We start from the raw sequence: 115,343 nt of genomic DNA on the forward strand, positions 1-115,343 counted from the left end.
GGAAGTACATATTTCCGATACGACTGTTATTTCTCACGATCAAAATACGTTTCACCTGATCGTGCGGCATTGGTTCGTGAACAGTGAGAGAGTCGTCATTCAACCAACCTGCAAGTTTAGGCTCAAGTTGGTGCGTCAAACGACGACGTTGTTTATCGAAATTACGGAGAAAAGTCTTCACAGCCATTCCTTTCATTCAAAGGGACATCATGGCTGCTAGTTTTATCAGTAGAGATGTGAATAAATTGTCTACGACAAAAAATACACGGATGGGCTCGGTTAGTTCACCGTGTGTTCGTATTCGATCACGACTTGGTTGCCTTCAATGAATACATTACGGATTTCACCATCTACGGTGATACGGTTTTGTAGATACACGGAGCCCGAAGAAGAAATATCGCGTTTGCTCATAGATGGAATCACTTGACCAGGACGAACATGCAATTGTTCGCAAAGTTGTTTCACGAAGCCAAGTGTTAACGGAGCGTTCCCACGTAACAAAGCAGAGAACTCATGCAAGCTTAAACCTAGGCGCTTTGCCATCTCCATTTGGGTGAGGTGCATTTTTGCTTTTTGCGACATCCAAATGTCGTAGAGCGCATTTCTATCTAGCTCTGTGAATTCCATGGTTTATCTCCGTATGTCAAAGTGACACTAAAGTCTCATATTTGAGCTTGATAAATGTTAGCGATGAGTCAAAGAACCTACAATTGATGGTTCGAATGATAGCGGTTCTCTTTCAAACTTCGAGTTTCATCACACCCGAATAAAGGGAATAACACATTAATCACATTTAGCATTAGGATTCATACCCTTGTAATTACATATAAGTCATTAATGCAACTCTAAACAGCGAACGGACTTCTCCCTCTTTCTTATCGACGAAAACACATCATGCAACATGCATCATTTGTTCTAGGGCGAACATGTAAACTCTGCTACCTTTCACTCATTGTTATATAAAAAGAAAATTCAACTATGCCGCAGTGGTTTACCGAACTTCAAAATTACGTCATGGCCAACCACCAAGACTGGAGCAGCAGTGTATTATTCATCACTGTTGCCAGTTTTTTCGCTTGGATCGCTTGGCGCGTTTTATATTCTCGCCTAGCAATCCTGTTTGAGAAAACCCCATTTCATTGGGACGATTTATTACTGGAAGCACTTAAGACACCAATCAGTACGTTAATATGGTGCTGGCCAGCAACCGTCTCGCTTGGCATTGTGCTACAAAGTGAGTTAGGAAATGAATTCAACTGGTTAAGTACGCTGAAACTTATTCTGGTTATTAGTATTCTCGTTTGGATTGTGATGCGTCTTATCACCAATGTAGAAGACTACGTTCTTGAACAGAAAACGCGTGACGAGACAACCGTACAAGCCGTGGCTAAAGTCGCTCGCCTGTTCTTTATCATCATCGGTGTATTGACCGTTATGCAGGCGTTCGGTCTTAGCCTATCGGGTTTACTGACTTTCGGTGGTGTCGGTGGTTTGATTGTCGGTTTGGCAGCCAAAGATCTTCTATCAAACTTCTTTGGTGGTTTGATGATTTACTTCGACCGTCCATTTAAGGTTGGGGATTGGATCCGCTCTCCCGACCGTCAAATAGAAGGAACGGTAGAACGTATCGGCTGGCGTATGACCAGCATTCGCACTTTTGATAAGCGCCCACTATACGTACCAAACTCTGTATTCAGTAACATTGTGGTAGAAAACCCATCACGCATGCTAAACCGTCGAATCTTCGAGACGATTGGCTTACGTTACGACGATGCCGCTAAAGTACCCGCAATCATTGATGCGGTTCGCGATATGCTCAAAAACCACAAAGACATCGATACACGCCAAACGTTGATCGTAAACTTTGATGCGTTTGGTCCATCTTCACTCAACTTTTTCATCTATACCTTCACCAAAACGGTGAACTGGGTTCGCTACCATGAAGTGAAGCAAGATGTTCTCCTGCAAGTCATGACGATCATTAAAGAGCACGAAGCAGATATTGCGTTCCCAACACAAACACTCAAGCTCGACCCAATTCAAATGGCCAAAGCACAAGAAGACCACCACTTATAAAGTCAAAGTCTAAAAATCACAAAGCCCGCTCTTTTAAAAGCGGGCTTTTTCTAGTTGGTCATATCAACCGTTATTGTTGCGCGAGGATCGTACGTGCATTCAACGGTTGAATTGGACGGTTGTTTTGCCCCATTGCTTTCGCAAACTCTTTCACCTGTTCTGGGGAGATGGTTTGTGTCTCTTTGATCACCAACCAACGCACACCTTCAGAACACGGTGGCGTGGTTAGAGAACCATTGAAGCGGTAGTAGTCTTTATCACTTGGGACTAGGGCATCAGCATCAAATGGGACTTGGATGGCTACATCCTGATCTTTAGTTGGGATGTTAGCGAGCAGCTTAGCGAGATCTGGGTTCGCGTCACCCAGTTTAAAGAACACCGCCACAACAGCCAGATGGCCTGCTTTATCGGCATGCACAAAGTGTGCTTCTAGTGGGTATTCTTTACCATCTACATGGTTTTCAGATGGCGTATGGAAGTGGAATTGTTTTAACGTAAACTCTTTACCATCAATAGTGAGCGTGTTTTTGCCTTCTAAACTGGTCTGTAAAGTGTGGCCGTTATTCAGCAGTGAAATCGCCTTACCTTCGTAATCAAAATCCAGTTTTTCTAGCTTGGCTTCAGTCGCTGATTCAATATTAATCGGACTTTGATTTTGACCTTTCGCACATTCAGAAGCGAACTCCCCCCAATTTGCAGGGCCGTGCTCACCCTCATACCCCCAGTTTGCCGCGTTTGCTGAGCCTGCAAATACCAATGCTAAACCAAGTGCTGTCAGTGACTTTCTCATTTTCATTTCCTTTTTTTGATTATTGATTAATGAACCGTTTTTATATACCTACGTTCATCGCATGCAGTATTAGCAAAGGAATGACAGAATTGGATTAGCTAGCACGGTGCAATCTATGTTTACCTGCTAATTTTGGAAATGATCTCTACATTTTATGTAATTGATAAGTCGACGATTAGAGAGCGTAAAGGTACGGCTACGTACAAAAATGTCACAGCAGAAGATCACCCTAACCTACGTTTAGAATACGTAAGAATATAAAATTACAACAGCGATTAAACCATTAAAACACCACTAGATATATAAATAACAAGATTATATTCATGTGCTATTTCTTTTATTATCTTAATACCCCATTGAGATATTAATAATTAAAATAAATCAAAAGAGACACATAAAATATTATTATTAGTGTTTTAACCTATCAAAAACAAACCTGATCACATAGTAAAACTTAAAATACAATTTCATTTTGAGCGTTTTATTAGTAAATATCACCTTTTATACAGTCACCTACTGATATATCGACAATCATTGGTATTCTCTTATTTATTTCTTATTGGAATGCCTACCATGCGATATCAATCAGCACCTGTTAATACTGAAGAAACGCAAGAAACAACAATAGAAAGAGCTGCGCGACAGCAGCAAGAACGCAGAGCTGAATTAACTTATTCATCAAGCGACTATAAGCGCTGGAATGATAATCGAGATAAAGTAGTCGCGGACCGTAAAGTAGAAGAGCAGAACAACCATATTCACGTAGGCGAAGAACGTGAGTTTTCCGATGCAATTCTGTCACCGATGCCGACATCAAGAAAGGAAATGATCGATGCGGCCGGAACACGTGTGCTACCGTCAGACCTGCTAGGCTCTAGCTTTAATAACCAATGCGTCAGCGCAGAGATCGTTGCTCACCAGATGACATATCTAAGCCCAGCGACAAAGAAAGAAGTAGAAGAAAGTGGTGAGCTTGTTTTCAGTGGCATGCAATATAAACACGCACATGGAACAGTAGGCACTATCGAAGTCATTGATACCTTCGCAGGGCAACAACCCGACAAAAAAACATCACAGATGGCCTACTGGGTCGCGCAAGGCAAGTATCTCGATATACCTAAACACCCTGACCCTCATCGCGATCATTTGTATGTTTTCACACCAAACTTCAGCGGCTGCTCTTTTGTTGTTGATGATTGGAGTGATGATCTAATTAGGGTTTATCATGTGGAAGGCAGCAAAGAAGATAAGCAATACAATGACGTGAAGGACCATCGCAACGGTTTAATCAATTATATGAGTTTTCGCGACTACGGTTTCTACCAAAAAGGGAACACCACCATCAAGAGTGTGAATGGCTTTGCGTTTATGCGCTACAACATTCAAGCTCGTCATTGGGAAATCCATTATCAAAAGCAAGAGCATGCACCTGCACTTGGGCGGCCAGCGACTTCGGCTAAAACATTATTCTCCTCAGAAAAGCACACTGTAAAAGTCATGGTTTCGAAGGAATCTCGCGTAGTTGAAACCGGAACCATCGCGATAAACCGCTAAGGCTGAATTAATAGAAAATAAGCAGTAGCGAGTTTCAAACCAACTCGATAAAACAAAAACGCCCCAAGGTTAACTTGGGGCGTTTTTATTAATCTTATATCAAGAGGTTTTAGGTTGCTTTATCGCGACCTTATTCCCAATCAAGAATAACCTTGCCTGACATACCGCTGCACATTACGTCGAAGCCTTCTTGGAAGTCATCAATCTTGTAGTGGTGCGTGATGATTGGCGATAGATCCAGACCAGATTGGATCAGTGAAGCCATCTTGTACCATGTTTCAAACATTTCGCGACCGTAGATACCTTTGATCACCAAACCTTTGAAGATAACTTGGTTCCAGTCGATACCCATGTCTGATGGTGGAATACCTAGTAGTGCAATACGACCACCGTGGTTCATTGTGGTTAGCATTGAGTTGAATGCTGCTGGGTTACCAGACATTTCTAGACCAACGTCGAAGCCTTCTGTCATGCCTAGCTCAGCCATTACGTCTTCTAGCTTCTCTTCAGCAACGTTTACTGCACGTGTTACGCCCATCTTACGAGCAAGCTCTAGACGGTATTCGTTCACGTCTGTGATCACTACGTGACGAGCACCAACGTGTTTTGCTACCGCCGCTGCCATGATACCGATTGGGCCAGCACCTGTGATGAGCACGTCTTCGCCTACTAGGTCGAAAGAAAGCGCGGTGTGTACTGCGTTACCAAACGGGTCAAAGATAGACGCTAGATCGTCAGAGATGCCTTCAGGGATCTTGAACGCATTGAACGCTGGGATCACTAGGTATTCTGCGAAGGCACCTTCGCGGTTAACACCCACACCAATTGTATTACGACATAGGTGAGTACGGCCGCCACGACAGTTACGACAGTGACCACACGTGATGTGACCTTCGCCAGATACGCGGTCACCGATTTCAAAGCCACGAACTTCCTGACCAATCGCAACCACTTCACCCACATATTCGTGGCCAACAACCATAGGTACTGGAATTGTCTTTTGTGACCATTCGTCCCAGTTGTAGATGTGTACATCTGTACCACAGATAGCGGTTTTCTTAATTTTGATCAGAATGTCGTTATGGCCAACTTCAGGTTTATCAACCTCAGTCATCCAGATGCCTTCTTCAGGCTTTAGCTTTGATAATGCTTTAATTTTCATAGTATTCACCAAACATTGCCCCGCTCTATGCGTGACAAAAAATTCTTTCATCTAATGCGTTTAAAGAAGAAATAAAGGCTTTGCCCATGAGCCGACTCAGAAGAGTTGGGAAAGCCTTTTTATCTTTAAACGTAAGCGCTTTTCTTCTTCTAATCTAACCCCTCACCTCAGTTTTAGAAGGAGGCTAAGAAGAGGAAACGAAACTTAGATGATGCCCATGTCCTTACCAACTTGGATGAACGCGTCGATTGCACGGTCTAGTTGCTCACGAGAGTGCGCTGCAGACATTTGAGTACGGATACGCGCTTGACCTTTTGGTACAACAGGGAATGAGAAGCCAATTACGTAGATGCCTTTCTCTAGAGCGCGCTCTGCGAATTCTGCTGCTACTTTTGCGTCGCCAAGCATGATTGGAATGATTGCGTGGTCAGCACCACCCATTGTGAAACCAGCGTCTTCCATACGAGTACGGAAGTGTGCTGCGTTTTCCCATAGACGGTCACGTAGGTCACCGCTCTCTTCTAGTAGGTCTAGAACACGGATAGAAGCGCTTACGATTGCAGGTGCAACAGAGTTAGAGAATAGGTATGGACGAGAACGCTGACGTAACCAATCAATTACTTCCGCTTTACCAGACGTGTAACCGCCTGAAGCGCCGCCCATTGCTTTACCTAGCGTACCAGTGATGATGTCGATACGGTCAACCACGTTGTGGTGCTCGTGCGTACCTGCACCTGTTTTCCCCATGAAGCCAACAGCGTGAGAGTCATCAACCATAGTCAATGCGCCGTACTTCTCTGCGAGGTCACAGATAGCCGGTAGGTTTGCTACTACACCGTCCATTGAGAACACGCCGTCCGTTACGATAAGAATGTGGCGAGCGCCTGCTTCTTTCGCAGCGATCAGTTGTTGCTCTAGCTCTTCCATGTTGTTGTTCGAGTAGCGGAAACGCATCGCTTTACATAGACGAACACCATCGATGATTGACGCGTGGTTTAGAGCATCAGAAATGATTGCGTCTTCTTTACCTAGGATAGTTTCAAATAGGCCCGCGTTTGCGTCGAAACATGACGTGTAAAGAATCGTGTCTTCTTTACCTAGGAACTTAGAAAGCTTCTGCTCAAGCTCTTTGTGGATGTCTTGAGTACCGCAGATGAAACGTACTGAAGCCATACCAAAGCCGTGGTCATCCATGCCTGCTTTACCTGCCTCGATAAGCGCTGGGTGGTTAGCTAGGCCAAGGTAGTTGTTCGCACAGAAGTTAAGCACTTCTTCACCGCTAGAGATTTTAACCGCCGCTTGCTGTTGAGACGTGATGATACGCTCTGCTTTGTAAAGGCCTTCCGCCTTTACTTCTTCAATTTGCTGTTCAATCTGTTGGTAAAATGCAGAAGACATTCGCAATTCCTTCCTGTTTATAGTGTCGAGTTTTTACTCGATTAGAATTAGGTTGAGCCTTTATGTGACGGGCATCACAGGCAATTACTTATCAATTAAGTGTAGTGTAATTCAAGGAAGGAAAAACGATTATCCCTCGAGGTGGAAAAGCATTAATGAATCCGAGGCACGAATCCAGTTAATGCTTTCCTATGAGGTTGTAATGAAAGGGATTATAGCCAAGTCGGCTTAGCTAAAAGTGCTTCAAAGTCCTTAGCGGGTAATGGTCGGCTATAGTGGAAACCTTGTCCGAACTCACAGTTTAGGTTTTTCAGGTAATCCACATGGCGTTGTTCTTCGATGCCTTCTGCAACGATCTTAAGGTTGAGCGCTTTCGCCATCGCAATAATCACGTTAACAAGCTCACGGTCGGATTCGTTCTCAAACATGTTCTGCAAGAAACTGCGATCGATCTTGAGGCGATCAAACGGGAACTTCTGCAAGTAACTTAATGCGGAATAACCGGTACCAAAATCATCAATGGTGAGCTTCGCGCCCAGAGTTCGTAAGTTATCTAGCATCTCCATCAGGTCACTGCTGTGGTTAAACAACAAGCTCTCTGTCACCTCTACATCGAACAATTCTGGAGACAACCCCGACTCTTCTATGTGCTGCTTGATCTGTTCGAAAAGTCGATCACAGTATCTAAACTGCACGCTTGAGAAGTTTACCGACACAAACAGAGGTGTAACGTCCTGCCATTTTGCCGCTTGTTGGCACGCTTGACGAATGGCAAACTCACCCAGTTGATGAATCAAGCCATTCTTCTCAGCAATCGAGATAAACTCTTCTGGATTCACAAAACCAAACTTCTCGTCATTCCAACGCATCAGGGCTTCTGCTCCAACAATCGCCCCGCTGTCGAGATCAATGATGGGTTGATAATAAAGCTCTAACAAATCGTGAGAAATAGCATGACGTAAGCGACTTTCCAAGTCTAAGAAACGCTGTAAATCTTGGTTCATGTTGTGGTCATAGAAGCAGAATGCATTACGGCCGTCTTGCTTCACACGGTACATCGCCATATCAGCACAAGCGAGTAGCTGCTCTGAATTATCGCCATCTTCTGGATAAACAGACATACCTACGCTAGCGGACAAGAAGAATTCATGATTTTGCCAAACAAACGGCTCGTTAAATACAGACAATACAGTTGCGGCAAAGCGCTTAGCACTGTCGGCATTGTCTAAGTCTGGAATCACCAATAGGAACTCATCGCCGCCAATTCGTGCCAACAAATCGGTTTTCCGCACCGCCTGATGAAGCCGCTCAGCACTCAGTTTGAGGATCTCATCACCAACAAAGTGTCCCATCGAATCATTGATTTGTTTGAAATGGTCAAGGTCGATGAACATCACCAGTACACTAGAGCCTGTGCGTTCAGCGCGTGACAGCTCTAAACCAAGGCGTTCAGAACCATAAACTCGATTTGGTAAACCGGTTAATGCATCGTGCTTGGCTTGGTAAGCCAACTCCATTTCTGACGATTTACGACGCTCTATCTCACTGGTTAAACGTTGGTTTTGCTGAGATAAGAAGTCTTTGCGCTTCTTCTCTTCTTCCAGTTTGATCTTCAGCTCAACACGTGTGTTATTAAGGTTGAACGCATACAACAAGCCAAACACAATCAAAATTGCGAGGATACTTAACCCAGAAATAAATATTCGAGACGTGTAGATATCGCGTTCGCTAAGTGACTCAAACCAAGCCATCAATTTAAAGTGATGGTGCTCGATTGGCACTTCGAAATAGATCTTCTCTTTTAGCTCTTGAGCCAGTGCTTCAGGCTCAGTGATGTTTTCCTGTTCCAACTTACGGCTGATAGAATCCCATACTTCCATTTCCACATTATTGATCTTCAGCACCATGCGACTGTAACTGTCTTCATGCTCCTGATTAGTCAATTGGGAAATGACTACCTTCTCGTTGATATCCGCAATCAAATAGCCGACAGGTTTGCCTGAGAACATGACTTGCTTTATCACCTGGATAAGTACTTTGCCATCTTCACGCACCGCTCTGACTTCTTCACTGTGGTCGTGATCATTCAATAAACGCGAAGTATCAACACGATGATCGGACTTTTGACCTGTTGTGATAATGGTCGAGCCATCAAGACCTATCAAAGTTAACTGGTTGTAGATCAATTGATTATTGACGATTTTGGTTTCAGATTTCTCTTGCAGTTTACGTTTTAGATTGATCAAACTTGCGCCTAAACCATACTCCATCGACATGCCTGAAGCGAGGTTGGCAAAGAAGGTTTGTACCGTTTTATCGGTCGATAAATGGTCTATATCTTCACTGGCAATCGTAAATAAATTATCAAGGGTACCTGCATAACTTTTCACCTTTAGATCGAGTTCTCGATGCTGTGATTCTTTTAGTTTATGTTGACCTAAACTGGTGACCGTAATAATCATCGCCAAATAGAGCGACACCAATATCGCACTGACTGTGATGATCTTCTGACTTGATATTTTTTTTACAGACTTTCTCATATATCTTTCTTACTATCTTCTAAGAAGTAGTCATTATAAAAATAGTAAATAGATGGGTAGTATTTCTCGACCAAGGCTTGGTACGTCCCATCTTGCTTAATTGAATTTAAGTATTGGTTAAACGCGGTTTTTAATTCAGGAGAGTCCTTACGGAAGGCAACCGCCATTTTTTGGTTTTCTGATACTGGGCCAATGACTTTGATTTCCCCCGGCCACTTTTCAAGTGCAATCAATGTATCTGCAACATCAAGCAACGTACTTTCCGCATCGTTTTTCATTATGGCAGGCACCATTTCGTTCAATCGGCGCTGACCATCCGGCAAAATCACTTTTGCGCCGGTGTCATAGAGGTTATACAAGTTCGGGTCGAGACAAGAATGCTCCATCGCTAAGACTTCACGGCCTTTAATGAGTGACTTCACCATTGAAATATCGTCATCAATAGAACCTGTTGGCTTAATCGGAGTTAATGAAGAGTCAGTGCGTGCTACTAGCCAGACTGCGGATGGGAAATAGTCCTCCGAGAAATCAACAATTTGTGCTCGCCAATCAAGAATCGTGACGCCGTTAGCGATCAAATCGCCTTCAATCGCCATCTTTTCACCAACCATCAATTGCGCATCTTTGTATTCAACTTGCTGCCCAGTCAGTTTACCAACCACATTGTTCCATTGGGCTGGGACGTATTGGTAACGTACGCCAAGCGATTTAGCAAATCCCTTGATGATATCGACATCCAACCCCGTCAATGTTTGCATTTCACCTTGATCGATGTAGGAAACAAAATTGGCATAAGGCACACCAATATGGCGTAACACGCCACTGTCCTTAATGTCTTGCAGATCGCCAGCAAAGGTCTGAATCGGTAGCAGCGTGACCATCCCTATCGCAAGAGTGGTCATGGTTTGCTTAATTGTTTTCACTGACATGATGAATATCCTTCTCTTTCACAAAGCGCCCAATTAAGGGCGCTTTGATACTTAACAACAGCGTTAGAACGAGTAGTACAGGTCTGCAATCGCTTCGATTAACCCTTCTACATCTCTCTCATCGTGGAACAAGTGAGTAGAGATACGCAGCGCATGCGTTTCAAACGAATCGTCTTTGTACAACTTGAAGCTTGTCGTGCGAATGATGTAACCATAGTCCTCGCGAAGACGATCACGGAACAATGTTAGTCGTTCCTCATCCGTCACATCATCAAACGGGTTAAAGGTCGTCAGACCGCTGGTTAGTCCTTCCACGTTTGGTGAGTACATCTTCGCATAAGGTAACGCTTCACTAAGCAGCGTTTTACATTGGTCACTCAATTCTAAAATGCGTGCTTCAATTCGGTCACGACCAATTTCATCCCACATTTTACAACTATCAGCAAGTGCTTGTTTTGACGGATAGTTATCGTTACCAATGTATTGCATTTGTAGCTGTTTGCCTAGGTAATCAGCATGAGAAAGCGATGAGTTGATCAACCACAATGGATTTTCACGATCGCTCCAGTACTCATTTAAACGGTTACCGTTATCACGTACATACAAGATACCTGTCGCGCCTGGACCACACTGCCACTTATGGCCAGATCCTGCATAGAAATCACAATCCATATCGTGAAAATCTAGGTCGAACATACCAACAGTGTGCGCGCCGTCAACTAACGTTGGGATGCGGTGTTGCTTTGCTAAAGAACAGATAGCTTTAGCAGGGAGAGTCGTACCGGTTTTGTAGGTAATATGAGAGAACACAATAAGGCGCACATTGTGGTGGGTTTCAATCGCATCGCGGAAGGCTTGAATGTAATCTTCTTCCGTGACGTTTTCTGTACCAGTGAAAACCGGAAGCTGAATTTCTACCACGTCCACACCAAAGCGATGTTTTGCCACGTTCATTGGTGACGTTGCAGCAACGTGTTCATGGTGAGTCGTTAGAATGACATCACCTGGCTCAAAATGCAGGCCATTGATGATAGAACATAAGCCATCGGTGGTGTTGCGGCTTAGAATGATTTCATCTGGGTTAGCACCAAAGCCCGGCGCAACTTGCGTCACCATTTCAGAAACATGAGGCCAAGCACCAAACTTGTCTTTCATGTCCCACGGGTACTTAGCAACGATTTTATTGTTGTCTTCGTACCCTTCTAAAACATGTTTTGGCATCGAACCTGTCGTGCCGATATTCATGTAAGTCGTTCGTTTATCCAATACGAACTGCTTTTGTACTTTACGCCAGAAGCGTTTGTCGTTTTTTCTACCTAGTCCGTTGTTGCTCCAATCAATTTTCGGTTCTTTTGCTTGAACTGTACCGGAAAATGCGGAAGCACTGACGCCAGCCACAACTGCACCAGTTGCACCTTTTAAGAAATTGCGGCGGCTGCGATTAGTCTGAATAGATTCCTTGTCGCTCATCTTTTCGATCCTTGTCGGAAGTTTAGCCATATTATTAATTATGAATCCGTAACTATCTGTTACTAAACCATTATTACCTCATCACCCGATAGTTTAGATCTTTCAGCTGCCATTAAGTGACTTTAGTTCCACTTTTTCATTTCATATGATGATATAAGCAACAATTTAACCCCTTTACAATAAACAACTATAAGCATAATGAAATATTCATTGAAACACTTATCACAAACATAAAAGATGGCGCATTTTATAATCTTTGAATCGCGCAAAAATAAACGTTGTAATATTTTCATCACAATTTGGGCGCCAAGGTTAATATTTAAATTGAATACGTTAAATCTGTAACAAATTCAGGTTCATTCATTACAATTATTAAAGTGCCATCCAAATAACAAATCAATTGAATCATTGTCCGAGAAATAAATAAGGCCACTATCCACGCCAAAAGATAGCAGGATAAAGAAGGTCGATGAAAGTAAGGCGCTTTTAAGCTAAGCGCCCGAAGACGGAAGTGATACGGCTCGCAAGGTAAATCGCTGTTGGTACTGAGAAGGGGTAACACTGGTTTCTAGGTAACTATGGTGCAGCATCAAAATAGACTGCACAATCTTCGTGCCGATGCCCAAAGAGCCACCTTCAGCATTCTTTTCGATATGGTTAATGAAGGTAAAATGAATTCGAGTCTTATCTTCACTCAAATGTGCTTGGCAATGCACTGCTGAACCAATTGGGCTGTGACGGAGTGCATTCTCCAATAAGTTAAGCACTAAACGCTCTAGCAACCCTTTATCGCCGACAGTTTTAATCTTATCTTCCACTTCAACTTTGAGTTCTACCGTTTTTCGTGAAAACTGGCTTTGCATTGTCTCAGCACATTCGGCCATTAAAGCGCTAAGCTCGACAGGGCAATATTCATAATTCGGCATTGGCGCTTCTTTTCTTGCCGCATCAAGTAACGAATGCAATTGGGTAGAGAGCTTCTCACAATTTCGGAAAGCGACGTCAATCAAAGGATCGGATTCCGGATGTTGCAAGCGCCACGTTTCCAAATAACCAAGCACGCTCGATAACGGCGTTTTCAGATCATGACTCAGTTGCAACAAGCTTTGACGACGATGAGACGATTGATACTCCAACTGTAAAAACTGCTGCTGAATGTGCTTCGCCATCATCTGATAAGAGTGCGCAATCGGCACGAGCTCTGGCACTTGGCGAGTAAAATCAGGTTGTAGGCGGAAGTCATGCTCGGCTTGTTGTTCAAGTTGATTGGTTACGCGCTCAATGGGATTCAGTAAGCTGCGTTTTACCAGCACATACGCACCCAATGCAAAACCCAAAATCGACACCAACACTAATCCTGCCAGCGCGATGTAAGGGGTATCGACTTGAGCATTGGCAATGGCGTCATGTCGGGTACTGCCAATCACCACATAGAGATAACCGACCGTAGAGCCTAATTCCTCTATCGCCGCGACAGAAAAGACTTTGTGCTCACCACGATTGCGTGGGTCTTCACCCAAAATAGGAAAGGGTTGGTCATTTAAGAATTGCTTAATGGGATTGAGATCCACCGCTCCCATGATCTCCGCCCCTTCTGGTGCTGCATGAGTGGTGATGTTGCCTTGGCTATCGAGGAAGTAGATTTCAAAATCAGGGCCGATCAGCATGAGCGTATGAAAGATCGACTTGAGCGCTTTAGGGTTGTAATCCGTCCCGATCATCAGCGGATTGTCGTCACGCATGTGGCTAGCTAGCTCTTTATGCAGGCTTTGCTTAGTGCGTAACTCAATGGTTTCTTTTTGCCAATTGTAAGTCAGTGCAATCACTACCGCCGCGAGGCAAAACCACAAGCTAGTAAATACCACTAAGCGAGATTTGAAGCTCATCCTATCGCCTCCTTAAACAGCACTAATGACTGGAAGAGAAAAGTTATTGTCGTGGCTGAAACTTGTACCCCACGCCCCAGACCGTTTGAATAAAGTGATGCTCAGAGTCAGACAAAGACAACTTACTGCGTAGGCGATTTACGGTGCTACACACAGTGTGGTGATAACCAGAATGACTGGTGTTCCATACGTGATCGAGCAATTCATCTTTACTGTAGACTCTACCCGGACGAGTCGCGAGAAACTGCAGCAAAGTAAACTCTGTCGCGGTAAGAGTGACATCTTTGTCGTTTAGGGATACTTGGTGCAACTCCGGAATAATTCTCAGCGGACCAAAATCCATCGCATCTTCGAGGACTTCATCTACTAATTTGGCTTCTGCGGTTTGGCTGACTCTGCGTAACACGTTTCGCACTCGTGCTTGGAATTCTAATACGCTAAATGGCTTAGTGATGTAGTCATCAACACCCGCTTCTAAACCGTCAACCTTGTCCATTTCACCGTCTCTGGCTGTCAGCATGAGCACTGGGCTCCAATCTTGTTGCTGACGCAAATAATGGCAGATATCGAGACCATCACCATCTGGTAAACCTCGGTCAAGGATCAATAAATCAAAGGGTTGTTGCTGATATTGCGCTTTCGCATCGGCGACATTTGTTGCTCGCGCCACTTGGTGTCCTTGAAACTTGAGATGCATCTGAACCAGTTCTGCCAAATCATCGTCATCTTCCACCAGCAAAATGTTCGCGACTAAATTGATTGCCTGTTGTTCCATGGTCCTTTCCTTGCCTTCGAGTATCCTCATTTTGCAGATGACCGGAACAAGCACGCATTTCTTTCAAAAAAGGTTCCGATGACGCCATGAGGGCTAAAGCGCTCAGCTACAAGCGCTTTGGAAAGGAGACGTCATCGGAGCCTGTGTTACTCGACTCGAGTGATGGTGACTTTCGCACCTGGGTTCAAGAAACGATGGTTCGCAGAGAGTGCTGAGTTTGCTAATCCATCATCTTGGCTAACAACACCCGCATGGAAGGCAACAACGTCACTGCTGTCATTACGAGCGGCATTGAAGCCCTCACCGCCACCTGCTGGGCCCGGAATGGTTTCGGCAAGCTCATCGTTTAGCTCTGTACCCGAATCCCAAACGTTCATGCTCATTTCGTAGCTTTCACCCACTGCGAGCGATTTGAGCGATAGCCCCGTTTCGCCAACAAAGGCATCGTTGGTATTCACAAACATAGACGCCACAGACAAGTAACCGTAACGACTAGGGTCAACCGTGATGGTGACTTCGTCCGATGCGCCAGGCAATACCAATCCATTACCTGAAATACCTTGATAGACACTGTCATTGCTGTTCATCAATTCAATCAGCTCGGCGTTACTACCACCTTCGGCAAGATGCTCAAGTTCAACAGATGCCGCTTGGCCAATTTCAAACAGTTGGTAGTCACCATTGTGAGTGAGTACCGCAAGCGGAGACATAGGTTGATTCGCAGTCAAGTTCGCCACGTTGACGGTGTAACGGTACGATTTCACTACGTCGTTATCATCATCGCTTGGACAACCAGCAAGCAAGCCGACTGAAGCTGCTACTAGTAAGATTCTGACTTTCATACATCCCCCCTTACTTCACAACGATTGTGATGGTTGCGACTGGGTTCAGCCAACGATGGCTGCTGCTGTCTAGATCACTGATGCCGCCGGTTGGATCGCTATCACCAAGGTTACCCGGATGCACGTGAACTTTGTCGTTAGTTACCGTTGTTTCAACGCCTGTGCCGCCAGTACCAAAGGTAATGAAAGGTGGGTTTGGCATGCTAGACGCAAGTTCATCGTTCGCTTCTGTACCAGCATCGTAACTTCTAAGCGTTGCTCGGTATGTACCCGCTTCCGTTGGAATCTTCCAGCTATCCAGACCGACGAAACCATCATTGGTTGGCAACAACATCGCGCTCAGAGAAAGATATCCGTGGTCACCACTGTCCAAGGTGAAGGTGGTTGCAACACCCGGATTCAAAATACCACCAGCAGGGTTCTCAACCACCGCACCACCAGCGTTACCAATCACACTAGCAAGACCAGAGATATCGCCGCCTTCTGCCATGGCTTCTAGTTCTGGCGTTGCAGCTTGACCCGTTCTGAACATTTGAAGATCAGAGCCATGTGCAGCAACAATAAGTGGCGTAAAGTAGATGCCTTTGGTTGCGTTTGTCACGGTGATTTCCAATTCCGCCGCATTCACTGATGCAGAGCCTAGTGCCATAGCGACTGAAGTCATGACGAGTCCGAGTTGGGTACGTTTTTTCATTGTGATTCCATCCTTTAATGAGGGTTGAACTACCCAAGCCCATGTGTACGGCTTTACTTCTTTGTTCGTGACTTGAGTAGGTTAAGCATTACGTTTCGAACGTTTTGCGTTCTTGCCTCTAAGAATGACGAGCAAATCTATCAGCAACTTCATCGAATTCTCATAAAATTCTCACAAGTTCTGTTCGATTTTTTCAGCAGCGATTTTTACTCTTAATCAGCTATTTACACTTCGTGTGCTCCCCTCCTACAATGCGATATTCTCTGTTTAAATCACGATTATCACCATGATTCATAACGTTCTGTCTGCCTACTATGGCGAAATCTACGGCATCGCTTTTTTCAACCACTACTTGAGCCATTACGCCCAAAGTGAACAACAAACGCTGTGGCAAACCTTGATTGCAGTGGAAGAGCTCACTGCAGAAAAGCTCAAACCTGTACTGCTGACAAATGGCATGGATATAGAAAGTCGACACCAAGAGATGCTGGATAAAGGCGTGGCAGATGCAACCAAGTGGATTGCTTTACCAAGGCAAGAGTTGGTGGCGACGCTTTTGAAGTGGGTGAAGCCTTATGAGGTTAAGTATCGAGAGTGGCATGAAGAAGTGAAAGCTTCACAACAGTATTCAACCGCTGAGCAAGAAGCTATCGAGTTGATTGCAGACCACGAAACGGCCATTTATCACTGTTGGCAGCAATACCATACTGGTGAATCTGGCTTGCCTGCACTCAATGCATTTTTGGCAAAATATCGTTAAAGCGAGACGGTGACACTTGAACCTCGTGAAACCGTACCAGACAATATCGTTATTCCGCTGCGCAGAACTGAACAATTATGGTTAATCCAAAACTCATTGCCCTACTTCCTGATCTTGCTTCGTTTATCTTGGTGGTAAACGAAGGCAGTTTTACCGCTGCTGCTAAACAACTCGGCGTGACGCCATCGGCTTTAAGTAAGTTGATCACGCGATTAGAGCAAGCGCTTTCGGTCAAATTGTTTGAGCGCACGACTCGTAAGTTGATCATCACTCAAGCTGGGCAAAAGGTTTACGACCAAAGCATCGCAATGGTGAATGCCGCGCAGCAAGCCGTTGAGCTGTCTGCGGAAGATCATGCTGAGCCAACAGGCGCACTCACAGTGGCAGCCCCTGAAGCATTTCTTAATTCGGTGCTTCAACCGTTTGTGTTGCCATTCCTAGAACGTTATCCAAATATACAGCTTAAGCTGCGTGCAGCAGATGGTGAGATTGATCTTTTCCGCCAAGGTATTGATGTCGCGTTTAAGCTCACCGACAAACCCGATGAGAATCTGGTCCTCAAAGAAATCAGCAAGACCAACCTGGTTTTGTGTGCTTCTCCAGATTACCTCACCAAACACGGTATGCCTGAGCACCCAACCGAGCTTGAGCGACACGACTGCATTTACCTTGCCGAGAACGACAAAGACAACATCTGGTCATTCTTTAAAGAGGAAGCCTTTCATTCGATTGCAGTAAGTGGACGCTACGCCGTCAACCACTCTCAAATGCGCTTAAATGGGGTTAAGTCTGGCTTGGGAATTGGGATCTTCCATGACTTCGTGATCAAAGACGCGTTAGAGCAAGGAGAAGTGGTGGAGGTGCTACCGGATTGGATGATCAAGAGTAACTACCACGGCGCTATCGCGATGCAGTATGCACAAACCAAATACATGCCTGCTCGTCTGCGCGTGTTTATCGACTTCGTTAAGGAGCATTTAGTCTCTGAGGATACTAACCATGTTTAATGCCATTCATCACGTCGCGATCATTTGCAGCGATTATTTCAGGTCAAAACGCTTTTACACTGAAGTGTTGGGATTGAAAGTCATTGCTGAAAACTATCGTGAAACCAGAGACTCATACAAACTTGACCTTGCTTTACCTGACGGCAGCCAAGTTGAATTGTTTAGCTTTCCGGGCGCCCCAGAGAGACCGAGCTTTCCTGAAGCACAAGGGCTACGACATCTCGCGTTTTTGGTTGATGATGTTGAACAGGTGAAAGCCTACCTAGAATCGAATGGCGTTGAAGTTGAGCCAATTCGTATTGACGAATTCACAGGTAAAGCATTTACCTTCTTCCAAGATCCAGATAGCTTGCCGCTAGAGATTTACCAGAAATAAAAAGAGCCAGCACGTCGCTGGCTCTTTTACTATTCCACTCTTTATCTGTTACTAATTCAACGCCGTTTTCAGCTTCTCGACGCGGTTGAACAACAACCAATCCAATGCGAGTACTGTAACAATCGCCAAACCGCCCATCGGGAACGCCAGACACAATACTACCAACGTTACTAAGCCAAGCTTCCAAATGCCGTCTTGCTGAAATTTAGGTGGCGCACCCAGAGCTGCACTGCGACTAGGACGACGAATCCACCACATCACCACGCCTGTGATTGAGATTAAGATGAACGCCAAACAGAACACTACGTTGAGCACTTTGTTAAGCACACTGACATCACCTTGATGCAGTGACACACCTGCCGCCATGAACTTGGCAAATAGGCTGTAATCTTGCCACGTTACATCTACCAACAAGCGACCAGAATATTGGTCAAAGTGACTAGTGCGATCTTGTCTTGGGTCGGAGATATCGCCACCCATAGAGTTAGCTGCAACGGTGTAAACACCCGTCTCAGAGCGTGGCAAAAACAGCTTATAGCCCGTAAAGCCCATCATTTCGGCCTTGAGGATGATATCATCAATGGAGAGCGCATCATGACTGCCTGCGTATGCCATCTCTTCTTTCATATTGGCATGATCATGAGCGGGCTTATCTTTCGATTCTGGCACAGCAGCGAGCTCTAAGTTCCATGGCATCTCTTCTGAAGCACCGTGGTTGAGATCTTTGTGTGTCAGTGTGGATTCCGGTTTCTCACCCCATGTGTAATAGGTTGGGAAGGTATTCCAAGCTTGCACCATTTTCGCACCCCAGATCCCTGCCCACGACAAACCTGAAATCAAAAAGAACAACAGAACAATCGACAGCACACCACCTAAATTCGCATGCAGGTCACGCATCAAAATTCGAGGGCCATTGTTAAGGCGAATTTTCAAAAAGCCGGCGCGGCTGGCGTTGTCTCTAGGTAACCAAAGGTACAAACCAGACACCAAAAGTAAAATGCCCAAACTTGCGGCGATTTCAATTAAACGGTCACCCAGGTCACCAATAAGCAACGTACTATGGATGCTGTTCATCAGTTCATAGATGCTATCACCACGATCAATGGTGCCTTGTACGTCTCCTGTGTAAGGATTTACTGCAACAATCAGTGAGCTACCTTCTTGGTTTTGAATCGAGAATCGGTTGGCGATATCGGCCGTTTTTGCAGGTACAAATTGAGTGACATTAAAATCGGGATACGCCTGCTTTACCGCTTCCAATTGTGTAGAGACAGTAACGGTTTTTTCGTGTGGTATGACATGCAATGTCTTCTCGTATCGAGCCAGTTCGATTTCATCATCAAACAGCATCACCAACCCTGTAAGGGAAAGCATGAGCATGAACGGGATAACGAATAACCCTGCGTAGAAGTGCCATCGCCACGTCATAAAGTAGATGGATTTTGCGCGCGAGGCTTCCTTAAGTTGAGGCTTTGCCGAGTTTCTCAACATATGTATTTTCCTTTTTTCATAGTTAAACGCCCAAATTCAGCCAAAAGAATCCTGCACATACGCATTCGTATGCGGCGCTATTTGACTTAGATTTGGGAGTACGACTGCTCGAAGTGGCAGTGTTATGTGACTTTACTTGTAATGGTTTTTGTTATGAGAAAAGGGAAACTGGCGGCGCTCGAGGAACTGGTGTTTCAAATCGCACACTTAGAGCCAAATAAGCGTAGCTGTCAGAAATCACCAAGCTCAGTCTTGAGAGTATTGGTGTCGTTGGAAGTGTATCGTGATGAAAAGTCGAGAAGTGGCTAAAAGGACAAGGCTTACCTTTGTGGCTGACAGAGTTGTCACCCTCTTCTATTTGAACCAATTCAAAACCGTTAAGCGTACATAGCGTCGCCCATACGCCCATGCTGTTACCATGAGCATTGATAACAGGCATCAGCGTCACTAGCACCCAACTGAGAGCACTAGCAAATAACATCGAGCGGTAAAAAGGAATTAATCTACGCATAACGGTGACTTAACAAATTTCACACAGCGTAACCAATTCTGAGTGGTAGCTCAAAAACAGGATCAATAAGTGGCTGCTACCTCACAGGTTTTCTTGAATACCTCGATTGACAGGCCCAAAAAAGCCCGCCGAAGTGGCAGGCTAATGGTCATTCCTTCAAGTTGGATAAACGGTTAGCTAAACAGTTTGCTCCAGATACTTGGGTTGCGTTTGTCGTGGTACTCTTCACGAAGGCTATCGATTTCACGCAGTTGGTCTTTCGCTTCTTCTAGCTTACCCGCATCAAGATCCGCTTCAATCTTATCTAGCGTTACCGTCAGCTTGTTAAAACCTTCTAGGTAGATATCGAACTTCTCTGGTGGGTAATTACCACGCTTAGATTGTTCAACGATCGCTTGCAAACTATCAATCGCAGATTTCATGGTTTCAACATCAGACGCTTCTGCCGCCTGTTTGAATTCCATCTTCATCTGCTTCATGTTTTGTTTTAAGTCGACGGCTTCTGCCATTGCGTACGTTGAGCCTAACGCAATGACACACCCCAACACTAAAGGACGTAACATCTTCACTTCTCCATTGAATGCCGAATTCTGAGCCGGCTTTTTAATGCGAGCAGTGTAAAGCAATCCCTTAACACTTGCATAACCAAAAATGTAATCAAGTTTATGCGTTGCGAATCTCGTCATACTCTGCAATTGGCGTACGGCCACGCAGCTCTAAGAAGGCTAAGAATTGTTGTGCTGAGTGCGTAATAACTTTACCACTATCGATGCCGACTCTATCCATTAACTCACCCACCAAGCTCAGGTTACCCACATCGTGGCAGAAGTGCGCATCACTGCCTGTGGTGAAGAAGACACCGAGCTCTTTACCGATTTGGGCAATCTCATGGCAACGGTCTACGCTGCCAACACGGCTGTTACCTTTCAAAGTGGTGTTATTGATTTCAATCGCGACATTGTGCTCTTTAGCGCACTTCAGTACAGCTTCAAAATCGAAGTCAAAGTTGGGGTTACCTAAATGGCCTAGCGCGTCAACGCGACCGTTTTTGATGATGTTCAACAGAGCTTCACTGTGCGTAGCACTATCTGCTGGGCGGAACACTGGCTCATGAAAGCTAGCAATCACCCAATCCAAGTTGCGATCAACGCTATCTGGAATATCGATGTCACCCTTGGTGTTCATGATGTTAGATTCAACACCGCGAATAATGGCAACGCCTTCAAGAAAGCGAGGCAGAATTTTCTGGTTAGAGAAGAACCAGTAATGAGGCGCACCCGGCATTGATTCCGCGTGGTCGGTCGTGCAAAACATATCCAGCCCGTTCTCTTTTGCCGATTTAGCGTTTTCAATCAACGTACTGTAAGCGTGACCGCTAGCGTACGTATGCGTGTGGGTATCAACCTTAAATTCCATCATCAACTCTCTTGGCGCACAAACTGGCGGCTATTGTATACCCACATGTCAGTGATCGTCAGCCCAATATTGGGACGAAATCTAATCTTATTCCTCACAGATCGTTTTAATCAGCGGCAATGCTTTCTCCCAACCATGATTGAACATCGACACAAAATCACTATGGGTAGAAATGGTGATACTGAGCAACAAGCGATCTTGCAGCACATCGATCTGGTAGATCTCCCGTGATCCGATCCACTTAGAAGCCAAGTCAGCGTCTAATTGCTGCCTATTGTCTGGGTTGAAGATGGCAACATGATGAAACTCAAGTTTATGCAGTGGCAAAACAGTGTCCACTACTGCCCGAGTCCCCCCCATGTCTGGGTCGTAAAAAGTAATATCCCCTCCCTCTTCCCAGTCGCCATCAAATTGAGATTGTGGTGAAAAAGCTTGTGCCCATCGTTTGTACAATTCGATATCCGTCAGCACGCTCCATACGCGCTGCGGCGTGGCTGCAATCTCGACGTGATAATTTAAAGTCAGCATGTTCTCTCCCTTAGCTACTTTCTTGACGCTAGTTCATCCTGATTAAAAATCAAACAATTCGGTTGTAACCAGAAGAAGAATTGCGAAGCCCGACATCAATGGGCAAGTTCGCATGCAAAGGAGCCACGAAGGCGACATTTAGCAGTCGCTGCATAATAAATACAACTCTGCCAACTCAATATTTGGTGCTTTTCATTAAACTTCGCCATATGGATCGAGATAGAAACAAAGTGAAGCACTAACAACGGACAAAACATGAACGGCTTAAAAAACGGTGAATTTCAATATATAAAACAATGCATTAATGAAATGAAGCCGGAACAATTACGCGAAATAAAAGGCGTAATTGAATTTAGAAGGAAAGCGTTAATCGATGAGAAACCGCTTATCTCTGACGAAGAGATGGAGTTTATCACCATCATGTTCAAGAAAATGGAATAGCAAACACATGTGTTTTTTGATTGAAGACTATTTAAACAAAAAAAACAACGGCATCAACCTCATCGACATCAATTACAAACTGCAAGAAATTGTCGATGAAGGCGGAGTAAATCTCGGATATGAGGTGCTTATTAACCCCGCTAATTTAACAGATAGCGCAGCAACCGAAGTGTACGATCGAGAAATCAAATACCCGCACATGAGCCGAGCATTAATCGCACGCTTAGATAGGTATATTGCTCGCCATGCATGCGACTTTAAAGGGAAACATCTATTCATAAACCTTGAGCGAAGTAACCTATGCGATAAATATTTGCTGTGTGATATCGTCATTCTCAAGAACAGCCTAGAAAATCTAAAGGCGAATTTGGTGATTGAAATAACGGAAAGAGATTCATGTAAGCGCTGTTCCGAGATCAGAAAAGGATTTGAGTTTCTGCAAAAACAAAAAGTGTTGCTGGCCGTTGACGACTATGATTTAAACTCTGACTTTCGAGAAGAAGAGCTCCTTTCCGGCTTCTATCACTTCCTGAAAGTAGAACACTCTGATGAAGCAGATTACTACAACAGAGTGCTGGCACTGAGCAAGAGGACACGAACAAAATTAATCATCGAACGTGTTGAAACGCAAGTGGCACGCAAGCAAATTACCCAAAGTGATGTCCAGTTCTGGGGTTTACAGGGGTTCTTATATACCACTATCGCAGTGAGCCTTTGAGAAAAATCACTCCTGACGGAAGTCCTTGAGATTACATCTATTGCATTCTACAAAATTACACAATTCCAAACAGCGAAGTTTCTTTTTAATTTTTGGAATTAAAACAGGATTAGAAATTGATCTAATAATATCGAACTTCACAAGGTACAATCCCATTCTTTGGTTATTATCAACAGGGGGATAATATTTTATTTCTTCTGCGTTAAATACTTTTTTTGAAAACTCTAGAATGGGATATCCGGCAATGAAAATATAGACGTAATCTTTAGACTTACATTGCCTTAGCAAATAATAACAAATAGCCTGAACAACTAACTCAAAGAAATGTTCTGAATTCATAGCATGGCCCAACTTGACCAAACAACTGCGCTTTAGTTCGTTTTCTGGAATAGGAATAAAAGATGGAAGATTATCTAACTTCTCTAAGTTTAAGATGCCAGCCCAATGTCCAACTATGTCACCTTGACTGTTTTTTAATAGGATTCCCTTGTATTTAACCTCATTTTTTAACGCGTACAATTCGTCAATAAAGCCACGTAGCGCAGACACATTGTCATAGAAGTCATGAAATAATTCGATATGTTCATAGTATGTGTGAGATTTAATTTCACTGGTCACTTTGTCTGGCATACGATTATAAGACAAAGCGGTTAGCGAGAAATCAAACGCTTTTATGAGGTTCGTCAGGACTGCCGAGTAACGAGACGGGCTCTTTTGTTCACTTTCGTCAATGGTAACGATGATGTCCGAAAGATCCTGTTCAAGAGACTTAGCAATAAGAAACTGCTTGTATAATGGAGGGACGACTTTTCCTGTTAGCCACCGACTTAATGTAATTGAGTCTAAACCTTTAAAGTCATCGTAATATGATTGTTGTAATATCGCGATCAACTCTTTTCTAGAAATTTCTCGCTCCTCTAACCAAGAAGCAAGTTCCCTTTCGAAATTGTAACTCATAATCTCACCACTAAAACTGTATTTTTATTTATTAGCGAACCTATTAACCAGTATCTTTGCCAATAACAAGCCATACAGTCATTCATGTTTTCCTTTCGAGATTTAACTATGACTGACTAAGATTAATAGATTTTAGTAATGAGTGGATCATACACTAAGATAATAAGGCGTCAGGTTAGCAGCTCCTTCGATACTAAAAAACCGATGCTAACACAGTTGATTTTTGTTAAAGATATTATCCTATGTATACTGGAAGTTATTATAAGATAAAATACGAAACAGCTATTAATATAAAACATAATTTTTGAAGTCACTCTAAACAATATTGTCGAGAACGATTTTCCACTTAATGTTCGTTAATCAATACGTTTAAACAAATTAACAGTTCGATTTTGAGCCTTATGCGCAACTAATAACCGGCCCCAACAAGTGTTCAGCACTGTCGCAAGGACAATCAAAGTCACGCCTATGATTTGTCTGTGGCTCATTTGGTCATCGAAAAACGCCCATTGCCATACTGCAGTAAACAGTAGATTGGTGAAAATAAGCGGTGCAAGTTGAGAGCCACTACTAACTAACTGATACGCTTTTGAACGAAATACCTGTGTATTGATGATCAAAAGAGACATCAAAAAGACAAGCAATGTATTCGGTGTTTCAAATTCGTGTAATGAAAGCGAGTGCAATAAAACATTTGAATCATTGAAGAGCACCAGCGGTAATATCAGTAAAGCAGCGCAACCGAACGTCCAGAAGTTGATTTCTAGTGGCGACATGCCGCTCTTACTGGCTTTATAAAGTGTCAACTGCGAACCCGAGTTAAACAAACCACCCGCCAAGCCCAATAACAGGTCGACTCGCCATGTAAACTCACCATCAGAGCCTGCCAACAGGATGACTCCAGTAAATGCCATAACAAGTGCCATTATGGTCGATATTCGTATCTGACCGCGCATAAATAGCTTCTCGACGATTGGCATAAACAGTGGTCCAGTAGCGAAAAGGACCACGCCTTCAACAAGAGTTAGCGTTTGTAACGAGGCAATAAAACAAAGCTGACACAGCCCAATACAAAAAGCTCGAAGTAAAATGGGTTTAAACGTACTGGCTGTCGGTAACCTCAGTCTTTTGAACCGTAGCATCACTAACAGAATGAGCGCTGGAGTAAAGAAGCGTAAAAAACTGAACATGGTGACCGAAAAATCATTGCTAAGCTGCTTTGCTAACAAGCCAGTAACAGATAAGCTTAATGTAGACATCAACATGAAGACGATGGGTTTGTTTTCTACGTTCATTGGATACTCCTTAATTCATGGAGTATTTTAGGCAAAGGAATTAATCAGAAATAGCGAGTTATTTTAAACGCTAATGTAAGAAAAACTTACATATTAAGAGTCAACCTACCGCTAACTACAAAGGTAATAGGAGTGAAGACACTATGCGCAAATTAGTCCCATTGAAGTCGATCTATGCCTTTGTTGCTGTAGCAGAGACTGGCAGCATGACAGAAGCGGCTCAACTGCTCTCTGTTAGCCATTCCGCTGTTAGCCAAGCCATTAAATCTCTAGAAAACCAAGTCAACAAGCCTTTATTTGATCGTGTTGGTCGCCAAGTTCGCCTCAATAATGAAGGCAAAAAATACTACCGAAAAGTAGCTCCGGCACTTGAACAAATCGTTGATGCCACCGAAGCCTTAATCCACGACCAAAATTCCAAACGGATAACACTTAATATGGTCAACTCACTTGCGTTGCACTGGTGGATCCCACGCATGTCGAGCTTGCAAGATTTCGCTCCTCAGTTAGATGTCCGCCTATCCAATCTGATTGGGCAGTTCCGTTTAGAGCAGGAAGGCATTGACGCCGCAGTGGTGCATGGCAGCCCTCAAGAGTGGCAAGATTACTATTGTGAAAAGTTGAGCGAAGATGAGTTAGTGTTGGTGTGCAGCCCCGAGTTACTAGCGCAACCTGATAATCGAGACATTCAACAACTGCTATCAACTTACCCCATTATTGAAGTCACTAACGATCGCAGAAAGCACGACTGGCAAGTTTGGGAAGAAGAGACAGGATTACTGCGGCCTACCCACAAAAAACCAATGACCTTCAACATGTCGATTCAAGCTGTGCAAGCCACAACTCGACGGCTGGGCTTATTGGTAACACATCGCTTGTTTGTGAAAGACGACATCAAATATGGACAATTAGTGGAATTGGGTGAGCCAATCACTAACCCCTATCAACAGTTTTACTTTGTATGCCCACCCCATAAGCTCAAACAAGAGGCATTTCATTTGTTGAGATCTTGGTTGAGGCAAGAGTTCAGCTAATTCGAGCGCAGCCCGTCGTTTCGTCGTCTATAGGCGTTATGAAATTTATTCGTTTTTGTAGTGAATAGATTAATGCCGGAATTGGTATAAAGTAAAAGAAGTACTTTTGAACTCCAAGGATGGCTTTATGAGGTTGTATCATGTCTTAATAAGTGGCGTTTTACTCATTGTGCCAATGACAAGCTCCGCAGAACAAGCAGTCAGTGCAAATGACTCGGATTTAAAAACGTTTATTATTGGCGGCCAACAAGCCACTGCCAATCAACTTCCTTTCTTTGCTCGCCTGATATTACACCGTACTGGCTCGAGTCAGTTTGCCAACATCTGTGGTGGTACCATCGTCAATGATAGATACATCATGACCGCCGCACACTGTGTCGAATCCGACGTGTTTACCGATGGTTGGACAATCGATGATCTTCGAGTTTTAGTCAAAAACCCAACCATGAATGATGTGTTTGTTGAAGAATTCAAAGACGTACGCGCTATCACGATTCATCCCGATTACAACGCGAGTAACTTGTGGATCAATGACATCGCGATATTGGAACTAACCCGCCCTATCACAGACAACGTCCAATCCATCACATTGCCACAGGATTTTGGTGACTACAGTAACCGGTCAGTGTTCCAAATCTTTGGCCTTGGTCAAACCTCTACCAACGATGCGACAGGACCGAATTACCTGCGCTGGGCAGAAATCCAACCTCTTACAGATTCACAATGTTCTTCACTGGTTTCAGGTTTTAACTCTCAAGAAAGTTTGTGTGCGAACGGCTTCCCAAACCAAGCTTACACGGGGATATGTAGTGGTGATTCAGGCGGCCCGTTAACGTATCAAGATGGTAGCGGTAATTATCAACAAATCGGTATCGTCAGTTACGGCTCATCGGTTTGTGAGTCCCCTGCCATTCCAAGCGTGTTTACTGAAGTGCTCAATTACACCCCTTGGATAGAAGCCCAAACCAGTGCTGGGGCGAAGACAAATTACGACGCTGCTTTAGCGGCAAGGGAAGATTATCACAGTCAAGGCGACTCTGGGTTTGACCCAGAAGACACCACAAGCAATGACTTCGGTAATAATGGCAGTGATGGTGGCTCTGTCGGTTTTGGCCTACTGACGCTTGGCAGCTTATTCGTATGGTTACGTCGCCGCCAGCCCTTGTAGCACGTAGCTTCATCCACAGTTACACTTTGTAGAATAAAAACTCTAAAAGTACGTATATTCCAGTTCATTTGATGCCGATAATCCTGTTATTATCGGCTACCCAACTATTTTCAGATCAAACTAATGAATAATGCCGCATCGAGTCGCCATATGAGTGCGATGCTGTTCCTGACTCTCGGCGTCACGTTGTCCATCTTTGCTGGGTTTGCCCTCTCGCAAATGTTTGTTATCCAGAAAGATGCGTTTCAGCTTATCTCTGTGGTCAGCTCCGTGATGATCGTCAGCTGCTTGCGCTATCAATGGCGTGCATTGCCTGCCATTATTCTGAGTTTATTGGCTTACTATATCGGAACGGGACGTAGTCTAGAACATGCCTTACTCTACGCTCTCACCGTCCCTCTATTGCCTTTTGTTTTTTCGAGTTTGTTCCACTACCTCAATAACCGCTCACTTCATCAACCAGCCGCACAACGGATCAGCTTATTTTTTGTCATCGTAGGCTGCTTGTTCCCGTTCGCAAATACCATAAAAATGATGCTGGTGAATACCTTCGTTGACGGGCGCTTTTTGAGTGCTGATTTTTTGTTTTATGCCACACTTGGCAATTACTTGACCCAATTACTCGTCACCCCAATTTTGTATGTAATGGTCAGCCTTATTACCGATACAGACACTCAATCTTATCTCGCACTCGATAAAAGGCTTAGGGTGTCCAACTCTCGCTGCCGGGAGTATTTAGCTTGGTTGGCAAGCTGCGTCCTTTTATTTATTGCCGCCGCTCTTTCTTCATCCTCATTTATGCTCAACTCGTTAAGCTTCTTTGCGGTCTTACTGGTCGTAATTGGATTAGCCAAACACGGATTAATTCGACCGCTTTTTGTGGGCTCTCCATTCATTCTGTTGGTGATTCATGACGGCATCAGTCACTACAATGCCGACCGAATTTATGCTGACCAGTTTTATGGCCTGCTTGTCATCATTGCGGTATTGACCACGCTCGCGTATTTGTTAGGCGGTTACTCAGTGAAGCTCTTCGAGATGACTCAACGACAAATCCACTCAGAAAGGATTGACCCGTACACCGGCCTGTCAAACATCGCTCAATTAAAAGAAGACATCAGCCATCAGTCTTATTCATTGCTGATTTATCTCGACCTGACACCAACGTTGTCGATGCTGACGGACTTAGGTCATGAGGGGAAATCACAACTCATCATGCAATTGAGCGAATTTTTATATTCGCGAAATGAAAGCATCAATCGTTGCTATCGTCCGCCTTTTTCCACAGGGTTGCTAAGTTTCACTCACTATTCCGATGTTGCAGAACAAGAACTTCAAGAAGTCGTGGAATATTTAGAAAGCTTCCAGTTTTACTGGCGTGGAACGTCTGTCGCCTTAGTCTCACCAACCGTTTATTGCTCGGTCGTTAACCAAGGGCAAGATATTGAAAAAGTCGTATCAATTCTGTGCGATCAACCACCACAGAGCGACAGCAGCATTCATTGGGTCAACGTGCAATCTTTTGAAATGGACCGTGTCGACAAGTTGAACCACATTCAGCAAGTATTTAAACGAGAACAGTTCGAACTGTTCTGCCAACCATACATGCGACTTTCAGGGCCTGAAGAGAGTAAACAAAGTTTTGAAGTGCTGCTTCGCCTAAAAGAACAAGATGGAAAAGTACTGACACCTTCCGCATTTTTTCCTTTGATCAATCAATTCGGATTGGAAATCAAACTCGATCATTGGGTGATTCTGAATACCTTCCGTATGCTGAGCGACAAAGTCAAAAACTGGGATACGATAGGGCATTGTGCTATTAACCTTACGGCTAAAACACTAAGCGCGGAAAACCTTGCTTCTCGTATCATTGAGAGTGCACACAGCTTCGATATTCCCTTAGATAAGATTTGTTTTGAGATCACCGAATCGTCAGCATTGATCAATGAACAACAAGCTATAGAGACCTTGAATCTTTTACGTAAACTCGGTTGTAAAATCGCAATTGATGACTTTGGCACCGGTTACGCAAGCTTTGCTTACTTGCGTCGTCTACCGCTGGATATCTTGAAGATCGAGGGGGCATTCGTTCGTGAAATCACAGAGAGCGAGACCGATCGTTTGATCGTCAGTTCGATTGCGACTGTAGCTAAAGAGATGCACTTAGAAACCGTCGCTGAATTTGTCGAAACTCCCGCACACAGCCTGATTCTACAAGACTTAGGCATCGACTTCGCACAAGGGTATGGTGTCGCGAAGCCCTTACCTATGAATGCTTATTTGAATACATTGTTTGAAATCGAAGAACAGAGACAACATCTTACAAGGTCGGAAGCGGTCACATTATGACGCTTCACGCTATCAGATTTCGTCTATAAGATTTTGCGCTTTAAGCGAGAGTTAATGATGTCTTCAATCAGCTTTTGCTCTTTCTTCAATTTTTCGTAGTTCTGCTTGTTGCGCCAGCGTTCGAGGACTTTGTCTAACCCTTGAACTCGAGCATGTTTGTATTCAAGATGCTTTTGTACCGAAGCACACTCAGCCTGCATTACCGCTTGTTCTTGCTCATGGTGACGCAACATCTTTTGTAGCATCTGGTCGACACGATTTAAGTTCATCAAGGTGGCACTATTGAGCACTGGCGTTGTCAACGCCGATTGTCCCGCATGAACTTTAAGAGCGGAAAGCTGTTCTAACTGAACGGCAAGATGAGAGTGACGCTGACGCATCAAATTTAATTGCTCCCCTACTCTATCCCGTTGCTTTTCTTCCATTTGCCGCAACTTGCCGACGGCTTTTAGCTTTGATTCCATTTGCTACCTCATTGCTGCTCACTTTGGAACATTTGTGCCAATGCGGTCAAACTGGTTGGGTAATCAATAGACTCATTTGCCGACTGCTGTAAGTACGCTCTAAGATGCGGATACATAGAAACCGACTGATCCAGTTCCGGATCTTGTCCTGGTTGATATCCGCCAAGTGGCAAGAGTTCTTTAACTTGAAGGTAATTGGAGTACATTTGACGGAAGTTGTTCGCTATCGTGCTGTGCGCTTCATGGGTACAGGCGTTCATGCAGCGGCTTATCGATGCGTTAATGTCGATCGCTGGATAATGCCCTTGTTCTGCGAGTTGACGTGAAAGCACCACATGCCCATCAAGAATCGCACGTGCAGAATCCACAACAGGATCTTGTTGGTCATCCCCTTCCGCCAATACCGTATAAATCGCCGTCAAACTACCATGTGGATTTTCACTGTTACCTGCACGTTCCAACAGCTGTGGTAACACGCTGAACACTGAAGGCGGATAACCACGTGACGCTGGAGGCTCCCCTAAAGACAGCGCTATCTCACGCTGCGCCATTGCATAACGTGTTAAAGAATCCATCAGTAACAACACGTCTTTACCTTGGTCACGGAAATACTCCGCCACACGGTGACAAAGCAGAGTCGCGCGCAAACGCATCAAAGGGGATTCATCGGCTGGCGCGGCGATAATGACCGCTTTCTGACGGGCCTCTGGTGTTAAGTTACGTTCGATAAACTCTCGAACCTCTCGACCCCGTTCGCCAATTAAGCCGACAACAATAACATCAGCTTCGGTATTTTGAGTGATCATCCCCATCAAGACACTTTTACCGACACCACTGCCCGCCATTAAACCAATACGCTGCCCTTTGCCAACGGTTAATAAACCATTAATGGCACGAACACCAACATCCAGCGGAGTATCGACAGGGCGTCGCTTAAGTGGGTTAATCGGTTTTGGTTCAAGTGAAACACGATCTCCCCCTTTAAGCGGCGCGCCATCATCGAAAGGTTCACCCAGACCATTCACTACTCGACCAAGCCATTGTGAGCTGAGTTGAACGGTGCTATCGCCATCCAGCGGGATCACTTTTGCTCCTGCAAACAAACCACCTAGACGACGAATCGGCATCAGGTAAGCAACGGTATGATCAAAGCCGACGACTTGCGCTTCAATCATGTCGCCTTCTGCGGTTTCCACTAAGCAGCGTTGTTCAAGCTTGAATCGACAACCCACGGCTTGCAGCATTAAGCCGTTAACTTTGATTAGTCGCCCTGTCACTCGTGCAACCGGAATCGAATCGAGCGATGCGAGTGCATCACTCAAGCGTTCGTTCAACAACTCGTGGCTGGAAGTACTACTCATGTACAACATCAACCTGTGGCAATACGGCTTCATCCAGCAAGTGTTGTTTCACGTTATCCATACAAGCTTGTAAGCGAGAGTCACAGCTCGCATCGGCTTCTGCATCCTCAGTCACTAACTGACACCCACCAACGGGTAACTCCGCGTTTGCGACAAGCTTCCAAGCGGTTGGTAAGTCAGCATTGATTTGCGTGATTCGCTCTAGGTCTTGTGGATTCAGATGTACAATCACGCTTTCTGCTTTGCCCGGCATAGCGGATAAGGTTTCATCCACCAAAGCCAAAATCTGTTGTGGCATCAGAGTCAGCTCAGCACGAATCACTTGCTGTGCAACCTTCTGTACCAATTCACAGATCATATGGCGTTGCTGTTGTTCTTTCTCGCTTTGCCAACGCGATAATGCTTGGAACAACTCATGAACGGGTTTTGCCGCTTCCACAAAGCCTTGCTTGCCAGATTGCTCTCCGGACACAAATCCTTTTTGAAAGCCTTCTTTTTGGCCATCGAGCAGACCTTGTTGCTTGCCTTGCTCAATACCTTGGCGAATGCCCTCGTCATGCCCTTGCTGCAAACCTTGCTGAAACCCCGCTTCCAGCTGTTGTTGAACGTCGGCTTGAGTATCTTGCCAGCCTTGGTTCTCCATCGCGAAATCGTCTTCGATGTTCACAGGTTGTGCCAAAGGAGGAAAACGATGTAAGCGGTATCCACTTGGTGGTAATCGCATGGTGTTATTTGCTTTTTCTGCCATGGTCTTACTCCACTGTTGGCTCTTCGTAGAGCAGTAGCTGAATTTCACCCGCTTCATCCAACTCGCGCACCATCTGCATAATATCCTGACGCGCGCGCTGTACTCGGCTCAACACGACGGCTCCACGCAGTTCCATATCGTCTTCTAACGCTTTCACCATACGTTGCGGCATAGAACGCTTGATCGCCTGTTGCAGTAGGATATCGGCACCTTTCAATGCCACCGCCCACAGTTCCAATGGGATCTGTTGCACCAACGCATCCATGGTTTCTTCGCGCTGACGGCCCAGCACCATGAAATCAAACATATTCTCTTCGATTTCGTTTACCACATTTTCGTCATGCAACTTAAGCATTTCCATCAAGGACGCGCGGTCGCCTTCAAATCGGTTAATGATGTCAGCAGCTTGTTTCACGCCCGACAACGGGGTGCTTTGACTTGCAGACACTTTCTCGATACAACGTTCCACCAATTCGTGCAAATCGTTCGCAACCTGATGGTCAATATCTTGCAACTGAGCAATACGGAACACGATTTCATCATGGTAGTCCTGCGGCAGATGCTTCAAAACAGCCGACGAACTGTCTGCTGGTAAATACGCCAAGAAAATCGCCTGCATTTGCGGATGTTCGTTAACAATGAATCGCGCTAATGTCTCGGCCTCTACCCATTGTAAGCGCTGCATGTTGTTACGAATTTCATCGCCATACAGGTTGTTCAGCAGACCTTTTGCCAAATCGTTACCTAAAGCTTTGCGTAAAGTGTTCGACAAGTATTCTTTCGATGCGCCACGAATGCCGCTGTGCTCGCGAAAATCTTCAAAAAAATGCTGAATCACACCGCGAGCAGAATCACTTTTGATGCCATTTAACTTTGCCATCGCACGTGTCACTCGCTGGGTCTCATGACGGCTGAAGTGCTGCAACACTTTTGCTGCGGCATCCTCACCCATGCCCAGCAGCACGAGCGCGGTTTGTTCTACATAACTAAGCGTCTGCTTTGACGTTGACTGAGCTGTGTTCATTGATGTTTACCCATTGTTTCAGAATTTCGGCTACACGCTCAGGCTCTTCATTAGCAATAAGCTGTAGGTGTTTCAATTGGATTTCTAATGGAGAGCCGGCTGGCGGTAACATGTCGCTGTTGACGTCCAAACCAGAGGAGACGGCAATCCCTTTCTCGGACAGTCGGCGATTCAATACCTCTTCACGTTCACGCTCTTCACGCGTTTGCAGATTGTCGTATTGCGGCTCTTCCTGTGGTTCAGCAAACTCCAGCTCCTGTGACGGTTTATCAGCTCCAGTTAAGTGCATGATCAAAGGACGAAGCACAAAAAAGATCATCGCTAATCCCAACATCCCGCCAATCACATAACGCAAGGGTTGCTGTACGGTTGGGTCTTGCCACCAAGGCAGTGCTGGCGGCGCATCAATCTCGATTGGTGTGAAGTTGAAGCTCATCAAACTCAAACTGTCGCCACGAGTCGCAGAAATGCCGACAGCGTCCATGATCATTGTTGAGATTTGGGACTTGTCCGCTTCGCTCCATGCCACACCATCTGGTGATGCTTGTGAATTCAAGAGGACTGACACACTTAGCTTGTCAATTTGCCCCTGCTGATATTGAGTACGACGAACACTGCTGCCAACCGCATATTGACGATTGATCTCTGAGCGCGCGTTAGTGTTTTGGCTATCGTTCGTTGGCGTTTCACCCGTAACCGGAGGTTGATTGCTTAGTGAGCCAGGGATGCCCAAAGCAATTTGATCAATTGAGTTGTTTTGAATGGTATGTTCATTGCGAACCACTGGCGCATTATCGAGGATCTCTTGCGTCTCTTCGACTTGACTAAAGTCCATATCGGCTGCAACTTGCACGCGGAAGTTACTTGGGCCAACAATCGGCGTTAGCATGTCTGAAGCACGCTGGATGATTTGCTTCTCGACACTCTTTTGGTATTCAAGGTATTTAGCGTTAACTTTACCCGCTTCTGCAGAGGCAACATCTGCACTCAATAGTCGGCCATATTGGTCAATCACCGAAACAAATTCTGCCTTCATTGCCGTCACACTACCCACCACCAAATTGATGATGGCTTCCACTTGTTCTGGCTTGAGATCTTCACCTGGTTTCAGTTCTAACATCACTGATGCAGAAGGGTTTTCTGTATTCTGGCGGACAAACAAGGTTTGACGAGGAATAGCTAAGTGCACACGCGCATTCGCGACTGCATTAAGCGACATGATAGTGCGTACTAACTCACCTTCCAAACCATGACGATAACGCGCCGTTTCCATAAACTGACTGGTGCCAAGAGAGCTGTCTTCTTTTAGCGAATCGAAACCCGTAGGCAATTTCGCTTTAACACCTTTTGATGCCAACAACATGCGGATACGAGCGACTTCACCTTCTGGCACTAGTACTTGTCCATTTTGCTCTTGCATGCGGTAGCTGATGCCTTCGCTTTCCAGTACCGACACAATCTCACCGATATCAAAGCGCTCTTGCTGGCTGTAAAGCGGACGGAAACTTTGGGAAGAGCTCCATAACGCAACCACGATAATCGCAGCAACAATCGCGGCTAAAACCGCAGACAACACCAGATTGCGTTGGCTGTTAGACCACAACTGTTTGATTTTATTTGTGACATCATTCATCCCATTATTCGATGAAAGCGTCTGTGTCGTGCCGGAATGCATCGCAGAATTTCCGGCCACTTGAGTGGTAAGTTCTGACATGGATTACACCGGCATCTTCATTATATCTTCAAACGACATCACTACTTTGTTGCGCACTTGCATCAAAGCATTGAAAGAGAGACTCGCCTTCTGACTGGCGACCATTGCTCCTACTAAATCATCACTTTTACCCGTCTCAACGGCTGTCATTTTTTGACTGGCGACCGATTGGTGTTGGTTAACCGTGTCCAAAACGCTGGTCATTGCTTGCGAGAAAGACAATGGTGCATTCAAAGATTGCAGATCCAAAGGGTTAGCACTCACTACAAATTCTGGCGGCTGAACATGCGTTCGCATCGCCTCCATTTTCGACAGCATTAATTGCTCTGCTGAGACCGCATTGGTAGGTTGACTTGCCATCTACATTTCTCCTTTTAGGCAGCCGAGCCAAGCGCCGACTGTAAATCAATACCGTGTTCGCGCATTGCTGCAAGCTTGTAACGTAACGCTCGGGTAGACACACCCAAGGCATTTGCGGTTTTGGTTCGGTTTCCACCAAACTGACGTAATTTATCGAGGATGAACTGGAACTCAGCTTGCTTCTTCGCTTCAACATGACCAAAACTTGAGGTTGGCTCTGTGCAAGGGACTGGCGTCAGCAATTCAATTGGTAGCATCAGATCATGCGCAGTGATGTAATCACCGTGACGCATGACCAAAGCGCGTTGAATGACGTTTTCGAGTTCACGAATATTACCCGGCCAGTGGTACTGGCTCAGCGCAGCAATGGCATCCTGTGACAGATGACAACGGCTGCTATCTTGGTATTTTTCAATAAAGAATTGGCTGATAGGTAAGATGTCTTCTTTGCGCTCACGCAATGGCGGCCAATGCAATGGCAGTACATCTAGGCGATAGTAAAGATCTTCACGGAACGTGCCTTTTTGCACTTCTTCACGCAAGTCCTTGTTGGTCGCGGCGATCACTCGGATATCCAACTGAATCGCTTTGTGGCTGCCAACACGTTCTACTTCGCGCTCTTGAAGTACACGTAACAACTTTGCTTGAACCGCTGGTGACATTTCACCAATTTCATCGAGCAGAATCGTGCCGCCATTAGCCTCTTCAAACTTACCACTTTGCGAATTGGTCGCCCCTGTAAACGCCCCTTTAACGTGGCCAAACAGCACGGCTTCCAGCATGGATTCCGGAATCGCAGCACAGTTCACCGCAATAAAAGGCCCATCAAGGCGAGAAGATTGCTCATGGACATAACGAGCCAGCACTTCTTTACCCGTTCCCGACTCGCCAGTGATCAATACACTGGCGTTGGTGCAAGCTGCACGATGAGCCAGTTGTAAAACTTGTTTACTGCGCCATGACTCTGCAACAATGTTCGCTAAAGGTTTACCCAGAGCCTCAACACGCTTGAGCAAATTGATTAGCTGATTGGTCTCAAAAGGACGAAGCAAGTAATCAGTCGCACCGGACTTCATAGTCTCTGCGGCCAAAATACCTTGGTCTTGATCTACAATCGCAATCACGACACCCGGATTACGCTGTTTCTGATGACAAACAACAAACTCGCGTACACACATATCCGGCAAGGTTGAGCTCACCAAGGTGATGCTCGCTCGTTCTTCCAGCAATGCACTTCGCCCAGTACGACTGTGCCTAGCGGTATACCCTGCGCTCCCCAGTACATCCAGTACCGGTTGAGCAAGACGTTCATTTGGCTCAACCAACAAAATATCCGTTTTCGTTATCATTGAACCTTTACCTTCTCTTGTTGGGGTTGTTGTTTTACTTCTGAGTTGTTGTTAGCAAACTCGTTTTTGGCAATCACACGCTCGTTATCTCGAACTAAGCGCAACGTCACGCGGCGGTTCTTAGCCTGCCCTGCTTGGGTGTTATTGCTTGCAATTGGGTAGCGAGCTCCGTGCGCACGAACTTCAATCAAGTGAGGAGCAATGCCATTTGCAATGAGCTCATCTGCGACCTGTTGAGCTCGTTGGCGTGAAATCTTCAGATTAATTAATTGAGCACCAACATTGTCGGTATAACCGTCAACTAAGATTTTAGTGACGCGCTCATCAACAACAACATAACTATGCAAAGCAGCTAATGTGTTTTTTTGAGATGAGTTCAGTGCCTGTTGGCCAAACTGAAAAGGAAGAATCAGATCTCGAGCTTGAGAAAACGACAGCTTAGGTAACTGTTCTCGACATTGATTGAAAGACGCTAGTGCATGTTGGATTTGAATGGTTGGCAACGTGACACTATCTATGGCGGAAGGATTGCTTCCACTTAGTGACAGTGTAACCCAATTACCTGATGCCATGTCAAGAATGAGCGAATCTGCACCAGTTAAGAACTCAAATCGGTGAGTAGGCTGCGCAAACGTATGCGATGCCTTTTCCTTCCTATAAAGCTCTTTATGCCACGGAGCACTCTGACTTCCTAACACAGCCTTTTCCCATTTATTGTTGTTATCTTGAACATCAGCAATAAAGAGAACTCGGTTGTTTGGCTCTGCACGGAAATAAAACTTCCCCTGCGGAACAGTTGAATGCACTAAGTTGCATTCAAATTTATCACCCTTATATGACCAAGTGGAAATATCCATAGGTATTGTGACACTCTCACCAGCCAATGTGAAATTAGTTGATGATAGTCCAAACAAAAAAACTATTTTTAAAAATATAATTAAGCACCTTCCACCTTGGTATATCTTACATACCTCTGACTTAGATGATTTAATTAAAAATGCCATTGAATTAGAAGATTCGGCATAGGTAATCATATTAATTCCCTATTCTGAAATATAAAAAATGGTCATTAAACGTTCAAGAAAGCTTAGAGAAATGCTTAAAAAATCGAACTTAATACCATAAAAACAAAGAGTTAAAAAACTCAAGTTCTAAAACTTATTCTACAACCACCGACTGCACTTGGTTGAAATAACAACGAATTAGCTCACTACTTGTTATAATTATTAATAACTGATTTATTAGTTCAAACTACCGTTTTTTAATTTTTATTAAAAGTGCCTATGCTTCGATTCAAATCAACATATGAACTAAAGTCACAATCTTTAAAGTTGAAACTAAAAGAATCTAAAAAAGTCTGTGTATGCTGTGCGCAATTAAGTTAAAACAGTTTCGTTTGTTAAGGCACGGTAAAATATAAATGGAAAGTAGAGTTAATGAGCCTATTTCTGACATCAAATTGCTTGATGTAGAACTGCTAGGCAAGCCAATTCATATCATTCGTGAAAAGCTCGAAATTTTAATTTCAGAATCTTGTACTAGCCTGACCAACGAGTTACAAAATTGGCTCAGCTCCAACAAAATTGAGGCGACCTTAACTTCGGTAGATCTACATCGCTTCTCACCAACCTTGTTGGATAAAGACCAAACATCGAGCTATCTGCATCAAGAGGGTGGCATGGTCTTTATCCACAGTGATGCCCATACCTTAGTCAAACTCGCCGACCGCTTTTATGGCGCAAGCAACGACCGCGCCTCGACCACGTTGACGGCCAGTGATCTTCGCCTTCAAGAACGTATCAGCCGTATCATTACCAACTGGCTTGCCCCCCAAGAGATGTGGCAAACCTGCGAGTACGAAACGCCGCGCGGAATTGGTTTGCAGGCGGAGCTTGCGATCACATTCGAAGACTACCAAGGTGCCATTCATCTCAAACTCGATAGCACATTAATCCAAACCTTAATTGAGCAGCTTGAGCTTCATACCGATGCTGATCTCTATCAACCGTTTTGTCGTTCATTGGAAACGACGCCTGTTCGCCTCAATGTCGTACTGAGCAAAAAGACCATGGCGCTCAGTGATGTAGCGGGCTTACAGCCTAACGATATTCTGCCTATCGAGCTGCTCAATACCGTACCAGTCAGCATCGGTAATCAACCTCTTTTCACTGGTCGTGTTGCAGAACAAGACGGTCAGCTTGTATTGATTTTTAACCCAGATAAGGAATCGCAGCGATGAGCGAAGCGCAAGAGAACCAAGCATTCGACGCCGATGAATTAAATTTTGACGACTTTCAGTTAGAGGACTTTGAAACGGAGCAAGCCTTCAAACCGGAGCCTGCCGCTGAGCGCGATTTAAGCTTTTTCAAAAGCATTCCCGTCACTGTGACCTTGGAAGTCGCTAGCAAAGAAATCCCATTGGGGGATTTGATGAAAGCCGGTGAAGGAACCGTGATCGAATTGGATAAACTCAATGGCGAGCCTTTAGATGTAAAAGTAAACGGGTCTCTGATGGGGCAAGCGGAAGTCGTGGTCATTAACGACAAATATGGTCTTCGTCTTATTGATGTACACGACTCAGCGTTGAGCGGTGTTGGACGCTAAATTCCGGTGGGTTGCGTAATGAATTGTCTGAGTGTTTGGCAGCGTCGTTTGCCGTTACTAGTATTGGGGTTGGTTGGCGTGCTGTTGTTTGCCTTCCCAGCCATGGCGGCAGATAACGGCTTGACCATTTTGTCGGTGTCCGATGGGGACACGCAACAAGAATACAGCGTTAAGCTCCAGATTCTGTTGCTCATGACCGCACTCAGTTTCTTACCAGCCTTTGTTTTGATGGCCACCAGCTTCACGCGAATCATTGTTGTTTTGGCGATCTTACGCCAAGCCTTGGGCCTGCAACAAAGCCCACCGAACCGCGTGCTGGTTGGCATTGCATTGACACTCACTCTGCTCATCATGCGTCCGGTTTGGACTGACATTTACGATAATGCTTTCCAACCTTACGACAACGGTGAAATTACCTTGATACAGGCGTTCTCCGTTGCAGAAAAACCGGTCAGAAACTTCATGCTGGCGCAAACGCATCAAAGTTCGTTAGAGCAGATGCTACGCATTGCCAATGAACCCATCGACCAAAACGTCGAGGATATTTCTTTCGCCGTTGTACTCCCTGCGTTTGTCATCAGTGAACTGAAAACCGCCTTCCAAATTGGCTTCATGCTGTTCATTCCGTTTTTGATCATTGACCTTGTGGTCGCCAGTGTATTGATGGCAATGGGTATGATGATGCTTTCACCTCTGATCATTTCATTGCCATTCAAGTTGGTGATATTTGTTCTTGTCGATGGCTGGGCAATGACGGTTGGCACGCTTTCCGCCAGTTTCGGTTAGCAGGAGGCAATATGACACCTGAGTTAACCGTTACACTGTTTTCTGACGCAGTATGGCTGATCATTTTAATGGTAGCAGTCTTAGTCGTTCCGGGATTGATCGTCGGTCTTGGCATTGCGGTATTTCAAGCCGCAACCCAAATCAACGAACAAACCTTAAGTTTTTTGCCACGTCTACTGGTCACCCTGTTGATGGTGATTTTTGCAGGGCATTGGATGCTACGAAAAATCATGGAGCTGTTTGATTTCTTGTTCCATAACATTCCGGGAATGATCGGCTAATGGCGATCACGTTTGCGGAACTGTCTGTGATTCTCGGTCAACTTTGGTGGCCGTTTTTTCGCATCGGTGCGGTCTTTATTTCCATGCCATTCTTTGGCGATGCGTTGATTCCAGTTTGGGTCCGTAGCTTACTCGCCTTCTCTATCGTGGTGATCACCGCACCACTGATGCCACCCATGCCAGCAGTCGAACTGTTTTCTATGACTTCCCTGTTCCTTGCATTCGAACAAGCGATATGGGGGCTGATGTTTGGCCTTATTCTGCACATGCTATTCAATGTTTTTACCATGCTTGGTCAAATCGTTTCTTTGCAAATGGGATTAGGCATGGCAATGATGAATGACCCGGTCAACGGCCTTTCCGTGGCGATTCTTGGTCGCATGTTCTTAATCTTCTCGACCTTATTATTTCTCGCTCTGGAGGGGCACTTGTTGGTTATCGACATCGTCATACAAAGCTTTGTCGTCTGGCCCGTTGGCTCTGGGTTAACCGCACTCTCGCTGAAAGGCGTGGTCAGTATTTTCGGCTGGATGTTCGCTTCTTCACTTGCTTTAGCTCTACCTGCCATTGTATCCATGCTGCTTGCAAACATTAGCTTTGGTGTGATGAATCGCGCCGCGCCTTCATTAAACGTTTACGCTCTGGGCTTCCCTATGACTATGCTGCTAGGTTTGTTCAGCGTCTTGATATCCGTTTCCGGTGTCCCTAGCCGTTACACCGCATTAGTGCATGACACCATTCGCCACTTGAATAACTTTATGTTGGGGGGCGCATGAGCGATCAGTCATCACAAGACAAAACCGAAAAAGCCTCCCCCCAGAAAGTCAAAAAAGCTCGCCAGGAAGGACAAATTCCTCGTGCAAAAGAATTCACCACCGCCGTGATTTTCTTAGCGGTCGCCTTGTACTTTTACTCTCAGCTCAGCAGTATTTGGGAAAGCATGACAGGTATATTCCGTTACAACATGGCCTTAACCCGTGCTGATTTAGACAATCCAAAACAAATGGTAGAGCAACTTGGGCAGAGTTTGGCGGTCATCATTGAAATGCTATTGCCCCTCTTCACAGTCATCATTATCGTGACATTTGGCAGCAGCATGATCTTGGGCGGTTGGATGTTCCGACCAGCCAATGTGTTACCAAAGCTCTCCAAACTCAATCCTATTTCGGGCATCAAACGTATTTTCTCAACCCGCTCAGTTGTAGAACTGGTGAAATCGACATTCAAGGTCGCGGTCATCTTTGGCATTCTCTATGGCTACTTAGATAATCACCTCCAGCCTTTACTTGGTATGCAAAATTTGCCGCTTAGCCAAGGCTTTTCAATGGTCATGTCGATACTATTTGAAGGCTTATTATTGATGGGGTTTGCCTTACTTCTGTTTGGTGTGATTGATATTCCCTACCAACGTTGGGAGCACCTAAAAGAACTGCGCATGACGAAGCAGGAGCTCAAAGAAGAGTTCAAAAATAACGAAGGCCGCCCAGAGGTCAAACAGCGTATTCGTCAGATTCAACAACAGTTCGCGCGACGTAAAATCGACAAGATGGTGCCCACTGCAGATGTGGTCATCACCAACCCAACCCACTACGCAGTCGCATTGAAATACGAACCTTCTCTTTCAGACGCCCCATTTGTGGTCGCAAAAGGCGTCGATGAAACGGCCATGCACATCCAACGCATCGCACGCGAGAACAAAGTCGAGATCATCAACTCGCCGCCACTGACTCGTTCGATTTATCACACAACCGCGATTGAGCAAGCCATTCCGAGCCAGCTCTTTATCGCCGTTGCACACATTCTTACGTATGTTTTGCAATTGAAAGCCTTTCGTAAAGGCGACGGACAAGCGCCGACGCCTTTGCCTCATTTTTCAATTCCAAAGCATTTGCAGCACTGATTAACCCGCGTTTACCCAAGGACACGAAAGTATGCTTAACCGGTTAAAACAACTTCAATCCTCCACCAAAGGCTACATTGGTATTCCAATCGTCTTGTTGATGGTGTTGGCAATGGTCATATTGCCGCTACCGCCACTATTGCTGGATGCGCTGTTTACCTTCAATATCGTCTTAGCGATCTTGGTATTGCTGGTCAGCACCACGGCGAAGCGACCGCTCGACTTTTCGATTTTTCCAACCATTCTTTTGGTCGCCACGCTACTTCGCCTTACGTTAAACGTCGCATCTACCCGTATCGTCTTGTTAGAAGGCCATAACGGCAGCGATGCAGCAGGTAAAGTCATCCAAGCCTTCGGTGAAGTGGTGATCGGCGGAAACTACGTAGTCGGTATGGTGGTGTTCATCATCTTGATGATCATAAACTTTGTCGTGATCACCAAAGGTGGCGAACGTATTTCTGAAGTATCAGCCCGCTTTACCTTGGATGCGCTACCGGGCAAACAAATGGCCATCGATGCCGACTTAAACGCTGGCTTGATTGACCAAGAAACCGCCCGTCAACGTCGTAAAGAAGTGGCAAACGAAGCCGACTTCCACGGTTCTATGGATGGTGCGTCTAAATTTGTTCGTGGTGATGCGGTCGCAGGTTTGCTGATCTTGTTCATCAACATCATTGGTGGTATCAGCATTGGTGTGTTCGAACACGGTTTACCAGCATCAGAAGCCTTTAAGACTTACGCACTACTAACCATCGGTGACGGCTTAGTTGCACAGATCCCATCGCTATTACTGGCAACCGCAGCTGCCATTATCGTTACTCGCATTAACGACAGCGATAACGGCATGTCGGAAACCATGCACAAGCAGCTTCTAGCAACACCTGCTACTCTGTTCACCGTTGCGGTAATCATGACCGTGATTGGTTTAGTTCCGGGAATGCCTCACCTCGCCTTCTTCACCTTTGCTGCCGTATTGGCGTTTGCAGGCTGGCGACAAAGCAAACAACCGGTTCAAGACCCACAAATAGAACAAGTCGAAGCCCTTTCTCAAGCGATGCAGGAAGAAGAAGCCGCACTGACTTGGGATGATATTCCACACGTCCATACCCTATCTTTGGCGCTCGGTTACCGTTTGGTGCACTTGGTAAACAAAGAACAAGGCGCCCCTTTGGCACAGCGTATTCGCGGTGTACGCCGAAACCTGTCTGAGCAAGTGGGTTTTCTGCTGCCAGAAGTTCGTATTCGCGACAACCTCAGCCTAAAACCAAACCAGTACACCATCGCGCTAAATGGCGAAGTAATTGAGCAAGGCTTGATTGAGCCAGAACGTTTAATGGCGATCGCAGTGGGGGAAACCTACGGTGAAGTCGACGGTATTTTGGGCAGCGACCCTGCCTACCAACTGCCTGCAGTTTGGATTGAACATCAAGATAAAGCCAAAGCACTGAATATGGGTTATCAGGTCGTTGACGATGGTACTGTCATCGCCACGCACATCAGCAAAATCATGAAAACCAATTTGGCTGAATTGTTTACCCATGACGATGTTGAAGCTATGACTCAACGACTCACGGCACAAGCACCTAAATTAGCCGAGGCCTTAGCCGCTGCACTGACCCCAGCACAGCAGCTTAAGGTTTACCGTCAGCTTCTGCTCGATCAAGTGCCTCTAAAGGACATTCGTACCATTGCTAACACCATGTTGGAGTCTTCTGAGAACACTAAAGACCCAATTTTACTTGCGGCAGATGTACGCTGCGCACTAAAACGTACCTTGGTGAACTTGGTCGCAGGACAAAAGAACGAGCTCAATGTCTATGCGCTTTCAGACGAGTTAGAGCAAATGTTGATGACCTCTCTGCAACAAGCACAAGCTGCGGGCACCGTGATGCTAGACAGTTTCCCGATAGAACCGAACATTCTTGGTCAGTTCCAACAAAACTTGCCTTTAATTCGTCAACAACTCAAGCAACAGGGCTTACCACCAATCTTATTAGTGATGCCTCAGTTACGCCCATTGTTGGCTCGTTATGCTCGTACCTTTACTCAAGGACTCGCGGTATTGTCCTACAATGAAATCCCAGAAAATAAACAGATCAACGTGGTAGGAAACCTTGGTTAATCTCATATCAACGAAAGCGATGTACGATTATTTATGTGGCCTTGCGCTGCAACACATTGTCACGGACGACGACCAACTGGTGTTTGATGCACTCAAGCACAACGACATTCAACACGCCTGTCAGGCCATCCGTGAAACTAAAACTGGCGAGGTGGAATACCAACACCTTACGTTGCGCTTTGGCCTACGCGGCGAGCAGAGTGTCTATCAGTTTCAGTTATCAGAGCAAATGCAATATTGCTTAGATCTGTACAGCTTGTACTTAGCTCTAAGACAGACTCAATTCCAACTCGAAACCTTTCACCCTGATTTAATCAGCAATGTGGTGGTTCCCATCCGCATTGATGCCCTGCTCTGGCAGCCTGGTGCGCACTTCTTGAATCAGATGATTCAGTTCCATAATGCGGCCTTTCAACATGTTATCCCTTCCCTTCAAGCCGATGAGACCCTATGTCTGCACGATAGAGTGACTCCTTTGGTAGAACAATTGAAAGAGAACGCCTTTGCCTTATGGTTTGAAGTCTCGACACATCAAACACACTTCGAGCGCATCACCGAATTTGCCCCTGATATGATCAAACTGTCCGTGACGATGGAAAACAAACAAGAGCAACATGCATTTCTACCCATTGCGCGATTTTTAAGGGGTAACCACATTTCTTGGGTTGCCGGGAGAGTCGCAAGTCAAAGTGAACTCAACCGCTATCGATTACTTGGTGCGAGTTATTACTTCGGCTATTTCAGTGATATTCCCACCTCATTGTCGTTTAAATCGTTTGATGATGAATAAACCACCCAAAAGCAAAAGGGCGAATTCCGAGACAAGAATTCGCCCTTTTTTCTGTCTAATTAACCTTAAACAGTCAATATTCTGGAATGTAAGTCACTAAAAACCATCAAATTAGCGCTTTTCGATAAAATTTTTAAATTTCCAATTAATCATTAAAACGAATCGACCGCCTCTAGTTAGTGAGCAAGGGAGAATCCCGAAGCCTGAAAGAATAGTGAAAAACTAAGGAGACCAAGATGGCTTTATCTATGCATACTAACTTCGCATCGCTTGTAACTCAGAACACGCTGAACAATACAAGTAACCTACTTAACACGTCTATGGAACGTTTGAGCACGGGTTACCGTATCAACTCAGCAGCAGACGATGCAGCAGGTCTACAAATTGCTACCCGTCTTGAGTCTCAAACTCGCGGCATGAGCGTTGCAATGCGTAACTCGCAAGACGGCATTTCAATGATGCAAACTGCGGAAGGCGCGATGGATGAAATGACAAACATCGTATACCGCATGAACGACCTAGCAACACAGGCTTCGAACGGTTCTGTATCGGCAAACGACCGCACGGCACTAAACGAGGAATACCAGCAGCTAGGTGAAGAGCTCGCGAACATCATGGACTCAACGAGTTTTGGTGGTAACAAGCTTCTACAAGATGCTGGTACATTTGGTGCAGCAGCTGTTAACTTCCAAATTGGTACTCAAGCAGGCGAACAACTTGAGGTTGACGTATCAACGCAAGTGCAAGCAATCAACGCTTCAATCGGCACATCTGGTGCACTAGCAGTTGGCGACCTAACATCTGAAGCAAATGCTCAGACTGCAATGACAGCACTGACTGGCGCGACCGGTGATGCAGGTCTTCTAGGTCAAATCGGTACTGCACGTTCAGCATTGGGTGCGAACATCAACCGTCTTGAGCACACAATGACGAACCTAGGCAACATGGTTGAAAATACGTCGGCTGCGAAAGGCCGTATCACTGACGCTGATTTTGCCGTTGAGTCTTCAAACATGACGAAGAACCAAATGCTAATGCAAGCAGGCACAACGGTTCTTTCTCAAACGAACCAATTGCCAGGTATGGCAATGTCGCTACTTCGTTAATCAACGATTAAGCTCAGTAGCCCCCAATAAGGCTGTTGATTTAATCCGTCCGAAAGTCAAACCTCCCAGTATTTGGGAGGTTTTTTTGTTCTTGATGATGCCAAACACTTAGCGACGAATATAGATACCGCTAGCATCACGAGTTTGGTTCGCAGTTGGGACACGAAAGCCCGCTTTGAGCATGGTGTTATGTAGCACCTTATTAAACAGCTCCAATTCAGCCGATTCAACACCACGGTCACGTTGGTAGCTTTTTAACTCAGGGAAACGAGAAACCGCTTCAATACGGATGCTTGCTAGCTCCTCGGCATTAATGTTCTGTTTACTGCGCAGTTTGGTTCCAATAAATGCCTCGTAAGCACGTGCACACTTCATCAGTCGTAAAACAAATTCATTCATTACTGTCGTTCTTTTAATTTTTAATTGGGGGAAATAGCCAGACGTAAGCAACCACAAAAATTGCAGGGGCATAAGATAACAAAACTTCACCTTCCGACAGGGTCAGAAAAATCCGAATCCTTTAGCAGTAAACACCGAAATCTGCTCACTATGCGTACATCAGCATAGCCAGTCATTTCTCTCCTATTTAATTAAATCATTTGCTTATTCTGGTCGCCTTTTCTCTTTGGGAAACCCCGGGAATTACCAAGGGGAAAGCGGAACCATCAAGGTGGAAAAAGCGCTTCCTCTCAAATAGAAAAAACCACTGCAAGATGCTGTTATATATACAAATAAATAACAGGCACGCATCTTGCGATTGTTCATTTATTACTGGCACAAGACGCCAAATACAGATGAGAGAGGGAGCGACCTCATGAGTTCATTAGATCCAATCACCATGGCAACCCAGTTCGCCACGTTAGATGTTCAGCCATTTCAACAACGCTACCAGTTTCAAGCGGATAAATACCAAGCTCAACTGACAGCACTAGGAAAAGTAGAAAGCGCGCTGCGTGATTTCCGTACAGCCGTCAATGAGATGAACAGCAGCACCAGTAGCATCATCAAGAACACGGCGACGCTCTCTCAAGATGGGTACTTCTCGGCTAACGCCGATGCCAACGCCATGTCGGGCAACTACCAAATTTTCGTTGAGCAAGTCGCGACCTCACATCAGCTCTCTACAGGCATGCCAGCAAATTTGGATGCCACAACAGAAATACCGACCACAGGCACATTGGAATTCACCATTGATGGCGAAACCATGACGTTGGATCTATCAACTGTTGATACCGATGGGGATGGCAAAGCAACCGTGATTGATTTGGTCAGTGCTATCAATAACAATGCTGACAATCCCGGTGTCAACGCCACATTAGTGCGCTCAAACGGTCAAACGCATTTCATGTTGTCGAGCACTGAAACAGGCGTTGCGAACACCATCAATGTAAACGCCTCTGGCACGGGGCAAGCTTGGTTTGAAGATGCCTTTACCAACACAACTGAAATCAGTAAACCACAAGATGCCGTGATTTGGCTCGGCGCGGAAGGCACCGGACTTCAGTTGACTAACGCAAGTAACACCTTTGAAGGCGTGATTGATGGCGTCGACATCACGGTCACGAAAGCACAAACCTCAGGTGAAGCGGCAGTAGGGCTGGGGATTGGCGCTGACAGCGAAGGCACAAAAGAACAACTCAATAAGTTTGTTGAAGCCTACAACTCTCTGGTTTCGACGCTTGATGAATACACTCAAATCGGCGGTGAAGACAAAGCTCGTGGCGTGCTCGCCAGTGACCCAACACTACGCTCAATTGAAAGCCAGTTGACTAATTTGGTGCGCGGAGAACATGGTGGAATGCGACTGAATGAAATCGGCATCACCCTTGACCGCAGCGGCAAAATGAAAGTGGACCAAGATAAGTTTACCGAAGCACAGAAGAACAACAGTGCTGGATTAGAGGCGATGTTTAATGGCGACGGAGCCTTATTGGATTCGCTCGATGATATGGCGGAACCTTTCCTAAAATTCTCATCTGGCACCTTTAATTCACGTAAAGACGCCCTGCAAGCCAACTTAGACCGCATCGAGGACAAGCAAACTACGCTAGAGCGTAAATACGAGATGTCGTACAACCGCTACCTCTCCCAATTTACCCAAATGAACACCTTAATGACGCAAATGAACCAAACCATGTCGATGTTTGGTTAAGCCTTTAGGAGAAATAATTATGCTCATGGATTCTGGCTACGACTCATACCAACAAGTCGATCTGGATGCGCAAGCCGCATCCGCCAACCCACACCAACTGGTGGTGATGTTAATTGATGGTCTGCTTGATGAAGTTGAACGTGTTCGAGGCCATCTCGCGGCCAATCGTCTGGCAGAAAAAGGCACAGGCATCAACAAATGCATGAACATCTTAATTGGTTTAAGCAGTGCCCTAGATGAAGAAAATGGCGGCGAAATTGCAGAGAACCTACGCCAACTGTATGACTTCTGCCAAGTTGAGCTGTATTACACCAGCGTACAAAACGACGCAACCCGTTTAGACAATGTCGAGCGAGTAATGGGCAACATTCGAGAAGGATGGGTGAATTTTGGACAGCAAGCATAAAGTGTCGCCAGAGCGATTTCGCCACTTATCAAAACTGATCCAAATCGCCACAAAAACGGCCGATTGGCCAGCACTGAAACGCTACGACCTACAGTTGCGTGAACTGCTGATCAGTCATAAGCCGTATCTTAAAGATCCAAAACTCGCTCCTGAAATTCAGCGGGCAAAAGCGGTGCATGCGTGCGCTTTCACCGCTCTAGAAAAAGCCACCAGCGAATTAAAACAAGAGATGAGCAAGGTGAATGATCAACAAGAACGAGCGATGGCTTATCAGCTCGCGATGACGATGGAGCTCACGCAATGATGGTAACCAATTCAATGCCTGCAAGTGGGCCTTCTCAGTCGTCAGCAGGGAAAATCTCACAAGCACGTTCAGAGCAAGGCTTTTCGCACCCCAGTTCAACCGCGGTAAACCAACAGCACCAAACCAACGCACCTCTTGTTGTTGCGGGGTTCCGTTTAAATGCGCAAGCCTTACCGACGCAAGCGACCCAGCCAAAAGCTGAAACATCGGAACTCAACGCTGAAGTGACCTCAGCTGAAGCATTGTTGATTGCGGTTCCTGCCACCATGGATCTCGCCACTCAAGCGCAAACCTTAATCCAAGGAATGAGCAAAACCGCGGTTAAGCAAGGCGAAACAAATCAACTTGCGCAAGTATCGGCAGGTAATGCGTCTCAAAGCACAAATGTCGGAAACCAAGTAAACCCAATGCTTAACACCACTGTGCAGGAGAACCAAAGCCCCCCTAAAGCCAGTGCAACGAGCGTATTAAAGGTATCAGCTTCGGACTTGCAAACTCTACTTAATCAACCAGCTCAAGGGCAAGTGCTAGCGGCCAACTCACAAGCGCAAACAGCAACAGCGCCGCATTCGAACCCAACCTCACCACTGGCAGCTACTCAAGCTCAAGGCGCGGAGTGGGCGGCCGTACGTGTTGATACCAACTCTAGTAAATGGGGTGAGCAAATGATGCAGGTTTTACACGATCGCGTGACCTTACAAGCGCAGCAAAACTTGCAAGAAGCCAAAATCCGCTTAGACCCACCAGATCTCGGTAAATTGGATTTATTGGTTCGTGTCGAAGGGGATCGTTTGAGCGTGCAAATTAACGCCAACACAGCCGCTACGCGTGAAGCATTAATGCAAGTGTCCGAGCGTTTACGTGCTGAGCTTCAAGAGCAGAACTTTGTTCATGTGGATGTCAATGTCGGTTCGGATCAAGGTCAAGACCGTCATGACCATGAGAGCCCACAAGAAGGCACCACTATTTTTGCGGCTCGTGAATCCGGCACTTTTCAATCAAATACAACAACAAACTATTCAGAGCATTGGCTGAACACTCAAGCCTAATTAATCATCGAGGAAAAAGGTTATGACCAAACAACAAATGATCGCCCTGTTTATCGCCATGATCATCACCAGTGCCCTCGTTTCGGCCGCCACGGTGGTTGGCGGTATTTGGTACATAAATAAAAGTTCAGAGCCCGCCTCATCGGAATCAGGCGTCAGCGCTTTTTTGGAAGATTCTCCACTCGCGTTCTTAACAGCAGAAGAACCGACCAGCAACGGACCGAGTTTTCACCCATTGGACAAAGTGGTACTGACTATCAAAGGTAAAAAGCAAACACACTTTGTGATGCTGGAACTGGCCGTAGAAACACGTCGTCCAGAGCGCATTAAGAACATCGATAACTACATGCCAATGGTACAAAACTCATTGCTCAAGCTGTTCAGCGATAAAACCTTTGATGAGCTACAGCAGGCGGGGTCTATCGATATTCTGCAAAACGAAGTCAAAGAGACCTTACTCTTAGCGTTTGCGAAAACTGACATCGTGCGTGATATCGATGATGTTCTATTGACCAAATACGTTGTGCAATAACGGAGCACGACTATGTTGGAGATGAACTTACAGGAAAGTTATACCGCGACGGAGGAAGTGAATACACCGTCTCGCCAGATTGACGAAAACGCACTGCTGCAACGCCATCAAATCATGGTGAAACGCGTCGTAAACCAACTCCGCGTTCATGCTACTTCGCATTGCAGCATTGAAGACATGCAGCAAATTGGCCTAATTGCGCTCGTCGAAGCAGGACGTCGTTATGGGGATGTGGATGACACACACTTCCCCGCTTTTGCCGTTTGTCGGGTTCGTGGCGCTATTTTAGACGAGCTTCGCCGCTTAGATTGGCGCTCACGTAAGACCCGTCAACAAGCACACGAACTAAACGACGTCACACGTGACCTAACCCGTGAACTTGGCAGAATGCCTACCGATGCCGAGATCATTAAAGCACTCGGCACTGATGAGCAAGACTTCTACAACCGCCAAAATGCAGCGCTGGCGGGCGAAATGCAGAGCCTTGATCAATTAATGGAAACAGGGGGAGACAGCCACTTCGGCGGTCAATACGACGGGATGGAACATGAACATATTCGTCGTAGCTTAGATTGCGCACTTAGCAAAATGTCGAAGCGCGACCAGTTGCTACTGACTCTGTTTTATCAACACGAACTCAACCTACATGAAATCGCGCTCGTGCTCGATCTGACGCCACCTCGCATCTGTCAGTTGCACAAACAAGCGCTTAAACAACTCAATCAATTAATGTCCTCTTAGGAGTCAAAGATGCAAAAGTTTTTTGGAGCCATTACCGTCCTGTTGTGTGTCTTTGGTGGATACATGTGGGCAGGAGGTAAACTTGGTGCGATTTGGCAACCGGCCGAGTTTCTGATCATCATCGGAGCCGCAGCTGGCTCTCTGATCATCGGTAACCCGCCTCAAGTGTTAAAAGAAATGCGTCAGCAAGTGCGTGCAACGATTTCTGGCCCGCGTCAGGAATACGAATACTACATGGAGCTGATGGCACTACTGAATAACCTGCTAGAAACCGCACGCAGTCGTGGTTTTAAATTCCTAGATTCACACATTGAATCACCGGAACAAAGTTCGATCTTCCTCGCGTACCCAAAAGTGAGCAACGATCATCGCCTTATTTCGTTCATTACCGACAATTTACGTTTAATGGCAATGGGACAAATGTCGCCTCATGAATTAGAGGGACTGCTAGAACAAGAAATCGAAGCCATTCAAACCGAGATGTTACTGCCTTCACGCTCAATGCAGCGCACTGCAGAAGCACTTCCCGGATTCGGTATTCTTGCCGCAGTCGGTGGCATCATCATCACCATGCAAGCCATTGATGGTTCCATTGCGCTGATTGGTTATCACGTTGCCGCTGCCCTCGTTGGTACGTTCATTGGTATTTTTGGTTGTTACTGTTGTTTAGATCCACTCAGTAATGCCATGGCTCAGCGAGTCAGACGAAACATGACGGCTTTTGAATGCGTGCGCGCCACCTTGGTTGCTTACGTCGCGAAGAAGCCAACATTACTCGCCATCGACGCTGGCCGTAAACACATTCAGTTAGACATCAAACCAACTTTCAACCAAATGGAGAAGTGGCTAGCTGAACAGGAGGGATAATGCAAAAACAAGAACATGTGGTGTTCAAACGCGCGAAAGCACATAACCATGATGAGTTTCATGGTGGCGCGTGGAAAGTCGCGTTTGCCGACTTCATGATCGCGTTGATGGCGCTGTTTCTTGTCCTTTGGGTCATGCAAGTGGTCGACAAGGAAGAGCGCAAAGCCATTGTCGCGCACCTTCATAGTTCGAGCGTTTTTGATAAGAGCTACGGTAACCCTTTCGATACCTCACAAAGTATCTCTCCTATCGACTTGGCACAGGACTCTTCTGTGCCAAGCAAACACAACTCAAACCACGTCGTCAGTTCCTTCTTCCAAGGTGATGGCGATGGCCCAGAGATTGACTCGCTTATCCCAGGCAATTTCGACACTCAAGAGCAACTTGCTCTACTGGCTAAAGTAATTGATGAAGTCGTAGGTCAAATCAGCGCGCAAGGTAACGTGAATGTCACCATTACACCGCAAGGGTTGCGTATTGTGCTGCAAGATGATTACAAACAGCATATGTTCAGCCGAGGTGGCGCCGAGTTGACGCCTTTCTTTGAAGACTTATTACTTGCTTTAGCTCCAGTGTTTGAGCGCATCAGTAACCCAGTCATCATCAGTGGGCACACCGATTCTACTCCGTTTAAAAAACGCTTTGGAAAGCAATCTAACTGGGCGCTTTCGGCTTCACGAGCGGATGTCGCGAGAAACACCTTAGTCGAGGGTGGCATGCCGGATGAGCGTGTGATGCAAGTGACAGGCATGTCGGATCGCGCGTTACTTAATCCTGACGAACCCGATTCGAGTGAAAACCGTCGTATAGAGTTATTTATTCTGACCACGCCAGCCGCGCAAGTGCTAGAGACCTTCTTCGGTAATCAAGAAGACAGTGAACTACAGAAAGCCAAGCAAAAAGCAGAATTTAACCAACCCGTGATCAGACAAGAAGTGATTCGCTATTCGGTGGACTCAGAAACGCCAAAAGCGAAGATTCAAGACCTCTAAAATCAAAAAAGGTCACAACAAATACATGGTGTGACCTTTCATCTCTATTGCTGTTTGCATTGCTAATAATTGTTGCTATCACTGTTTAGTTGAGTTCGATATGCCTGTACGCGCGCCCAATAAAACCCAAAAAGATTCGCTCAAAAAAGCCTTTCTTTGGCTGATCATTTTTGATTATCTGTTGCTGGCATTCTTTCTAACTCAACTGCCAAGCCTTAATCTGAATAGTGGCACCATGATCAGCTTATTATTGGTCGTGTATAACATTTTGCTAGTTTCGCTTTGTTACCAACGCACCAGTAAGCAAGACTCTTACATCATTTATCCCGTACTCTCTGCAACGCTACTGGCATTCGTATGCTTTTTGTATTTCTTCTTTTTGGTGTGAATCTTGGGATGCTGTCGCATTAAAGCATCAACTTAATGGTACCATTTTTACGTTTTTAACTGAGTGGCTATCTAATGGCGCTGCACAGTTGGTGAGCGTTCCAACATCAATACGACTCGTTTTTGAAAAAGCCACAATCACGTCAATACACGCTTCCTCATTTTCTGCTACCGATGGGTTGGCACTGATAAAAGCGCGAATTTTGTCCACATAAACCGGATGCTCTAAATAAAGGCTCGCCAGCTTTTTTCTACCGATATAAGTATGTTGGTGCTCCTCGCCAATTGGGGACAGCTCATTCTTATGTTCATGCACTAAGTGGTAATTACAATTATTGCAGCTTCTCACCTGAGTAAGCGTTAAGGTATTTTCTTCGTCTTTGAATACCTTGATGTAGGTTTGAGTTTGGTTGAGAGCAGCATGACTCTTTGTATCGGCTTTTGAATACTCTAACTGCCCTAACAGGTCGGTATTTTTGCTCACTAAGAAAGCCACATCTACCCCAGAAGCACTGATAAGGTGGCTATCAACGGGAGTGGCACTTGAGCATCCATTTAGAACGACCAATCCAAAGAGAAAAGTAAGTAGTTTTGATTTCATATAGGAATCCTTATTGAATGGAAGAAGTCATTTAAAAAGAATAAAGAAACCAAAGACGGATTAATTGTCATTGCATGCCTACCAGAATCCACCCAAAATAAAAAACCCAGCATTATCGCTGGGTTTGCGTTGATACGGCGACTAACAGTCAACCATTAACATGTTATTTGGTGCTCATTAGTTCTTTCTCTGTCAGGTAAGCTTCGATGATCTTTTCTGCTGACAAATCGATATCTTCCTTGGAAGTATGGCAACTTAGTACAGAAAACAGCATGGTCTTAAGCCCCTTATAACCAGAAGTCGATGGATAAAGAGTTCCCTCTTGTTGCAGTCGATGTACAACACGGGCCGTTAGCTCATTGCGATATTCCTCGCCTCCTTCACCAAACTGTGCTGAAAAACGATTTGACACCACATCGTTGAGGATAGTGATGCCATCCACTGTTGAAAGTTTTTCTGCCATACATTGTGCAAGCGCAGTACAACGGTCAACATGGTCTTCGATCCCCTGCTTACCTAATGACTTAAACGCAGCATAAACAGGCACACCACGAGCTCGACGCGAAGCACCAATCCCAAAGTTGATCGCATTGCGATCTGGCTTATCAATCGCATCATTAAGGTAGTCACCCATATTGCTGCCGCCCATCGCTTGAGCCAGCAAACTTGCGTTCTTCACGATGACCATTCCCGAGTCATAAGGCATGTTAAACCACTTGTGACCATCAGTATCAATTGAATCAACTCTATCGATACCATCCAGTAGATAACGATGTTTGGCACTCGCTGCCGCCCAAAGCCCAATAGCGCCATCAACATGCAACCATGCATTACCATGAGCAGCAACGGCATCAGCAAGTGCGTGGAAAGGGTCGAAAGCTCCTGAGTCGATACAGCCTGCTTGCGCGCAAACTAGGGTTGGTCCCTCAAGTGCAGTAATGGTCTCCATCAGGGAATCTGGAATTATGCGTAGGTTTTCATCCGTTGGAACTTTAACAATGTTTTCCAAACCGATTCCAATCATGGAAAGAGCACGTTTAATCGTTGAATGAATTTGATCGCTCACAACAACATTAATACGCGGCGCACCATACATACCTTGACTTGCCACATCCCAGCCTGCACGTTCTAAAAGTGCATTACGAGCGGTAATAAGGCTTGTATAAATCGCCTCTTGGGCACCAGATGTAAAGCCGATACCCGAATTTAGCGCCAAGCCAAGTAGTTGGGTCATCCATTCTGCGGCGGTCTCTTCAACCACTGACAAAGCTGGACTAGCAACGTAATACGGTACATTTTGGTCCCATGCGCTCACCAGCCAATCTGCCGCCAATGAAGCAGGGAAAGAGCTGCCAATGGCATAGCCAAAGAAACGTGGTCCCCCCGTTGCGATCAAGCCTGCATCAACATTTTTAACCATCTCATTGATAACGACTGACGGCTGCGTTGGTGTCAATGGGAGTGGCCCACCAATCGCTTGTCTCAACTCCTGAGAAGTGATGCACTTGTCTACAGGTCGCTCATTTAATGACTCTAAGTAGTCAATGGCGTGTTCAAAGGATTGGGTAAGCGGTGAACGGTATTCATGAAATCGATGTGACATGTTTGCTTCTCTCTTTGGTTTCGATACTCCTAATCTTATGGATTGAGAGAAATATAAATTGTCACCTCGTGCCACCAAACTGAACTATTCCGTCGGCACACTCTCTTTAACCGAAATGTCACTTTATGTGCTAAGACGTAAGAAAAGACGATGCCTTCCGATAAGCAGACGGCGTTACTCCCATTTTTCTTCGAATAAATCGAGTAAAGTTTGCTGTATCTGTATACCCCAATGACGACGCAATGGTTGTGATTGATAGATGTGAATCTTTTAATAAGCGTAAACTTCTTTCCAACAGTAATTCTTCAATGACATCGCTATAGGTGACGCCAGCCATACACAAGCGCCGTTGCAAAGTTCGTTTATTGATCCCCAAAATACGCGACGCGTCGAGAATAGAAAGCCGTCCCACAGAAGTATAAGGTTGAATGGCTAATCGAAAAGAGGGAAGAAAAGACGTTGGTATCTCACTAAGAGGCGCTTTCACAACACATTGTCTTTTACTGGGCATACAAACCGTTTGGCTTAAGATGCCATCATCGAGCTGAATGCCTGTAGCTGCACGATTAGTATAGAACTGAATATGCTGAAGCTGAGAGCAGTTAAAAAACGGTGCCACCCCTGCGCACTTTAGACTCACATTCAACGTTTTTTGCTTAGAGTTCGAGAGCGCATCAACCAACTCATCCATGAAGATAACACTGAATAACTCAGCATATTGGTACCATGATTCAGCGTCACCATCTTTGTATCGAGCAAACCAAAGATGATTGTGGTAACGCTCAAGACCAATACGAGTGTTATTTGAGAACAGGGGAATCACACGGCAAAACTCTTCGATGCCTTCCGCTACCGTCATTGATGGAGTCAGGGATAACTGTTCTAAAATTTTAGGCACATACAAATCACGACACATCCCCAAGATGGTGTAAATAAAGGTTTCTGGTGAGCAAGATTTCCCAAACGCTAAAATAAGATTTTTAAGCGTGGTTTCAGGTAGAAACTCAACATCAGTAATCTGAATATCTTCTGGCGCCTGTGTTACCTTTATAAGCTGATGCACATCGACATCACTCCGCTTATAGAGCTCCGCTAAATAATGCACCCACTCCGATCTAACCAAAGGGACACCTTCAAATACAACCGTCATCCTCTGCCCTTCACTTTGTCTAAATGTCGAAAGGTAAAGAAACCAAAACCGCTTGTCTTGTCATTTCGCGACAACAAGGGGATTCGCAAACACCATAACTGTGTTTTACGTACCGATGTATTTGAAGAGAAGCTTTACTGAACTCTCAAATGCACCGACGCAGAAATCACGATCGTATCTGCACTTAGCTTCGCAATTTGGAAAAAGCCACCCTTCTCTGAAAGCTGAGAAGCATTCAGTGAGTCGACGTCCAACTTCTTAAACCAATATGGCGCTAACGTGCATTGTGCCGAGCCCGTTGCAATATCCTCATCAATTCCAATTTTGGGTGCAAAATAGCGCAATACGTAATCGTTAGGGCCTCGTTGAGCGGTAACGATCACCGCATGGAAATCTCGGATTTGTTTTAGGCAAGTAAAATCGGGGTGGTAACGTTTCACTTGCTGTTCTGATTCCAACACCACAACAAGATCGCGAGTAGTAAACACATCAACTGCCTGCACTCCCGATGGCTCCAGATTTAACAAGCTTAAATCCAAACTCGTCGGCACTGGCTTACCTTCCCATGATGGAAGTGCCATTTGATACTGGCAACCATGCTTAACGATAGTAATGTCGCCATAATCACTGTGTAACTTAACAGAACGCTGCTTTAGGCGAGCAATCAAGGCCGCACCAGCCCCCATACTGCCATGACCACACAGGTTGATCTCGCTGGTCAAAGAAAACCAACGAATGCGCCAACAGTTATCGATATGACTAAGAAATGAGGTGACAGGTTGTGCGACACTTTGTGCAATCGACAACATCTCTGAATCACTTAACCAATGAGACAAAAACACCACGCCACAAGGGTTACCTTGCGCTTGTTCAGAACAGAATACATCGTAAACTTGGGTATCGATAACTCACCTCATATCGCTAGCAGCCAAAAACCATAATGTTCATTATTAACGCATTTTCCAAATTAGAGAAAAACACTATTTTTCATCCATTGATAGGGAAAATATCGTGCAACAAATTATTAAGCAAGTGTACACATATCAATAATTGAATTTAGAAGGCTATTTATCTCTCTTGCTGGTTTCAACATTTCGCTCAGATAACAAATCAAAGGAATGAAAAAAGGAAGCATGTAATGCTTCCTTAAAACGTGTTATCTATCGTTAACACTCATCGAATCATTAGATAGAAAATAACCCCAGCAGAGAAACCAAGGATAAATATCAGAGACTTGCTGCGTTTACTTAATGCTTCCTTGCCTTGTTTTTGTGTCGCCATGATGACTCCTTGTCTTTGGCTGAATTAGCGCTTAAACCATTGTCTAAGCGAGTACGTGCTCGCTGATCATTTTGTTAAACGATACGAGGTCAAAAGAGCCTCTGATCTCAAAGCGCACTCGCCCGACTTCACTTAGGAACAATTCAATTTCACAATCCAGATCAAGTGTGCCAGACGTTTCAACCGAGAAAGCGTTAATTTTGCTGTATGGCAGAGAAGTGTAGTCCACTTTTGAACCTGTAATCCCTTGCACGTTGGCTGCGATAACGCGCTTATTGGTGAACACCACTTGGTCACGCACGGTCTTGAAGCCAGCAAAAATACTTTCTCCTTCAATCAAGAACTTGTGGAAATCGTCGCGCACCTTTGAAGTTTCAATCGGCTTAAGTTTGAATATGGATGAGTTTTCGAAATCGATCATGGTGTTACCTTAGAATGTAAATAAAATCACTCATCAATTAATAGCAAAGTCTCTAAGACGAGCCTATTGATTTTGATGACTTTTCTAACTCCATCTCGTTTTTGTTATCGCGCCTGCCTATTTCCATCCTTGTCGCCACTGTTGCGTGTCTTTCAAATCATGCCAATCTAGCTCGCGCTCTCGCTTGGTCATAACCGCTTCAATCACGCATCTCACGACGTTGCCTTCTTCATCAAACTCCATTTCTGAAATGATGAAGTGCTTCTCTTTGTTTTCCGGCTCTGTCGCAGTCCATTTGCTGCGAAGTAACTTTTTAGGGTGAATTCGATTCATAACACTCTGCCATTCATAAGAAAAAGTTTGATTTTCATACGTATAAATTGGCAAATGCAATCACATTCAATGTCACTATTTTTTTCTTCAATATGGTGTTTTTTCTTATTGGTTTGATCTCTTTTTCTGATACTTCCTGTTACTTTGAGTGTTCAAACAAACACAACACATAAAACAACGACAATGAAAAAAACAACACTTTTACTTGCTTCCGTAGCACTGGCACTTTCCGGTGTTGCCCAAGCCGATAAGCTGGAAGACATACAAAAATCAGGCACCTTACGTGTTGGAACAACGGGCGATTACAAACCGTTTTCTTACTATGACGGCAAAAGTTATTCTGGTTATGACATTGATGTCGCCAACCACATTGCGGAGCAACTAGGCGTCAAATTGAAGCTGGTTCGAACCACATGGAAAGATCTACTCAATGACCTTGATGAAGACAAATACGACATCGCCATGGGTGGTATCACACGTAAGATGCAACGCCAACTGAACGCAGAGCAAACACAAGGTTATATGACATTTGGTAAGTGTTTCTTGGTTGCAAAAGGCAAAGCAGAGCAATTCAATACGCTCGAAAAAGTTAACGACCCTTCGGTTAGAGTCGGCGTCAATATCGGTGGTACAAATGAAGCCTTTGCGGATAAAAACCTGCAACAAGCTCATTTCACCCGCTACGAAAACAACTTAGACGTACCGAAAGCCGTCGCGGCGGGCAAAGTTGATGTCATGGTGACAGAAACTCCGGAAGGGTTATTCTACCAAGTCACGGACGAGCGTTTAGAAGCGGTTCGCTGCGAAGACCCATTCACCAAAGGTCAGTTTGGCTACTTGATCCCTAAAGGCGAACAGCGCTTACTGAATACGGTGAACTTCATCATGGATGACATAAAACTGAAAGGCATCGACGAGCAGTTTATGCACCATAACTCGCTGAAGTAATAAGAGAGAGCATGCTAAGTGGTGAGACTTCACTCATTTTGCATGCTCTTTACTTCACAGGCGACTTCAATTCCCCTCACTAATAGTCGTCACTATTTAAATGTTTAATTGAAACCAAACACATAAAGTCAATAATATCCCGTCAATAATAAACTAAACAAATATAGGGTTATTTATGGTTAGGTTCATTGTTTTAGCAGCACTATTTACTAGCTTTGGTGCGTACTCATCTAATGGGTACGAAGTTGCTGGAGGCAAAATTAATGAAGGAAACGTATCTAACATACGTGTAGATTTCGAAGAGTGTAAGGTTTATCAGAATTCTCAAGACTTGGGAGGCTCAACAATTCATTGCAATAAACAAAATGAGTTAATCCTCACATTTGGTGATAGTAACTGTAAGACTCTAAGTCATTATAGAAAGCTTGAAAATGGAAAAACCGCTCTTACTTCTTTTCGCTTTGAGTGTGAACACTTTATAAAGCAAGGCTTTAACTCTTCTTCGATGTTCGTCTTCTAAATTGTTTAAAAACCGACCTCTTTAGGTCGGTTTTTAAATCATTCAGGAATGCGAGTTTCAATGTTTAACTGACCTGCAAGTCCTGCTTCTCGATGCACACTTAGCACTTTAAATTCCTCTGATGAGGTCATGTCTAATAACGCTTGCCTTGACGGATATTTCACAATCACAAAGTCATCCCACAACTCATCTATTTGCCCAATTAACAGTCCAGTCACTCGAGAGAAAAACACCACCTCTGCACCATACTTTGCCAAAACATCAATCATCGGCTGACCATAAAGCTGGTAGGCTTGTTTGCCCGATAACTCTGTTACTCTCCCGTCTAAGTATTCTGCTTTATCCTTGTATTTAAAAAGATTAAGGAGATAAATTGGACCAGTTTCAGAATCTGTATGTAAATGTGCCATTTGTGCATCAGTTGGAAAAAGTCGATTACTGACTTCCATGCTTACTCTCCTTGTCTTGTTTCCTGCAAACGCCGCGGGGCAAACAATCAAGCTATCATGGCTTTAAGAGCTATAGACATAAATGCACTTGAAATTCGGCAAAACACGCAGAGAAAAGTGTCAGCATACCGATTTTTGTTGCTTCTTAAGATGCTTCACGCCATATTGTAATGCTGCGCTAATTTTACCGCACTAACCATCCTGCTGATGGTTCTAATATCAACCATGATTAATAGGTAAAATATGAAATTCTCAAGCACGCTTCCTCAAACTCATGAACAGCTTCTAAGTAAAATTCTTGCGGTATTTACTGCTGACCCACGCATTCTTGGCATTGGTGCAAGTGGCTCTTACGCCTCTGACTCCATGGACAAATACAGTGATTTGGATTTGGTTATCGCCATCAATCCTGAAGATTTTGATTCAGTAATGGCAGAGCGCTTTACGCTTATCGACCAAGTAGAAGGTCAAGTCGCAGCTTTCACTGGCGAACACGTGGGAGAGCCAAGATTGGTGATCGCAATCTACGCGCCAGATGCGATTCATGTCGATTTCAAGTTTGTCTCTTTGCCCGATGCTGCGACTCGTGTTGATGACACCAAAGTGCTTTGGGAACGCGACGGACAGTTATCGCAAGTCTTTGAGACTGCGGAGCCTCACTACCCTCAACCGGATCCACAATGGATTGAAGACCGCTTTTGGATTTGGGTTCATTACGGCGCAACCAAGATTGCTCGTGGGGAATACTTTGAGGCCGCGGAATTTTTATCGTTCCTACGCTCTGTTGCGATATCGCCATTAGCCCTGAAACAACAAGGGTTGACTCCTTCTGGCGTGAGAAAGATTGAATCACGCATGCCTGCGTTTGCGGCGGAACTAAAACAAACCGTCGCCATGCCAGAGCGAGAAGCGCTGATTCCTGCATTTGAAAAGATCGTAGAGCTGTATCTATCGCTGCGAAAGAACGAGCAAGTCAGTATTAAACCGGAAGCTCAGCAGCTTTGTATGGATTACTTCCAGCAAGAGCTGACAAGCAAGTAGAGCTGGCACAGCGTAGAAACAACGACACGCAAAAACAACGATAGATAGAAACAACAAAGGGGATATCACTATCCCCTTTTTCATCGGTTTGATTCGCTGAGAGCGATTACATCACGCACTCTTTTGCGGCTTGTGCTTTCTCAATGCCTTCTTCAATCAGAGATTTGGTTTCTTCGCTGCCGATAGATGACATCACTTTGTCCATTACCTTATCCACTGTCGATTCAGAAGACGCTTCCACCAAACAAGCGTACGCATTGGCAATGTGTTCTTTCGCTTCAATAAGCGCTTCAGGGTCACTGAAATCCACATTCATTGCTTCTTCAACCGACGCCGCAAGTTCTTCTGCAGATTCCGCAGTATCACCAAATTGGTCCAGGTTAAACGCTTCTTCTACTGAATCCATCTGCTCTTGAACCGTATCAATCGCTTTGTTTGCGGCTTCTTGTGCTTGGTCAATGGCTTTGCTTGCGTCATCACAGCCGACAAGTGCCATTGCTAAAACCATTGTTGAGATTGTCTTTTTCATATTTGTTCTTCTAACAAGTAAATCGCTAATCATCACAATACGTGATTAGCCGGTAGATTTTAATTCAAGAGTTGTAAGAAGAGGAAACAGAAACGTTTGAAAGCTCCAAAAACAAAGCCGCTACGAATGAGCGGCTTTTGTATTTGCTTCAATGTTTACTCAGGTGTTTAAGTAAACATTAAACCTGTCAGGCAATTCTTCCGTGGCTGATTGCCATCATTTCATCGTAGGTACGTTGTAATGCATCAAACGTCCATTCGAAGTAGACGCGGCGTTCCATCAGCGGAGCAATTTGGTCTGCATCAAATGATTCGATCGTCAGATCAGAATACTCGACTTGCAGGCTGTTGCCGTCCGTACCCCAATCTTCGTACTCACGATTACCAATGAGATCGTAAAGGTTATTACTTAAGAAGCTGTATACCACTAAGAATGATTTTACTGCGTCTTCCGAAAAGTTAAGCATGCTCGCGACTTGCGCAACGTCATACGACTTTTCTTTATCACCTTGGTCAATATCAAGCCTCACCAATTGAGTTTCCCACGCTGCCAATTCACCGTAGGAATCCAAGACGTATTGGTTCAGTGCTTCGAACACATGAAAAAAGTCCTGGATCATTGAGATGTATTTATCAGACATAACGTCCCTTATTGTATTTGGTGAACGGACGATCTTCGCCGCCGTGTTATTGCTCACCCTAGCCAGTGGTTGTTAAAAGTTAGACTAGAAGTTGCAACACCGCATACTGTACTTGTAATTTTGTTGTCATTTTTGAGTGATCAGTCAATTAATAGCGTTGGCTCGTCAATGCCCATGTAGTCACACAGTTCACGCTTAATTCGGTGAAAGTCTTGTACCGAGACAAAGCAATCGGCGTATTCTGTTTTACCATCAATGCCGATATAAACATGAGCAAAAGACTCGACCGTCGACGTAATTTTGATGGAATCATGGCTGAGTTCGAACGTAACAACTTGGTCCATATTCAGGTAACGACCAGATTCGATTTTTAGTGCTTTCGCCATAATGGGGTCCTAAGGTAACAGTGCAGATCTGGAAATAGGCAGCATCCCGGTGCTCAAATAGAAAGGCTTGCTAATTTGATGGTGGTTCTGCCCCATAATTGAAGTGAGCCTATCACAAGCCCCTGCCTCCAAAATTAGAGTTTGACCGCACTTTCCTTTGGATTTACTTACAGATGAAACAGTTACTAAAAATCTGACCGCAAATTCACATACAAAAGAAAAACGGAGCGTATTTCACAGTTTCACGGAACAAAAAGGCCACTGTGATAGCGGCCTTGGTGAGTCATTAATTGACGTGAGTTTCACGCATTTATCTGGTACACCGCGAAATAGGTATCGGCTTGAATAACGTGTTTTTGGCTAAGCTGCTTCAAAGCCTCAACAGCGTTTGCGAATGGGTCATCTCCTGCGAATGCCTCAACCAACTTGTTGTAACGCTTTGAAGAAGAAAACAGCACATGCGCCAACTCTTCAGCGCTGACTTCTAGCTCTACGGTCTCCTTGTAAACCTTCATCGCTTGGAAAGCGTCACAATCACTGAAGTTGATAGCGTGGTCATAGTTGGACTCCGTCAGCTCCATCTCTATGCCCAATAGCTTGAGGGGCTTTTCTAACAGCACTTCAAAATCGTACACCACAACGTACGCTGCAGATTGGCATACGCGTTGAAGCTCAGTCACTAAAGCCGCAGACTTTGCGTAAGAAAGTGAGCCTGCAAACGTCACTACATCCACACTGTTGTCTGGTAATGGCACATGCTCACCATCGCCGACATGATACTCAATTCCTGCTGATGGTTTGGTTTGCTCAATCATTGACGTGCTTGGATCCACACCATGCAGTTGCTGACAGTATTTAGCCAATGCCAGTGTTGATACACCCGTACCGCACCCAATATCTAATCCCAACTGGAACTGGGGTAACGCACCTAAGTTAGCTTGTAGGATGACTTGATGCAGCGGCGGACGATAAGCCGCGTAATGCTTAGAGATGGCTTGGTTGTATTCTTCGCTCACTGATGTTCTCCCAAAATCTGTCGATGCTAACTAGTCGTATAGTGTCGGATATTACTGTCACTCAAAAGCAAAAAGCCACTCATTTGAGTGGCTCTATCTCACAACTTTAAGTGCTTTTTGGTTTGGTACAGCACTCAGCCTCAAACCCGCTTATAGCTTGGGTTCAGCTTCGAATTGCTTGAGGTCATCAGTAATGTCATTCCAAGGTGCTTTGGATGCGACAAAAATATGGAAGCTTGGCTTATGGGAAGGTACATCATCAAGAATACCCAAGCGCACATTGACGATACCGTTGTTTTTCTTCGAATAAAGGCTAGAGCCGCAGTGACGGCAGAATGAGAGTTCGGTATTGGCGCTCTTCTGATAGGTTTGGATGTGTTCCGCACCCTCAATTACAATCAGTTTATCCAGTGCAACGCCACCCGCTGACGAGTAATCGGAGCCAGTAAATTTGCGGCATTCAGAGCAATGACAATTGCCCATGTATTTGAATTCATCCGCGACTTCGAGTTTCACCTTGCCACACAGACATGAGCCTTTGAGTACTTCCATTGTTAAGTCCTTCTCTTTATTGGAATGTCAGTTACCGAATCACCATGCCAGTCCAACACGACGAAATAAAGACAAGTAAGTCAGGTTTGCAAAAATGGAACAAAGAAAACCACCGCACTCTTCCATAAGCGCAGTGGAAAACAACTAGGACAAGTCGTTGCTTTTTTTAGAAGCGGAACTCTGCACTTAGCGCGTAACTGTTCTCAACAACTTTTGCTTCGTACATGGTGTACTCAAGTGCAACACGAGCTGGGCCCAATGTCACACCTGCACCTACGCCGTAGTAGATGTCGTTTGAATCACCAAGGTTCGTTTGGAAGTGACCCATACCGACACGACCGTAAACGTCGAAAATAGTGATTGGTAGTGTTAGTTTCGCACTTGCTAGCCAAGCATCAGAGTAGATGTGCTCGAAGTCTTTGTGCGTATCGATGAAATCTGCATATCCACCTTCAATCGACAGTAGGTCGTTAAACTGGTAACCGATGTAAAGGTTGTAACCGCTGTTTTGATCACTGAAGTCTGTGTTCTCGTTCTTTACTTGGTATTCAGAATATAGGTAGCTAGCACCAATGTATGGGTTAGCAGCAGCTTGTGTAGCAAAGAAGATAGCAGCGATTGGAAGAATAAATTTGTTCAGTTTCATTTCTTAATAACTCTCAATATAAAAGGTTGACTAACATTCCCTAATCCTTCAGTACGTGATGCTCATGCATCGATTTTTTATTTCCTTATTGCAAGTGACTTCAGGGAACGTTGCGCCTTTTCTCTTTTAAGAAGCTCGCCCCTCACTTGCGGTGTGGGATGCATCATCCTGTGTTTTCGCTGCGGTGACATAACGTAAAACTCAGCAGTTAATAAAACTTCATCACTGGCATATAAACAAAATATAAAACCAATAGATACAGAAACTTAAATATCAAAACAGAGGGTAAAACAACTAAGTTAATTGGAACTTTTCTGCCATTCAGTGTTGATTTCCTAGGTAAAAAGGAAGGCATTAAAGGTAGAGAGCAAAAATCGGCGTTCCGATAACGAAATGTGTAGAAAATCACGTTACTCGCGCTTTAAATTGTCAGCAAAATCATCCAATTGAGACTACATTTACTCAATGAGATGAATAAAAAATAGAAGAGCGAGTGTGAATGCCTGACAAAAACATCAGTTTTATCGTAGATGAGTGGCGTTTTGTGCCCAATGAGGGGCAAATACAGTTTGCTGACTCATGCATTACGATTGATAACCGTATCTCAAAGTTGCTTGAGTTCTTATGTCTGAACCCAGGGCTGACTCACACGCGAGATGAACTTATCGAGCAAGTGTGGGGCGGCAGTGTATTGACCGATCAAGTGGTCACCCAAGCGGTATTTGAACTCAGAAAAGTGCTGAAAAAACACAGCCAACAGGAATGCAGCTACATCGTCACCGTACCAAAGCGTGGGTATCGATTTGATGGCGAAGTAAAACTGGAAAAAATCGCGATACAAAAACCTGAAGATCAGGTCATTGAAGAGGAAGAGTCACAAACTGAAGCCTCGAAACCCGCAGTAGAGGCCGTTGAGCACCGTCCTAAAAAGAGCAAACAACCCATCTTAATTGGTGCACTTTCTTTGATTGTTCTTATTCAGGCGGCATTTTTACTGTTTAGCGCAAACGACTCAAAACCGAACCCTGATACTCACACCGGGCACTTAAGCCATTACGAATTTCGTTATGCAGTATTGAATGTCAGTGAGGATGTGAAAGCACGACCAGAATTGTACGGCATCGTCATTAAGTTCATGGAACACATTGGGTTTTACAGCAATATTCGTGTAGTCAAATCTAAAGAACACAGAAAACTCGCCGCCGTGGAGTTCAACATCTCCACCAGCAAGAGCAGCGATGGTAAAAAGTTGCGTTTGTTGTTCCAGTATCACAATCGCGTATCAGGGCAGACTCATTTAAATCGTCGTTACTCGACCAACTTTGAACGGTTTCATCAAACTTTCCCATCCATGATCGATGACATGCTACGCGCGATGTACATTGAGGTGCCGGAAGAAGAGTTGGAACACAATGTGTCAGTCTTCCCTAAAGATCCAGAAGCAGTAAAAGCTTTGATGTCTGGGACGGGCGCTTTGTACAACAACGCTGGCTATGAAAATGCGATGGCGTATTTTCGTCAAGCAAAAGCCCTCGCACCAGATAATGCCTACACCATTTCGGTAAGCTACATCGGTGAAGTGTTAAGGGTGTTTACCAAAGACGAAGCCAATAAGCAGCAAGTGATTGAAGCACTCAACAAGGAATATTCCTCTTCCTTGTCTGAAGTTTTGAAGCGAGGGAATAACCCAAGAGTGTGTGAAGCCAACGCAATCTTGGCGCTGTCAGAAGACAATCCGGACAAAGCATCGCAAATACTGTTGTCGATTCCGTACAATCAGCAAACGTCATTAACTTATCTATTACTAGCGAAAGCGGAAGAAGCTCGCGGTCACACAAGCGGGGCAAAAGAACTGTATTTGCAAGCGACACAAAATACGTCGTCGCCAATTGCACTGAAACTTGCGGGTCCATTGTTCTTTGACAGCAACTTGGACACCATGATTAAAGAATTGCAAAGCGTAAAAAGCGAAGCTAACCCATAGTGGTTAGCTTCGCATTAAAGTTTAGAAGTACTGCCCTGCCACACGTCGAGAAGAAGGTTGTCGGCTGATTAAGATATGACATAGCTCAAGCAGCAAACCAAACGCGAGCGCACTGTAAACGTAGTGCTTATCGATATTTAGCCCCAACCCTTCAACAATCAGCAGCGCACCTAATACAATGAGGAATAGCAGCGCGAGCACTTTCAATCCAGGATGGCGAGTAATCACAGCCTGTACTTTATTCGCCATCAACATCAGAATCACGCTTGAAGAGATAATCACACCAGCAAGAATGGTGATGTCCTGCGTTAGGCTCGCCGCGATAATCAACGAATCGAGAGAAAACACCGCGTCCACCGCAATAATCTGCAATATTACCGTGCCAACTTGCCCAGCAAAGAATTGGTGTGGTGGAGTTTCAATAGGCACGACCCACGCCCAAAGCTCTTTGATGCCTTTAAACAGCAAGAATGCGCCACCGACAATAAAGATAAGATCATTACAAGAGAGCGATACCCCTTGGTATTCGATAAACGGTTCTTTCCAAGACAGTAACCAAGATACCGAAAATACCAGCGCAATGCGGTTTAACACTGCTAAACCGATACCGAGATTACGTACGCGTTGGCGCAAATGAGCAGGAAGACGCTCAGTCATGATGGTAATAAAGACGATGTTATCGACACCCAGAATGAGTTCTAACATGAGTAACGTGCCGAAGGCGATAAAGTAATCGAGATTCATTATTTAAGTTCTCTGTGCAAATTGCGAAGGAATAGTTATTCAATATCCACTCTCTCCTAAGCAGGCACTACCTTGCGCTCAAATCCCCTCTCTAACATGGGAGAAGTCTGTATTCCGTTCTTAGGTGCTTTGGGTGAGTTGTTCCCTAATGACGCGATTATGAGTAGCGTCTTTTCATTGCTTTGTAGAACACGTAAAGCAATTTAATCGCGATAAGTGTCATCATTTTCTCCAAGGTTGTGGTTAATCAGAGGAAGGCTATTGTATTCACCCGTTTCATAACCACATCACAAAGCACTTAGAAAAAGATAAAGAAAATATAAAACAAATAAACACCTTAATTTCAGAGCCTTAAATAGAATAAAAATCAGAAAAGGTGAAAAATTCGTACCAAAAGAAACGGTTTCTTTGGCTTATAAAATGGCATGAGGGAGATATGATTTTTTGCTGAGAGAGACTTGACGCTTTTTCGGATGGTTGACCGTACACTCGCCCTATAAAGAGGAGAACGTGATGCTGTCATCAATTGAACAATTTCTACAAATCCTGAGTGACTACGACATACTGCTCGGTCTGATTTTTATTTTGGCTTATCAAATCTTCAGTAAGATCGCGACGAAAGCACTCACTACGTTAGCGCGGAATAAAAAAGTCAAACCACCAAGAATATTATTCATTACCAGAACGGTGAACATTTTGTTGTTCGTCTTCTTATTTGCCACGTTTTTGCTCGTGAGTGGTATTGGCTACGGGAATTTTTCTATCTTCCTTTCTTCTGTGTTTACCGTTCTAGGCGTGAGCTTTATTGCTCAGTGGTCCATTCTGAGCAACATCACTGCTAGCTTTCTTATCTTCTTCGTTTTCCCTTACCGTGTAGGCGATAACATTCGTATTGATGATGGCGCAGGAATCGAAGGGATGATCATAGACATTCGTTTGTTTCACACCTTGATAAAGCATGAAGACGGCAACTTTTCGACTTACCCAAACAACCTCTTGCTACAAAAGAACGTCACCAAGAGAACTTATAAGAATGCCGTCGAACCGACTCTACAAAAGGTCACCGACGTAGATATCGATGTTAGTGTCGGTGTTGATGACCTTCAGATACAAGAAAGCCGAGCATAGTGCTCGGCTTTCTTAGTATTTTACCCATCAAACGATGACAGGTAAGGTCTTCCACGTTCGTTCATGAAGCAGCTCACACCCATTCTCAGTAATGACGATATTTTCTTCATGCACCATCATTTTATTCGGTGCGAATGCCATCCCAGGTTCAAGCGTTAATACCATGCCGGGTTTTAAGATCACATCACCGTTAGGAACATGGGATGGCCATTCCGTCAGTTGCATTCCAAGCCCATGCCCCATACGTCCGACATCATTCCCTAACGCGCCGTTTTTCTCGAGTACAGACCACATTGCCTGCCAAAGATCACCTGTGCTTCTGCCCGGCTCTGCAATTATTAGCCCCGCTTCCGTCGCTTGATAGACCGTATCGTACGCCAGCTGAGCCTCTTCATCTATTTGACCAAAGGCATAGTTTCTGTCGAAGTCACTAAAGTAACCATCATAGTTTGCTCCGGTATCAATAATCAGCACATCGCCTTCTGTTAGTTCTCTATCGGTCGGCCCCATAATGATGCTGTCATAACCGCCAGCTCCCGATCCAGATATCAAATAAGGGCAACTGTCAGCACCTAACCGTAACATTTCAATTTGCATGGCTTTACAAGCTTGGCGCTCTGTCATGCCGACTGCAAGGTATTGCTTTAAGAACTCAAACCCAGCGGCGGTGACCTGACAAGCAAAACGAATCTTGTCAATTTCAGCTTTAGACTTAACGCTACGAATATCACGGACAATCTGTGATACATCGACAACATTATGCCGACTCAATAGAGTTTGAAGTTGCTGGAAGTTCTGTGCGGGCATGCGCAAGTGTGTTTCCGGCCCGATCATTGCGCCGATTTTATGAGTTCGTAAACTGACTTCTGCTAATGTTGATGCCAATAATGAAATACCGTCATCTTGTGGTCGAGGTGACGGCCAACTTCTTACATCATCTATCCATGTATCTTCAAAGCCTGATACGCCGATCTCCGGAACCACGGCGATAGGTTTACCAGTACTAGGAACAACGAGAAACCATGGTCGCGTAGGACTCTCCCAAAACTGAGATTTGAAACCACTGAAGTAACGAAATTCTGGTTCCGTAGTAAAGAAAGCCGCATCAATGTTCTGTTCTCGCAAGCGCTTTTGCAGCTCATAAGTACGCTGTTCAAACTCCGCGTTTTCAAACCCTCTAGGTGGGGCAATCAAAGGTAATGTGCTCATTTTTAGTCCTTTTAGCGCGATAAACACAACGTTAGTTGAACAAAATGTCTCTTGGTAACAAGGCGATTTCAGGGAAGAAAATCAGCAACGCAGACATCAAAATCAGAATGAGGAAGAATGGTAATGTGCCACGAATGACTTCCATGTACGGTCTTTCAAAGATGGCAATAGCGGTAAAAATATCGCACCCAAATGGAGGGGTAGCTGAGCCAATTGCCATTTGTAGCGTCACCATAACACCCACCAAAATGGGATCGATTCCTGCGGCATTGACGATAGGCATAAATATCGGTGTGAGTATCAGTAACACCACAAGCGAATCGACAAACATACAGCCTACAAAGAAAGTTAACGCGATGATAAACAGGATGTATTCTGGTGAAGCATTATCCAGTTCAAGAGGTGCAAGTAACTCTTGGGGTATTTGTTCGAATGAGATGTACCATGAAAAGGCTTGCCCAATGCCGACCAGTACGAAAACGACTGCGGTAATTAATCCCGTATTTAAAGCCGCATCACAAATGTCTTTGACGCCCAGTTTTCGGTATAAAAGGCATTCAACAATAATGGCATACAGCACCGCAAACGAGGCGGCTTCTGTTGGCGTGACAATACCAGAATAGATACCGCCAATAATCAACGCAGGGAAACCAAGAGGCAAAATCGCTTGTTTAATCGCGAGCAGCTTTTCCGCTTTGCTGGCTTTCTCTACCAAGGTAAGGCTGTCACTGTGTTTTACGCTGTAGGCATAGCTATACAGTGAAAACAGCCCTGCCAAAACTAGCCCCGGGCCAATACCGGCGATAAACAATTCACCAACACTGGCATTGGCGAGGGTGCCATAAAGGATCAGACCAATACTTGGTGGGATTAAGAACGCAATGTCGCTTGCATTGATGATCAGCGCCATCACGAAGCTGTCTTTGTACCCTGCTTGCAACAGCTTAGGTCGCATGATTTGTCCAACAGATACAACGGTCGCTTGAGTCGAGCCTGAGACTGAGCCAAACAAGGTACAACTAATGCAAGTTGTGATCGGAAGACCGCCGCGCAGATGCCCAACAAAAGCCTGAATTAATCCCAGCAAATTGTATGCAGTGTGCCCTCTGGTCATGATGTCCGCAGCCAAGATGAACATCGGAACCGCAATCAAAGCGTTTGGCGAAATGCCAGTAACCATCTGCTGAATGACGACACCGGGTTCCACCTGAGAAAAGTGGATGAGGCCAATTAAAGCTCCCACTGCTAGAGGAACGATCATAGGAAAACTGAGAAACAGCAGGATAACCATCACCGTGACTAAGGTGAAGGTCATGACATAAATATCCGGCTCTCCAGCAATGATGTCAGAGATAAACTGTGTCACGCTACTCATTCGAATTCACCTTTGGTTTTATTTTTCGTTTCAATAACATCGAAGGACACGTAGATCTCTTGGTGTAGCAAGTTCATGATAAAACTCATTGAATATTGCAAACCGGCAATCGCAAATCCGATAGGAATGATTGAGTACACCCAATACACTGGAAACTGCAATGCAGGACTAAGTCGGTTGATAGATTTAAGCTCTTCAACATAGAGTAAACCTTGGTACGCTAGATAGAACATAAGAAGCGCAGTGCACAACGCAATCATTGTGGTGAGGATTTTTTGAGCACGAAAACTTAGCGAGTCATAGACTGCCGTCATTCGTATGTTGCGACCTTGCCTCACCGCGTAAGCAAAACCCACAAAAGTCACCGTAACAATCAAAAACTGGTTGAGCTCTTCAGAAAAAAATAAGCTTTTGTTAAAAGCATAACGACCAATCGCATTCGCCGTAGAATTTGTCATCATGACAAGAATGGCAATCATGATCAGAAAGCGTTCTAGCTTTTCTGTTGCAACACTGATTTTATGTAAAAGATCTTTCATCATTCACTAAGCTCCATACTTCCTTGAGCAGTACAATCCTTTTTCTGCTACTCGCGTTGAGCAGCAAAGACGATTACCCGCTTGCTAATCAAACGGATAATCGATGGCGCATAGAGCATTATTGCGTTTGGGAAGCCACTCGCACTTCATCTAGAATATTTTCAAGAATGGCTTTCGCTCCTTGGCGAGCTTCTGTCTGTTGATCGGCTGGATAAGCGTTCGCAACAACATCAAAGTAAGTATCATGAAGCTTTTCACTCAACACTTTGAAGCGCTCTCTTTCATCATCAGAAAGTACGACGACTTGAAGATCTGGGCGCTCTTTGAGGATCTTGTCCATATTTTCTTTGTTGATGCGAATTTGGTAATCGTAGGCAGCCTGATCTGCGGCTTTGATCGCTTTATCAACCATGGCTTGCTTTTCCTCAGACAAACCGTTGTACCACTTGCTGTTGGTCGAAACGGTGCTCACATAAGGCTGCTGTCCCGGGAACATCAAATAGTCTTGAACTTCATGCCATTTAGCGTTGTATATGAAGTAGATTGGGTTGACCATGCTATCAATCGTTTTCAGTTGAAGAGAGCCATAAACCTCTCCCCAAGATAAAGGTGTCGGCGTTGCACCAAATGCTTTGTAAGTTTCGACAGGAATCGTTGACGTAAAAGTGCGGATCTTTTGATTGGCGAAATCTTCTGGTGTACGAATCGGTTTATTACCTCCCCATACCATCTCGCCTTCAGACATCATGGACAGTAATTTTAGGTTTACACTCTCAAACTTAGGGGCGAGTTGGTTATAAATCGTCGGGCTTTCCGTTAAGACCTGATGCGTTACTTTTTCATCCGTACCCAGCACGTAAGGCAAACTGACTGCCTGAACTTCAGGAACGTATGAACCTAAGTGACCTGCGCCAACAGATACGAATTGAATGGTTCCTTTTGCTGCTAATTCGACGATGTCGTTTTCAGTGCCCAGTTGTCCGTAGTAGTAAATACGAACACGAATATCACCATCCGATTCTTTCTTAATCACCTCCGCAAACTTCTGAGCGTAGATATCTTGAACGTCCGTTTTGTCCTCTTCTGAAGCAAACTTCCATGTTTCGGCATGAACACCAAACACAACGCCTAAGCTTAAAATTGCCGCGCTTAATTTTTTCATCCTTTTCTTTCCTTTTCCTTCCAAGTGACACGTAAAATGAACCCCTTCATTTCACGCTTATCCTGAACTCACAGAGGACAACTTCTTTCCAAAACCTCCGCCAGCTATTCTCCTTACAATGAATTCAATCGATTGCTTACCAATTGAATCCAGTAACTTGCCCCGAACTTCAAGATTCGGTCATTAAAATCGTATTCCGGATTATGCAGTGCACACCCACCTACAGAGTTAATGCCGTTTCCAAGCAACACATAACACCCCGGCTTAACACGCAACATGCTGGAAAAATCTTCTGAGATGGTTATCGGGTCACACTTACCATTCACGTTTTCGTCACCCAGAACTTGCTGAGCCGTCGTGATGGCATAAGCGGTTTGCTCATCGCTGTTGATCGTCGGATAAAATGTATTGATGAATTCGAAGGTATAATCAGCGCCTGCAGACTGGCAGATCCCAGCTACAATTCGCTCCATACGTGTTCTGATGATCTCAAGGCTCTGCTCGGTAAAACAGCGACAATCACCTTTTATGGTCACTGTCGTTGGAATCACATTCACCGTCCCATCGGTGATAAACTCGGTTGCGGATACCACCGCAGAGTCATGAATCGCACTTAAACTTCTCGAAACAATGGTTTGTAGGCCCAACACAACCTGAGCCCCCACTACTAAAGGGTCAATCCCTTGATGTGGTAAAGCCGCATGCCCACCAACGCCTTTAATCACAATTTCAAAGCTGCTCTCACTCGCCATTAATGAACCAGGCCTCACCATCAGTTTTCCTTCCGCTAATCCGGGGAAGTTGTGAATGCCGTAAACTTCATCAATAGAAAAACGTTCAAAGAGCCCATCATCAATCATGGCTTGCGCGCCTTTTCCATGTTCCTCATCCGGTTGGAATATGAAATAAACGGTTCCATCAAAGCCGCCATGCTTAGCAAGATAGCAAGCCGCACCGAGTAGCATTGCTGAATGCCCATCGTGCCCACAGGCATGCATCTTCCCGTCATGCTGAGAGCAGTAAGAAAAAGTATTTTTCTCATGGACATGAAGCGCATCCATATCGGCTCGAAGACCAATGCTGGCTTTACTTTGTCCATGACGCAGGATCCCAACTAAGCCAGTTTTCCCGATATTACGAACCACTTCGATGCCAAAGCTTTGCAGCTTGCTTGCAATGAAATCAGCCGTCATATCAACATCAAACCCGCATTCAGGAAATCGATGCAAATGCTGTCGCCATTCCATCATGTTTTGAATCAATTCAGAGGAGAGCTGATTAGGGTCGATAGGCGTAGATGAATGCATAACAAAAAGTCCTTTAAAATCAGTTTCAAAGCGGGGTAATTAAAGATTTAGTGGTAAGTGCTGATCTAAAAGGAGACCAAAACCTTTAATGTTTTTGGGATAGTGGAGTAAAGCTAAAGTGTGCCAAGCCAGTACTTGATTGCTAGACAACACTGGCTTGTTTATCGCAGCTTCAATATCGTGAATAACCGTGGTCGCTCGTAGCGCGGTACAAGAAATGAAAACGGCGTCAGCATCGGGATGACAGGCTTGTATTGCCGCATGAGTAATATCATTTGGAGAGATGAACGTCATCGCGGTGTCATCTTCAAAATCAAAGCCTACGATGTTAAGTACTTCGATACCTACCGTTGAGAAAAAGGCGGCCACGTCTTGGTTTACTGCTTGCGTATAGGGCGTAAGAATAGATACACGCTTTATGTTCAATCGTTCAAAAGCAGCGAGTGCTGCAGTGACTGGGTTTGTCACTTTTGTATCGGGGTGATGTGCCTGAATAAGGTCGGCAATGCGCTGTTCACCGATCGCAATCGTGCCCGATGTACACGCATAGATAACCACATCTAGCGTTGTCCCAGGAAGAATCGTATCCGCAACCTCTTGGATTCTAGGCTCCATACGACGCAGATTATCTATGGTTAGCGGGTTGTAGTTACGCACTCGACTGGTAAATGAAGCGACATTTTGTGGGAATAGTTGGCGTAAATCGTTCTCGATATTAAAGTCTGTCGCCAGCGAAATAACACCCACACGACCTGCGCTCGCAAGATTATCCAGTTCATTCTGTAGCGCTATTGATCCCACTTCCATGCTCGCATCCTATCCATCAATATCTTGCTGAAACTGACGTTTTGGTAATGCCAATTCGCCTTTCGTTTCGATTTATTATTGCTTTACATTTTGTTTACAAGATTAATAATGCCTTGACGACAACAAGGAATTTCATCGAATGACTCCCATATTGTGCGGATTTTCTGCATTTTTGGTGAGCTATAGTGGTTTTCCTTTAATTAGTAAAAACAAGACATTCGCTCATGAGTGAGGTCACAATTCGGAGCCAGAGCATGATTAGCTCACCATATGGCTTCCATCCATTACAGGCAGAAAGGAATCGATCGTCATGACGTCAACGCCACCACTTTCCGTCGATAGTTTCGACCGCAAAATTCTCGACATTGTCCAGCATTCAAATAGAGCGACTTCAGACACTATTGCTGATCAGGTAGGGCTATCGCCAGCAGCGGTACAGCGTCGATTAAAGCGCATGAGGGCGCAAGGGGTAATACAAGCCGATGTCTCTGTTGTTAATCCCAAGGCTGTAGGCCAAACCATGACTTTTGTTGTGCAAGTAACGTTGGAAAGAGAAAGAGTCGACTTGATGCATAACTTTAAGAAAGAGATGACAACAAATCGCTCGGTACAACAGTGTTACTATGTGACTGGAAGTTCAGACTTTATTCTTATTGTCACTGCGGCAGACATGGAAGGTTATGACAAGTTTACGCGAGAAGCTTTCTTCGATAATGCCAATATTAAGAGCTTTCAAACCAACGTGGTAATGGACAACGTGAAAGTGGGTTTAACAATTCCCATCGATGACCAATGAGAAAATTGAGAAAAGTCCATCATTAGTAGACATAAAAACGGCGCCTCCTTTCAAGCGCCGTTTAACGATTTCAACTGATCAGATGGCTTTAAACAGACTCAGAGTCTCATTTCACCAGTTCTCGATAGAGTTCAGGGTCCGTAGCCCCTTCTGTACCTATCACTAATACCTTACTTTCTGTCCCCAAACCAAGTGCTTGTGAATAGCCACTATCTTGACGAGCGATTACTGCCGCCGCAAACCCCGGAACCGCAGACTCCCCTGCTTCGATACGATTCTCTCCATGAGCCAAAAATCGCATCGCCTGAGGGATTGCGTCTTCGCTTAACGTCATAAAATCATCTGCGCCGTTATGAAGAATGTCCCACGCTAATACTGATACTTCGCCACACGCCAACCCTGCCATTAAGGTCTCTAAGTCCCCCTCAACAACAATAGGTTTCCCTGCTTGCGCACTTTTTTGAAGGCAATTCGCTTGTTCAGGCTCTACGATAATAAATCTTGGGCGGTGCGCCCCCCAAAGATCCCAGAAATAACCACAAACTGCGGACGCTAACCCACCAACTCCGCCTTGCACAAACACGTGAGTCGGGATTTCGCCGTCAAGCTGCGCAACAACTTCAGACAACATTACGGTATAGCCAAGAGCAACATCTTTGGGGATTTCCATATAGCCTTCATAAGACGTGTCGGAAACGATCACACGATCGTGTACTTTTGCTTCACTGTCGGCTAAGCGCACTGATTCATCATAGTTGCCAGATATTCTAACCACTTGCGCACCAAAAGATTCCATGGCGTGTTTTCGACCTTCTGAAACGTCTTTGTGAATATAAATCACACACCCACAACCAAACATTTGTGCGCCCCAAGCAACAGAGCGTCCATGATTTCCATCTGTGGCACAACTGACTACGATTTCAGCCGCCTCTGACTTCCAGTCACCTTGGAGCAGCTCTTTTATTGTTGGCTGTTTGCCATAACGCTGCAAAATGACACTCTGCAACTGACGAGCAACAGCGTACGCACCACCTAACGCTTTGAAACTCTTGAGTCCAAACCTTTGTGATTCATCTTTATACCAAAGGCATGACACTCCGATGCCATCTGCGATGGAATGCAAAGAATGAAGAGGCGTAACCGCATAACCTGGCCATTGAGAAATCGTGTCTATCGCTAACCTAGCGCTCGCTACACTAAGAATCTCTTTTTGTTCATCTGAATACGTAAGGCCAGAATGCGCGGAAGGATTGGAGAAGTGGCTCAATTTACCCGTCAATAACTGCATAGATGCTCGTCCTTAAATTGTTCTCATATTCAACCTCATATGCTCATGTGATATGAAATTGCCAGCCATTCAAGTTTAACGAGACTCGATGCAGTATTAGTGCCTTATGCTTCAGTAAAATGCTTTTTTTGATACTTAATACTAAGAAGAGCGAGGAAAATCCTCACCTAGTGCGACTTAACGCTACTTACAAAAAATCCACCGTATTCAATGAATACGATGGATTCGTTTATTGCTTTTTGCTTCGAGAATTTAATTATGAAAAGCGTTAAAACACACAGTGTTTAGCGAAACCTGTTGCTTCGTTTGCCGTCCATTCACCTTTCGGCTTCTCTTTTAAGTCTTTACACCACTGCTCGCTACCGATGCCATCTTGCAGAACACAGTGCTTCGCGAAATCAACCGCGTTGTCTGTTGTCCATTCTGTCTTTGGCTTTTCACGCATGTCTTTACACCAAGCTTCTGTACCCACTTCGTCAGAACATGCTGTTAGCGCTGTTGCTGCTAACAGTAGCATTACCAGTTTTTTCATAAATTTAGGTTCCACTTTCAATTGATGAATGAACTATACCCAAAATATCACTGTTCGTGTTAAGCCCGCGACAATTTATCGACTCTCTCTCCGTAAAAGAGACGAATTTCTGCCAACTCAACCTAACTGCATCGAAGTCGTTACTCGGCGTTTAACCAAATAAGCTCGAACATGATCATAGATGTAATTGAAGGCAAACGCATACAAGGTGATGAAGATTGTCACGCCCACGTCCATGACAAACGCTTCCCACATGCTGACTTCTAGCATCCACGCCATCGCCGGAATGGTGGCAAATAACAAACCCGCTTCAAACAACACCACGTGTACGATTCGAAGTCGGATTGTGCGTTTCTCTTTTGCCCCTGTCGCAAAGCGATCAAATATCCAGTTAAAGATGAAATTCCAAATCATCGCAATGGTCGCGACGACTATCATGGTTCCTGATAATGCACTGACTTCATGATCTGTAAACAGTGCCAAACCAATAATGGATAAACTGATTGCCAATACTTCAAATAATACGGCGTGAAACACACGCTCTAACGCTCCCATAAAAACCTCACAACTTTACATGGAACAAGTTAAGTGGCGGGGATTATGACAGCTAGATAACGAAGAGAAAGTTAACAACCATCACGAATAGTGATAGCTTACAACGATACTTTCCGGATGAGTGTCATCCAAATCCTCATTAGGTATTGAAATGTACAGCTTTGAACAACTCAAAATCTTTGTCACCGTGTGCGAAACAGGATCCTTCTCCGCAGCCGCAAGAAAGCTAAAGCGCGCGCAATCAGGTGTAAGCCAATCTGTCGCTAACCTTGAGATCGCAATTAACCAAGAGTTGTTCAATCGAGAGAAAAACACACCGACACTGACGGATAGCGGAAGAGCCTTATTGCCTATCGCTCAGTCCATTCTGCATCAACAGAAATTCTTCGACCAAAAAGTCGAGTCCTTAGAGCAAGCCTACGAACATGAGTTAGCGATTGCGGTGGATGAATCTCTTATCAACCAATCGTTGCTGGCGCAATTTGCAAGCTTGGCGGATCAATTCCCTATCACGCAGTTCGATATCATTACCGCACCGACATTCGATGTTGAAGAGTTGATTCGAAAAGGTAAAGCGCAAGTCGGTATCGTGTTGGCTGATGGTGAGCTAAAAATGGACATGGATTTCTTTACCCTCGGGCACACTCGTTTTCTTACCGTGGCTTCGCCTTCTCACCCATTGGCACAGCTATCGGTGGTTCATGATGCGGAGCTCAAAGCCCATCGCCAACTGGTACTGCGCAGCGCACAAAGGAAAGAATTGTGGTTCAGTTACGCCATCAGCACCCAGTTATGGTTTGCTAATTCGCATCAGACGCTAACCGACTTAGCATGTCAAAACGTTGGTTGGGGATTATTGCCAGAAAGAGTGGTCAGCAATGAGATTGAGAGCGGTAAGCTAGTTGCCCTACCCGTTGCGCACGAATTTGATGGCTGGCTCACGACAGTTGGATGCTTAGTCTCTCGAACCCGAGGTATGGGCCCGGTTTTACAAGCTCTAGTAAAAACCTTGCAAAACTATCGCTATCAGGACGAGTAGCCCAAAACTTTTTGTAGGTTCAAGTTTTAGAAACACTCCGAGACCTAGACAGGGTTCAAGCCTAGTTGAAGCTAAAGACGACGAACTTGGGTCAATGCTTGGAGATTCGCAGAGCCTGTACCAAAGCACGCTAAACGCAGCTCTAATGCCATTTGCTCAAAGTGCTCGACAACAGATTGCGTGCTGATCGTCGCGGCTTTTAATACCGCACCAGCTTGGCCAACAAGGTTAGCACCTAGGTGAATCGCTTTTGCCGCTTCTAAGCCATTATGTACGCCACCAGAAGCAATTAAAGGTAAGTTAGGGTATTGAGCGTGGATTTGCTCTAAGCACTTAGCCGTTGGAATGCCCCAGTCACGAAATAGCTCCGCAGCGCGCTGCATCTTGTTGTCTGTCTGACAATAACCTTCAACCGCAGACCAACTCGTGCCACCAGCGCCTGCAACATCAATCGCATCCACACCTGCGTCAACAAGTTGTTTGGCTACCGCGCCACTGATACCAAAGCCGACCTCTTTGATGATCATCGGGACATCAATGCGCTGTTTTAACTGTTCAATCGATTTGAGAACGCCAATCCAATCATGGTCACCATTCTGCTGAAAGGCTTCTTGCATAGGGTTGAGATGCACAAATAAAGCGTCCGCTTGGATAAAGTCGACCGCACGTTGGGCGTTGTCCAGGCGTTGCTTGTCTCTCAGTTGAGCGGCACCCAAGTTGGAATACAAAGGCACGCCTTTGGCGAGATCACGAATGGTTTTGCCCAAACCTGAATGTAGGCTGTCTTCTAGGCTCACGCGCTGCGAGCCAACTCCCATCGCAATGCCCATTTCACTGGCCGCTTCTGCCAAACGACAGTTGATGATCTCTGCATCTTTTGCGCCACCCGTCATGGAACTGATCAAAAACGGCAGCGCCAATGAGTGACCAAGAAACTCGCTCGAAAGATCGATGGTGTTAAAGTCACATTCAGGCAATGCGCAATGCTCAAATTCGACATACTCAAAGCCCGCCGTTTTGCTTTTCATGTTCATGTCATGATGTAAAACAGCGTCTAGATGTAAGTCTTTTCGATTAGATTGCGGAGCCATAATGTCACCCTAAAGTAAAACAGTCGCGCAGTATTGCGATCCTTGTCATTGCCGTCAATGCGAAAATTCGGAAATTGAACAATTTATTTACCGAATCGAGCCTTGTGGGCTCAGGCCTTATGACTAAGGAATCATATTAAGGAGCAACGTTTAAAACACTGCGCCTCACTGCTCTATTAAGCTTGGGTAACGATTAACAATGTTGCCACTCCGATGTGCCAAGAGTGGCAGTTCTAGATGTCATTTAGGCTATTGAGTTTCGACGGATTGAATAAGCGCCACCACCGTGCTGGTTATAGGTGGTGTGAACTGGTCCGGATCATCACAGAATTGAATTTTGCCTTTCTCTTCAACATGAAAAAGCGGAATCACCAAATTGTCTTTGTGGTGCTCAAGATAATCTTTGTAGGTGAAGCTCTCACTCAACTTAGTGTGTTTGATTTCTGCACCTTGGCTTAGCAAACTCGCCATTTGGGTGTAACTGACATTGCCGCCCATCAATAATTTGCCGTGATACTCTTCCGCAACCGAGTGTTTTTCATTGCCGTTAGATTTGGTTTTCTGCAGGCAATGTACTTTATCTTCGCCGAACTCGCCGACAAATTGCATACACGCCATAATGTTGAAGTGTTGGTCTGGCGTTAGCGCCACCACTTGCCCAATGCCAATCAGATTCAGGTTGTCATCAGCATGGCTTGAGATCGGGTTTCCGTAGTAATGGTCTAAACCCAACATACGAACTTGGCTAATGTAGTCCCAGTTCGAATCGGTGAGCAGAACTTTGCGATCGTATCTCGCCAGCGCTTTACCTATCTCTTGCGCTACTCGGTTTGCACCAATTAATAGGAAGCCTCTTGGTGCAGGCTCAGCCACACCCAAAGCTTTAGCCATAGGACGCGCCGTGGCACTTTGTAGTACCACCGTACCGATGATCACCATAAAGGTCATTGGCACCAACAGCATGGCTTCTGAAATGCCATATTCTGTCAGCTTGATAGCAAACAGAGACGAGATGGACGCTGCCACAATACCGCGCGGCGCAACCCACGAGAGGAATAGCTTATCCTTGAAGGTTAAGTTACTGCGAATAGTTGAAGCGAAAATCGAAAGTGGACGCGATACCAACTGCATGAAAACAAACAGCAATACCGCACCGCTACCAAGCGCCGCGAAATCATCAAGACTGATGCGTGCCGCTAGGAAGATGAACAACCCAGTGATCAACAAGATGGTTAAGTGCTCTTTAAAGTGCAGGATTTGCTGAATATTGATGCCCTTGGCGTTCGCCAGCCACATGCCCATCACAGTAACGGTCAGTAGACCTGCTTCCGATTCCATTTGGTTAGAAATCGAGAACACACCGAGCACGACCATCAATACCGCAAAGGGCTGAAGGTATTCCGGCAGCCAAGCTCTGCGCAAAACGTTAGACACCGCAGCACCAGAAGCAACACCGAGGATCAAGCCTACCGCAATGATGGTGCCAAACACTTCGACGCTGTTAACGGCATTGTGAGAGACAATAAACTCGTACACCATCACCACAAACAGCGCGCCCAATGGATCAATTAAGATACCTTCCCAGCGCAGAATATTGGCTAATTTGGAACTTGGGCGCACGGTTCTCAGCAATGGCACGATCACCGTTGGACCAGTCACGACAGTTAAACTGGCAAACAAAATCGCAAGCTCCCAAGTAAAATCAAGGAAATAGTGCGTCGCCACACTGGTAGCCACCCACGAGATGATCGCGCCAACAGAAACAATGCTCCACACCGAACCGCTCACGCCACGAATCTCTTTAAAGTTAAGGGTTAAACTGCCCTCAAACAGAATCACCGCCACGGCGAGAGAGACTAAGGGAAAGAGTAAATCCCCGAGAATGTCGTCTGGATTAAGCCATTGCAGGATCGGCCCAACAATGATCCCCGCCAACAGTAAGAACAGAATGGCTGGTAAGCGCATTCGCCACGCTAACCACTGACAACCTAAACCTATTACCCCAACCGCCGACAGCACCAGCGCTTCGTTGCCCACTTGCATCAATTATCACCTAATATTTATGGTCATTTTGGTGAGCTCACGCTCTACACAATTTAAGACTTTGAAATCTATTATGAATATAGTGTAGAGCAGGCAAGCTGCCAGTGTTCGTCCAAATATGCGACTCCATCTCAAAACTATCGTTCTCGGTTGTATATCGCGTTAGCTTGTCACACAGTGAACTAAGCTTAGCTAAGTTGCTCAAAGTTAAGGATTCTCAAACAACGGATAGGGAGTGCAGCAGTTGTTTATCTCATTGGCGGTTATCTTGGCGGTTTGCGCCTTACTCATCACATTGAAAGCAGTCGGTCGAATATCGAGGCTCGAAGACGAAGTGTCTCAGCTTCATAAAGAACTGGCAGAACTGCGCGCGCGTTGGTTTGAGAGAGAGACACCACCGACTCCAAACCCCGAGCAACACGCTTCTCAACCACACCAAGCGCCGCCGGAGCAGCCCGCACAACCTAGTGCTCCGACGTTCAAATCAGGTCCAGAGCCAACATTGGTTTCAGAGCCTACCTCTGCGCCTCGAACAGCCAAAGAAGTACCACCGCCAATTGTCGAGCCGAGCCTCCCTTCACTCGATGAAGTACACATCGGTGGTCTAGCGCAAAGCAGTGAATCCGTGTTTGAGAAACAAGCCAATAAGCTGCTGACCAACATCCAAGAAAACTGGTTGGTTTGGGTTGGCGCGCTCGCCATGTTGATTGGTGGTGGTTACCTTGTACAAGTGATTGGCAGTCACATTGAGTTCTCACCAATCATGCGCGTGACCATCGCATTCTCCATCTCTCTTGCTACCGTGATAGCAGGTGAATGGTTCCATCGCCGCGAGCAGAAATCTCCAGACCGAGCAGGACGAGCGAAAGGCTTTACTTACGTTCCTGCCGCCATTACCGGAACAGGGTTAACTGGCATCTACTGCACGGTGATCTTTGCGTTTGTCTTCTATCAGCTCTTATCGCCAGGTGCATCACTGGTGATTTTGGCGGGCGCGGCGTTTTCGAGCTTAGCGCTTTCTCTGCGCCAAGGGCCTTTGATGGCCGTGCTCGGCTTAATCGGTGGTTATTCAGCACCACTTTGGATTGGCGGTGCAGAGCCTAACTATTACTTACTCGCGGGCTACATCACTGCAATTTCAATTGCCGCAACGCTACTGATGCAAAAGATCAGACACGCTTGGATTTCACCATCGATTACCGTGCCGCATATTTTGTGGATGTTGTTGCTGATTGAGAGCATGCCGATAGAACAACTTTTCTCATGGCTTGCGATCTTCCTTTCTCTGAGTTTGTACCTGCTGTTTGCGGTGCCAAGAATGGGTTGGATACTCAAACCGCGTTACCGTCATTGCCAAGGCAGATGGACGCATCCACCGACAGGTATTGCTCTCGCGATGACATTATCAGTGCTGTCGGCACTAGCTCGCATGTCTAGCATTGATACCGCAGAGATGATTTACTTCTATGCCTTCTTTACTGCCATGATTTGGCTACCCGCCGCTCGTAAAACTTGGTCTTTAAGAGTCTATCTACCATCGATATTGGTGCCTTCTACCGCGATCATGCTGCTTTCTATTGCGCTTGAATCTATTTATATGACTGAAGGACAAACGCCAGTATTGCTCGCGCTCGGCATTAGTATTGTGTTGATTGCACTGAGAACATTATTCCAGACACTCGGTGGAGATCGCTCTCAACTAACGGGTATTCTCTTCCTTGTGCTCGCCCCGGCAATGACCTTGATTACCCTACTCTACACCTACGAGTTCATGAGCCGTCATGTTTTAGGTTGGACGCTCTTCACCGCCGTGATTGCGGTTTACTACGCCTTACTTGGACAAAGGTTCAAAGCGTTGGCACTGGAATGCTCCGCCATCATGCATGCCATCATTGCAGGAACGGCTTTCGTTTGGCTGAATGGCACATGGCTCACGACAGCTATTTCGATTCAAGTGGCGGTTATGGCGTTGCAGACTCAAGCCAATGTTTTCCGCCCAGCGAGTTGGGCAGTCAAAGTCGCAATGGGCATCTTAGTCGTACGTCTGACGCTATTACCGTTTATTCCAGAGTGGCAGCCTGTCAATGCGGGACACTGGGCTTGGGTGCTGATCAGTTACCTGCCTTCTTTGGCGATTCTTGCTTACGCTCGCACTGTGTTACATCGCTCAGATACAGAGCTCGCCAATTGGTTTGAAGGGGCGTTCTTACACGTCTTCTTGATGGCGGTGTTCACCCAAACCAACTACTGGCTCACAGGGCAATACGGTTACCTAGGCTACATCGATTTCACTTCGGCGATTGTGTTTGCTAACCAAGCGTTAGTGATGGGTTTGGTTTACAGCTATCGCAGCCAGTTTGCGCAGCAACTAGAGCGCGTTTATCAAGCTTACAGCTATCTACTTTGGGGCGCTTTTGTTGTGCTGATGATGTTGCTCAATAGCCTTGAATCGCCGTTGATGGTCAATAATGTTTCCGCTGAATCCGTGCCTGTGTTCAATATGCTGTCTCTTGGCTGGTTGCTACCTGCGATTGCCTTGCTAGTAACTAGTTACAAGCGTTGGAACACATTGCAGATCCCACGCCCTGTGGTCGCCAGCTTTGGTCTTATCTTGGCAGCCATTTGGCTAGGTATGTCGATTCGCCAGTTCTGGCAACCTATCTCGATGACGCTCTCTCAACCGACTGGCATGGCAGAGCTGTTTACTTACTCGATTGCTGGTTTGATTGTTGGCGGCTTACTGACTTGGGTTGGCGCAACACGCAAAGCAATGACGATTCAACGCATCGGCTTAGCCGTGCTGGCGTGCGTCGCACTTAAGGTGTTCTTGTGGGATGTCCGTTCATTGGATGGCTTCTGGCGCGCGATCAGTTTCTTGGGCCTAGGTGCATCACTGATTGGATTGGGATGGTTATTTCAAAAACTCCACCGCTCGGTCGCAGAGCCTGTCGAGCAAGCGGAATAAAGTTCAAGATAAGAAAGGTGATTCCCAACTCTTTTCTGGGTTACGCAACCACTGGTGAATTGAGAAGGGAATCTTGGAGTGTTCTTAAAGCGCTATTTCAACAGCGCCACAACCGTATGACGACGAACATTCGCTTGTGCATTCAGCGCTTGGAACGTCGAACTAAACTGACCGGAAGTTGCCATAAAGCCATCGAGTTTCGCATTCACATCAGCAACACTTAACTGCTTGGTTTGGCTCTGCACTGTACGCATTTGGGAGTTCAATTCTCCATGAAACGCTTTGGCTTCTTCCAAGCTGGTTTGCACTTGTCTTATGTGCTGATTCACTTTGGCGATGGTTTGCTTGATTCCATCACGAGAGCCTAAATCAAAGCTCAACTCAGCGATGCCATCCGGTTCTGATTTTAGGTTCAGAACATTCGCTTGCCCTGCAGGAAAACGATGACCTTCGCCCGTCACTAGCACCTTTTGCTGCATTTGTTGATATGCCGTATCGCGCGCTTCAAACAAAATGGTGCCGTCTTCTGCCAGTGACGCTCGCATGCCCATCGCAATCAAACTGCGGTCGAGCATTTTCACAGTGCGCGCACCATCGGCTTGACCATCAAATTGGATCATCACCGATTGACCTTGCGGAAAGTCTAAACGGATTTGCTCGGCTTTCTCACTCAAACGATGCACGTTCAAACCGGGGATGGAGAAACGGCGAATATCCGCTTTATCCAGTTTGAGGTGCAGTTCGTTATCAAGCACTTTCTGCCCGTCAAAGCGCGCCTGTTCAACCACTTGTTGAATCGACGCTTTAGAACGTACTAGCCCCTCTTGCAAACCGGGAACATTCTGCACGCCTTGGTTGACAGCCTGGGTCAAACCTCGCTTGATTTGAGTCAGCTCTTTACCAATCACTTGCAACGACTTAGAGGCGATTTGCACCGCTGTTGCTTGTTGCTGACCTTGAGTAAGCTGAATACCTGAAACGGAATAGGCTGACGCGGTGTCAGCCTGAACTTGCGTAGGACGCGGCTTAATCGCACTGCTCGAATCCGCTGAGCGGGTTGGCATGATAGAGGCTTGTTCTTGCCCACCTAAGCGTATGCTATGGGGTCTTACCTCTACTGTGCTCATCACCATACAAACTTCCTTAAATACGATCAAACAGGTTGAGATCGTTGATCTTCACGTAGCTAGCTTGCGTTGCTTGTAACGCCGCCATGTAGTTGCTCAAACGTACTGACGCCTCACCGTAATCCAATGCAGATAAGTCACTGGTCACCTTATCAACGAACAACTTGTTTTCACCGTGCGCGCTGTCCATTAGGTCGAGGTTGTTGTGGCGGCCACCAATTTCTGTCATCGCTCCCAGTACGTTCGCCAAGGTATCATCAATGGCAGATAAGCTAGCGTCTACTTCCGCTTGAAAATTCGGACTCGGGTTCTCAAATTCTGCAATCAAAGTGTCGATTTGGTTCAATACATTATCGCCACCGCCAAGCTCCAGAATCTCTTTTGCCGTCATGTTGGAATCCATGGTCACACCCTTCGCGACGGTTACCACACGCTTATCGCTGTTACCATCAACTTGGTACGCACCACCTGCATTGCTCACCGCCGGCGTGTCCGTCTGAGTACCAGAAAATAGGTAGTGGCCTTCTTCATCTTGCGCATTGAATGAAGATTCTATCGAATCACGGTAGCTTTTTAGCTCGATGACCATGCCGCTGCGGTCTTCATCGGTTAATGTGCCGTTCGCGCCCCAAAGCACCAAATCACGCACACTCTTCAAGCTCTCGTTGACCGAATCCAAATGGGTTTCTTGCGCAGAGAGTGTGGTTTTAAGATTTGCGATATTACTCTGATACTGGCCAATTGCGCTGTTTTCACGCTCAAGGTTCAGCAGCTTTATCGACGCCATAGGATCATCAGAAAGCTTGGTTAGTCGGTCACCCGTGGCCATTTGTTGAAGAACATGCCCCAAACCTGCGTTGTTGGTTTGCAAGCTTTGCAGCATCATTTGGCTAAATTGACTGTCACTGATTCGCATCTCGGGTTCCTTTTAGAATAACTGCAATACAGAGTCGAAAAGCTGGTTAGCAGTGCTAATGACTTTCATGTTGGCGTTGTGTGCGTTAGCGAATGTCATCAGATTCGCCGCTTCTTCATCGCTGTTAACCGCACTGACGTTGTCGCGCGCGGCATGCGCTTGTTTGTTCATTGCCGCTTTAGCTTCATAATCCGCTTCCGCTTGGCGGGCTTTGATCGCCGTTTCACCGACCATTGCGGTGAACGCATCGTTTAAGCTCAGCGAGCCATAGCCAGTAACTGAAACCGGCTTATTGCTCAGTTGAATCAGGTCATTCAACACATCTGCATTACCCGGAGTGCCATCACTGGAGAACGCTAATTCTTCCGCGCTGATATCAGTAATGGTGAGGCTTGCCGCTGGGTTTGCTGGATCGTAGCTAAACAATGGCTTGCCCGGATTGCCGTTGAGATCTTGCCCTGTCGCCAGCACAGCGTTGTATTCATCCGCCAATGCTTTTGCCATGTCATCCAAAGCGACTTGGTTTGGCTTAAGCACTTCGGTTTGATAATCGTTAATCGCGCCTAACTTGCCACCTACCGAATGGTCAATGACAAAGCTTTGCGAGGCGAAATCAACACTCAAATCCGCAAGGTATGGGTCGCTTGGGTCTGGCTTCGCTGTCAACTGACCATAATCCGAACCCATTACCAAAGGCTGACCAGAAGCGAGTGTCACCTGCATGCTTCCGTCTGGTTGATCGGTAGTTTTGATTTCAACGATTTGAGAAAGCTCGCCAATCAGCACATCGCGAGTGTCCATCAACTGTGCTGGGTTACCGCCTGTGCCTTGCATTTCGACAATCTGCTTGTTTACCTGAGCAATGTTCGCCATCAAGCTATTGGCATGGCTCAACGCCGCAGTGCGCTGGTCACTCATGTCTTTATGCTGATTATGAAGGGACTCAGTTAACGTATTGAATCGACGCGCCAACGCTTCCGATTCATTAATGATTTGCTGACGGTATGGGATCGATTCTGGTTTTACTGTGGCATCATTCAGCGCAGCATTAAGGGAATCTAACCCCGCAGAAACGCTAAAACCATCCGCACCAAGAGTGTTTTCAAGCTGGCTCATGGCGGTGGTATAACCTGCCGAATAAGCCGCTAAACTGTTGGTCGACCACGTTTGCTTCACCAAGAATTGGTCTGTGACACGGCGAATGCTCGTCACTTCAACACCCATTCCAGGGCTGAGCTTGTTGTACTTACCGTCACCAACAGAAGCCATCAATGCTTGTTGTCGGCTGTATCCCGGCGTGTTGATGTTTGCCACGTTTTGCGCGGTCACATCCAACGCCACACGGTTCGCGTTTAAGCCTGAAAGGGCGATATTAACAAGGTTCATTTACAGCTCCATTTTCCTGATCAGCGGCTGAGTAAATGCGGTCGTCATTCCGGCTTCACCGAGCACTTGTTTAACAGAGGCGACCGCTTGCAGCGTGGGATTAACTGCATCGGTCTTCATCGCGATTTCATCGTTTTCAAGTTGTGATGCGCGTTCAAGGTTGACCACTTTTCCATCGTTCGCCGGAGAGACATTTCGTGCTTGGTCGAACGCCACTTCACGCATTGAAGGGCTAAGTTGCTGGATCAGCATATTGGCGATACCGGAGTTCTGTTTTTTCGCCAACTCCATCGCCAATTGCCCATCGTACATATCGCGAAACACTCCTTGTTGTTGGCTAGCAAACGGGCTGTCTTTGTCGGCCAATACATCACTGCTGCTGCGCATTTGGCGTAGCACCATTTGTAGGAACATCGCCTCGAATTGACCCGCAACCACTTCAAGAGCGCCTTCTTGATCGCGGCTTTTCTTGATGCTCGCTAGGGCGCTGTTGTCGTGATACAGCATGGTATTGAGTTGAGCTTGATCGCCGCTCGTATCTAACTTCATCGCTAACTCCTTAAATCACCACAAGCTCAGCATTCAGCGCGCCCGCTTCGTTCAATGCTTGCAGAATCGACATCAGATCCGTTGGCGTTGCGCCTAAACTGTTTACGGCGTTGACGATAGTGTTCAGTTCCGTACCCGGAGGCCAAATCACCATTTGCGCTTGCTCTTCGTTTACTTCGATTTGGGTTTGATCCACGACTTTGGTTTCACCATCAGCAAACGCGTTCGGTTGGCTGACTTGTTGAGATTCGGAGATTCGAACAGTCAAGTTGCCATGGCTTACTGCCGCTTCACCAACCTTCACGTTCTTACCAATCACCACCGTACCCGTGCGTGAGTTGAAGACGATTCGAGCTGGTTTACGGCCTTCTTCCACGCTCATCTCTTCCAACATCGACATCATGGTGACACGCTGTTGGGTGTCCATTGGTGCACGCATTTCGACGCGCGCTTTGTTGATGGCTTTCGCTACGTTTGGACCAAAAGTATTGTTGATTTCACGGGCGATATTCTTCGCTGTCGTAAAGCTAGGCTTGCGCAAGTTCAGAGTAATTTCGTCACGCTGGTTAAAATCGGTTTCGATTTCTCGCTCTAGCGTTGCCCCGTTTGGAATGCGACCCGCGGTTGGCGTGTTCACTTCCACTTTAGAGCCGCTTCTGCCTTCGGCTGACAAACCGCCAACCACCACGCTACCTTGAGCAATGGCGTACACTTCACCATCGATACCGCGCAACGGCGTCAGCAGTAACGTGCCGCCACGTAAGCTTTTTGCGTCACCGATAGAGGAAACCACTACGTCCAATGTTTGCCCCGGTCCCGCCATTGGGTCAACGGATGCGGTAACACTTACAGAAGCCACGTTACGTAACTTCGGATTCATGCTGTCGTCAATCTGAACACCAAATTGGCGCAGCATGTTGGTAATCGATTGGGCGGTGAATTTCACTTGGTTACGGTCGCCTTGACCGGCCAAGCCCACCACTAAACCGTAACCGACTAATTGGTTTTCTCGGATGCCCTGTACATCCACCAAGTCCATGATCGGAATTTCCACTTCGGCTTGTGAAGTGGCAGGAACTCCCAAGGTCAGAGCCAATAGGAAAGAGGTAAAGAATGCGTTGATTGGCTTCATTAGAATGGTACCCATGGGCTGTTGAAGAACTGAGTCAGCCACCCAGCTGCGTTGCTGTCGGCTAATGCGCCACGACCAGCGTAGGTAATGCGAGCATCCGCAATACGTTGAGAAGACACTTGGTTGCTGCGGTTGATATCATCAACGCGCACAATGCCTGTTAGGCGAATAAACTCGTCGCCTTGGTTGAGTCGGAGCCACTTTTCACCGCTAATGCGAAGTACACCATTTGGCAGTACCTCATGCACAGTCACGGTGATCGCGCCTTGTAACTTGTTGCCTTGCGAGCTAGATGCGCTGCCATCGAAATTACGACTGCCATCAATACTCACGCCCAACTCATCTATGGTTTTGGTGCCAATAGTTGGCGTAGCAAAGTCAACGGTAGAGCTTTTACCAAACTGGGTGCCCGCTTTCTTGCTGGACTCGGTCTCTTCAGAAAGCTGCACAGTCAAGACATCGCCCACTCGGTAGGCGCGGCGATCTTGGAACAACGTCATGGTGTATTGGTGACGATAAAGGCTGCCGGATTTGGCTTCTGGCAAGGTGTAATCCAGCACTGGCGGCGCGTATTCCTCTGTGTTTGGCTCAGGTGGAATAAACTCCTGACGCCCTGCACATCCCACCAGCAACACGACGGCAACTGCCCAACTCTTCGAAAGCCATTTCATTGCTTTTTCCTTCATCATCACCAATTTCTTACTTACATCGATTGCGCGACAAACTTCAGCATGTCGTCTGCGGCAGAAACTACTTTGGCGTTCATCTCGTACGCGCGTTGAGTGGTGATCATGTCGACCATCTCTTCCACTACCTGCACGTTTGAGCCTTCTAAAGCGCCCTGTTTGATGCTGCCTGCTCCGTCTTCGCCTGCAATCAATTCATCCGCAGGACCACTTGCTTCTGTTTCACGGAACAAGTTACCGCCAACGGCTTCTAGACCCGCAGGGTTGATGAACTTCGCCAACGTGATTTGACCCAGTTGCTGCGGCGTTGGATCGTCAGCCGAGGTGGTCGTTACCGTGCCATCCACACCCACAGAGAACGAAATCGCGTTGTCTGGGATTTGGATTTGCGGCTCTAGTGGCAAACCTTGGCTGTTGACCATCAAACCCTCTGAGTTGATGTGGAACTGACCATTACGCGTGTACATGATCTGACCGTCAGAGTTTTCGATTTGGAAGAAGCCTTGCCCCATCACCGCTAAATCCAACTCTTGAGTGGTATTTTGTGTGTTGCCTTGGGTGAAGACTTTCTGCGTACCCACAACTCGAACACCAGAACCAAGCTGAACACCGCTTGGCAGTTCATTCACTTGGTCGACTTGCGCGCCCGGCTGACGCTGAATGCTGTAAAACAAGTCTTCAAACACCACGCGGTCACGCTTAAAGCCGACCGTGTTAACGTTCGCTAGGTTGTTAGAGATGGCAGTCATTTTGGTATCTTGAGCTGCCATGCCCGTTTTACTTACCCATAATGCTGAATGCATTGGTTATCTCCTTTGGACGAGAACCCCTTGTTGAGAGGGTTATCTCGCCGCCATCAATTTGTTTCCAGCTTGCGCCAAAGTTTCTGCGGTTTTCATCATGCGGACTTGCATTTCGAAGTTACGTGTCAGCGACATCACGCTCAGCAGTTCATCAATGGCAGAGACGTTACTGCCCTCAATGTGCTCTGGAGAAAGCTGCACGGTTTCATCCGCAGGGAAAGGCACACCATCGACGCTATGCAGCAAGCTGTCGCTCTCTTTTTGCAGTTGGTTAATTGGCGGTTTCACCATCTTCAAAGTGCCCACTTCCACTTCTGCACCACCACCCGGAGGAATCACAGAAACACGGCCACGTTCACTGATTTCAATCTTCTGAAAATCAGGTACAACGATTGGACCGTTTTCACCGACAACAGGGAAACCATTGATGCTCATTGCGCCAAAGGTATCGACTTTGATGTTGCCCGCTCGGGTGTAAGCTTCATTGCCAATTGGCGTTTCTACGGTGAGGTAGCCCTCGCCCATGATCGCCACGTCCAAAGGACGACCGGTTTTCATGATGTCGCCAGAATCAAAACGCGTTGCGGCTGAGTTGGTCACCACCATGGTACGGCCATCAAAGCCCGCACCTTGTAGCTCAACGCTGCGAACGCGTTCCATATCGGCACGGAAACCTGCGGTGTCAGCGTTCGATAAGTTGTTCGAACGTACGTGCTGAGCTTTTAGAACTCGACTCGCACCCGACGTGGCAGTAAATAACAAGCTATCCATGCGACTCTCCCATTACACCGCGTTGAACAGAGCTTGAGTCAGCTTGTCATTGGTCGAAATGGTTTTCGCGTTCGCTTGGTAGTTACGCTGCGCCGTCATAAGCGCAACCAGCTCACTGGTTAAGTCAACGTTAGAGCCTTCTAGCGCACCCGGTGTTAAGTCACCCAATGTGCCTGTACCCGGAACACCCATGATTGGCGCGCCAGAGCTAAAGCTTTGTGTCCAAGCCGTGCCGCTCACTTTCGATAGACCTTGCGTGTTAGCGAAATCCGCAAGCACAACCTGACCTTGCAGCTGAGACTGGCCATTAGTGTAAGTCGCGTAAACCATGCCGTTGTCTTCCACTCGAACGCCCGCAAGCTCACCTGAGGTGTAACCGTTCGGGTTGTTAGTGCTCACGCCAAACGCAGCGCCAAACTGAGTGCTACCGTTCAAGCTGATATCAATGCTCATTGCGTTTGCGCCCGCTGCTGGGAATGCAACGTTAAAAGAACCCGTTGGCGAAGCTAGCGTGCCGTCAGTATTGAATTGAACCGTTTGAGCCGTTGCTGGCGTCGTTGGTGCACCGTCGACTTCCACGTTCACTTGCCATTCGTTATCTGATGTCTTCGTGAAGTACTGAGTTACCGTGTGCGAGTTACCAAGTGAGTCGTACACCTTAGTGGTGTAAGAAGAATTGAATGAGTTTGGATCGGAAGAATCGAATGGGTAAATGGCTTGGTCAACTGCCGTTGCGCTTGCGTCGAAGTTCGCCACAAAGTCCAGATTGTCGGTCGCTTTTGCGTTAAGTGAAGACGTAGAAACTTTGATGTCACCAACAGAGCCAGTTTGAAGGTTCGCATTGTTGTCTACGCTGTAACCTTGCAACTTGGCACCGTTGTTTGCGGTCACAAAGTTGTTCTTATCAGTGCCAAACACACCTGCGCGAGTGTAAAGCATCTGCCCCATGTGATCTTTCGTCACGAAGAAGCCGCTGCCGTTGATTGCCAAGTCCATTGCACGACCCGTGCCTGTCACCGAACCATTCTTATCGAAGTTCTGAGAAATCGACGCCACTTCTACGCCGCCAGGCTGCATGCCGTTGTAAACCGCTGCAAATTCTGTGCGGCCACCTTTAAAGCCGTACGTTGATGCGTTGGCAATGTTGTGGCTGATGGTGTTTAACTCTGTGTTGGTCGCGTCCAGACCACTAAGTGCGATGTTAAAACTCATAAATAACCTCTGATTTCCTTATTTGGTTAAGCACCAAACTGAGTGATTTGATAGAAAGGAACGTTGCCAACGCCTTGAACATTGACCAGTGCTGCGCCACCAGAGCTAGGAATACGTACCTGCTCAACCGTGCCTGCCAGCAAAACATTTGGGCTCTTTTGCCCTTCTTGAACTTCCACCGCAACGGTGTATTTACCCGGTTTCAAACCAAGCTCTTCGGGATTGATCGAGAACTCAACGTCACCCGCACCGTGCGCACCTAAAGGCACTTTGGTTGATTGGCCGAATTCATCTTTGACGACTAACGTCACTTGGTTCGAACCATGTTCTAGCTCGACCTTGCCACTTTGCACGCCTTCACCAAGTTCAAATTCATTCGAAGAGACGTACACGGTCTGACCAACCAAGCCTGCCGTTGAAAGCACCTGCATGTTGTCGAGCAATACCATGCTGTTTTGCATCAGCATCGACATGTTTTCAGTACTTTGAACTTGCGAAAATTGGGCTAGCTGGCTGACATACTCAGTGCCATCAAGCGGGTTCAGCGGATCTTGGTTTTGAATTTGCGCCACCATGAGCGAGATAAACTCGTTTTGTAGTGACGTTGCGCTGTTCATATCCGATGGGTTCGCTGAAATGCCGCCCGTATCACCACTAGCGGTAGTTGCGACTGGTGCATCAGAAGAGAGTGCAGTGTATTGTGCGAGACTCATTAATTACCCTGCCCTAGTCGAAGCAGACCTTGCTGCATGCTTTTCACATTCGTCAGCACTTCCACGTTGGTTTCAAAGCTGCGCGTTGCGGACATCATGTCGGCCATCTCCGACACCACATCAATGTCAGGGTAGTACACGTAGCCTTCATCGTTCGCTAACGGGTTGTTAGGTTCGAAACGTTTTTCTGCCTGACCTGCGTTTTGCACCACATCTACAATGCGCACTTCCGCATTCGGATAAACACCGTTTTCTGTCGCCATCTGTGTTTTCTGATACACAGTGGCGAACACAGGTTTGAGTGCTTTATAGGCATCATCCGGATTGGCAGACACCGCGTCGGCGTTGGCAAGGTTACTGGCTACCGTGTTCAGGCGAACGGTTTGCGCCGTCATCGCCGAGCCAGTGATCGAATAGATATCAGTAAATGACATGTTTAACGTCCCTCAATCACTTTCGCCAAGCCACTGAATTTCATGTTGAGAAACGTCAGGCTGGTTTGAAAGTCCATGTTGTTTTGCGTGAACTTGGCTTGTTCAACGCCCAGTTCCACAGTGTTGCCGTCTTTGCTGTTTTGGTAAGGCACCGAATATTGCGCCTCAACCTGAAACTTCGGCACCGGTTTGTTCACACTGCCCGCTGACATTTGGTTCATCACGGTGGTGAAACTTAGGTCCTTTGCCAAGTACCCTGGGGTATCAACATTTGCTAGGTTACTGGCGAGGACTTTGGTACGCTGAACGCGAAAATTGAGTGCCTCTGGATGTACACCTAACGCATTTTCGAATGTGATCGCCATGCATCTTTCCTTAAAGTCGGCTCGAATACGCCAAGATCAAAACAAGATACATGCCATAAAATTTAGTTATATATATCAATGAATTACAAACAAGGAAGGAAGCCTCGCTTCCGGTTTACGGAAACCATTCAAACCAAGGGGAAAGGTCAATTTTCCTCAATCATGCTGCTTTGCGGTTTGGCTTTGAGTGCAAGCTCAGTCAGTGCTTTAGCGAATGAGAAAAACCTAACCGCAGACGAGTTAAAAGCCATTGTCGGCGAGCAGTTTGAGCAAGAAGTGGCGCAAATAGCACACTCACGCCAATGGGGAAACTACCAACTCGATTATCAAATATGGGTGCCAGGCTCTGCCAATCATCTACCGGTTTGTGATGCACCTTTGGCAGTCACAGGACGCGATAATCGTCCGTTGCCTGTTGGCAATTTAAAACGTGCTGTCAGTTGTGAAGCGGTGAGCTCTCCATGGCGCATCAATGTCACAATCAAATCAGCGGTGACGCTTTCTGTTTTGGTCGCCACCAGCACAATTGACCGCAACGAAACCCTCTCTGCCTCAAACTTAAAATCAGAAACACGCACGATTTCACGCCAAGACGATTTCTACACGAAAACAAACCAAGCCATTGGACTTGAGACCACCCGCCGCATTCGAGCTGGTCAAATCATTGACCCAACCAACTTAAGTTCGCCGCCATTGATCGAGAAAGGCAACGAAGTGATCATCATCGCCAGCAAAGATGGATTTAGTGCCAGCACCAAGGGGGTCGCTTTAGAACAAGGTAAGAAAGGTCAGCAGATTGAGGTAGAAAACATCAGTTCTGGCAAGGTGATACGCGCTGTCGTAACGGGGCTCAATCAGGTGCATACCCAGTTTTGATTTTGGACTCAGGTTATCATTTTTCGATTTAGGCACTCGTCAGCACAGGTGAACTTCGAGTACAAAAAATAAATATTTAATGTTCATCACACCCTAGTCGCCTATTCGATTTAGAACATGATGATTGAGGACAACAGCATGAAAATCGACAAAGTCGCGGGCGGTCATGTCCCACAAACTAAATTCCAGCAGGCGAGTAAAAAGCCAGTCGACACCATCGCACAGAGCAAAATTAACGAGCCAGCATTCCAAGCGAACACAGCTGCGATCGATCGCGCTCAAGCAGAAATGAAATCCCTGCCAGACGTAGACATGGCAAAGGTTGAGCAAATTCGCAATGCGTTGGCACGTGGTGAACTGAGTCTAGACACCAAAGCACTATCTAAAGCAGTAATGCAATTTCACACCGGTCACGAGTAACGCAGCGCATTAGGAGTCATGCATGGCAACGGCGGCATCACAGCATATTCAGCAGTTTGTTCGTTCTATTTCCGAAGACATCAAACTCTACCAGCAATTGCTGGGGCTGATTCAACAGCAAAAAGCACTGTATTTGAAGTTCGATGGTGAGGCGCTAAGCGAGAACATTCAAAAACAAATGCCGATTTTGAATCAGCTTGGTCGCTCCGCAAGCGAAAGAAGCCAGTTAATGCGTAAGCTCGGATTGCCTTGTAATGAGACCAGTGTGAATCGTATTTTCAATGCCTTGCCCGCCAAGATTGGTACGCAAGCGAGAAAACAATGGACGCTGTTGGAATCCTTGGTGAAACAATGCCAACAGGACAATCAGAGCAATGGCCAAAGCTCTGCAGCGTTCCAAGAGTTAGTCAGTCAACTCAAACAACCTGTGCAACACACTTATGAAGAGCGCTCGTTCTAAACAACGATTCTCGCCTTGCCTGCAGAGTCTACCGCCATCCCGGTCGATTGCTGTGGGCTTTTTTGTTTTGTGCGTGATGTGCTTGTCTCCAATGACGATGGCCAAGCCGCATAAAGCCAGTATCGACCAGCAATATCAAGTGCTCGCGCCATATCAAACGCAAATTAGCCAACGTCTCGATTCCGTTAGCCCGCTTCTCGATCATATTTTCAAACAGCTTAAGCAAAAGTCTTTACCCGCCAACTTGGTGTTAGTGCCCATGCTGGAATCATCTTACAACCCGAAAGCAGTATCACACGCCAATGCCGCCGGTTTATGGCAACTGATTCCTGCTACAGCGACGCGCTTTGGCTTGCAAGTGAGCGATAAGCAAGATGAGCGCTTTGATACTAAAGCCAGCACTCAAGCCGCCATAAGATATTTGGAATTTCTGTATAACAAGTTTGATCAAGATATTGCGCTCACTCTGGCCGCTTACAACGCAGGTGAAGGTCGCGTTGCACGAGCGATCAAAAAAGCAGACAGTCGGGATTTCACGGCACTTACTTTGCCGAAAGAGACTCAGCAATACGTCAATCGCTTTTACGCATTGGAACGTTTGGTGAACATACAGCAATTGCGTACCGATTCTTTCCAACCATTACTTTTGTTTGCAAACCATTCCACCATCTACGCCGAACCGCTTATAGACCTTAGTCGATTGCCTCCACTCGTGGAATTGTGAACACTCTCACTAAATTCCACCAATGTCAGAAGCACGTAAAATTACAAGATCCTGTTCTGCCAATTTGAAAACTCGTGATCTCGATGCAAACGCGTGCATAAAAGTTACGGTAATGTATCTCAAAGATAAGAAAGAGCAGTGGTTTGCTGATAATTTACCAACTTGCACTTGTGTATTGGCTAGATATCCATCACATTACGTGTGCAAATAAAGTGAAAACCAATAGTTAGACCTATTAATTATTTACACAACAAATATAAAGCCGCTATTGTTTTCACAGATTGATACAAAAAAACAGAATATCGAGATGACGCTTCGCTTGCGCGTCTGGAATAAGTCCGGGTTCCGGGGGGGAGCTCGGACTTTTTTTATTGCTTGGAAGTTACAATTTTGATCTGAGGAGGGTTACAGCAACTCTTTTGCGATGAGTTGTAGCAAGAAGGTTTCGCGTTCAATGCTCATGCCTTTCTTCGGGCTTTCCGCCATCGTCTTTTCATTGTGCGCGATCGCGTCGTGAACATTCATCCATACTGGGCGCATGCCGTTCTTCACTTCGTAATCTTCATAAGCTGTTTCACCTAGCTCACGGTCAATTTTGCACGTGTAGCAGTATGACGTCATGTGCATCACATCGGCATCGTCTTTGTACCAAGGACGAAATTCTTCGAAGATACCGTAAGGCTTGATGTTGTGAATATTCTTCGCACCGGTTTCTTCTTCAAGCTCACGAACTAAACCTGCAATCACATCCTCACCGTCATCGATGCCACCGCCAGGCAGTGTGTAATCGTGGTAACGCTCTGTGTAAAGAAGCAGGACATCTTCACCGTCTAATACAATGGCGCGCGCCGCATTGCGTTGGAAGATGATTTTGTCATCCAGATGTTCGATATCTGGGTGCGTGGTGGTTTTCAAATGTCTCATCGCAGAATCCGCTGTGAATGTTTTGCGCGCATACTACCGAAATTCATGCGCATTCCCAAGTTTCAATTTGAGCACGTCTGAAACAAATATAGGCGAACAGTGAGCAAATTCTAAAATTGCACAGAATTCCCTTACAAGCGTCGTGCTTTTAACAAACATAAGACAATATTTTTCTGAAACTCTCCTATAATCAACACACTACTCGTTAATCCCATGCGGAGATCAAGAATGAAAAAGACAACTTTAGTAACGGCAGTGGCAGCAGCGATGGTGTTGGCAGGTTGTTCAACTTATGAAGGTGCGACTCGCTCAAATGAATACACATCAGCAGCAAACCCAGCAGCGGTATACTGCGTACAGCAAGGCGGCGAGCTAGATACAGTAACGGAAAATGGTGAACGCGTAACTTACTGCCAACTGTCTGAAAACGAGCGCTTTGAGCAGTGGGAATACTACCGCAACAACCACAAAGAAGATGGCGAGTCGTAATAGGGTCTGTTGATCTTTCGCGGTTAAATTTTGTTCGAGATAAAATCGTTTTAGGCGAGGCAAGGATTATGCTGCCTAGTCATTCTAAGCAAATACTCCTTAACGAAGCATAAAACGATTTTAGCCGAACCCTTTGGGCAGCGTTTGTTGGCCATTTCTACTGCGTTATCAACTTCTCATGTAGGCTAGCTACACAGCAAAGTCTCTGCCTTGTATAAATATCCAACAATTCGCTGCAAAAATCAGCTCGAAAGGTCAACAGACCCTAATAGTTAACATTTACGCAATCTAAGATTACAATTTTATCAACAAAGGAGCGTTAAGCTCCTTTTTGTTTACCGTAAATTTCCCTACATTCTGATACTTAGCCCTTTATCCACCAGTCTTACCGCATAGCGATACGATATCGAACGGCGTTTTATTCTGACATTCCCCTGACATTACTTTCCAAGTGGTCAATAAAATTCCTTGCACACATCACGAAATTTCACGTTTTTTCCACATTTTTATCGGAGCGGGTGGTCAGGATGAAAACAAATACTGTTAAGCAAGCCGAATCGGCACAAACGAACGTCATTACAGAAGAATCAAAACGCATCATCTATAAGTCGATGCTAAGTGCACTCACCATTGTTGCCATCAGTATTTTAGTCAACCTAAGTATCCGAGTGGACTACGTTTTATTAGGTTCTTCATTGGGCGAAACCTCTATTACTGAAACACTGCAATTGATCATGCTGGCGGTTGCATCTTGGTCTTTCTTCCGCATGTCTAAACAAGAGACTCATGTCTCACATGCCGCGATACTTATTTCAGGCTTTTTTGCGGTATTGATGATCCGTGAAATGGATTACTGGTTTGACATGATCCACCACGGCTCTTGGGTCTTTCCTGCCCTTGCGTTAGCGGCACTGGCTTGTGCGAAAGCTTACCAAGGTGGTAAAGGCACCGTGAACGAAATGGCAACCATTCTACAATCACCTTACATGAAGCTACTTATCGGCTCAGTGATCTTGTTGTTGGTGTTCTCTCGCCTGTACGGCATGGGTAGCTTCTGGCAACACGTAATGGCCGAGCACTACGTACGCGATGTGAAAAACATCTCAGAAGAAGGCATGGAGCTGTTGTGTTACAGCCTAATCGCGCTAAGTGCCGTACGCACACGTCGCGAACTTAAGCGTCAGTAAGTTGAAGTGGCTTAACTAGCCATTCGCTTCGGGGTCAAGTTGCAGGTTCAACGTCGTTAATATCGGATGAAACACTGCTAACGCTTGCTCTGCTGCAACCACTGAATCATCAAAGGCCGTCATTTCGATGGCCTTTTTCATATCTGCAATTTGCCCTCGCACTTCAGGCTCTAAATCGAGCGCTTGAAGCTTTTCTATCGCACCAAGGCCAATGTCTAAAGGCTTTGCTCGTACCTCAGCGAGATCACGTTCAAAGGCGCCACGCTTAACTCCCTCTAGATACACGCGGTAAGTCGTGAGTTCATCAAACAACAAAAATGCTTCCGCTAAAACGCCTGTATTAGGGTAAGGCACACTCACATGGTGTGAGAGGTCGAGTGAAATGTTGAGCTTTACGCCCATTTCTGCACAGCGCGACTTCAATACGCGTAATAAACCCTGTTCATCCATTAAGGTTTGAATCTCGATGATGCGCTCTAGATGGTAGTCATTGGAGAGTAAAGTGACGTCAATGGTTTGCCCTGCCTCGCAAAGGCCACTTCTTAATAACTCCGCAGCGGCATTTTGCATGTTCTGCACCGTATTGAGTGAACGATTCTCGATGATGACCTGCTGCTCAGGAAAATCGATTTCCCTACCCTTAGCTAACTGGTAAAAGTAGCGGTACATCGCATCCGCTTCTGAGACGGTTTGTCCTTGAGTCACACCGCCACAAAAAACCAAGGCAGTCGTCTCAAAGCAAAATTCGTTTAAAACATTCAACAGCGCTTCCACGCGTGAGCGACCTTCAGCACTTAACTGATCGTGCACCAACCGCTTACCTAAAATGATCACTACCTTGTTTAACTTCATTACCCAGATCTCAATTAGTCATACTTTAGCGAACAATTTGTATACAAAAATCTGCTTTGCCAATACTCTCACAGGTATTAACATCTAATTAACAATGTCATTTTAGAGACCTGAATAAAGGTCCGTAGAGAAAGGAAGTCAATTATGCTGTCGATTTTCGATATTTTTAAGGTCGGTGTCGGTCCATCTAGCTCCCACACCAATGGCCCAATGCTCGCAGGTTACCATTTCACTCAATTACTTAGCGACTCTATGGCGAAAGTGCACAAGGTGCAAGTTGACCTTTACGGTTCTTTATCGCTGACTGGCAAAGGCCACCATACGGACCGCGCTACCGTCCTTGGTTTAATGGGCAATAAACCCGATACCATTAAAATGACCAGTGCAAAAGCGGCGCTACAGCATACCATTGAACATGGCACACTCTCGGTTGCAGGTGTTCATGAGATCGTGTTTAGCTATGATCACGATATTGTCTTCCACAGTGATAACCTTCCTCTTCATGAAAATGGCATGACCATCACGGCTTATGATGCTTCTGGTGATCAGGTGGCGTTTGAAACTTACTACTCTATTGGTGGTGGCTTTATTGCTACGGCAGCGGAACTGGAACACGGCAGCAATGATGCTCAAGTTGAAGTACGCTTTCCGTTTTCTTCTGCCGACGAAATGTTGGAAAACGCAGAGCTCAATGGCCTCAGTCTAGGAGGCATGATCCTACAAAACGAATTGGCTTTTCGCGAACAGGAAGAGATCGATCAAAAAGCCGAACAGATCTGGAAAGTGATGTCGCTGTGCATGCAACGAGGCTTTGATACCGAAGGCATTCTCGAAGGCGGGTTGAACGTCACGCGCCGAGCGCCAAACCTACTCAAAAAGCTCGAAGCCAATGCAGCAGTAGAGAACGATCCAATGGAGATCATGGATTGGATTAACCTGTTTGCTTTCGCAGTGAGTGAAGAGAATGCTGCAGGTGGTCAAGTAGTGACGTCACCAACCAATGGTGCTGCCGGTGTTATTCCTGCCGTGCTTATGTACTACCACCGCTTTATTAAGGAGCTCGATAACAAGCAATTGAAAGACTTCTTAGCCGTGGCGGGGGCGATTGGCATCTTGTACAAAACCAACGCTTCCATCTCAGGAGCAGAGGTTGGATGCCAAGGCGAAGTCGGGGTATCGTCTTCGATGGCGGCCGCAGGCTTAACGGCACTGCGTGGAGGCAGTAATGAGCAAATCTGTATTGCCGCAGAAATCGCCATGGAGCATTCGCTTGGCATGACTTGTGACCCGATTGGTGGTTTGGTTCAGGTGCCGTGTATTGAGCGAAACGCGATGGGCGCGATGAAGGCCATTAACGCATCACGCATGGCACTGAAACGCACCAGCAAATGCCTTATTTCATTAGATAAAGTTATCGAAACCATGTACCAGACGGGCAAAGACATGAACAAGAAATATCGTGAGACCTCACTTGGTGGACTCGCGGTGATTCATATGGCCCCACCATGCGAATAGCATACTTTATATCAGTTTTTGCTAATTAATATTTTTCATTGTTGGCGGATAAAATTCCGCCAACGCCTGTTTTCTTATCAAAAACCACCTTATTTACTCAAACTCTCCCGTCTGTTTATTATTTCAACGACTTTTCAAAACCTTAAAAACCATATGAGAACAATCATCTTATAAATTGTTACTTTTGGGTCATTTATTCACATAGTTTCTAGTTGATCTAGAACAACACATTAGTGAGGCAAACGTTTCGCATTAGAAATTTTAGTGCATTAAATTCAGTTTATGCGACAATTGTTTCAATATGTAACATAGCGTTTAAGTAACATTTAACAGAAATAATAACTACCTTTCTCGCAATAGTGAGTATTTAATTATGTGGAATAAACTAAATAAATCTATGATGTTCTGCCAAATGATGTTTGGCTTATCATTTTATGGCGTGTTAGTCAGTCTGACGCGTTTTTTCTTAGAGGATCTGAATTACAACGAAGCTGATACCATGATGATCGTGGGTGCCTTTTCGGCGATTGGCCCTCTATTTGCGATTGCTGGCGGCTTTATCGCTGACAAATTTTTAGGTGCTTACCGCTCTCTATCGATTGCCTTCTTAGCATTCGCATCTGGCTACGTACTGCTTGTTCTTGGTGCTTCGGCAACCAACGTACCGCTTTCAATGTGTGGTATCGCGCTAGCAAGTTACGGCCGTGGTTTAATGTCTCCTTCTTACCCTAGCTTGTACAAACGTACCTTTAAGTCACAAGAAGACTTCGAGAAAGGCTACCCAATTAACTACTCAGTGAACAACGTGGGCGCTTTCCTAGGCCAATACTTGTTCCCTATGATTGTGCTTATCATCGGCTTTAATGGTGGTTTCACTATTTCAGCAGTGATGGCTGGTGCAGCATTGGTGATGCTACTTGTGTTCCGCAAAGGCTTGGTTGGCGTTGCTTCTGATCTGGATCGTCAAAGCGTAAGCATGAAGAACTGGATTTTCTTCGCGATTATCTCAGCGGCGATGATTGCACTGGTATTCTTCATGTTCTCTAACATGGATATCGGTCAAAACATCGTTTACGCCATCGGCGGTGCAGCGATTCTTTACTTTGTTTCTTTGATGTTGAAAGTAAGCAAAGCAGAATCATTGAAGATGGGTACTATCCTTATCGTTACCTTCCTAACCACGTGTTTCTTCGTTTACTACGGTCAAATGATGACTTCAATGAACATGGTAGCGATCAACACTCTGAAAGGTTCTCTATTTGGCTTCATCCCACTAGAGCCTGAAGCAGCAATGGCGATGAACCCACTATGGTGTATGGTTGGTGGCCCTATCGTTGCTGGCTTCTTTGGCATGCTAGAAAAACGTGATATTCACCTATCAACCGCGACTAAGATTGCATTGGCATTCGTGCTAACCGCTATCGCATTCGGCATCCTAACGTTCGCGGTAACGACTGTTGGCGAAGACGTTATCATCATGCCTGAAATCTTCCTAGCGATTCACTTCTTCCAAGCAATTGCGGAAGTTATCGTAGGTTCAATGGTAGTTGCGTTCATTCTATCTGTGGCACCTAAGCACATCGAAAACTTCTCAGTAAGCTTGTTCTCTGTAGCAATCGCACTAAGTGGTATCGTTGGTGCTGCGTTCTCTACGTCTATCGCACTAGAGAAAGGCCAAGAGATCACCCAAGAGATCGTACAACACGTTTACGGCGAATACTTCCAACTGCTGACTATCCTAGCGGTTGTGATGGTTGCGATTGCCTTGGGCGCGTCATTCATCATTCGTAAGATGCTTGAAGCAGCAAAACAAAGTGAAGCTGAATTGGAAGTGGTTGAGCAAAACTAATTCTCTCTCAGCAGCAAACGAAAAACGGAAGCCAAGCGGCTTCCGTTTTTTTATCGACAAAGAAGAAGGATAGAGAAATCATTAAGCGGTTAAAGTAACCATCAGATAACCGTTGAGTGCGAGTACTAAAGTAACGATAACCATACCGACATAAGAGACCCATTTGTTATTTTTGAACTCACCCATCAAGCGTTCGCTGTTGGTAAAGATAAGCAATGGGATAATCGCCAACGCAATACCAAAGCTCAACACCACTTGGCTCATCACCAAGATATCGGTGGTGTTCATACCTAAACCAATCACCACAAACGAAGGTGCCATAGTAATAAAGCGTCGTACCCACATTGGAATAGAGAAGCGGACAAAGCCTTGCATCACCACCTGACCTGCCATTGTGCCAACAACGGTAGAAGACAAGCCTGAAGCAATCAACGAAACACCAAACAACACAGATGCGGCTTTACCTACCAATGGCGTTAGCGTCATGTACGCTGTTTCAATTTCCGCCACATGTTGGTTGCCTGAGTAATGGAACACGGCAGCAGCCATCGCCACAATTGCGATATTCACAAAGCCTGCAATTACCATCGCAATCAACACATCAAAGCGAGTGGTGCGAAGGCGAGTTTTGGTGCTTTCGCCATAGCTGTTTTTGAACAGTGCAGAATGAAGATAGATCACGTGAGGCATTACAGTCGCGCCTAGAATACCCGCAGCAAGATAGATTTGATGTGAATCCGTAAAGGTTGGAGTCAGCAAACCTTTCACCATTTCACCGCCCGCAGGGTGCGCAAAAAACAGTTCAGCAATGTAGATAACCGCCACCAACATCAAAAGTGAACCGATCACGACTTCTAGCGGTTTTTGACCTTTCTGGTTAAGCATCAAAATCATCACGGTTGCTACCGCAGTGATCATCGCTCCTTCCATTAAGCTAATTCCAAACACCAACTGAAAGCCGACTGCTGCACCGATAAACTCGGCAAGGTCTGTCGCTATCGCGATGATTTCAGCTTGGATCCAGTAGAAGCCTACCGCCCATTTATTTGGTAAGTGGTCACGTAGATGCTCCGCTAGATTTTTGCCTGTAACGATACCTAGCTTGGCGGATAAATACTGAATCAACATCGCCATTAGGTTCGCCCATAGCACTACCCAAAGTAGCTGGTAACCAAATGAAGATCCTGATTCAATATTTGTCGCAAAGTTGCCTGGGTCGATGTAACCAATCGCGGCAATAAACGCCGGGCCTAACATCAGCATTTTGCGTTTGATTTTGTTGAATGCCGAAACTTTTGATGTTGTGGCGGCATCTAAATGTATGGATGCATTATTTATCGATACATTACTCATGACGATATTCCTCTCTAGTCGATGAGAAGAATCATACGCCCACTCAAATGAGAATCAATATCATTTAGGTACACAAAAACGGTAATTAAGATTTCAACAATTAATTTTTAATTATCGATAAACAAAAGCTATCAAAGATTTCTGTTGAATTTGGCTTGCCATCGACCAAAAACAACAATGCCGCGTTAGACGCGGCATTGAAAGCGGGGGATGGTTTCGATTACTTAGTCGCGACGGCCGCGCAATTGAATCGGTTGGTTAGAAGCGTCTGTTTGAATCATCACACCACCGTAAGTAGCGTCATTACGACCTTTAAGAGTCAGGTTAGAATCCGCACGCTCCACATTAACTTGGTTTGTTTGGCTAGTAGCCATATCAATGGTACCCGTGTATGAGCCATCGCCAGCGAATGCTACATTCATTGAACAAGCCATTAAGCCTACTAGTGCGATTAGTTTTTTCATACGTCACCTCGATTATTTGTGGTACATCGTTTCGATGAAGAAACTGTAGCAACAGTTCCAAAGTAGCACGAGGAAAACCCGAATTTACCAAATGGAAATCCTCGGTCAAAAAATGCTTTTCTGCCATAAACTTAGAATTGACCATCCCCTGTCTTTTTTTATGACAGGCGGAGTTATGATGCCGTGGCAACGTTGGCTGGAGTAAAAGAATGACAATGAATCTGGATATGCAAAACGTTTTGGTATTAAAGCGCATGTATGAGCTGCGTAATGTTCGTTTAGTGGCAGAATCGATGGGGAAAACCTCAGGTGCCATCAGTAAGAACTTAACCAAGATGAAAGCGCAACTGGACGATCCTTTGTTCATTCAAACCAAAAATGGCTTTGAGCCGACCTCGTTTGTCGAAGCCAACATGCCTCATTTTGAGCAGATTCTAGCAAGCGTGGATGCCATCAAACCACAAGAGTTTTCACCCACTCACTTTACTGGTGAAGTATCCATTTACGCCAATACCCTGTTCTGGGATCGCTTTGGCGACAAACTGTACATTGAACTTATCAAGCAAGCACCTAACGCGAGATATGCGTTTTTAAGGTGGGGAGCAGATGCCCGTAATCGAATCATCGATGGTGAAAACGCTATTGCAATTCACTACTTTGATGAAGACTTACCTCAGTCAATCGCTCAGAAAGAATTGGGGAAAGGAAAAGCGGTGTTCTTTGTGCGAAACGACCATCCAGCACGAGAATTCCAATCATTAAGTGACTACGCCTTACTACTGTTCAAAACGCCGGGGTGGAATGATCATAAATACCCATTGCTCGATCGTTTAAAGAACATTGGTTTCGATGTCACGCCCAAAGTGGAAGTGGAGCACCCCGCAATGATTCATAGCATCATCATGCAAACCGATCATTTTGGGATCACCATGAGCGGTAATGTTCCAGAAAGTTGCCGTAGTATAGATTTACCAAACGGGTTGGAGTTGGGTGTTAGCTTTGTTATGAGTTGCCGTCGCTCTCAGCAGCATGACCCGCAAAATCAATGGCTATTCAATGTCATCCAAACGATCATCGCGAAGCATTCAAAACCCGATTAAAACGGTGCTTCACCTAACACACCGAGTGTGATCGTTTGGTGATGTTTCTTAAGATACTCAATGTCTTGTAAATAAGCCGTATGGTGGCAATCATCCATATTCGCTTGAAATTGCGCATCGCCAGTGGCAGCAGACGTACGCATAAAGTCTACCAGTGCAGTCAAACGCAGCGTCATCGTATCCACCAGTTCTTCTCGCTCTAACCTTGAACAACCATAGGCGTCACAGAAACGCTTTGCTCGTTTAATCTGCTCTTCAAGCGTGCCCATTTTGTCATTTTCATCGGTCTTAAATGGCGCCCAACCATAGACTGAAAAAGCCACATCCCAAATTCTTGGAGCTGGGTGTGCCGTATCAAAATCAAAAATGCCCACGACAGCGCCATCCTTTAACGCAACGTTATAGGGCATAAAGTCGCCATGGCAGATGACTTCGTGTGGCAAGCGAGTTGGCAGCATCCAATGGCAAACTTCATCTTGATGTCTGGAAAGGAAGTGTTGAGAAGCATCATGCAGTTGTCGGAGCAGTTTTGCTGCGGAAGTAAGAGCCGAGAGCGAAGCAATCTCTCCCTGCAAAGGATAGTTATAGCTTTCTCCATCGACGAAGGTCAGCAACTCTTTTCCACCTTCAATTGACACCGCTTTAGGACAAGCATGAAAACCGTTGGCATGAAGATGATGAAGCAATTGATGAATGGTTATGGTCCAAAGACTTGCAGGTCGACTGACCAAGTCTCCTTTACGATAAATAGCCCCTTCTCGGCCACCTTGTAACGTTTCCATGACCCCTCCTTGAAAAGTCGAGCAAACCGCTCATGAGTAACGACGACTTGAAACGTATTCGCTTTATACCATTATACCCAAGTAACCTCGAGCGGCTTAGGTCAATGAGTTAACCCATATCATAAACTGTTCAATAACCATTTGGTAAACGCGTCAACATGTGGTTTTTCTCCTTGTTTGACCATCATATAATGCGCACCACGGCTCGGCATGGACCACTCTCCTATGCGAACCAAGCTTCCTTGTCGCAGATGTTCGTCAACCAAGAAGTCTCTGACCAATAATACCCCTAACTGATTCACCGCCGCTTCAATCGATAATAAAGAGTGCTCGAATTCTGCGACCATTGGAGCCAGTCTCCCTTGATAACCATGATAAGCAAACCAAGATTGCCATGTTTCCTGATACCCACTCGTCGCCAGCTTGGCAGTATGTGCCAATTCAGACAAATTCGACATTGGGTTGAGATGTAAGAAGCCAGGACTGGCTACCACAATCCAGTTTTCATCCGTCAACTTTACAGCTTGTTTTGATTGCCAGTTCCCATACCCGTTGATAATTTCGACATCAGCAATATCGCTGCTACTCGGTACAGCATTGGCCGTCGTCGAAATCTTAAACCGAATGTCAGGGTACTGACGATGAAAATCGGCTAGGCGTGGTATCAACCACTGGACACAAAAACTGTGTGCAACATGTAAGGTTAATTGAGTGTGCCTTTGACGTGAGAACAAGTGCAGAGTCGCCACAGAAAGACTTTGAAATACATGACTAACGACAGGCAAATAATCGTGTGCGGCTTGTGTCAAAAGTAGCTTAGCTCCATTGCGCTCAAACAAGGTCGCATCGAGATAAACTTCCAAGGATTTCACTTGCTGACTGACGGCAGCACGTGTGACATTGAGTTCTTCTGCCGCTTTGGTAAAGCTTTGCAAGCGTGCTGTAGCTTCGAACGCTTTAAGGGAATTTAAAGGTGGTAAGTTTTGCATGTCAGGCTCCACGCGAACAAGTAAGAAAATACTATGACGGGGCTGTGACAGATAAATGAAAGGATACAAAAAAGCCAGCGTTAGACGCTGGCTTTCAAAGTAGCTAATTCAATAAAGAATTATTGAGCAGCTTCTTCAGTTTGGTATTGGAACGCAGGAACAACAACTTCTACACGACGGTTCGCTTCACGACCTTGACGAGTTTCATTGCTTTCTACTGGGTTCGCTTCACCCATACCTTTAACAGTCATACGGTCTGCTGCGATACCTTCAGCTTGGAACTGGTCAGCAACTGCTTGTGCACGCTTCTCAGTTAGCTCTTGGTTGTAAGCTTCAGAACCTGTTGTGTCACTGTAACCAGTGATTTCAACTTGAGCTTGTGGGTAAGTGTTCATTAGCTCAACAGTGCCGTTTAGAGAAGATGCATCTTGTACTTCTGCACTTTCTAGGCCGAACTGTAGAGTTGTAGTTTGAGCTGGGTACTCGTTTTCAACGATGCGAGTCGCTGGACGAGTTTCAACGACTTCTTCTTGAACTACTGGCTCAGAACCGAACTTGTAGTTGAAGCCAATACCGAAGAAGTCTGCGTCCATATCGTTGATGATGTCGTCAGACATATCTTGGTAACGTTGGTACTCAGCACGTAGGCTCCAGTTGTAGTTGATTTGGTATTCAGCACCTAGAGAGCCAGTTGGTACGAAATCTTTCTCGTCACCAGCCATCATGTATGCAGCACCTACTTTAGCAAATAGGTTCCAAGAATCTGTTAGTGGTAGGTTGAACTTAGGAGCAAGAGTGATTGCCCATAGGTCGCCATCTACTGTGTTTAGACCAGCTTTGTTGAAGTTAGCTGTGAAGTTACCTAGGTAATCAACGCCGTATTCAGCAGCAACGTATTCGTTGAAGTTGTAACCGATGTGCATGCCAGCTGCGAAGCTATCGTCATCACATGGAGCGTCAAGGTGACAAGTGTCGTTTAGTGCGTTGTAACCTAGTTTACCGCCAACGTAAGTATCAGCAAGAGCAACATTCGACATTACGCCACCAGCTAGAATGGTAGCCACTGCAAGAGCGATTTTTTTCATTATTTTACCTTTAATGCGAAGGCGACCCGACTACTATCCACAACTATACAGCTGCCATCACGCAAGTCAGAACCTACACTGTTTCGAGTGATTAAAAACTATGCCATTGGTCTCAATCAAAACGTCATCAGACATCTGGAATGAGCACTTATCTTCAAGCATTTTTCTCAGAGCTCAGATCCGAAACGAACCTCCGATTGTTTGGCGCATTCCGAATGATTCAGAGCACAAACAAAACGGACAAATCGTTCCAAAAACAGAACACCAAAATGCGAATTATCCTAAGCTAGGCGCAATAGTACATAGCAGCTATATTTTATTTTAAGCTACTGTGCCTACAAAGGGCGCTAAAGCATAAGATTGCTAAATGATTGAGATGAGATAACTTTTGTGACATAAATCTCAAAACAGACTTTAACAGAACAACCTTCGCTTTCATAAATTAGATTTCTTATCGTGACGATTAGTTTTTTTTATCGATAGCCACATAAGCACCAGAAACTGAAGGTTTTTTGTTTTTATTGGCGAAAAAATTTACAGTCACCAGACATTGAGGTAGGAAAAAACGCACAAAAAACACAGCCTACAAAAAGCAGGCTGTGAACTAATTGCTTTAAATCTTGTCGGAAACCGCCAACGTTGCCGCCAATATATCTTGGCCAAACAGCACACTACGTTCCGGAGACCAGCCGTAAAGTGGGTCGGGATGGTTATTATTGTCTTTGAATGGCATCTCGATGGTGTAAGACAAGCACTTAAATTGCTCAGCAACCCAGTTAGAACCAACGGTTAGGTTCGCTTTGCCCGGCTCATCTTTATCGTAACCAATCTCGTCTTGGAACTCTGGTGTAATAGTCAGAAGTGCTTGTTTAAACGCACTTTCCAATTCAGCCATGCCTTCGTCATAAGAAGGAATACCTTCAGAGCCCGCCACGAAGTTGTAAGGGATAGCTTCATCACCGTGGATATCTAAGAACATATCCACGCCTGTTTCTAGCATTCGCTCACGAACCAAGAAGACTTCAGGACTCTTTTCCATTGATGGCGTTTGCCATTCACGGTTTAAGTTTACGCCAACCGCGTTAGTACGTAGATGCCCACGCACACCGCCGTCTGGGTTCATGTTTGGTACAACGTAGAGTACTGCTTTTTCAAGTAGTGCGCGCGCAACCGTGTCGTTCTCATCGAGCAGACGTTGGATCATGCCTTCCATGAACCATTCTGCCATCGTCTCACCTGGGTGCTGACGTGCAATCATCCAGATTTTCTTTTTGCCTTCTTCTGGCTCACCGAAAGTAAGCAAGCTCATGTCATTGCCATCTAGCGTATGGCCAAGCGTCTCTAGTTGGCAGTGATGCGCGCTTTGTGCCATGTGTAACAGGTCTAGGTGACGGTCGTACGTGTAAGGAGCAAAGTACGCGAAGTAAATTGAGCTGCGCTCAGGGATAACAGTGAAAGTCAGCGTGTCGCCATCGAACTCTGCCGGTACTCGGAACCACTCTTCACGATCGTAAGACGCAACCACGTCGTAACCCTGCCAGCCTTCTGGGTAAGCCGATTTCGCAAGATCGAGAAGTTTGATGGTGTGTGATTGCTCGGCTTCTGTCTCTAGACGGAAGTGGAACCACTGGTAGAATTCCGACATGTTGTCGTTAGGAATTTTGAGTTGGATGTCGTTTTTGTCGTCCGCTTTCACTACGTGAATGCTGCCGCTGTCAAAGTTGCTGAATACTTTCATTTTATTACTCACCTTTTGCATCTGAGCTTGAAAGACTGAGGCTAACACAAAGGGAAGAGGTGCCTCTAACACTTTCACTTCTTCCCTATCCGTTTGCGATCAAAATATTCAGTTTAGTCGAGCTTATCCGCTTTGCCTGCTGGTCCCGCGAGTTTTGCTAGCCACCTATCCCAGATGAACGGCGTTTTCTCGCTATCTTCTGCTTCCTCTTTTCGACGTACCGCGTTGCGTACCATCATTGCTCCCGTCCATCGGAATGGCTCTGGCGGGAAGTGCCCCAACGGCCCTTTGGCTAAACCGCTTTTCATCCATTCATTCTCGATTCCCAATACCAATGAAGATAAGATCTTTCCACCCATTCGAGTCTGCGCTACCCCGTTACCCGAATAACCAAAGCCATAAAAGATATTGCTTTGGTTATCTAACTCACCGAAGAATGGAAAGCCAGTAGCAGAGCGGTCTGAACCACCCGTCCATGAATAAGCGAACTCTGATCCTTTCAAACGCGGGAACAGCTTATCGAACGACTTACGCAGTAGCTCTTGATAGCGCGTTGGCTTGTTGAACATCGCGTTGACTTGGTTGTTGAAAGAGAACTGATTGCCGCCTTTCCCCAACATCAAACGGCCATCTGGCGTATCTCGGTAATAGTGGACGAAGATACGTGAATCCAACACGCTAGAACCTGACTGCCAACCAGATTGAGTCAGCGCGTCACCAAGCGGTTTGGTGATCACCATGTCGGAAGAAACCACCACGATACTGCTTTTGAATTGCTTAAACTGCTCCACCATCCAAGCGTTTAATGCCAACACCACCTGCTGCGCTTGAATATTCCCTTTAGGTGTAGAAACAGTAGCAGGTTTTCCATAATCTAAACGCGTCATCGGCGTGTTCTCATAGATCTCAACACCCAACTCCACTGCGACGCGTCTTAATCCTCTCGCCAACAAAGCAGGCTGAACACTGGCTGCAACCGGAGAGTGAAAGCCTTCTATATTGCGCGGCGATCCTGCATTGGCACGCAATTCCTCAGATTGACAGCGGCGCCAGCTGTTCACATCTAGACGCTTTAACTCGTCTACCACTGGCTGCATTCCCCCCGTCTGAGACTGATTGGTTGCCGTGTAGTAGACGCCTTTTAACGACAATTGCGCATCGATATTGTACTGCTGACAGAATTCGTCAATCTCCAATACCGCTTGCTCCGATTCCTTCACCAACCACGCTGCGTGTTCTTCACCAAATAAACGCTTTAATGTAGGGAACTTAGTCGACCATGTCAGCATGCAACCGCCATTAGCCCCGGAAGCACCGCTACCGCACAAGCCTTTTTCAACCACTATTATGTGTTTCTCCGGCGATTGTTGCTTGATCATGATTGCCGTCCAGAGCCCAGTGTATCCACCACCAACAATGGCGACATCAGCTTGGATATTTTGTTGAAGTGGTTTGGCGGTTTCTGGTTGCTCGGCTTCAAGCGCTTGCTTAAACCAATATGAAGGGTGAGTCATTACGTATCCTTTGTAAGTGTGCGCATACAATGTTGCTTTGTT

The 115,343-nt window shown here is 45.7% G+C and carries 118 protein-coding genes (1 of these 118 cut by a window edge); 44 read left to right on the forward strand and 74 right to left on the reverse strand.

Annotated features, from left to right (window positions below):
• Both L1076_RS03920 and L1076_RS03925 read right to left on the reverse strand, forming a co-directional pair.
• Positions 1–187, reverse strand: the 5' portion of a protein-coding gene (locus L1076_RS03920; RefSeq protein WP_237303178.1) for a glycosyltransferase family 9 protein. The gene continues 869 nt to the left of window position 1, outside the view; 187 of the gene's 1,056 nt are visible here — the first part of the coding sequence; it begins with the start codon at positions 185–187; the stop codon falls past the left edge of the window.
• A gap of 92 nt (positions 188–279) precedes the next feature.
• On the reverse strand, positions 280–627 hold the full coding sequence (locus L1076_RS03925; RefSeq protein WP_005439037.1) for a helix-turn-helix transcriptional regulator: 348 nt from the start codon (positions 625–627) through the stop codon (positions 280–282).
• Positions 628–978: 351 nt separating this feature from the next.
• Between L1076_RS03925 and L1076_RS03930 the strand changes: the two genes are divergently transcribed.
• Positions 979–2,076: a mechanosensitive ion channel family protein gene (locus L1076_RS03930; RefSeq protein ID WP_042601212.1), complete on the forward strand. Its 1,098-nt coding sequence runs from the start codon at positions 979–981 to the stop codon at positions 2,074–2,076.
• Between the two features lie 70 nt (positions 2,077–2,146).
• Here the strand turns inward: L1076_RS03930 and L1076_RS03935 are convergent, their stop codons facing one another.
• Entirely contained in the window at positions 2,147–2,866 is a 720-nt protein-coding gene (locus tag L1076_RS03935) for a carbonic anhydrase (protein WP_237303179.1), read from the reverse strand.
• 573 nt (positions 2,867–3,439) lie between these two features.
• On the opposite strand from L1076_RS03935, the gene L1076_RS03940 reads away from it, so the two are divergent.
• Positions 3,440–4,420 carry a cytotoxin gene (locus tag L1076_RS03940; RefSeq protein WP_237303180.1) on the forward strand — a complete coding sequence of 327 codons (981 nt, stop codon included), beginning with the start codon at positions 3,440–3,442 and terminating at the stop codon, positions 4,418–4,420.
• Positions 4,421–4,550: 130 nt separating this feature from the next.
• Here the strand turns inward: L1076_RS03940 and tdh are convergent, their stop codons facing one another.
• From tdh to L1076_RS03985, 9 genes are all read right to left on the reverse strand, one after another.
• On the reverse strand, positions 4,551–5,582 hold the full coding sequence (tdh, locus tag L1076_RS03945; RefSeq protein WP_042601215.1) for an L-threonine 3-dehydrogenase: 1,032 nt from the start codon (positions 5,580–5,582) through the stop codon (positions 4,551–4,553).
• 204 nt (positions 5,583–5,786) lie between these two features.
• Complete coding sequence (locus L1076_RS03950; protein WP_038868427.1) at positions 5,787–6,980, reverse strand: glycine C-acetyltransferase; 1,194 nt, start codon at positions 6,978–6,980, stop codon at positions 5,787–5,789.
• A 212-nt stretch (positions 6,981–7,192) separates the two neighbouring features.
• Positions 7,193–9,520 (reverse strand): EAL domain-containing protein, encoded by a 2,328-nt coding sequence (locus tag L1076_RS03955; RefSeq protein ID WP_038868426.1) that lies wholly within the window; start codon positions 9,518–9,520, stop codon positions 7,193–7,195.
• Complete coding sequence (locus tag L1076_RS03960; protein WP_038868423.1) at positions 9,517–10,449, reverse strand: transporter substrate-binding domain-containing protein; 933 nt, start codon at positions 10,447–10,449, stop codon at positions 9,517–9,519. The genes L1076_RS03955 and L1076_RS03960 overlap by 4 nt, the downstream gene beginning before the upstream one ends.
• A gap of 63 nt (positions 10,450–10,512) precedes the next feature.
• Positions 10,513–11,919: an aminotransferase class V-fold PLP-dependent enzyme gene (locus L1076_RS03965; protein WP_039975774.1), complete on the reverse strand. Its 1,407-nt coding sequence runs from the start codon at positions 11,917–11,919 to the stop codon at positions 10,513–10,515.
• 491 nt (positions 11,920–12,410) lie between these two features.
• A complete protein-coding gene (locus L1076_RS03970; protein WP_045423063.1) occupies positions 12,411–13,805 on the reverse strand; it encodes a HAMP domain-containing sensor histidine kinase in 1,395 nt (464 codons plus the stop codon).
• Between the two features lie 43 nt (positions 13,806–13,848).
• Positions 13,849–14,580 (reverse strand): response regulator transcription factor, encoded by a 732-nt coding sequence (locus tag L1076_RS03975; protein WP_237303181.1) that lies wholly within the window; start codon positions 14,578–14,580, stop codon positions 13,849–13,851.
• Between the two features lie 146 nt (positions 14,581–14,726).
• On the reverse strand, positions 14,727–15,422 hold the full coding sequence (locus L1076_RS03980; RefSeq protein ID WP_045407521.1) for a spondin domain-containing protein: 696 nt from the start codon (positions 15,420–15,422) through the stop codon (positions 14,727–14,729).
• Between the two features lie 10 nt (positions 15,423–15,432).
• A complete protein-coding gene (locus tag L1076_RS03985) occupies positions 15,433–16,116 on the reverse strand; it encodes a spondin domain-containing protein (protein WP_186174893.1) in 684 nt (227 codons plus the stop codon).
• 286 nt (positions 16,117–16,402) lie between these two features.
• Between L1076_RS03985 and L1076_RS03990 the strand changes: the two genes are divergently transcribed.
• The 3 genes from L1076_RS03990 (at position 16,403) to L1076_RS04000 (ending at position 18,259) form a co-directional block, all read left to right on the forward strand.
• A complete protein-coding gene (locus tag L1076_RS03990; RefSeq protein ID WP_237303182.1) occupies positions 16,403–16,876 on the forward strand; it encodes a hypothetical protein in 474 nt (157 codons plus the stop codon).
• A 77-nt stretch (positions 16,877–16,953) separates the two neighbouring features.
• Positions 16,954–17,883, forward strand: a complete 930-nt coding sequence (locus tag L1076_RS03995) for a LysR family transcriptional regulator (RefSeq protein ID WP_237303183.1) — start codon at positions 16,954–16,956, stop codon at positions 17,881–17,883.
• Positions 17,876–18,259, forward strand: a complete 384-nt coding sequence (locus L1076_RS04000) for a VOC family protein (protein ID WP_237303184.1) — start codon at positions 17,876–17,878, stop codon at positions 18,257–18,259. The genes L1076_RS03995 and L1076_RS04000 overlap by 8 nt, the downstream gene beginning before the upstream one ends.
• 51 nt (positions 18,260–18,310) lie before the next feature.
• Here the strand turns inward: L1076_RS04000 and L1076_RS04005 are convergent, their stop codons facing one another.
• The 5 genes from L1076_RS04005 to L1076_RS04025 all read right to left on the reverse strand — a co-directional run bounded on the left by L1076_RS04005 (position 18,311) and on the right by L1076_RS04025 (position 22,205).
• Positions 18,311–19,750, reverse strand: a complete 1,440-nt coding sequence (locus L1076_RS04005) for a PepSY domain-containing protein (protein ID WP_237303185.1) — start codon at positions 19,748–19,750, stop codon at positions 18,311–18,313.
• A 151-nt stretch (positions 19,751–19,901) separates the two neighbouring features.
• Entirely contained in the window at positions 19,902–20,261 is a 360-nt protein-coding gene (locus L1076_RS04010; RefSeq protein WP_063344780.1) for a hypothetical protein, read from the reverse strand.
• 173 nt (positions 20,262–20,434) lie between these two features.
• Complete coding sequence (locus L1076_RS04015) at positions 20,435–20,824, reverse strand: cytochrome b562 (RefSeq protein WP_005436021.1); 390 nt, start codon at positions 20,822–20,824, stop codon at positions 20,435–20,437.
• 100 nt (positions 20,825–20,924) lie between these two features.
• The gene (locus L1076_RS04020) at positions 20,925–21,677 is read right to left on the reverse strand and encodes a phosphatase (protein WP_237303276.1); all 753 of its coding nucleotides are present in this window, start codon (positions 21,675–21,677) and stop codon (positions 20,925–20,927) included.
• 87 nt (positions 21,678–21,764) lie between these two features.
• Positions 21,765–22,205, reverse strand: a complete 441-nt coding sequence (locus L1076_RS04025) for an SRPBCC domain-containing protein (RefSeq protein WP_038868406.1) — start codon at positions 22,203–22,205, stop codon at positions 21,765–21,767.
• Between the two features lie 255 nt (positions 22,206–22,460).
• Between L1076_RS04025 and L1076_RS04030 the strand changes: the two genes are divergently transcribed.
• Positions 22,461–22,646: a hypothetical protein gene (locus L1076_RS04030; protein ID WP_038876398.1), complete on the forward strand. Its 186-nt coding sequence runs from the start codon at positions 22,461–22,463 to the stop codon at positions 22,644–22,646.
• Positions 22,647–22,653: 7 nt separating this feature from the next.
• A complete protein-coding gene (locus tag L1076_RS04035) occupies positions 22,654–23,364 on the forward strand; it encodes a diguanylate phosphodiesterase (protein ID WP_237303186.1) in 711 nt (236 codons plus the stop codon).
• Between the two features lie 6 nt (positions 23,365–23,370).
• Here L1076_RS04035 and L1076_RS04040 read toward each other — a convergent pair whose 3' ends face one another.
• Positions 23,371–24,321 carry an XRE family transcriptional regulator gene (locus L1076_RS04040; protein ID WP_237303187.1) on the reverse strand — a complete coding sequence of 317 codons (951 nt, stop codon included), beginning with the start codon at positions 24,319–24,321 and terminating at the stop codon, positions 23,371–23,373.
• Between the two features lie 356 nt (positions 24,322–24,677).
• A complete protein-coding gene (locus L1076_RS04045) occupies positions 24,678–25,616 on the reverse strand; it encodes a DMT family transporter (RefSeq protein ID WP_237303188.1) in 939 nt (312 codons plus the stop codon).
• 143 nt (positions 25,617–25,759) lie between these two features.
• Here L1076_RS04045 and L1076_RS04050 point away from each other — a divergent pair, with 143 nt between their 5' ends.
• The 3 genes from L1076_RS04050 (at position 25,760) to L1076_RS04060 (ending at position 30,167) form a co-directional block, all read left to right on the forward strand.
• A complete protein-coding gene (locus tag L1076_RS04050; RefSeq protein ID WP_045407498.1) occupies positions 25,760–26,650 on the forward strand; it encodes a LysR substrate-binding domain-containing protein in 891 nt (296 codons plus the stop codon).
• Positions 26,651–26,777: 127 nt separating this feature from the next.
• Positions 26,778–27,818: a serine protease gene (locus tag L1076_RS04055; RefSeq protein WP_237303189.1), complete on the forward strand. Its 1,041-nt coding sequence runs from the start codon at positions 26,778–26,780 to the stop codon at positions 27,816–27,818.
• A 123-nt stretch (positions 27,819–27,941) separates the two neighbouring features.
• Positions 27,942–30,167: an EAL domain-containing protein gene (locus tag L1076_RS04060; RefSeq protein WP_237303190.1), complete on the forward strand. Its 2,226-nt coding sequence runs from the start codon at positions 27,942–27,944 to the stop codon at positions 30,165–30,167.
• Positions 30,168–30,190: 23 nt separating this feature from the next.
• Here the strand turns inward: L1076_RS04060 and fliJ are convergent, their stop codons facing one another.
• Genes fliJ through L1076_RS04100 form a run of 8 tightly spaced genes read right to left on the reverse strand, consistent with a single transcriptional unit; the run spans position 30,191 to position 38,221 of the window.
• Positions 30,191–30,631, reverse strand: coding sequence for a flagellar export protein FliJ (gene fliJ, locus L1076_RS04065; RefSeq protein WP_237303191.1), 441 nt, complete (start codon positions 30,629–30,631; stop codon positions 30,191–30,193).
• 8 nt (positions 30,632–30,639) lie between these two features.
• The gene (gene fliI / locus L1076_RS04070) at positions 30,640–31,992 is read right to left on the reverse strand and encodes a flagellar protein export ATPase FliI (protein ID WP_042601230.1); all 1,353 of its coding nucleotides are present in this window, start codon (positions 31,990–31,992) and stop codon (positions 30,640–30,642) included.
• Positions 31,985–32,740 carry a flagellar assembly protein FliH gene (gene fliH / locus L1076_RS04075; RefSeq protein WP_237303192.1) on the reverse strand — a complete coding sequence of 252 codons (756 nt, stop codon included), beginning with the start codon at positions 32,738–32,740 and terminating at the stop codon, positions 31,985–31,987. The genes fliI and fliH overlap by 8 nt, the downstream gene beginning before the upstream one ends.
• 4 nt (positions 32,741–32,744) lie before the next feature.
• On the reverse strand, positions 32,745–33,764 hold the full coding sequence (locus L1076_RS04080) for a flagellar motor switch protein FliG (protein WP_237303193.1): 1,020 nt from the start codon (positions 33,762–33,764) through the stop codon (positions 32,745–32,747).
• On the reverse strand, positions 33,727–35,478 hold the full coding sequence (gene fliF / locus L1076_RS04085) for a flagellar basal-body MS-ring/collar protein FliF (protein WP_237303194.1): 1,752 nt from the start codon (positions 35,476–35,478) through the stop codon (positions 33,727–33,729). The genes L1076_RS04080 and fliF overlap by 38 nt, the downstream gene beginning before the upstream one ends.
• A 3-nt stretch (positions 35,479–35,481) precedes the next feature.
• The gene (gene fliE, locus L1076_RS04090) at positions 35,482–35,838 is read right to left on the reverse strand and encodes a flagellar hook-basal body complex protein FliE (protein WP_237303195.1); all 357 of its coding nucleotides are present in this window, start codon (positions 35,836–35,838) and stop codon (positions 35,482–35,484) included.
• Between the two features lie 14 nt (positions 35,839–35,852).
• On the reverse strand, positions 35,853–37,187 hold the full coding sequence (locus L1076_RS04095) for a sigma-54 dependent transcriptional regulator (protein ID WP_237303196.1): 1,335 nt from the start codon (positions 37,185–37,187) through the stop codon (positions 35,853–35,855).
• Positions 37,184–38,221, reverse strand: coding sequence for an OmpA family protein (locus L1076_RS04100; RefSeq protein ID WP_237303197.1), 1,038 nt, complete (start codon positions 38,219–38,221; stop codon positions 37,184–37,186). Before L1076_RS04100 ends, L1076_RS04095 begins: the two co-directional genes overlap by 4 nt.
• A gap of 386 nt (positions 38,222–38,607) precedes the next feature.
• Between L1076_RS04100 and L1076_RS04105 the strand changes: the two genes are divergently transcribed.
• The 9 genes from L1076_RS04105 (at position 38,608) to lafA (ending at position 46,776) form a co-directional block, all read left to right on the forward strand.
• A complete protein-coding gene (locus L1076_RS04105; protein WP_237303198.1) occupies positions 38,608–39,426 on the forward strand; it encodes a flagellar motor switch protein FliM in 819 nt (272 codons plus the stop codon).
• Positions 39,423–39,791, forward strand: coding sequence for a flagellar motor switch protein FliN (fliN, locus tag L1076_RS04110; protein WP_038868377.1), 369 nt, complete (start codon positions 39,423–39,425; stop codon positions 39,789–39,791). Before L1076_RS04105 ends, fliN begins: the two co-directional genes overlap by 4 nt.
• An 18-nt stretch (positions 39,792–39,809) precedes the next feature.
• The gene (gene fliP, locus L1076_RS04115; protein WP_042604855.1) at positions 39,810–40,577 is read left to right on the forward strand and encodes a flagellar type III secretion system pore protein FliP; all 768 of its coding nucleotides are present in this window, start codon (positions 39,810–39,812) and stop codon (positions 40,575–40,577) included.
• Positions 40,578–40,588: 11 nt separating this feature from the next.
• Complete coding sequence (gene fliQ, locus L1076_RS04120) at positions 40,589–40,858, forward strand: flagellar biosynthesis protein FliQ (protein ID WP_038868373.1); 270 nt, start codon at positions 40,589–40,591, stop codon at positions 40,856–40,858.
• Entirely contained in the window at positions 40,858–41,634 is a 777-nt protein-coding gene (gene fliR, locus L1076_RS04125; RefSeq protein WP_038868371.1) for a flagellar biosynthetic protein FliR, read from the forward strand. Before fliQ ends, fliR begins: the two co-directional genes overlap by 1 nt.
• A complete protein-coding gene (gene flhB, locus L1076_RS04130; protein WP_042604856.1) occupies positions 41,631–42,758 on the forward strand; it encodes a flagellar biosynthesis protein FlhB in 1,128 nt (375 codons plus the stop codon). Before fliR ends, flhB begins: the two co-directional genes overlap by 4 nt.
• Positions 42,759–42,789: 31 nt before the next feature.
• Positions 42,790–44,880, forward strand: a complete 2,091-nt coding sequence (gene flhA / locus L1076_RS04135) for a flagellar biosynthesis protein FlhA (protein ID WP_038868367.1) — start codon at positions 42,790–42,792, stop codon at positions 44,878–44,880.
• Between the two features lie 19 nt (positions 44,881–44,899).
• Entirely contained in the window at positions 44,900–45,670 is a 771-nt protein-coding gene (locus tag L1076_RS04140; protein WP_045407487.1) for an EAL domain-containing protein, read from the forward strand.
• 236 nt (positions 45,671–45,906) lie between these two features.
• Positions 45,907–46,776, forward strand: coding sequence for a lateral flagellin LafA (gene lafA / locus L1076_RS04145; RefSeq protein WP_038868362.1), 870 nt, complete (start codon positions 45,907–45,909; stop codon positions 46,774–46,776).
• 108 nt (positions 46,777–46,884) lie between these two features.
• Here the strand turns inward: lafA and L1076_RS04150 are convergent, their stop codons facing one another.
• Entirely contained in the window at positions 46,885–47,175 is a 291-nt protein-coding gene (locus L1076_RS04150) for a hypothetical protein (protein ID WP_038868358.1), read from the reverse strand.
• A 415-nt stretch (positions 47,176–47,590) separates the two neighbouring features.
• On the opposite strand from L1076_RS04150, the gene fliD reads away from it, so the two are divergent.
• The 9 genes from fliD to L1076_RS04195 all read left to right on the forward strand — a co-directional run bounded on the left by fliD (position 47,591) and on the right by L1076_RS04195 (position 54,207).
• Complete coding sequence (gene fliD, locus L1076_RS04155; protein ID WP_237303199.1) at positions 47,591–48,928, forward strand: flagellar filament capping protein FliD; 1,338 nt, start codon at positions 47,591–47,593, stop codon at positions 48,926–48,928.
• A 19-nt stretch (positions 48,929–48,947) separates the two neighbouring features.
• Positions 48,948–49,334, forward strand: coding sequence for a flagellar export chaperone FliS (gene fliS / locus L1076_RS04160; protein ID WP_038876432.1), 387 nt, complete (start codon positions 48,948–48,950; stop codon positions 49,332–49,334).
• Positions 49,318–49,638, forward strand: coding sequence for a hypothetical protein (locus L1076_RS04165; RefSeq protein ID WP_038876435.1), 321 nt, complete (start codon positions 49,318–49,320; stop codon positions 49,636–49,638). Before fliS ends, L1076_RS04165 begins: the two co-directional genes overlap by 17 nt.
• Positions 49,635–50,687, forward strand: a complete 1,053-nt coding sequence (locus L1076_RS04170; RefSeq protein ID WP_237303200.1) for a flagellar hook-length control protein FliK — start codon at positions 49,635–49,637, stop codon at positions 50,685–50,687. The genes L1076_RS04165 and L1076_RS04170 overlap by 4 nt, the downstream gene beginning before the upstream one ends.
• A 22-nt stretch (positions 50,688–50,709) precedes the next feature.
• On the forward strand, positions 50,710–51,219 hold the full coding sequence (locus L1076_RS04175) for a flagellar basal body-associated FliL family protein (RefSeq protein WP_237303201.1): 510 nt from the start codon (positions 50,710–50,712) through the stop codon (positions 51,217–51,219).
• Between the two features lie 12 nt (positions 51,220–51,231).
• Positions 51,232–51,960 (forward strand): FliA/WhiG family RNA polymerase sigma factor, encoded by a 729-nt coding sequence (locus L1076_RS04180; RefSeq protein ID WP_038876441.1) that lies wholly within the window; start codon positions 51,232–51,234, stop codon positions 51,958–51,960.
• 9 nt (positions 51,961–51,969) lie between these two features.
• Positions 51,970–52,827 carry a flagellar motor stator protein MotA gene (motA, locus tag L1076_RS04185; protein ID WP_038876444.1) on the forward strand — a complete coding sequence of 286 codons (858 nt, stop codon included), beginning with the start codon at positions 51,970–51,972 and terminating at the stop codon, positions 52,825–52,827.
• Complete coding sequence (locus L1076_RS04190) at positions 52,827–53,819, forward strand: flagellar motor protein MotB (RefSeq protein WP_038868340.1); 993 nt, start codon at positions 52,827–52,829, stop codon at positions 53,817–53,819. The genes motA and L1076_RS04190 overlap by 1 nt, the downstream gene beginning before the upstream one ends.
• A gap of 100 nt (positions 53,820–53,919) precedes the next feature.
• Entirely contained in the window at positions 53,920–54,207 is a 288-nt protein-coding gene (locus L1076_RS04195) for a hypothetical protein (RefSeq protein ID WP_038868338.1), read from the forward strand.
• A 27-nt stretch (positions 54,208–54,234) separates the two neighbouring features.
• Here the strand turns inward: L1076_RS04195 and L1076_RS04200 are convergent, their stop codons facing one another.
• The 6 genes from L1076_RS04200 to L1076_RS04225 form a co-directional block, all read right to left on the reverse strand.
• Entirely contained in the window at positions 54,235–54,807 is a 573-nt protein-coding gene (locus tag L1076_RS04200) for a hypothetical protein (protein WP_237303202.1), read from the reverse strand.
• 163 nt (positions 54,808–54,970) lie between these two features.
• A complete protein-coding gene (locus tag L1076_RS04205) occupies positions 54,971–56,410 on the reverse strand; it encodes a pyridoxal-dependent decarboxylase (protein WP_237303203.1) in 1,440 nt (479 codons plus the stop codon).
• A gap of 130 nt (positions 56,411–56,540) precedes the next feature.
• A complete protein-coding gene (locus tag L1076_RS04210; protein WP_237303204.1) occupies positions 56,541–57,560 on the reverse strand; it encodes an AraC family transcriptional regulator in 1,020 nt (339 codons plus the stop codon).
• A 134-nt stretch (positions 57,561–57,694) separates the two neighbouring features.
• Positions 57,695–58,465, reverse strand: a complete 771-nt coding sequence (locus L1076_RS04215; RefSeq protein ID WP_045407480.1) for a PhzF family phenazine biosynthesis protein — start codon at positions 58,463–58,465, stop codon at positions 57,695–57,697.
• Positions 58,466–58,884: 419 nt separating this feature from the next.
• Complete coding sequence (locus L1076_RS04220) at positions 58,885–59,262, reverse strand: PH domain-containing protein (protein ID WP_038868327.1); 378 nt, start codon at positions 59,260–59,262, stop codon at positions 58,885–58,887.
• Between the two features lie 117 nt (positions 59,263–59,379).
• A complete protein-coding gene (locus tag L1076_RS04225; RefSeq protein ID WP_039975801.1) occupies positions 59,380–59,595 on the reverse strand; it encodes a TIGR02450 family Trp-rich protein in 216 nt (71 codons plus the stop codon).
• 183 nt (positions 59,596–59,778) lie between these two features.
• Here L1076_RS04225 and L1076_RS04230 point away from each other — a divergent pair, with 183 nt between their 5' ends.
• Positions 59,779–60,543: a transporter substrate-binding domain-containing protein gene (locus L1076_RS04230; protein ID WP_038868325.1), complete on the forward strand. Its 765-nt coding sequence runs from the start codon at positions 59,779–59,781 to the stop codon at positions 60,541–60,543.
• Positions 60,544–61,101: 558 nt separating this feature from the next.
• On the opposite strand, the gene L1076_RS04235 is transcribed toward L1076_RS04230, so the two are convergent.
• The gene (locus L1076_RS04235) at positions 61,102–61,512 is read right to left on the reverse strand and encodes a DUF1330 domain-containing protein (protein ID WP_009705013.1); all 411 of its coding nucleotides are present in this window, start codon (positions 61,510–61,512) and stop codon (positions 61,102–61,104) included.
• Positions 61,513–61,755: 243 nt separating this feature from the next.
• Here L1076_RS04235 and L1076_RS04240 point away from each other — a divergent pair, with 243 nt between their 5' ends.
• Positions 61,756–62,553: an aminoglycoside 6-adenylyltransferase gene (locus L1076_RS04240; RefSeq protein WP_237303205.1), complete on the forward strand. Its 798-nt coding sequence runs from the start codon at positions 61,756–61,758 to the stop codon at positions 62,551–62,553.
• Between the two features lie 106 nt (positions 62,554–62,659).
• Here L1076_RS04240 and L1076_RS04245 read toward each other — a convergent pair whose 3' ends face one another.
• The 6 genes from L1076_RS04245 to L1076_RS04270 form a co-directional block, all read right to left on the reverse strand.
• Positions 62,660–63,082: a hypothetical protein gene (locus L1076_RS04245; protein WP_237303206.1), complete on the reverse strand. Its 423-nt coding sequence runs from the start codon at positions 63,080–63,082 to the stop codon at positions 62,660–62,662.
• 187 nt (positions 63,083–63,269) lie between these two features.
• The gene (locus L1076_RS04250) at positions 63,270–63,722 is read right to left on the reverse strand and encodes a hypothetical protein (RefSeq protein ID WP_009705016.1); all 453 of its coding nucleotides are present in this window, start codon (positions 63,720–63,722) and stop codon (positions 63,270–63,272) included.
• A 140-nt stretch (positions 63,723–63,862) separates the two neighbouring features.
• Positions 63,863–64,108 carry a hypothetical protein gene (locus L1076_RS04255; protein WP_005435933.1) on the reverse strand — a complete coding sequence of 82 codons (246 nt, stop codon included), beginning with the start codon at positions 64,106–64,108 and terminating at the stop codon, positions 63,863–63,865.
• Positions 64,109–64,410: 302 nt separating this feature from the next.
• Complete coding sequence (locus tag L1076_RS04260) at positions 64,411–65,124, reverse strand: methyltransferase domain-containing protein (RefSeq protein WP_237303207.1); 714 nt, start codon at positions 65,122–65,124, stop codon at positions 64,411–64,413.
• Between the two features lie 150 nt (positions 65,125–65,274).
• Entirely contained in the window at positions 65,275–65,676 is a 402-nt protein-coding gene (locus L1076_RS04265) for a GFA family protein (protein WP_005435931.1), read from the reverse strand.
• Between the two features lie 166 nt (positions 65,677–65,842).
• Positions 65,843–66,322 carry a porin gene (locus tag L1076_RS04270; RefSeq protein ID WP_038868315.1) on the reverse strand — a complete coding sequence of 160 codons (480 nt, stop codon included), beginning with the start codon at positions 66,320–66,322 and terminating at the stop codon, positions 65,843–65,845.
• 499 nt (positions 66,323–66,821) lie between these two features.
• Between L1076_RS04270 and L1076_RS04275 the strand changes: the two genes are divergently transcribed.
• The gene (locus L1076_RS04275; protein ID WP_237303208.1) at positions 66,822–68,306 is read left to right on the forward strand and encodes a winged helix-turn-helix domain-containing protein; all 1,485 of its coding nucleotides are present in this window, start codon (positions 66,822–66,824) and stop codon (positions 68,304–68,306) included.
• Positions 68,307–68,327: 21 nt separating this feature from the next.
• Here the strand turns inward: L1076_RS04275 and L1076_RS04280 are convergent, their stop codons facing one another.
• Positions 68,328–69,050: a TerC family protein gene (locus L1076_RS04280; RefSeq protein ID WP_237303209.1), complete on the reverse strand. Its 723-nt coding sequence runs from the start codon at positions 69,048–69,050 to the stop codon at positions 68,328–68,330.
• A gap of 513 nt (positions 69,051–69,563) precedes the next feature.
• Here L1076_RS04280 and L1076_RS04285 point away from each other — a divergent pair.
• Positions 69,564–70,178 (forward strand): mechanosensitive ion channel family protein, encoded by a 615-nt coding sequence (locus tag L1076_RS04285; RefSeq protein ID WP_237303210.1) that lies wholly within the window; start codon positions 69,564–69,566, stop codon positions 70,176–70,178.
• Between the two features lie 27 nt (positions 70,179–70,205).
• Here the strand turns inward: L1076_RS04285 and L1076_RS04290 are convergent, their stop codons facing one another.
• The 6 genes from L1076_RS04290 to L1076_RS04315 all read right to left on the reverse strand — a co-directional run bounded on the left by L1076_RS04290 (position 70,206) and on the right by L1076_RS04315 (position 76,577).
• Positions 70,206–71,387 (reverse strand): Xaa-Pro peptidase family protein, encoded by a 1,182-nt coding sequence (locus tag L1076_RS04290; protein WP_237303211.1) that lies wholly within the window; start codon positions 71,385–71,387, stop codon positions 70,206–70,208.
• Positions 71,388–71,418: 31 nt separating this feature from the next.
• Positions 71,419–72,762, reverse strand: a complete 1,344-nt coding sequence (locus L1076_RS04295) for a TRAP transporter large permease (protein ID WP_237303212.1) — start codon at positions 72,760–72,762, stop codon at positions 71,419–71,421.
• Positions 72,759–73,301 (reverse strand): TRAP transporter small permease, encoded by a 543-nt coding sequence (locus L1076_RS04300; RefSeq protein ID WP_237303277.1) that lies wholly within the window; start codon positions 73,299–73,301, stop codon positions 72,759–72,761. The genes L1076_RS04295 and L1076_RS04300 overlap by 4 nt, the downstream gene beginning before the upstream one ends.
• Before the next feature lie 118 nt (positions 73,302–73,419).
• Positions 73,420–74,463 (reverse strand): TRAP transporter substrate-binding protein DctP, encoded by a 1,044-nt coding sequence (dctP, locus tag L1076_RS04305; RefSeq protein WP_237303213.1) that lies wholly within the window; start codon positions 74,461–74,463, stop codon positions 73,420–73,422.
• A 113-nt stretch (positions 74,464–74,576) separates the two neighbouring features.
• Entirely contained in the window at positions 74,577–75,770 is a 1,194-nt protein-coding gene (locus L1076_RS04310; RefSeq protein ID WP_038868309.1) for a M20 aminoacylase family protein, read from the reverse strand.
• 39 nt (positions 75,771–75,809) lie between these two features.
• On the reverse strand, positions 75,810–76,577 hold the full coding sequence (locus L1076_RS04315) for an aspartate/glutamate racemase family protein (protein WP_038868307.1): 768 nt from the start codon (positions 76,575–76,577) through the stop codon (positions 75,810–75,812).
• Between the two features lie 310 nt (positions 76,578–76,887).
• Here L1076_RS04315 and L1076_RS04320 point away from each other — a divergent pair, with 310 nt between their 5' ends.
• Entirely contained in the window at positions 76,888–77,373 is a 486-nt protein-coding gene (locus tag L1076_RS04320; protein WP_038868305.1) for an Lrp/AsnC family transcriptional regulator, read from the forward strand.
• A 106-nt stretch (positions 77,374–77,479) separates the two neighbouring features.
• Here L1076_RS04320 and L1076_RS04325 read toward each other — a convergent pair whose 3' ends face one another.
• The 3 genes from L1076_RS04325 to L1076_RS04335 all read right to left on the reverse strand — a co-directional run bounded on the left by L1076_RS04325 (position 77,480) and on the right by L1076_RS04335 (position 79,748).
• Positions 77,480–78,661, reverse strand: coding sequence for a diaminopropionate ammonia-lyase (locus L1076_RS04325; RefSeq protein WP_237303214.1), 1,182 nt, complete (start codon positions 78,659–78,661; stop codon positions 77,480–77,482).
• A gap of 268 nt (positions 78,662–78,929) precedes the next feature.
• Entirely contained in the window at positions 78,930–79,193 is a 264-nt protein-coding gene (locus tag L1076_RS04330; RefSeq protein ID WP_038868301.1) for a DUF3012 domain-containing protein, read from the reverse strand.
• 117 nt (positions 79,194–79,310) lie between these two features.
• Positions 79,311–79,748, reverse strand: a complete 438-nt coding sequence (locus L1076_RS04335; protein ID WP_042599902.1) for a PACE efflux transporter — start codon at positions 79,746–79,748, stop codon at positions 79,311–79,313.
• 151 nt (positions 79,749–79,899) lie between these two features.
• On the opposite strand from L1076_RS04335, the gene L1076_RS04340 reads away from it, so the two are divergent.
• Positions 79,900–80,787: a LysR family transcriptional regulator gene (locus L1076_RS04340; protein ID WP_237303215.1), complete on the forward strand. Its 888-nt coding sequence runs from the start codon at positions 79,900–79,902 to the stop codon at positions 80,785–80,787.
• Positions 80,788–80,858: 71 nt separating this feature from the next.
• Here the strand turns inward: L1076_RS04340 and fni are convergent, their stop codons facing one another.
• Both fni and L1076_RS04350 read right to left on the reverse strand, forming a co-directional pair.
• Positions 80,859–81,878: a type 2 isopentenyl-diphosphate Delta-isomerase gene (gene fni / locus L1076_RS04345; RefSeq protein ID WP_237303216.1), complete on the reverse strand. Its 1,020-nt coding sequence runs from the start codon at positions 81,876–81,878 to the stop codon at positions 80,859–80,861.
• A gap of 249 nt (positions 81,879–82,127) precedes the next feature.
• Complete coding sequence (locus tag L1076_RS04350) at positions 82,128–83,921, reverse strand: sodium:proton antiporter (protein ID WP_237303217.1); 1,794 nt, start codon at positions 83,919–83,921, stop codon at positions 82,128–82,130.
• Positions 83,922–84,156: 235 nt separating this feature from the next.
• Between L1076_RS04350 and L1076_RS04355 the strand changes: the two genes are divergently transcribed.
• Positions 84,157–86,886: a DUF2339 domain-containing protein gene (locus L1076_RS04355; protein WP_237303218.1), complete on the forward strand. Its 2,730-nt coding sequence runs from the start codon at positions 84,157–84,159 to the stop codon at positions 86,884–86,886.
• Between the two features lie 92 nt (positions 86,887–86,978).
• Here L1076_RS04355 and L1076_RS04360 read toward each other — a convergent pair whose 3' ends face one another.
• The 12 genes from L1076_RS04360 to flgB are packed head-to-tail and all read right to left on the reverse strand — an operon-like array spanning position 86,979 to position 96,980.
• Positions 86,979–88,019 (reverse strand): flagellin, encoded by a 1,041-nt coding sequence (locus L1076_RS04360; protein WP_237303219.1) that lies wholly within the window; start codon positions 88,017–88,019, stop codon positions 86,979–86,981.
• Positions 88,020–88,029: 10 nt separating this feature from the next.
• Entirely contained in the window at positions 88,030–88,929 is a 900-nt protein-coding gene (gene flgL / locus L1076_RS04365) for a flagellar hook-associated protein FlgL (protein WP_237303220.1), read from the reverse strand.
• Between the two features lie 12 nt (positions 88,930–88,941).
• Positions 88,942–90,315: a flagellar hook-associated protein FlgK gene (gene flgK, locus L1076_RS04370; protein WP_237303221.1), complete on the reverse strand. Its 1,374-nt coding sequence runs from the start codon at positions 90,313–90,315 to the stop codon at positions 88,942–88,944.
• Positions 90,316–90,864 carry a rod-binding protein gene (locus L1076_RS04375; protein WP_054755083.1) on the reverse strand — a complete coding sequence of 183 codons (549 nt, stop codon included), beginning with the start codon at positions 90,862–90,864 and terminating at the stop codon, positions 90,316–90,318.
• A gap of 10 nt (positions 90,865–90,874) precedes the next feature.
• Positions 90,875–91,996, reverse strand: a complete 1,122-nt coding sequence (locus tag L1076_RS04380) for a flagellar basal body P-ring protein FlgI (protein WP_237303222.1) — start codon at positions 91,994–91,996, stop codon at positions 90,875–90,877.
• Positions 91,996–92,667, reverse strand: coding sequence for a flagellar basal body L-ring protein FlgH (gene flgH / locus L1076_RS04385; RefSeq protein WP_005435900.1), 672 nt, complete (start codon positions 92,665–92,667; stop codon positions 91,996–91,998). Before flgH ends, L1076_RS04380 begins: the two co-directional genes overlap by 1 nt.
• 32 nt (positions 92,668–92,699) lie before the next feature.
• Positions 92,700–93,485 carry a flagellar basal-body rod protein FlgG gene (flgG, locus tag L1076_RS04390; RefSeq protein ID WP_005432423.1) on the reverse strand — a complete coding sequence of 262 codons (786 nt, stop codon included), beginning with the start codon at positions 93,483–93,485 and terminating at the stop codon, positions 92,700–92,702.
• A gap of 39 nt (positions 93,486–93,524) precedes the next feature.
• The gene (gene flgF, locus L1076_RS04395; protein WP_005435899.1) at positions 93,525–94,256 is read right to left on the reverse strand and encodes a flagellar basal-body rod protein FlgF; all 732 of its coding nucleotides are present in this window, start codon (positions 94,254–94,256) and stop codon (positions 93,525–93,527) included.
• Between the two features lie 12 nt (positions 94,257–94,268).
• A complete protein-coding gene (gene flgE, locus L1076_RS04400; protein WP_005535960.1) occupies positions 94,269–95,468 on the reverse strand; it encodes a flagellar hook protein FlgE in 1,200 nt (399 codons plus the stop codon).
• Positions 95,469–95,494: 26 nt separating this feature from the next.
• A complete protein-coding gene (gene flgD, locus L1076_RS04405; protein WP_005535962.1) occupies positions 95,495–96,181 on the reverse strand; it encodes a flagellar hook assembly protein FlgD in 687 nt (228 codons plus the stop codon).
• Positions 96,181–96,615 (reverse strand): flagellar basal body rod protein FlgC, encoded by a 435-nt coding sequence (gene flgC, locus L1076_RS04410; protein ID WP_005432431.1) that lies wholly within the window; start codon positions 96,613–96,615, stop codon positions 96,181–96,183. The genes flgD and flgC overlap by 1 nt, the downstream gene beginning before the upstream one ends.
• A gap of 2 nt (positions 96,616–96,617) precedes the next feature.
• Positions 96,618–96,980 (reverse strand): flagellar basal body rod protein FlgB, encoded by a 363-nt coding sequence (flgB, locus tag L1076_RS04415; RefSeq protein ID WP_005432433.1) that lies wholly within the window; start codon positions 96,978–96,980, stop codon positions 96,618–96,620.
• Positions 96,981–97,058: 78 nt separating this feature from the next.
• On the opposite strand from flgB, the gene flgA reads away from it, so the two are divergent.
• The 4 genes from flgA to L1076_RS04435 all read left to right on the forward strand — a co-directional run bounded on the left by flgA (position 97,059) and on the right by L1076_RS04435 (position 99,460).
• Positions 97,059–97,856, forward strand: a complete 798-nt coding sequence (gene flgA / locus L1076_RS04420; RefSeq protein WP_237303223.1) for a flagellar basal body P-ring formation chaperone FlgA — start codon at positions 97,059–97,061, stop codon at positions 97,854–97,856.
• A gap of 138 nt (positions 97,857–97,994) precedes the next feature.
• Positions 97,995–98,276, forward strand: coding sequence for a flagellar biosynthesis anti-sigma factor FlgM (gene flgM / locus L1076_RS04425; protein ID WP_038868484.1), 282 nt, complete (start codon positions 97,995–97,997; stop codon positions 98,274–98,276).
• 22 nt (positions 98,277–98,298) lie between these two features.
• Positions 98,299–98,736: a flagellar export chaperone FlgN gene (flgN, locus tag L1076_RS04430; RefSeq protein ID WP_009705036.1), complete on the forward strand. Its 438-nt coding sequence runs from the start codon at positions 98,299–98,301 to the stop codon at positions 98,734–98,736.
• Positions 98,737–98,782: 46 nt separating this feature from the next.
• Entirely contained in the window at positions 98,783–99,460 is a 678-nt protein-coding gene (locus L1076_RS04435; RefSeq protein WP_237303278.1) for a transglycosylase SLT domain-containing protein, read from the forward strand.
• Between the two features lie 405 nt (positions 99,461–99,865).
• On the opposite strand, the gene L1076_RS04440 is transcribed toward L1076_RS04435, so the two are convergent.
• Positions 99,866–100,384, reverse strand: a complete 519-nt coding sequence (locus L1076_RS04440; protein WP_005443683.1) for an NUDIX hydrolase — start codon at positions 100,382–100,384, stop codon at positions 99,866–99,868.
• A 228-nt stretch (positions 100,385–100,612) separates the two neighbouring features.
• Here L1076_RS04440 and L1076_RS04445 point away from each other — a divergent pair, with 228 nt between their 5' ends.
• Positions 100,613–100,873 carry a DUF333 domain-containing protein gene (locus L1076_RS04445; protein ID WP_038876511.1) on the forward strand — a complete coding sequence of 87 codons (261 nt, stop codon included), beginning with the start codon at positions 100,613–100,615 and terminating at the stop codon, positions 100,871–100,873.
• A gap of 527 nt (positions 100,874–101,400) precedes the next feature.
• Positions 101,401–102,060, forward strand: coding sequence for a hypothetical protein (locus tag L1076_RS04450; RefSeq protein ID WP_237303224.1), 660 nt, complete (start codon positions 101,401–101,403; stop codon positions 102,058–102,060).
• 15 nt (positions 102,061–102,075) lie between these two features.
• Here L1076_RS04450 and L1076_RS04455 read toward each other — a convergent pair whose 3' ends face one another.
• Entirely contained in the window at positions 102,076–102,912 is an 837-nt protein-coding gene (locus tag L1076_RS04455; protein WP_237303225.1) for a YdcF family protein, read from the reverse strand.
• Positions 102,913–103,056: 144 nt separating this feature from the next.
• Between L1076_RS04455 and L1076_RS04460 the strand changes: the two genes are divergently transcribed.
• On the forward strand, positions 103,057–104,427 hold the full coding sequence (locus L1076_RS04460) for an L-serine ammonia-lyase (RefSeq protein WP_042604894.1): 1,371 nt from the start codon (positions 103,057–103,059) through the stop codon (positions 104,425–104,427).
• Positions 104,428–104,800: 373 nt separating this feature from the next.
• Positions 104,801–106,276 (forward strand): MFS transporter, encoded by a 1,476-nt coding sequence (locus L1076_RS04465; protein ID WP_237303226.1) that lies wholly within the window; start codon positions 104,801–104,803, stop codon positions 106,274–106,276.
• A gap of 81 nt (positions 106,277–106,357) precedes the next feature.
• On the opposite strand, the gene L1076_RS04470 is transcribed toward L1076_RS04465, so the two are convergent.
• Both L1076_RS04470 and L1076_RS04475 read right to left on the reverse strand, forming a co-directional pair.
• Positions 106,358–107,629 carry an Nramp family divalent metal transporter gene (locus L1076_RS04470; protein WP_038868255.1) on the reverse strand — a complete coding sequence of 424 codons (1,272 nt, stop codon included), beginning with the start codon at positions 107,627–107,629 and terminating at the stop codon, positions 106,358–106,360.
• A gap of 224 nt (positions 107,630–107,853) precedes the next feature.
• Positions 107,854–108,093, reverse strand: a complete 240-nt coding sequence (locus tag L1076_RS04475) for a hypothetical protein (RefSeq protein WP_009705043.1) — start codon at positions 108,091–108,093, stop codon at positions 107,854–107,856.
• A gap of 209 nt (positions 108,094–108,302) precedes the next feature.
• On the opposite strand from L1076_RS04475, the gene L1076_RS04480 reads away from it, so the two are divergent.
• Positions 108,303–109,193, forward strand: coding sequence for a LysR family transcriptional regulator (locus L1076_RS04480; RefSeq protein WP_237303227.1), 891 nt, complete (start codon positions 108,303–108,305; stop codon positions 109,191–109,193).
• On the opposite strand, the gene L1076_RS04485 is transcribed toward L1076_RS04480, so the two are convergent.
• From L1076_RS04485 to L1076_RS04505, 5 genes are all read right to left on the reverse strand, one after another.
• Positions 109,190–109,975: a phosphotransferase gene (locus L1076_RS04485; RefSeq protein WP_237303228.1), complete on the reverse strand. Its 786-nt coding sequence runs from the start codon at positions 109,973–109,975 to the stop codon at positions 109,190–109,192. The genes L1076_RS04480 and L1076_RS04485 overlap by 4 nt on opposite strands.
• Positions 109,976–110,094: 119 nt before the next feature.
• Positions 110,095–110,964, reverse strand: coding sequence for a LysR substrate-binding domain-containing protein (locus tag L1076_RS04490; protein ID WP_237303229.1), 870 nt, complete (start codon positions 110,962–110,964; stop codon positions 110,095–110,097).
• A gap of 119 nt (positions 110,965–111,083) precedes the next feature.
• A complete protein-coding gene (locus L1076_RS04495; protein ID WP_237303230.1) occupies positions 111,084–112,049 on the reverse strand; it encodes an outer membrane beta-barrel protein in 966 nt (321 codons plus the stop codon).
• Between the two features lie 613 nt (positions 112,050–112,662).
• The gene (locus tag L1076_RS04500) at positions 112,663–113,787 is read right to left on the reverse strand and encodes a M14-type cytosolic carboxypeptidase (RefSeq protein ID WP_237303231.1); all 1,125 of its coding nucleotides are present in this window, start codon (positions 113,785–113,787) and stop codon (positions 112,663–112,665) included.
• Between the two features lie 113 nt (positions 113,788–113,900).
• Positions 113,901–115,301 (reverse strand): FAD-dependent oxidoreductase, encoded by a 1,401-nt coding sequence (locus tag L1076_RS04505; protein ID WP_237303232.1) that lies wholly within the window; start codon positions 115,299–115,301, stop codon positions 113,901–113,903.
• Positions 115,302–115,343 lie beyond the last annotated feature (42 nt).

Source organism: Vibrio sp. MMG023 (assembly GCF_021654215.1).
GTDB lineage: Bacteria > Pseudomonadota > Gammaproteobacteria > Enterobacterales > Vibrionaceae > Vibrio > Vibrio jasicida.

Bases quoted from the DNA above. Each gene is read 5' to 3' on its own strand.
- L1076_RS03925 (WP_005439037.1), bottom strand. From the start codon at position 627: ATGGAATTCACAGAGCTAGATAGAAATGCGCTCTACGACATTTGGATG.
- L1076_RS03930 (WP_042601212.1), top strand. From the start codon at position 979: ATGCCGCAGTGGTTTACCGAACTTCAAAATTACGTCATGGCCAACCAC.
- L1076_RS03935 (WP_237303179.1), bottom strand. From the start codon at position 2,866: ATGAGAAAGTCACTGACAGCACTTGGTTTAGCATTGGTATTTGCAGGC.
- L1076_RS03940 (WP_237303180.1), top strand. From the start codon at position 3,440: ATGCGATATCAATCAGCACCTGTTAATACTGAAGAAACGCAAGAAACA.
- tdh (WP_042601215.1), bottom strand. From the start codon at position 5,582: ATGAAAATTAAAGCATTATCAAAGCTAAAGCCTGAAGAAGGCATCTGG.
- L1076_RS03950 (WP_038868427.1), bottom strand. From the start codon at position 6,980: ATGTCTTCTGCATTTTACCAACAGATTGAACAGCAAATTGAAGAAGTA.
- L1076_RS03955 (WP_038868426.1), bottom strand. From the start codon at position 9,520: ATGAGAAAGTCTGTAAAAAAAATATCAAGTCAGAAGATCATCACAGTC.
- L1076_RS03960 (WP_038868423.1), bottom strand. From the start codon at position 10,449: ATGTCAGTGAAAACAATTAAGCAAACCATGACCACTCTTGCGATAGGG.
- L1076_RS03965 (WP_039975774.1), bottom strand. From the start codon at position 11,919: ATGAGCGACAAGGAATCTATTCAGACTAATCGCAGCCGCCGCAATTTC.
- L1076_RS03970 (WP_045423063.1), bottom strand. From the start codon at position 13,805: ATGAGCTTCAAATCTCGCTTAGTGGTATTTACTAGCTTGTGGTTTTGC.
- L1076_RS03975 (WP_237303181.1), bottom strand. From the start codon at position 14,580: ATGGAACAACAGGCAATCAATTTAGTCGCGAACATTTTGCTGGTGGAA.
- L1076_RS03980 (WP_045407521.1), bottom strand. From the start codon at position 15,422: ATGAAAGTCAGAATCTTACTAGTAGCAGCTTCAGTCGGCTTGCTTGCT.
- L1076_RS03985 (WP_186174893.1), bottom strand. From the start codon at position 16,116: ATGAAAAAACGTACCCAACTCGGACTCGTCATGACTTCAGTCGCTATG.
- L1076_RS03990 (WP_237303182.1), top strand. From the start codon at position 16,403: ATGATTCATAACGTTCTGTCTGCCTACTATGGCGAAATCTACGGCATC.
- L1076_RS03995 (WP_237303183.1), top strand. From the start codon at position 16,954: ATGGTTAATCCAAAACTCATTGCCCTACTTCCTGATCTTGCTTCGTTT.
- L1076_RS04000 (WP_237303184.1), top strand. From the start codon at position 17,876: ATGTTTAATGCCATTCATCACGTCGCGATCATTTGCAGCGATTATTTC.
- L1076_RS04005 (WP_237303185.1), bottom strand. From the start codon at position 19,750: ATGTTGAGAAACTCGGCAAAGCCTCAACTTAAGGAAGCCTCGCGCGCA.
- L1076_RS04010 (WP_063344780.1), bottom strand. From the start codon at position 20,261: ATGCGTAGATTAATTCCTTTTTACCGCTCGATGTTATTTGCTAGTGCT.
- L1076_RS04015 (WP_005436021.1), bottom strand. From the start codon at position 20,824: ATGTTACGTCCTTTAGTGTTGGGGTGTGTCATTGCGTTAGGCTCAACG.
- L1076_RS04020 (WP_237303276.1), bottom strand. From the start codon at position 21,677: ATGGAATTTAAGGTTGATACCCACACGCATACGTACGCTAGCGGTCAC.
- L1076_RS04025 (WP_038868406.1), bottom strand. From the start codon at position 22,205: ATGCTGACTTTAAATTATCACGTCGAGATTGCAGCCACGCCGCAGCGC.
- L1076_RS04030 (WP_038876398.1), top strand. From the start codon at position 22,461: ATGAACGGCTTAAAAAACGGTGAATTTCAATATATAAAACAATGCATT.
- L1076_RS04035 (WP_237303186.1), top strand. From the start codon at position 22,654: ATGTGTTTTTTGATTGAAGACTATTTAAACAAAAAAAACAACGGCATC.
- L1076_RS04040 (WP_237303187.1), bottom strand. From the start codon at position 24,321: ATGAGTTACAATTTCGAAAGGGAACTTGCTTCTTGGTTAGAGGAGCGA.
- L1076_RS04045 (WP_237303188.1), bottom strand. From the start codon at position 25,616: ATGAACGTAGAAAACAAACCCATCGTCTTCATGTTGATGTCTACATTA.
- L1076_RS04050 (WP_045407498.1), top strand. From the start codon at position 25,760: ATGCGCAAATTAGTCCCATTGAAGTCGATCTATGCCTTTGTTGCTGTA.
- L1076_RS04055 (WP_237303189.1), top strand. From the start codon at position 26,778: ATGAGGTTGTATCATGTCTTAATAAGTGGCGTTTTACTCATTGTGCCA.
- L1076_RS04060 (WP_237303190.1), top strand. From the start codon at position 27,942: ATGAATAATGCCGCATCGAGTCGCCATATGAGTGCGATGCTGTTCCTG.
- fliJ (WP_237303191.1), bottom strand. From the start codon at position 30,631: ATGGAATCAAAGCTAAAAGCCGTCGGCAAGTTGCGGCAAATGGAAGAA.
- fliI (WP_042601230.1), bottom strand. From the start codon at position 31,992: ATGAGTAGTACTTCCAGCCACGAGTTGTTGAACGAACGCTTGAGTGAT.
- fliH (WP_237303192.1), bottom strand. From the start codon at position 32,740: ATGGCAGAAAAAGCAAATAACACCATGCGATTACCACCAAGTGGATAC.
- L1076_RS04080 (WP_237303193.1), bottom strand. From the start codon at position 33,764: ATGAACACAGCTCAGTCAACGTCAAAGCAGACGCTTAGTTATGTAGAA.
- fliF (WP_237303194.1), bottom strand. From the start codon at position 35,478: ATGTCAGAACTTACCACTCAAGTGGCCGGAAATTCTGCGATGCATTCC.
- fliE (WP_237303195.1), bottom strand. From the start codon at position 35,838: ATGGCAAGTCAACCTACCAATGCGGTCTCAGCAGAGCAATTAATGCTG.
- L1076_RS04095 (WP_237303196.1), bottom strand. From the start codon at position 37,187: ATGATAACGAAAACGGATATTTTGTTGGTTGAGCCAAATGAACGTCTT.
- L1076_RS04100 (WP_237303197.1), bottom strand. From the start codon at position 38,221: ATGATTACCTATGCCGAATCTTCTAATTCAATGGCATTTTTAATTAAA.
- L1076_RS04105 (WP_237303198.1), top strand. From the start codon at position 38,608: ATGGAAAGTAGAGTTAATGAGCCTATTTCTGACATCAAATTGCTTGAT.
- fliN (WP_038868377.1), top strand. From the start codon at position 39,423: ATGAGCGAAGCGCAAGAGAACCAAGCATTCGACGCCGATGAATTAAAT.
- fliP (WP_042604855.1), top strand. From the start codon at position 39,810: ATGAATTGTCTGAGTGTTTGGCAGCGTCGTTTGCCGTTACTAGTATTG.
- fliQ (WP_038868373.1), top strand. From the start codon at position 40,589: ATGACACCTGAGTTAACCGTTACACTGTTTTCTGACGCAGTATGGCTG.
- fliR (WP_038868371.1), top strand. From the start codon at position 40,858: ATGGCGATCACGTTTGCGGAACTGTCTGTGATTCTCGGTCAACTTTGG.
- flhB (WP_042604856.1), top strand. From the start codon at position 41,631: ATGAGCGATCAGTCATCACAAGACAAAACCGAAAAAGCCTCCCCCCAG.
- flhA (WP_038868367.1), top strand. From the start codon at position 42,790: ATGCTTAACCGGTTAAAACAACTTCAATCCTCCACCAAAGGCTACATT.
- L1076_RS04140 (WP_045407487.1), top strand. From the start codon at position 44,900: ATGTACGATTATTTATGTGGCCTTGCGCTGCAACACATTGTCACGGAC.
- lafA (WP_038868362.1), top strand. From the start codon at position 45,907: ATGGCTTTATCTATGCATACTAACTTCGCATCGCTTGTAACTCAGAAC.
- L1076_RS04150 (WP_038868358.1), bottom strand. From the start codon at position 47,175: ATGAATGAATTTGTTTTACGACTGATGAAGTGTGCACGTGCTTACGAG.
- fliD (WP_237303199.1), top strand. From the start codon at position 47,591: ATGAGTTCATTAGATCCAATCACCATGGCAACCCAGTTCGCCACGTTA.
- fliS (WP_038876432.1), top strand. From the start codon at position 48,948: ATGCTCATGGATTCTGGCTACGACTCATACCAACAAGTCGATCTGGAT.
- L1076_RS04170 (WP_237303200.1), top strand. From the start codon at position 49,635: ATGATGGTAACCAATTCAATGCCTGCAAGTGGGCCTTCTCAGTCGTCA.
- L1076_RS04175 (WP_237303201.1), top strand. From the start codon at position 50,710: ATGACCAAACAACAAATGATCGCCCTGTTTATCGCCATGATCATCACC.
- L1076_RS04180 (WP_038876441.1), top strand. From the start codon at position 51,232: ATGTTGGAGATGAACTTACAGGAAAGTTATACCGCGACGGAGGAAGTG.
- motA (WP_038876444.1), top strand. From the start codon at position 51,970: ATGCAAAAGTTTTTTGGAGCCATTACCGTCCTGTTGTGTGTCTTTGGT.
- L1076_RS04190 (WP_038868340.1), top strand. From the start codon at position 52,827: ATGCAAAAACAAGAACATGTGGTGTTCAAACGCGCGAAAGCACATAAC.
- L1076_RS04195 (WP_038868338.1), top strand. From the start codon at position 53,920: ATGCCTGTACGCGCGCCCAATAAAACCCAAAAAGATTCGCTCAAAAAA.
- L1076_RS04200 (WP_237303202.1), bottom strand. From the start codon at position 54,807: ATGAAATCAAAACTACTTACTTTTCTCTTTGGATTGGTCGTTCTAAAT.
- L1076_RS04205 (WP_237303203.1), bottom strand. From the start codon at position 56,410: ATGTCACATCGATTTCATGAATACCGTTCACCGCTTACCCAATCCTTT.
- L1076_RS04210 (WP_237303204.1), bottom strand. From the start codon at position 57,560: ATGACGGTTGTATTTGAAGGTGTCCCTTTGGTTAGATCGGAGTGGGTG.
- L1076_RS04220 (WP_038868327.1), bottom strand. From the start codon at position 59,262: ATGATCGATTTCGAAAACTCATCCATATTCAAACTTAAGCCGATTGAA.
- L1076_RS04225 (WP_039975801.1), bottom strand. From the start codon at position 59,595: ATGAATCGAATTCACCCTAAAAAGTTACTTCGCAGCAAATGGACTGCG.
- L1076_RS04230 (WP_038868325.1), top strand. From the start codon at position 59,779: ATGAAAAAAACAACACTTTTACTTGCTTCCGTAGCACTGGCACTTTCC.
- L1076_RS04235 (WP_009705013.1), bottom strand. From the start codon at position 61,512: ATGGAAGTCAGTAATCGACTTTTTCCAACTGATGCACAAATGGCACAT.
- L1076_RS04240 (WP_237303205.1), top strand. From the start codon at position 61,756: ATGAAATTCTCAAGCACGCTTCCTCAAACTCATGAACAGCTTCTAAGT.
- L1076_RS04245 (WP_237303206.1), bottom strand. From the start codon at position 63,082: ATGAAAAAGACAATCTCAACAATGGTTTTAGCAATGGCACTTGTCGGC.
- L1076_RS04250 (WP_009705016.1), bottom strand. From the start codon at position 63,722: ATGTCTGATAAATACATCTCAATGATCCAGGACTTTTTTCATGTGTTC.
- L1076_RS04255 (WP_005435933.1), bottom strand. From the start codon at position 64,108: ATGGCGAAAGCACTAAAAATCGAATCTGGTCGTTACCTGAATATGGAC.
- L1076_RS04265 (WP_005435931.1), bottom strand. From the start codon at position 65,676: ATGGAAGTACTCAAAGGCTCATGTCTGTGTGGCAAGGTGAAACTCGAA.
- L1076_RS04270 (WP_038868315.1), bottom strand. From the start codon at position 66,322: ATGAAACTGAACAAATTTATTCTTCCAATCGCTGCTATCTTCTTTGCT.
- L1076_RS04275 (WP_237303208.1), top strand. From the start codon at position 66,822: ATGCCTGACAAAAACATCAGTTTTATCGTAGATGAGTGGCGTTTTGTG.
- L1076_RS04280 (WP_237303209.1), bottom strand. From the start codon at position 69,050: ATGAATCTCGATTACTTTATCGCCTTCGGCACGTTACTCATGTTAGAA.
- L1076_RS04285 (WP_237303210.1), top strand. From the start codon at position 69,564: ATGCTGTCATCAATTGAACAATTTCTACAAATCCTGAGTGACTACGAC.
- L1076_RS04290 (WP_237303211.1), bottom strand. From the start codon at position 71,387: ATGAGCACATTACCTTTGATTGCCCCACCTAGAGGGTTTGAAAACGCG.
- L1076_RS04295 (WP_237303212.1), bottom strand. From the start codon at position 72,762: ATGAGTAGCGTGACACAGTTTATCTCTGACATCATTGCTGGAGAGCCG.
- L1076_RS04300 (WP_237303277.1), bottom strand. From the start codon at position 73,301: ATGAAAGATCTTTTACATAAAATCAGTGTTGCAACAGAAAAGCTAGAA.
- dctP (WP_237303213.1), bottom strand. From the start codon at position 74,463: ATGAAAAAATTAAGCGCGGCAATTTTAAGCTTAGGCGTTGTGTTTGGT.
- L1076_RS04310 (WP_038868309.1), bottom strand. From the start codon at position 75,770: ATGCATTCATCTACGCCTATCGACCCTAATCAGCTCTCCTCTGAATTG.
- L1076_RS04315 (WP_038868307.1), bottom strand. From the start codon at position 76,577: ATGGAAGTGGGATCAATAGCGCTACAGAATGAACTGGATAATCTTGCG.
- L1076_RS04320 (WP_038868305.1), top strand. From the start codon at position 76,888: ATGACGTCAACGCCACCACTTTCCGTCGATAGTTTCGACCGCAAAATT.
- L1076_RS04325 (WP_237303214.1), bottom strand. From the start codon at position 78,661: ATGCAGTTATTGACGGGTAAATTGAGCCACTTCTCCAATCCTTCCGCG.
- L1076_RS04330 (WP_038868301.1), bottom strand. From the start codon at position 79,193: ATGAAAAAACTGGTAATGCTACTGTTAGCAGCAACAGCGCTAACAGCA.
- L1076_RS04335 (WP_042599902.1), bottom strand. From the start codon at position 79,748: ATGGGAGCGTTAGAGCGTGTGTTTCACGCCGTATTATTTGAAGTATTG.
- L1076_RS04340 (WP_237303215.1), top strand. From the start codon at position 79,900: ATGTACAGCTTTGAACAACTCAAAATCTTTGTCACCGTGTGCGAAACA.
- fni (WP_237303216.1), bottom strand. From the start codon at position 81,878: ATGGCTCCGCAATCTAATCGAAAAGACTTACATCTAGACGCTGTTTTA.
- L1076_RS04350 (WP_237303217.1), bottom strand. From the start codon at position 83,921: ATGCAAGTGGGCAACGAAGCGCTGGTGCTGTCGGCGGTTGGGGTAATA.
- L1076_RS04360 (WP_237303219.1), bottom strand. From the start codon at position 88,019: ATGGTGATGAGCACAGTAGAGGTAAGACCCCATAGCATACGCTTAGGT.
- flgL (WP_237303220.1), bottom strand. From the start codon at position 88,929: ATGCGAATCAGTGACAGTCAATTTAGCCAAATGATGCTGCAAAGCTTG.
- flgK (WP_237303221.1), bottom strand. From the start codon at position 90,315: ATGAACCTTGTTAATATCGCCCTTTCAGGCTTAAACGCGAACCGTGTG.
- L1076_RS04375 (WP_054755083.1), bottom strand. From the start codon at position 90,864: ATGAAGTTAGATACGAGCGGCGATCAAGCTCAACTCAATACCATGCTG.
- L1076_RS04380 (WP_237303222.1), bottom strand. From the start codon at position 91,996: ATGAAGCCAATCAACGCATTCTTTACCTCTTTCCTATTGGCTCTGACC.
- flgH (WP_005435900.1), bottom strand. From the start codon at position 92,667: ATGAAATGGCTTTCGAAGAGTTGGGCAGTTGCCGTCGTGTTGCTGGTG.
- flgG (WP_005432423.1), bottom strand. From the start codon at position 93,485: ATGCATTCAGCATTATGGGTAAGTAAAACGGGCATGGCAGCTCAAGAT.
- flgF (WP_005435899.1), bottom strand. From the start codon at position 94,256: ATGGATAGCTTGTTATTTACTGCCACGTCGGGTGCGAGTCGAGTTCTA.
- flgE (WP_005535960.1), bottom strand. From the start codon at position 95,468: ATGAGTTTTAACATCGCACTTAGTGGTCTGGACGCGACCAACACAGAG.
- flgD (WP_005535962.1), bottom strand. From the start codon at position 96,181: ATGAGTCTCGCACAATACACTGCACTCTCTTCTGATGCACCAGTCGCA.
- flgC (WP_005432431.1), bottom strand. From the start codon at position 96,615: ATGTCATTTACTGATATCTATTCGATCACTGGCTCGGCGATGACGGCG.
- flgB (WP_005432433.1), bottom strand. From the start codon at position 96,980: ATGGCGATCACATTCGAAAATGCGTTAGGTGTACATCCAGAGGCACTC.
- flgA (WP_237303223.1), top strand. From the start codon at position 97,059: ATGAATTACAAACAAGGAAGGAAGCCTCGCTTCCGGTTTACGGAAACC.
- flgM (WP_038868484.1), top strand. From the start codon at position 97,995: ATGAAAATCGACAAAGTCGCGGGCGGTCATGTCCCACAAACTAAATTC.
- flgN (WP_009705036.1), top strand. From the start codon at position 98,299: ATGGCAACGGCGGCATCACAGCATATTCAGCAGTTTGTTCGTTCTATT.
- L1076_RS04440 (WP_005443683.1), bottom strand. From the start codon at position 100,384: ATGAGACATTTGAAAACCACCACGCACCCAGATATCGAACATCTGGAT.
- L1076_RS04445 (WP_038876511.1), top strand. From the start codon at position 100,613: ATGAAAAAGACAACTTTAGTAACGGCAGTGGCAGCAGCGATGGTGTTG.
- L1076_RS04450 (WP_237303224.1), top strand. From the start codon at position 101,401: ATGAAAACAAATACTGTTAAGCAAGCCGAATCGGCACAAACGAACGTC.
- L1076_RS04455 (WP_237303225.1), bottom strand. From the start codon at position 102,912: ATGAAGTTAAACAAGGTAGTGATCATTTTAGGTAAGCGGTTGGTGCAC.
- L1076_RS04460 (WP_042604894.1), top strand. From the start codon at position 103,057: ATGCTGTCGATTTTCGATATTTTTAAGGTCGGTGTCGGTCCATCTAGC.
- L1076_RS04465 (WP_237303226.1), top strand. From the start codon at position 104,801: ATGTGGAATAAACTAAATAAATCTATGATGTTCTGCCAAATGATGTTT.
- L1076_RS04470 (WP_038868255.1), bottom strand. From the start codon at position 107,629: ATGAGTAATGTATCGATAAATAATGCATCCATACATTTAGATGCCGCC.
- L1076_RS04475 (WP_009705043.1), bottom strand. From the start codon at position 108,093: ATGAAAAAACTAATCGCACTAGTAGGCTTAATGGCTTGTTCAATGAAT.
- L1076_RS04480 (WP_237303227.1), top strand. From the start codon at position 108,303: ATGACAATGAATCTGGATATGCAAAACGTTTTGGTATTAAAGCGCATG.
- L1076_RS04485 (WP_237303228.1), bottom strand. From the start codon at position 109,975: ATGGAAACGTTACAAGGTGGCCGAGAAGGGGCTATTTATCGTAAAGGA.
- L1076_RS04490 (WP_237303229.1), bottom strand. From the start codon at position 110,964: ATGCAAAACTTACCACCTTTAAATTCCCTTAAAGCGTTCGAAGCTACA.
- L1076_RS04495 (WP_237303230.1), bottom strand. From the start codon at position 112,049: ATGAAAAAAATCGCTCTTGCAGTGGCTACCATTCTAGCTGGTGGCGTA.
- L1076_RS04500 (WP_237303231.1), bottom strand. From the start codon at position 113,787: ATGAAAGTATTCAGCAACTTTGACAGCGGCAGCATTCACGTAGTGAAA.
- L1076_RS04505 (WP_237303232.1), bottom strand. From the start codon at position 115,301: ATGACTCACCCTTCATATTGGTTTAAGCAAGCGCTTGAAGCCGAGCAA.